Annotated in this window: 93 protein-coding genes, 1 tRNA gene, 1 other RNA gene and 3 pseudogenes (2 of these 98 cut by a window edge); 44 read left to right on the forward strand and 54 right to left on the reverse strand. The window is 54.8% G+C overall.

The window, feature by feature from the left end; all coding sequences use genetic code 11:
• On the forward strand, positions 1–353 hold the 3' portion of the coding sequence (locus G512_RS0100585) for an outer membrane protein (RefSeq protein ID WP_028480017.1). 301 nt of this gene lie to the left of the window's left edge; only the last 353 of its 654 coding nucleotides appear in the window; the start codon falls outside the window, past its left edge; the stop codon is at positions 351–353.
• A gap of 81 nt (positions 354–434) precedes the next feature.
• Here the strand turns inward: G512_RS0100585 and G512_RS0100590 are convergent, their stop codons facing one another.
• Positions 435–1,046: a glutathione S-transferase family protein gene (locus tag G512_RS0100590; RefSeq protein ID WP_028480018.1), complete on the reverse strand. Its 612-nt coding sequence runs from the start codon at positions 1,044–1,046 to the stop codon at positions 435–437.
• A 224-nt stretch (positions 1,047–1,270) separates the two neighbouring features.
• Between G512_RS0100590 and G512_RS0100595 the strand changes: the two genes are divergently transcribed.
• Positions 1,271–2,386 carry an Acg family FMN-binding oxidoreductase gene (locus G512_RS0100595; protein WP_028480019.1) on the forward strand — a complete coding sequence of 372 codons (1,116 nt, stop codon included), beginning with the start codon at positions 1,271–1,273 and terminating at the stop codon, positions 2,384–2,386.
• On the opposite strand, the gene hemG is transcribed toward G512_RS0100595, so the two are convergent.
• The 4 genes from hemG to G512_RS0100615 all read right to left on the reverse strand — a co-directional run bounded on the left by hemG (position 2,370) and on the right by G512_RS0100615 (position 5,318).
• Positions 2,370–2,945 (reverse strand): menaquinone-dependent protoporphyrinogen IX dehydrogenase, encoded by a 576-nt coding sequence (gene hemG / locus G512_RS19520; protein WP_051268675.1) that lies wholly within the window; start codon positions 2,943–2,945, stop codon positions 2,370–2,372. The genes G512_RS0100595 and hemG overlap by 17 nt on opposite strands.
• 169 nt (positions 2,946–3,114) lie before the next feature.
• A complete protein-coding gene (locus G512_RS22740; RefSeq protein ID WP_208974899.1) occupies positions 3,115–3,600 on the reverse strand; it encodes a hypothetical protein in 486 nt (161 codons plus the stop codon).
• 86 nt (positions 3,601–3,686) lie between these two features.
• A complete protein-coding gene (locus G512_RS0100610) occupies positions 3,687–4,535 on the reverse strand; it encodes a 23S rRNA (adenine(2030)-N(6))-methyltransferase RlmJ (RefSeq protein WP_028480021.1) in 849 nt (282 codons plus the stop codon).
• Between the two features lie 135 nt (positions 4,536–4,670).
• A complete protein-coding gene (locus tag G512_RS0100615; RefSeq protein WP_028480022.1) occupies positions 4,671–5,318 on the reverse strand; it encodes a cold-shock protein in 648 nt (215 codons plus the stop codon).
• A gap of 520 nt (positions 5,319–5,838) precedes the next feature.
• On the opposite strand from G512_RS0100615, the gene G512_RS0100620 reads away from it, so the two are divergent.
• Positions 5,839–6,504 (forward strand): MBL fold metallo-hydrolase, encoded by a 666-nt coding sequence (locus G512_RS0100620; RefSeq protein ID WP_051268677.1) that lies wholly within the window; start codon positions 5,839–5,841, stop codon positions 6,502–6,504.
• 77 nt (positions 6,505–6,581) lie between these two features.
• On the opposite strand, the gene G512_RS0100625 is transcribed toward G512_RS0100620, so the two are convergent.
• Together G512_RS0100625 and G512_RS19530 are read right to left on the reverse strand one after the other, a co-directional pair.
• Positions 6,582–7,607, reverse strand: a complete 1,026-nt coding sequence (locus G512_RS0100625) for a DUF1402 family protein (RefSeq protein WP_028480024.1) — start codon at positions 7,605–7,607, stop codon at positions 6,582–6,584.
• A gap of 174 nt (positions 7,608–7,781) precedes the next feature.
• Positions 7,782–8,252 carry a septal ring lytic transglycosylase RlpA family protein gene (locus tag G512_RS19530; RefSeq protein WP_081657319.1) on the reverse strand — a complete coding sequence of 157 codons (471 nt, stop codon included), beginning with the start codon at positions 8,250–8,252 and terminating at the stop codon, positions 7,782–7,784.
• Between the two features lie 137 nt (positions 8,253–8,389).
• Between G512_RS19530 and G512_RS19535 the strand changes: the two genes are divergently transcribed.
• The 3 genes from G512_RS19535 to uvrB all read left to right on the forward strand — a co-directional run bounded on the left by G512_RS19535 (position 8,390) and on the right by uvrB (position 14,072).
• Positions 8,390–9,418 carry a heparan-alpha-glucosaminide N-acetyltransferase gene (locus G512_RS19535; protein WP_073832996.1) on the forward strand — a complete coding sequence of 343 codons (1,029 nt, stop codon included), beginning with the start codon at positions 8,390–8,392 and terminating at the stop codon, positions 9,416–9,418.
• Between the two features lie 466 nt (positions 9,419–9,884).
• The gene (locus G512_RS0100640; RefSeq protein WP_028480025.1) at positions 9,885–11,123 is read left to right on the forward strand and encodes an OmpP1/FadL family transporter; all 1,239 of its coding nucleotides are present in this window, start codon (positions 9,885–9,887) and stop codon (positions 11,121–11,123) included.
• Between the two features lie 165 nt (positions 11,124–11,288).
• Positions 11,289–14,072 carry an excinuclease ABC subunit UvrB gene (gene uvrB / locus G512_RS0100645; RefSeq protein WP_028480026.1) on the forward strand — a complete coding sequence of 928 codons (2,784 nt, stop codon included), beginning with the start codon at positions 11,289–11,291 and terminating at the stop codon, positions 14,070–14,072.
• A 66-nt stretch (positions 14,073–14,138) separates the two neighbouring features.
• Here uvrB and G512_RS0100650 read toward each other — a convergent pair whose 3' ends face one another.
• The 4 genes from G512_RS0100650 to G512_RS0100670 all read right to left on the reverse strand — a co-directional run bounded on the left by G512_RS0100650 (position 14,139) and on the right by G512_RS0100670 (position 16,725).
• Positions 14,139–15,044: a DMT family transporter gene (locus tag G512_RS0100650; RefSeq protein ID WP_028480027.1), complete on the reverse strand. Its 906-nt coding sequence runs from the start codon at positions 15,042–15,044 to the stop codon at positions 14,139–14,141.
• 102 nt (positions 15,045–15,146) lie between these two features.
• Positions 15,147–15,557, reverse strand: a complete 411-nt coding sequence (locus G512_RS0100655) for a DUF3775 domain-containing protein (RefSeq protein ID WP_028480028.1) — start codon at positions 15,555–15,557, stop codon at positions 15,147–15,149.
• A gap of 418 nt (positions 15,558–15,975) precedes the next feature.
• Positions 15,976–16,203: a hypothetical protein gene (locus G512_RS0100665; RefSeq protein ID WP_028480029.1), complete on the reverse strand. Its 228-nt coding sequence runs from the start codon at positions 16,201–16,203 to the stop codon at positions 15,976–15,978.
• Between the two features lie 111 nt (positions 16,204–16,314).
• Positions 16,315–16,725, reverse strand: coding sequence for a GtrA family protein (locus G512_RS0100670; RefSeq protein ID WP_051268681.1), 411 nt, complete (start codon positions 16,723–16,725; stop codon positions 16,315–16,317).
• Positions 16,726–16,974: 249 nt separating this feature from the next.
• On the opposite strand from G512_RS0100670, the gene G512_RS0100675 reads away from it, so the two are divergent.
• Positions 16,975–18,174, forward strand: coding sequence for a pyridoxal phosphate-dependent aminotransferase (locus G512_RS0100675; protein WP_028480031.1), 1,200 nt, complete (start codon positions 16,975–16,977; stop codon positions 18,172–18,174).
• Positions 18,175–18,275: 101 nt separating this feature from the next.
• Here the strand turns inward: G512_RS0100675 and G512_RS19540 are convergent, their stop codons facing one another.
• Positions 18,276–18,989: a hypothetical protein gene (locus G512_RS19540; protein WP_051268684.1), complete on the reverse strand. Its 714-nt coding sequence runs from the start codon at positions 18,987–18,989 to the stop codon at positions 18,276–18,278.
• Positions 18,990–19,349: 360 nt separating this feature from the next.
• On the opposite strand from G512_RS19540, the gene G512_RS0100685 reads away from it, so the two are divergent.
• The 3 genes from G512_RS0100685 (at position 19,350) to msrP (ending at position 23,237) form a co-directional block, all read left to right on the forward strand.
• Positions 19,350–19,841: a DUF992 domain-containing protein gene (locus tag G512_RS0100685; protein WP_036487918.1), complete on the forward strand. Its 492-nt coding sequence runs from the start codon at positions 19,350–19,352 to the stop codon at positions 19,839–19,841.
• A gap of 204 nt (positions 19,842–20,045) precedes the next feature.
• A complete protein-coding gene (locus tag G512_RS0100690; protein WP_028480033.1) occupies positions 20,046–22,115 on the forward strand; it encodes an elongation factor G in 2,070 nt (689 codons plus the stop codon).
• Positions 22,116–22,268: 153 nt separating this feature from the next.
• The gene (msrP, locus tag G512_RS0100695; protein ID WP_028480034.1) at positions 22,269–23,237 is read left to right on the forward strand and encodes a protein-methionine-sulfoxide reductase catalytic subunit MsrP; all 969 of its coding nucleotides are present in this window, start codon (positions 22,269–22,271) and stop codon (positions 23,235–23,237) included.
• 27 nt (positions 23,238–23,264) lie between these two features.
• Here msrP and G512_RS22535 read toward each other — a convergent pair whose 3' ends face one another.
• From G512_RS22535 to G512_RS0100715, 4 genes are all read right to left on the reverse strand, one after another.
• Positions 23,265–23,402: a hypothetical protein gene (locus G512_RS22535; protein WP_155943652.1), complete on the reverse strand. Its 138-nt coding sequence runs from the start codon at positions 23,400–23,402 to the stop codon at positions 23,265–23,267.
• Positions 23,403–24,208: 806 nt separating this feature from the next.
• Entirely contained in the window at positions 24,209–25,120 is a 912-nt protein-coding gene (locus tag G512_RS0100705) for a LysR family transcriptional regulator (RefSeq protein WP_036487924.1), read from the reverse strand.
• A 28-nt stretch (positions 25,121–25,148) separates the two neighbouring features.
• Positions 25,149–26,114: a thioredoxin-disulfide reductase gene (gene trxB / locus G512_RS0100710; RefSeq protein WP_028480036.1), complete on the reverse strand. Its 966-nt coding sequence runs from the start codon at positions 26,112–26,114 to the stop codon at positions 25,149–25,151.
• 65 nt (positions 26,115–26,179) lie between these two features.
• Complete coding sequence (locus G512_RS0100715; RefSeq protein ID WP_051268686.1) at positions 26,180–27,172, reverse strand: mitochondrial fission ELM1 family protein; 993 nt, start codon at positions 27,170–27,172, stop codon at positions 26,180–26,182.
• A gap of 117 nt (positions 27,173–27,289) precedes the next feature.
• Between G512_RS0100715 and G512_RS0100720 the strand changes: the two genes are divergently transcribed.
• Positions 27,290–27,757 (forward strand): Lrp/AsnC family transcriptional regulator, encoded by a 468-nt coding sequence (locus tag G512_RS0100720; protein WP_028480038.1) that lies wholly within the window; start codon positions 27,290–27,292, stop codon positions 27,755–27,757.
• A 56-nt stretch (positions 27,758–27,813) separates the two neighbouring features.
• Here the strand turns inward: G512_RS0100720 and G512_RS0100725 are convergent, their stop codons facing one another.
• The 4 genes from G512_RS0100725 to G512_RS0100740 form a co-directional block, all read right to left on the reverse strand.
• Entirely contained in the window at positions 27,814–29,148 is a 1,335-nt protein-coding gene (locus tag G512_RS0100725) for a globin-coupled sensor protein (RefSeq protein ID WP_028480039.1), read from the reverse strand.
• 280 nt (positions 29,149–29,428) lie between these two features.
• Positions 29,429–29,902, reverse strand: coding sequence for a transcription elongation factor GreA (greA, locus tag G512_RS0100730; protein ID WP_028480040.1), 474 nt, complete (start codon positions 29,900–29,902; stop codon positions 29,429–29,431).
• Between the two features lie 102 nt (positions 29,903–30,004).
• Complete coding sequence (gene carB, locus G512_RS0100735) at positions 30,005–33,304, reverse strand: carbamoyl-phosphate synthase large subunit (protein WP_028480041.1); 3,300 nt, start codon at positions 33,302–33,304, stop codon at positions 30,005–30,007.
• Positions 33,305–33,464: 160 nt separating this feature from the next.
• Complete coding sequence (locus tag G512_RS0100740) at positions 33,465–33,743, reverse strand: helix-turn-helix domain-containing protein (RefSeq protein ID WP_028480042.1); 279 nt, start codon at positions 33,741–33,743, stop codon at positions 33,465–33,467.
• 917 nt (positions 33,744–34,660) lie between these two features.
• Between G512_RS0100740 and G512_RS0100750 the strand changes: the two genes are divergently transcribed.
• Positions 34,661–35,110, forward strand: a complete 450-nt coding sequence (locus tag G512_RS0100750) for a MerR family transcriptional regulator (RefSeq protein WP_208974900.1) — start codon at positions 34,661–34,663, stop codon at positions 35,108–35,110.
• A 114-nt stretch (positions 35,111–35,224) separates the two neighbouring features.
• Here G512_RS0100750 and carA read toward each other — a convergent pair whose 3' ends face one another.
• On the reverse strand, positions 35,225–36,409 hold the full coding sequence (gene carA / locus G512_RS0100755; RefSeq protein WP_028480044.1) for a glutamine-hydrolyzing carbamoyl-phosphate synthase small subunit: 1,185 nt from the start codon (positions 36,407–36,409) through the stop codon (positions 35,225–35,227).
• A 240-nt stretch (positions 36,410–36,649) separates the two neighbouring features.
• Here carA and G512_RS0100760 point away from each other — a divergent pair, with 240 nt between their 5' ends.
• The 3 genes from G512_RS0100760 (at position 36,650) to rpoD (ending at position 41,763) form a co-directional block, all read left to right on the forward strand.
• Positions 36,650–37,114, forward strand: a complete 465-nt coding sequence (locus G512_RS0100760; RefSeq protein ID WP_081657320.1) for a GatB/YqeY domain-containing protein — start codon at positions 36,650–36,652, stop codon at positions 37,112–37,114.
• Positions 37,115–37,244: 130 nt separating this feature from the next.
• Entirely contained in the window at positions 37,245–39,230 is a 1,986-nt protein-coding gene (gene dnaG / locus G512_RS0100765; RefSeq protein WP_028480046.1) for a DNA primase, read from the forward strand.
• Positions 39,231–39,666: 436 nt separating this feature from the next.
• On the forward strand, positions 39,667–41,763 hold the full coding sequence (gene rpoD, locus G512_RS0100770) for an RNA polymerase sigma factor RpoD (RefSeq protein WP_028480047.1): 2,097 nt from the start codon (positions 39,667–39,669) through the stop codon (positions 41,761–41,763).
• A gap of 56 nt (positions 41,764–41,819) precedes the next feature.
• Here the strand turns inward: rpoD and G512_RS0100775 are convergent, their stop codons facing one another.
• Positions 41,820–43,286: an MFS transporter gene (locus G512_RS0100775; RefSeq protein WP_081657321.1), complete on the reverse strand. Its 1,467-nt coding sequence runs from the start codon at positions 43,284–43,286 to the stop codon at positions 41,820–41,822.
• A gap of 359 nt (positions 43,287–43,645) precedes the next feature.
• Between G512_RS0100775 and G512_RS0100780 the strand changes: the two genes are divergently transcribed.
• Positions 43,646–43,936 carry a hypothetical protein gene (locus G512_RS0100780; protein ID WP_028480049.1) on the forward strand — a complete coding sequence of 97 codons (291 nt, stop codon included), beginning with the start codon at positions 43,646–43,648 and terminating at the stop codon, positions 43,934–43,936.
• 7 nt (positions 43,937–43,943) lie between these two features.
• Here the strand turns inward: G512_RS0100780 and speE are convergent, their stop codons facing one another.
• The 4 genes from speE to G512_RS0100800 all read right to left on the reverse strand — a co-directional run bounded on the left by speE (position 43,944) and on the right by G512_RS0100800 (position 47,423).
• Complete coding sequence (gene speE / locus G512_RS0100785; RefSeq protein ID WP_028480050.1) at positions 43,944–44,813, reverse strand: polyamine aminopropyltransferase; 870 nt, start codon at positions 44,811–44,813, stop codon at positions 43,944–43,946.
• The gene (gene speD, locus G512_RS0100790) at positions 44,813–45,337 is read right to left on the reverse strand and encodes an adenosylmethionine decarboxylase (protein ID WP_028480051.1); all 525 of its coding nucleotides are present in this window, start codon (positions 45,335–45,337) and stop codon (positions 44,813–44,815) included. Before speD ends, speE begins: the two co-directional genes overlap by 1 nt.
• A gap of 184 nt (positions 45,338–45,521) precedes the next feature.
• Positions 45,522–46,256, reverse strand: a complete 735-nt coding sequence (locus G512_RS19550) for an SIMPL domain-containing protein (protein WP_051268687.1) — start codon at positions 46,254–46,256, stop codon at positions 45,522–45,524.
• A 90-nt stretch (positions 46,257–46,346) separates the two neighbouring features.
• Positions 46,347–47,423, reverse strand: coding sequence for an AI-2E family transporter (locus G512_RS0100800; RefSeq protein ID WP_028480052.1), 1,077 nt, complete (start codon positions 47,421–47,423; stop codon positions 46,347–46,349).
• 235 nt (positions 47,424–47,658) lie between these two features.
• On the opposite strand from G512_RS0100800, the gene G512_RS0100805 reads away from it, so the two are divergent.
• A tRNA-Ile gene (locus G512_RS0100805) sits at positions 47,659–47,735 on the forward strand.
• Here G512_RS0100805 and G512_RS22905 read toward each other — a convergent pair.
• A complete protein-coding gene (locus G512_RS22905) occupies positions 47,714–48,946 on the reverse strand; it encodes a tyrosine-type recombinase/integrase (RefSeq protein WP_228130456.1) in 1,233 nt (410 codons plus the stop codon). The two genes, G512_RS0100805 and G512_RS22905, sit on opposite strands and share 22 nt — an antisense overlap.
• Positions 48,909–49,163, reverse strand: a complete 255-nt coding sequence (locus G512_RS22700) for a hypothetical protein (RefSeq protein ID WP_051268689.1) — start codon at positions 49,161–49,163, stop codon at positions 48,909–48,911. The genes G512_RS22905 and G512_RS22700 overlap by 38 nt, the downstream gene beginning before the upstream one ends.
• A gap of 350 nt (positions 49,164–49,513) precedes the next feature.
• Between G512_RS22700 and G512_RS0100820 the strand changes: the two genes are divergently transcribed.
• Together G512_RS0100820 and G512_RS0100825 are read left to right on the forward strand one after the other, a co-directional pair.
• Positions 49,514–50,374 (forward strand): Arc family DNA-binding protein, encoded by an 861-nt coding sequence (locus G512_RS0100820; protein ID WP_028480053.1) that lies wholly within the window; start codon positions 49,514–49,516, stop codon positions 50,372–50,374.
• A gap of 154 nt (positions 50,375–50,528) precedes the next feature.
• Positions 50,529–51,395 carry a hypothetical protein gene (locus tag G512_RS0100825; protein WP_028480054.1) on the forward strand — a complete coding sequence of 289 codons (867 nt, stop codon included), beginning with the start codon at positions 50,529–50,531 and terminating at the stop codon, positions 51,393–51,395.
• Here G512_RS0100825 and G512_RS0100830 read toward each other — a convergent pair.
• The 6 genes and pseudogenes from G512_RS0100830 to G512_RS22915 form a co-directional block, all read right to left on the reverse strand.
• Positions 51,392–53,905, reverse strand: a complete 2,514-nt coding sequence (locus G512_RS0100830; protein WP_028480055.1) for a DEAD/DEAH box helicase — start codon at positions 53,903–53,905, stop codon at positions 51,392–51,394. The genes G512_RS0100825 and G512_RS0100830 overlap by 4 nt on opposite strands.
• Complete coding sequence (locus G512_RS0100835; protein WP_028480056.1) at positions 53,902–54,801, reverse strand: HamA C-terminal domain-containing protein; 900 nt, start codon at positions 54,799–54,801, stop codon at positions 53,902–53,904. The genes G512_RS0100830 and G512_RS0100835 overlap by 4 nt, the downstream gene beginning before the upstream one ends.
• 595 nt (positions 54,802–55,396) lie before the next feature.
• Positions 55,397–56,215: pseudogene (locus G512_RS22320) on the reverse strand (IS3 family transposase); the annotation flags it as partial.
• Positions 56,216–56,332: 117 nt separating this feature from the next.
• Positions 56,333–56,620 (reverse strand): hypothetical protein, encoded by a 288-nt coding sequence (locus tag G512_RS0100845; RefSeq protein ID WP_028480058.1) that lies wholly within the window; start codon positions 56,618–56,620, stop codon positions 56,333–56,335.
• 46 nt (positions 56,621–56,666) lie between these two features.
• On the reverse strand, positions 56,667–56,972 hold the full coding sequence (locus G512_RS22910; protein WP_028480059.1) for a hypothetical protein: 306 nt from the start codon (positions 56,970–56,972) through the stop codon (positions 56,667–56,669).
• A gap of 3 nt (positions 56,973–56,975) precedes the next feature.
• Positions 56,976–57,458, reverse strand: a complete 483-nt coding sequence (locus G512_RS22915) for a hypothetical protein (protein ID WP_028480060.1) — start codon at positions 57,456–57,458, stop codon at positions 56,976–56,978.
• On the opposite strand from G512_RS22915, the gene G512_RS22920 reads away from it, so the two are divergent.
• Entirely contained in the window at positions 57,457–57,762 is a 306-nt protein-coding gene (locus tag G512_RS22920; RefSeq protein ID WP_028480061.1) for a hypothetical protein, read from the forward strand. The two genes, G512_RS22915 and G512_RS22920, sit on opposite strands and share 2 nt — an antisense overlap.
• Before the next feature lie 9 nt (positions 57,763–57,771).
• On the opposite strand, the pseudogene G512_RS23115 reads toward G512_RS22920, so the two are convergent.
• The 5 genes and pseudogenes from G512_RS23115 to G512_RS0100885 form a co-directional block, all read right to left on the reverse strand.
• Positions 57,772–58,209: pseudogene (locus G512_RS23115) on the reverse strand (relaxase/mobilization nuclease domain-containing protein); the annotation flags it as partial.
• The gene (locus G512_RS0100870) at positions 58,199–58,624 is read right to left on the reverse strand and encodes a plasmid mobilization protein (RefSeq protein WP_208974902.1); all 426 of its coding nucleotides are present in this window, start codon (positions 58,622–58,624) and stop codon (positions 58,199–58,201) included. The pseudogene G512_RS23115 and the gene G512_RS0100870, both read right to left, overlap by 11 nt.
• Before the next feature lie 14 nt (positions 58,625–58,638).
• Positions 58,639–59,754, reverse strand: a complete 1,116-nt coding sequence (gene repC / locus G512_RS0100875) for a replication initiation protein RepC (RefSeq protein ID WP_028480063.1) — start codon at positions 59,752–59,754, stop codon at positions 58,639–58,641.
• Between the two features lie 395 nt (positions 59,755–60,149).
• A complete protein-coding gene (locus G512_RS19565) occupies positions 60,150–61,820 on the reverse strand; it encodes a GNAT family N-acetyltransferase (protein ID WP_051268691.1) in 1,671 nt (556 codons plus the stop codon).
• A 178-nt stretch (positions 61,821–61,998) separates the two neighbouring features.
• Positions 61,999–62,727, reverse strand: a complete 729-nt coding sequence (locus G512_RS0100885) for a pirin family protein (protein WP_051268693.1) — start codon at positions 62,725–62,727, stop codon at positions 61,999–62,001.
• 294 nt (positions 62,728–63,021) lie between these two features.
• Between G512_RS0100885 and G512_RS0100890 the strand changes: the two genes are divergently transcribed.
• Both G512_RS0100890 and G512_RS0100895 read left to right on the forward strand, forming a co-directional pair.
• Complete coding sequence (locus G512_RS0100890) at positions 63,022–64,263, forward strand: exonuclease SbcCD subunit D (protein ID WP_028480065.1); 1,242 nt, start codon at positions 63,022–63,024, stop codon at positions 64,261–64,263.
• Complete coding sequence (locus G512_RS0100895) at positions 64,264–68,031, forward strand: AAA family ATPase (RefSeq protein ID WP_036487932.1); 3,768 nt, start codon at positions 64,264–64,266, stop codon at positions 68,029–68,031. It abuts the gene before it with no gap.
• Here the strand turns inward: G512_RS0100895 and G512_RS21960 are convergent.
• Positions 68,028–70,004 carry a putative bifunctional diguanylate cyclase/phosphodiesterase gene (locus G512_RS21960; RefSeq protein ID WP_322782946.1) on the reverse strand — a complete coding sequence of 659 codons (1,977 nt, stop codon included), beginning with the start codon at positions 70,002–70,004 and terminating at the stop codon, positions 68,028–68,030. The genes G512_RS0100895 and G512_RS21960 overlap by 4 nt on opposite strands.
• A 39-nt stretch (positions 70,005–70,043) precedes the next feature.
• A pseudogene (locus G512_RS22925) lies at positions 70,044–71,321 on the reverse strand (hypothetical protein); the annotation flags it as partial.
• A gap of 354 nt (positions 71,322–71,675) precedes the next feature.
• Between G512_RS22925 and G512_RS0100910 the strand changes: the two are divergent.
• Positions 71,676–72,551, forward strand: a complete 876-nt coding sequence (locus G512_RS0100910) for a hypothetical protein (RefSeq protein WP_028480068.1) — start codon at positions 71,676–71,678, stop codon at positions 72,549–72,551.
• Positions 72,552–72,733: 182 nt separating this feature from the next.
• On the opposite strand, the gene G512_RS19575 is transcribed toward G512_RS0100910, so the two are convergent.
• Positions 72,734–73,678: a LysR substrate-binding domain-containing protein gene (locus tag G512_RS19575; protein ID WP_051268697.1), complete on the reverse strand. Its 945-nt coding sequence runs from the start codon at positions 73,676–73,678 to the stop codon at positions 72,734–72,736.
• A 178-nt stretch (positions 73,679–73,856) separates the two neighbouring features.
• On the opposite strand from G512_RS19575, the gene G512_RS19580 reads away from it, so the two are divergent.
• Both G512_RS19580 and ettA read left to right on the forward strand, forming a co-directional pair.
• Entirely contained in the window at positions 73,857–74,042 is a 186-nt protein-coding gene (locus tag G512_RS19580) for a DUF1127 domain-containing protein (protein ID WP_162143351.1), read from the forward strand.
• A 219-nt stretch (positions 74,043–74,261) separates the two neighbouring features.
• Positions 74,262–75,911 carry an energy-dependent translational throttle protein EttA gene (ettA, locus tag G512_RS0100925; protein WP_028480069.1) on the forward strand — a complete coding sequence of 550 codons (1,650 nt, stop codon included), beginning with the start codon at positions 74,262–74,264 and terminating at the stop codon, positions 75,909–75,911.
• 61 nt (positions 75,912–75,972) lie between these two features.
• Here ettA and G512_RS0100930 read toward each other — a convergent pair whose 3' ends face one another.
• Positions 75,973–77,439: a beta-1,3-glucanase family protein gene (locus tag G512_RS0100930; RefSeq protein WP_028480070.1), complete on the reverse strand. Its 1,467-nt coding sequence runs from the start codon at positions 77,437–77,439 to the stop codon at positions 75,973–75,975.
• 69 nt (positions 77,440–77,508) lie between these two features.
• Entirely contained in the window at positions 77,509–78,426 is a 918-nt protein-coding gene (locus G512_RS19585) for a glycosyl hydrolase family 18 protein (RefSeq protein ID WP_051268699.1), read from the reverse strand.
• A 256-nt stretch (positions 78,427–78,682) separates the two neighbouring features.
• On the opposite strand from G512_RS19585, the gene G512_RS0100940 reads away from it, so the two are divergent.
• Positions 78,683–78,934, forward strand: a complete 252-nt coding sequence (locus G512_RS0100940; protein WP_036487938.1) for a hypothetical protein — start codon at positions 78,683–78,685, stop codon at positions 78,932–78,934.
• 21 nt (positions 78,935–78,955) lie between these two features.
• Here the strand turns inward: G512_RS0100940 and G512_RS0100945 are convergent, their stop codons facing one another.
• Both G512_RS0100945 and G512_RS0100950 read right to left on the reverse strand, forming a co-directional pair.
• Positions 78,956–79,270: a DUF2293 domain-containing protein gene (locus G512_RS0100945; RefSeq protein WP_028480072.1), complete on the reverse strand. Its 315-nt coding sequence runs from the start codon at positions 79,268–79,270 to the stop codon at positions 78,956–78,958.
• Positions 79,271–79,301: 31 nt separating this feature from the next.
• The gene (locus G512_RS0100950; protein WP_028480073.1) at positions 79,302–81,512 is read right to left on the reverse strand and encodes a GGDEF domain-containing protein; all 2,211 of its coding nucleotides are present in this window, start codon (positions 81,510–81,512) and stop codon (positions 79,302–79,304) included.
• 325 nt (positions 81,513–81,837) lie between these two features.
• Here G512_RS0100950 and G512_RS0100955 point away from each other — a divergent pair, with 325 nt between their 5' ends.
• Positions 81,838–82,491, forward strand: a complete 654-nt coding sequence (locus G512_RS0100955) for a helix-turn-helix transcriptional regulator (RefSeq protein ID WP_028480074.1) — start codon at positions 81,838–81,840, stop codon at positions 82,489–82,491.
• Here the strand turns inward: G512_RS0100955 and G512_RS19590 are convergent.
• Together G512_RS19590 and G512_RS0100965 are read right to left on the reverse strand one after the other, a co-directional pair.
• Complete coding sequence (locus G512_RS19590; RefSeq protein WP_051268701.1) at positions 82,477–83,109, reverse strand: helix-turn-helix domain-containing protein; 633 nt, start codon at positions 83,107–83,109, stop codon at positions 82,477–82,479. The two genes, G512_RS0100955 and G512_RS19590, sit on opposite strands and share 15 nt — an antisense overlap.
• A gap of 143 nt (positions 83,110–83,252) precedes the next feature.
• A complete protein-coding gene (locus G512_RS0100965; RefSeq protein WP_028480075.1) occupies positions 83,253–84,152 on the reverse strand; it encodes a hydrogen peroxide-inducible genes activator in 900 nt (299 codons plus the stop codon).
• Positions 84,153–84,291: 139 nt separating this feature from the next.
• Between G512_RS0100965 and G512_RS0100970 the strand changes: the two genes are divergently transcribed.
• The 7 genes from G512_RS0100970 to G512_RS0101000 all read left to right on the forward strand — a co-directional run bounded on the left by G512_RS0100970 (position 84,292) and on the right by G512_RS0101000 (position 96,295).
• The gene (locus G512_RS0100970; RefSeq protein ID WP_028480076.1) at positions 84,292–85,767 is read left to right on the forward strand and encodes a catalase; all 1,476 of its coding nucleotides are present in this window, start codon (positions 84,292–84,294) and stop codon (positions 85,765–85,767) included.
• Between the two features lie 221 nt (positions 85,768–85,988).
• Entirely contained in the window at positions 85,989–87,074 is a 1,086-nt protein-coding gene (locus tag G512_RS0100975) for a DUF2336 domain-containing protein (protein ID WP_028480077.1), read from the forward strand.
• A 118-nt stretch (positions 87,075–87,192) separates the two neighbouring features.
• Positions 87,193–89,550: a mechanosensitive ion channel family protein gene (locus G512_RS19595; RefSeq protein WP_051268702.1), complete on the forward strand. Its 2,358-nt coding sequence runs from the start codon at positions 87,193–87,195 to the stop codon at positions 89,548–89,550.
• A gap of 193 nt (positions 89,551–89,743) precedes the next feature.
• On the forward strand, positions 89,744–90,769 hold the full coding sequence (locus tag G512_RS0100985) for an ArsR/SmtB family transcription factor (protein WP_228130463.1): 1,026 nt from the start codon (positions 89,744–89,746) through the stop codon (positions 90,767–90,769).
• Between the two features lie 2 nt (positions 90,770–90,771).
• A complete protein-coding gene (gene metF, locus G512_RS0100990) occupies positions 90,772–91,695 on the forward strand; it encodes a methylenetetrahydrofolate reductase [NAD(P)H] (RefSeq protein ID WP_051268704.1) in 924 nt (307 codons plus the stop codon).
• 32 nt (positions 91,696–91,727) lie between these two features.
• Positions 91,728–95,474, forward strand: a complete 3,747-nt coding sequence (gene metH / locus G512_RS0100995) for a methionine synthase (protein ID WP_036487941.1) — start codon at positions 91,728–91,730, stop codon at positions 95,472–95,474.
• A gap of 224 nt (positions 95,475–95,698) precedes the next feature.
• Entirely contained in the window at positions 95,699–96,295 is a 597-nt protein-coding gene (locus G512_RS0101000) for an FMN-dependent NADH-azoreductase (RefSeq protein ID WP_028480081.1), read from the forward strand.
• A 589-nt stretch (positions 96,296–96,884) separates the two neighbouring features.
• Here G512_RS0101000 and G512_RS0101005 read toward each other — a convergent pair.
• Entirely contained in the window at positions 96,885–97,361 is a 477-nt protein-coding gene (locus G512_RS0101005) for a BA14K family protein (protein WP_028480082.1), read from the reverse strand.
• A 259-nt stretch (positions 97,362–97,620) separates the two neighbouring features.
• Between G512_RS0101005 and G512_RS0101010 the strand changes: the two genes are divergently transcribed.
• Positions 97,621–98,376: a HugZ family pyridoxamine 5'-phosphate oxidase gene (locus G512_RS0101010; protein ID WP_028480083.1), complete on the forward strand. Its 756-nt coding sequence runs from the start codon at positions 97,621–97,623 to the stop codon at positions 98,374–98,376.
• Positions 98,377–98,385: 9 nt separating this feature from the next.
• Here G512_RS0101010 and G512_RS0101015 read toward each other — a convergent pair whose 3' ends face one another.
• Together G512_RS0101015 and G512_RS0101020 are read right to left on the reverse strand one after the other, a co-directional pair.
• Complete coding sequence (locus G512_RS0101015; protein WP_036488175.1) at positions 98,386–99,045, reverse strand: glutathione S-transferase; 660 nt, start codon at positions 99,043–99,045, stop codon at positions 98,386–98,388.
• Positions 99,046–99,071: 26 nt separating this feature from the next.
• Complete coding sequence (locus G512_RS0101020) at positions 99,072–99,653, reverse strand: thioesterase family protein (RefSeq protein WP_028480085.1); 582 nt, start codon at positions 99,651–99,653, stop codon at positions 99,072–99,074.
• Between the two features lie 473 nt (positions 99,654–100,126).
• On the opposite strand from G512_RS0101020, the gene G512_RS0101025 reads away from it, so the two are divergent.
• Positions 100,127–100,426 (forward strand): GNAT family N-acetyltransferase, encoded by a 300-nt coding sequence (locus tag G512_RS0101025; protein ID WP_028480086.1) that lies wholly within the window; start codon positions 100,127–100,129, stop codon positions 100,424–100,426.
• 117 nt (positions 100,427–100,543) lie between these two features.
• Positions 100,544–101,521 (forward strand): calcium/sodium antiporter, encoded by a 978-nt coding sequence (locus tag G512_RS0101030; protein WP_028480087.1) that lies wholly within the window; start codon positions 100,544–100,546, stop codon positions 101,519–101,521.
• Between the two features lie 1,309 nt (positions 101,522–102,830).
• On the opposite strand, the gene G512_RS0101035 is transcribed toward G512_RS0101030, so the two are convergent.
• Complete coding sequence (locus G512_RS0101035) at positions 102,831–106,433, reverse strand: hydantoinase B/oxoprolinase family protein (RefSeq protein WP_028480088.1); 3,603 nt, start codon at positions 106,431–106,433, stop codon at positions 102,831–102,833.
• Positions 106,434–106,741: 308 nt separating this feature from the next.
• Here G512_RS0101035 and G512_RS0101040 point away from each other — a divergent pair, with 308 nt between their 5' ends.
• Positions 106,742–107,200: a winged helix DNA-binding protein gene (locus tag G512_RS0101040; RefSeq protein ID WP_028480089.1), complete on the forward strand. Its 459-nt coding sequence runs from the start codon at positions 106,742–106,744 to the stop codon at positions 107,198–107,200.
• A gap of 9 nt (positions 107,201–107,209) precedes the next feature.
• Here the strand turns inward: G512_RS0101040 and G512_RS19600 are convergent, their stop codons facing one another.
• Complete coding sequence (locus tag G512_RS19600) at positions 107,210–109,297, reverse strand: putative bifunctional diguanylate cyclase/phosphodiesterase (protein WP_051268708.1); 2,088 nt, start codon at positions 109,295–109,297, stop codon at positions 107,210–107,212.
• Between the two features lie 233 nt (positions 109,298–109,530).
• Here G512_RS19600 and G512_RS0101050 point away from each other — a divergent pair, with 233 nt between their 5' ends.
• From G512_RS0101050 to G512_RS0101060, 3 genes are all read left to right on the forward strand, one after another.
• Entirely contained in the window at positions 109,531–110,223 is a 693-nt protein-coding gene (locus tag G512_RS0101050; RefSeq protein ID WP_028480090.1) for a J domain-containing protein, read from the forward strand.
• The gene (locus G512_RS0101055) at positions 110,220–110,975 is read left to right on the forward strand and encodes a peptidoglycan recognition protein family protein (protein WP_028480091.1); all 756 of its coding nucleotides are present in this window, start codon (positions 110,220–110,222) and stop codon (positions 110,973–110,975) included. Before G512_RS0101050 ends, G512_RS0101055 begins: the two co-directional genes overlap by 4 nt.
• 251 nt (positions 110,976–111,226) lie before the next feature.
• Positions 111,227–111,721, forward strand: coding sequence for a lytic transglycosylase domain-containing protein (locus tag G512_RS0101060; RefSeq protein WP_028480092.1), 495 nt, complete (start codon positions 111,227–111,229; stop codon positions 111,719–111,721).
• 140 nt (positions 111,722–111,861) lie between these two features.
• On the opposite strand, the gene G512_RS0101065 is transcribed toward G512_RS0101060, so the two are convergent.
• The gene (locus G512_RS0101065) at positions 111,862–112,662 is read right to left on the reverse strand and encodes a pyridoxamine 5'-phosphate oxidase family protein (RefSeq protein WP_228130457.1); all 801 of its coding nucleotides are present in this window, start codon (positions 112,660–112,662) and stop codon (positions 111,862–111,864) included.
• 159 nt (positions 112,663–112,821) lie between these two features.
• Here G512_RS0101065 and pdxR point away from each other — a divergent pair, with 159 nt between their 5' ends.
• The 3 genes from pdxR to G512_RS0101075 form a co-directional block, all read left to right on the forward strand.
• Positions 112,822–114,282, forward strand: a complete 1,461-nt coding sequence (gene pdxR, locus G512_RS19605; protein ID WP_081657324.1) for a MocR-like pyridoxine biosynthesis transcription factor PdxR — start codon at positions 112,822–112,824, stop codon at positions 114,280–114,282.
• Positions 114,283–114,336: 54 nt separating this feature from the next.
• An RNA gene (gene rnpB / locus G512_RS21995) (RNase P RNA component class A) lies at positions 114,337–114,727 on the forward strand.
• A gap of 148 nt (positions 114,728–114,875) precedes the next feature.
• Positions 114,876–115,343, forward strand: partial view of a sugar phosphate isomerase/epimerase family protein gene (locus G512_RS0101075; RefSeq protein WP_028480094.1) — the 5' portion only. 354 nt of this gene lie beyond the right edge of the window; 468 of the gene's 822 nt are visible here — the first part of the coding sequence; it begins with the start codon at positions 114,876–114,878; its stop codon lies beyond the right edge, outside the window.

Raw genomic sequence — 115,343 nt, forward strand, 5'->3', positions numbered from 1 at the left:
CTTACAACGATATCGACAATTCGGCTGGCGGCTTCAACGTTCAGTCCGATTGGAACGCCAACATTCGTGCCCGCGCTGGTTACGCGGTATTCGACGGCACCTTGCTCTACGGTACAGGTGGTGTTGCATTCGCTGACTTGAGCGCGAAGGGCAACGGCGGCAAGGATGATACAACCGCTGTGGGTTACACCGTTGGGGCCGGTGTTGAGCAGGCGTTTACCGACCGCATTTCCGGCCGCGTTGAATATCTTTATCAGGATTTCGGCAGCCAGGACTTCGATCTGGGCGGCACCAAGTACAAGACCGATGTGAACAACAACATTGTTCGCGCGGGTGTAGCCGTAAGCTTCTAAGCTTGGGTCATACGTGATGAAAAATGCGCGGCGGATTTCCGTCGCGCATTTTTTTTGACAGATTGTCCGTAACTGGTGGGCTTAATCTGTCGGATGCGTTGTTTCGAAAGAAGGGACGGACGAGGCGAAGTCTTCCAGCCATTCAACGAGTTTGGGGCACGTTGTCCGCCATGTAGCGCCGAGACGAAACTCCAGGTACCCCAATGCGCAGGCCAGTGCAATTTGGGCAGCATCCGGAGAGCCGTGGCTGACCCGAGCCGGTGGGTTGGCTTCAAAAGCAGACAACGCTCTGTCGATTTTTTCTTGCTGGTAGCTGAGCCAGTTGTCGTCGACCTTTTCCGCCGGGCGAAAACGGCGTTCATAAACGATGAGAATGGCCGCGTCGACAATGCCATCAGCGAGAGCTTGCTTGGTCAATACATCGAACCGTTCGGCGCCTGCGGGTAGCAGCTTCTCACCGCCTGCGAGATAGTCCAGATACTCAAGAATGACCGGGCTATCGAAGAGTACACTGCCATCTTCCAGAACGAGAGCGGGAATCTTGCCCAATGGATTCTGACTGCGAAGGGAATCAGATGGATCTGAGGTTTTCGCCATTTGCACGTCGAGGCGATTGGAAAAGCCCAGAACACTGGCCGCAATCTTTATCTTGCGCCCGAAGGGCGATGCACCGGACGATCTCAGTATCAGCATTGATTTGTTCCCGTAGAGCGATTTCAGATTGGAAGTTCAGAATGCCGATTTCAACTGCGATTGCAAGCGCGTCACGTTCCGGCGAGTTGCGCCGGCTTGAGAGTTTTTACAGTTGTCGATGTCACTTGGGTGTGACGTCAAACCATTATAGATTGTAGTTGTTGGCGTATGCGCGTGTCCATCCTTGGAGACGCCTTAGGGAGTCGCGCTAGTGGGAGTAAGACATGGGTAAGATAACACGCCGGGCGCTGCTGTTGGGCGGCGCCGGATTGGGCGTATCGGGAGGCGTTATGGGCTTGAGCTGGGTCCGGGGAAGCAATCGCTACGAAGATTTGGTCAAACGGACTTGGCAATCGGTCGAGCCGGTGGGTCAGGCGTTTCCAAATTCCCATGAAAGACTTGTTGCTTATGCGTGTATGGCGGCCAACGCCCACAATACCCAGCCATGGAAATTCAGCGTTTTTGAGGACCGGATTCATATCGCACCGGATTTCAATCGGGCAACACCAGTGGTGGATCCAGAGCACCGACACTTGTTTGCCAGCTTGGGCTGTGCAGTCGAAAATCTGAGTGTGGCAGCTCAGGCCTCCGGGTTTTCGGCTCCTGTTACCTTCCAGGATGACGGGTGTACAGTGCATCTTATAGGTGATGAAAAGGCGGCAAGCAGGTCGAATCCTCGCTTCGAAGCGATATCAAACCGCCAGTGTGTGCGGGCTAACTATGATGGCCGCTCACTCTCTGACGCCGATCTTCAAGGGCTTCGCGAGGCGCTTGATGATGAGGAGGTGAGTGCGTTTCTAGTGACGAACCGGGCTGAGATTGATCAACTGCGTGATCTCATTCTTTCCGCAAATTCGGTCCAGTTGAAGAGCCAGGCATTTCGTGATGAACTCAAGGCTTGGATCCGTTTCAGCGGGCGAGAAGCGGCTGAAACTCGAGATGGGTTATACGCGCCGGCTTCCGGTAATCCTGCGGTGCCGGGTTGGTTGGGGCGCAGGATCTTCGATCTTGTTGTTAGTGCTGATGGAGAGAATGCCAAGTATGCTGAGCAGATAGCCAGTTCCGCCGGGCTTGTTGTACTTGCTGCCCACCGGGACGATCCAATTGGCTGGATGCAGGCTGGCCAGTCTTGCCAGCGGTTTGCGCTGGAAGCGACGGCGCGCGGCGTGCGCTACGCCTTCTTGAACCAGCCCATTGAGGTGGCGGAGATGCTTCCCGAACTGCAGGCCATGCTGGGAACGGACCTGAGGCCCAATTTGTTGATGCGGTTTGGTTACGGGCCGACATTGCCCCGTTCACTGCGGCGGTCGGCGGAAGACGTGATTACCCGGAGTGGGTAGCCTTGGTGGTCGCCAGTGTCTCGCTCTCGGAATGCTCAGCCGCGAGTTGGGCCGCAAAAGCCTTGACCTGCGTCCAGTCGGTGTATTCGATCGAGGCGCGCGGATCGGTTGGGCCGCCCGTGAGGTGCATGATGAACTGGATCATGATGCGATCGAACAGGGAGTATTCCGGGTAGCGCAAAGCACCGGCGAAGACGGCATTTTCGGTTGGCTTGAGGCCGCTTTTTGCAATGAACTTGCGATAGTAGAGGTTCGTTTCAGGTGTTGACTTTTCCGGCTTGCGGGCTGTCAGGCAGACGGTAAAGGCAGCAACGCCAAGCTGGTTCAATCTGTCAAGGTTCGTGGCGATCCACTTTCGAGCAACCGGCAAGACGCGTCCGTAGCGAATGGCCGCGCCAACCACGATCTTTTGGCCAGCCACGACGGGCAAGGGTTCGGCTCCCGTGGCAAGCTCCTGCAGTTCCGCGGTGTGGCCATGCCCTTCCAGCTCTCTCGCTATCTTCTCCATGATTTTGCGAGTGTGTCCATCATGACTGGCGTATACGAGAAGAAACGACATGCCGCGCCCGTACCTGTTTGAGTGCCTGCTGATGCCGCCAATAAGCCGGCGGCGGATGTTTCAGGCACCATAACAGGTTTACGGGAGCACACTATTGGGGGAAACCCGCGCATGGTTGGTTGGGAGTAGGCAACCGTTTGAAAATGTTTATGTCTTTCGGGTCTTGAGCCTAGTACTGTGGCCGTACGCGGCGGCAGTTTCCGTCAAAGACGCGCCAACGATCGAGCCCTTGCAGGCAAGCGTCCACGCCCCAGCTCAGCCCCAGAAAGCCACTGTGCTCCGTTACCTGATAATAGAGCGTTTGATGGGAGCCATCGGAGAGGATTGCCTGGGCATGGCAATAGCGGCGGGCAAGGGGGCTCGGCCGGCCCACCCAGTATCCGCTCTGGCGTATCTTCAGCATGTCGTCTATCTGCCGGTCGTCGTAGTAAAGCGGGATCGCCGCTGCGATCTGACGTTTCACTGCGGTTTTTACTGAAGCATCTTCGCAGGTGGGGATGCGGGGCTCGCTGTTGTGTGAAAAATACACCCGCTTTTCTGAGGCTGGATCCTGAGGCGGCGAGGAGGGGCCATAATAATCAGCCGCTCCGGCGACCATGCCTGTGAAGCTCAAGGTTGCCAGCGCAATGAAGAGGCCTGCTATTCTCTTGAACATGATGTCCTGTCCGAGCTCCCGTTAACGTTGCCGCTTCACGATGCGTTATTCGTGGAATGGGGGCAACTCGTTGTTTCAGGGGGAGTCTATTCGTCAATCACGACTTCGGCGTGCCAATGAGCTCCGGGGCCGCGGGACAGGCGTTCGCACAGCCAAGGCAGGGCGATGTCCATGTCCGCTTTCAGTGTCCACGGTGGATTGACAACGAGCATTCCGCTGGAACTCATGGGTTTGTCTTCGCGGATTTGTCCGGCTCCCAACTCCAGTGACAGGACATTGCGAATTCCGAAGGACTCCATTTCCTTTATCAAGCGGTTGACGACCCTTCGATTTTTGATTGGGTACCACATTGCGTAGATGCCAGTCTGCCAGCGCTTCCACCCGCGGTGAATGCCCTCCAGCAATCGATCGAATTCGGATTCTACTTCATAAGCAGGGTCAATCAGAACCAATCCCCTGCGCTCTTTTGGGGGCAAGAAGCTGCCTAGTGCAAGCCAAGCGTCTATCTCGATGAGTTTGACGTGTTTGTCGCCGCCGAAATTTGTGATGAGGCTGTCGAACTCCTCGGGATGTAGTTCTGTCAGGGTCAGGCGATCCTGATTGCGCATGAGGTCACGGGCCAACACCGGGGATCCCGGATAAAGGTTGATTCCTCCCTGAGGATTGAGATCACGTACCACACTGAGCCAAGGATCCAGAACCTGTGCAACGTTCTTCGGAATTTCGGCATCGATGATGCGCCCGATTCCGTGGTGCCATTCTCCGGTTTTCTGGGCCTGTTCGGACGTCAAATCGTACAGACCAACGCCAGCATGGGTATCGAACACCCGGAAAGCACCTTCTTTTTTCTTCAGGTAGGTGATGATGGCGGCAAGAACCGCGTGTTTTAGAACATCGCCCAGATTGCCGGCATGGTAGATATGGCGATAGTTCATCTCGGGATCCTCACAGTGCTTTGCTTGTTGTCTGGGCTGGTATCACAGTCCGTAGGGTTTGCCTACACAGCCTGGCGATGCGGCAACAAAAAAGGCGGCCACTTGGGCCGCCTTGTTGTTTGTTTAAGATCCGCTTCAGTCCTGGCCGTAGCCGACAGGATCGGCGTCCATTGCGTCTGGAGAGGGGGATGCCTCGCCAGCGTCATCCTCCAAAAGCTGAAGGTTCACGGCCTTTGGGCCCTTGCCACGGCGATCCGGCTCGGTTTCAAAAGAGATCCGCATGCCGCTGTCCAGGCCTTGGAAGCCGGAACGCTCCACCGCAGAGATATGAACGAAGACGTCGCTGTCGCCTGCGTCCGGGGTAATGAACCCAAACCCCTTGTCCTGCTTGAAGAACTTCACCGTACCGATTTGGCGAGGGCCCCGCTCTACCGGCTGGCTGTCACGTCTGGGTCCCCTGTTTTCACCGGGGCCTGAACGGCCGGGGCCACGGTTTGATCCGCCTCCAAAGGGGCGGCCGGATCCTTCGCCTGCATTCCGATCGCGGAAGCCGCCGCGACCTTCAGAAGCATAAGAGCCTCTGTCTCCTGTGCCATGATCACCGTGGTTCACGTAGCGATCACGGGGATAGTTGTCTTTGGGAGTCTCGTAAGGACTATATCCGGGCTCCGCTCCGAGAAAGTCAGGAGCTCCGAATTCCGGGCCAAAACTGTTCGCACCACCAAACTCACGCTTGCCGCCACGCTTGCTGCGTGGGCGGCGGCCCGAATTCCCGTCATGCATTACTCTATCGCCTTTCCTGTCGGCATCAAGCCAAAGGATGCCAACACTTCCAAATAGCCACGCTAACGTGGCCGGTCGTCTACCGGTTTGACACCAAATTTGCGTTGTACGAAGCGGAAACCATATACATCAGACGCTTCTGCAGGAGATCTGACGAGTTCATGCTCTCAGCCACGTGACAAGGTACCGCACGCGGTACGGGTTATATCATAGGGTCCAGTTGCGTTTTTGAGCAAGAGAATACTTCGCCAAAGATAGTCAAACCCCGACATTGTGAGGGGTATTCTCATTTCTTGATTATCAATAATGGGAGGTTATGGAGATTTTTGAAGAAAATGTGTAAGTATTGTGACTGGTTTTAGGTCAATACCACTCCTTAGCCTTTAGACGGCTTGCCCAATACGTATCTGACGAACCAGCAGTAGTGCAGATTTGGTGTTGAGGAGCCGGGACGCAGAGGGCGCATTTTGCTTTCGAACCTGTTAGGGTCGGGCCAAATGACGAAAAAACGGGAATTTTCATGAGTGATACTGAAGGTCAGGCAGAATTGCCGCAGTTGCAGGTAACCGTTGTACCAGTAACGCCGTTTCAGCAGAACTGCAGCATCATCTGGAACACGCAAACCAAGCATGCGGCGGTGATTGATCCGGGTGGAGATGTGGAGGCCATTACCAATGCCATCACACAGTTGGGTGTCACGGTAGACCGTATCCTGTTGACCCATGGTCATCTGGATCACATTGGCGGCGCCGCCGAGTTGGCGCGGAAAACCAATGCGCCGGTAGAGGGGCCGCATTTGGCAGACAAGGACCTGATCGACGGCGTGGCGGATCAGGCTAAGCAATTCGGGTTGCCTGACGTGGAGGGGGTGACCCCAAGTCGGTGGCTTGAAGAAGGTGAAACAGTACAGATCGCCGGTGGCGATTTCGAGGTACTGCATTGTCCGGGGCACTCGCCGGGCCACGTCGTGTTTGTCAACAAGGAACTGCGGTTCGCCATTTCCGGTGACGTGCTGTTTGCTGGCTCCATCGGTCGGACGGATCTGCCCGGCGGTGACCATGCCACCTTGATTGCATCAATCAAGACCAAACTTTTGCCGCTGGGTGATGACATCACATTCCTGCCGGGCCACGGCGGGGCGTCCACGTTTGGACAGGAACGTCAGTCGAATCCATTCCTTGCTTGAAAATTCGACAAGTGATTAGTGAAGGATGGGCCGGTCCATGTTGCCGGCCTGCCCATTTTCTCGGGAAGGCTCCGGTATTACAACAGGGCACGCAGAGCGTCGATGCGCGCGTTCACCAGCCAGCCATAGTAGTTTTCTTGCGGTAGGCTTTCCGGGTCTTTTTCTCTCCGGGCTGCATAAGCTGCAGCGCGCTCCCATGGATTTCCAAGGTTATAGAGCGTCGCCGTAATGCCGGGGTTGGGAGAGATATCGATCCGTGCAACCTCGCGGTAGGCTTCGATGGCATCGCGTATCGCCGCGGCCGTATAGTGAAGCGACATTTCCGGATTCATGACCGTTTGGTAGATATCCATTGCGCGGTCAGGATCCAGCGCGGGGAACTTGCTGATTTCCTGAACCATGTCGTTCATCTTCAGTGCCGTCAGCGGTGTCAGTTGACCGATGCCAAAACTCTGGCCAGCAAACATGGGGCGGAAAAAGGTTTGGTGGAAGCGCTTGAGCGGATACTGGATGCCATCCACCTTCTGGCCTAGAAACGTCTCGTTCCATACCTTCTCATAGCAGCGCCAGCGTGCGCTGCTGTCCTTGAAGGTGTTACAGGTACGAAATTGCCGGCGCTGGATAAACTTCGTGACCTTCTCGCCTTCGTACTCGAACTCGATGCGCAACCCGGCGTAATTCAGCGCCTTCAGGTAGTAACCCTGCGCGCTGTCCAGACTGTCGTAGTTGTAGGTGTGTTCGCCCACGATCGCGCCAATGATGTGGATCGGATCAATCTCGTAGAGCTTGGCAACCTCCTTGATTTGTCCCATCAGGTCTTCGTCATTGCGCAACAGATCGAGAACGCGCTCGAACTTGTAGTCATAGGTGCGCTTGAAGGCTTTCGTGCGTGTTCGGGACGCGGAGGGTACCGGGGGCTGTTCCATGTTCATGTTGCCAATCGGCATCATGAGGATGTCCGGATCCGGAGTGCCTTTCGTTTCATCACGTGGAGATGCACTCGAATTCGCAGGCGCCTTCGGCGCAGCATAGGCTGCCGGGGCCGTGCTGGTCATGGCCAGAACGAGCGCAAGAATGGAGCCAACAAGATTGCCGAAATACAAGACGAGATTCCTTCCGAAGCACTGAGGCCTTGTCTGGGGTGAGAGTGAGCGGGCCGCTTAACCGGCAGTCTTAGACAACTCGCTGTCTCTCGTAAAACCGTGTTTCCTCAGTGGACAGAGCTTCGAGTGGGTTGCTGACATAAATTTTCGTGATCACAGCGTGTGCTGGTGTGGTCAGCTGCATTCATAGCCGCGCAGCTTGCCCGAGCCTTTCCCCACGATCTCAACCTTGACGCTGGTGATGCCTGAATTGACAAAGCCGATCTTCGCGGCCGCAGCCTTGGTTACATCAATGACCCGGCCTTTGACAAAAGGACCCCGATCATTGATGCGCACTTGAACCGACTTGCCGTTGCGCAGGTTGGTTACTTTCACCATGGTGCCGAAAGGCAGCGTGCGATGGGCCGCGGTCATACCGTTAGGGTTCGCCATTTCGCCGCTGGCGGTGCGTGACGTAAGGGCATACCACGAGGCTTTGCCACATTGAGCCGATGCGGCAGCAGATTTTGCTGTACCAGCTGCGCCGCTAGCGAGTGTTGGAGAGACAGGCTGGACCAGTGCCAATGCGCCAACGGCGACTGTGATCTTGAGTGTAGAAGAAAGCCAAGTTCGACCTTGACGCAGAAGCGCACATACGTTTGCCATTAAAGACCTCATCTTTTGGGATGAGGCGTACTAACTGGTCAAAGGCGGCAGAAAAAAGACAGTTTTGCGATAAATCGTGAGTGTTTTCACATTAAACAGAGATAGATTTTCTTTGGATTTTAGCTAAGTACTTAAGCATGCAAACAAACCTCGATGTCTCCCTTAAAAACACCAGTGCCCGACCTCAAGGACGATATGAATGGCTTGACATGGCGCGCGGGTTCGCACTGTGGGCCATGGCCGTCTATCACTTCAGTTGGGATCTGACCTGGTTCCAACTGGTCGACTGGCCTGTGACACAGGGCATCGGGTGGCGCATGTTTGCGGCCAGTATTGCGGGCAGCTTCCTGTTTCTGGTGGGGTTCAGCAGCGTACTGGCTCACAACAGCGGTGTGCGCTGGAGGCGCTTCTGGGTCCGGTTGGTGAAGGTTGCAGGGGCGGCCCTGCTGATTTCTGTTGGAACCCATTATGCGTTCGGCAGCGGCATGGTCCGCTTCGGCATTCTTCACAATATTGCGGTGAGCAGTGTTCTGGTCTTGCCGTTTCTTCGGCTGACTGCAGTCATCAACCTTGCGGCGGCGCTATTGGTGCTGAGTGTTGGCATTTATGGATACAGTCAACCGGTCAACGCGGTCTGGTTCTGGACGGGGTTGGTCGGCAGTCCGTATAACGCAGTGGACTTTGTGCCGGTTTTTCCTTGGTTTGCGGCGGTACTGCTGGGAGCGGCGACGGGACAGGTTTTTCAGCGACGGCAGATGACCAAACCGGCAATCCAGTCGGAACAGTGGGCGCGTCCGGCTGCGTCGCGCCAAGTGGTCCGCAGGGGGCTGGCATGGTGCGGACGGCATTCCCTCCTGTTCTATCTGGTTCATCAGCCGGTTCTTTTCGGCGCATTGTGGACGCTGGTGGCGCTGGGCATGTTGCCGGACCGAGAGGAGTTGGCCTTTCAACGCAGTTGCGTGGCGGCTTGTGAAGCCTCTGCAACCCAAACGCACTGTGAGGCCGTTTGCGCCTGCACAAAAAGCGCTTTGCAGGCTGAGGGGATGTGGCAGCAGGCCGTGACAACGCAGCCTGATCCTGAGATGCGAACGCGGATCCAGCAAACCTACCGTACCTGTTTTCTCCAAAATCAGAGGAATACAGAAGAATCGATCCCCGGCCAATGATCGATAATTGTTGCAAATTTGCACTGGTTGGACAGCTGTTTGGCTTTTCCCGAAGTTTTCCGGCTTAGGTAGCGTTTCTGTTTTTCTCAACACGCAGTCGTGTTTAGTCCGATGTACTGCCCTTTTTGATCGATTTTCAGCTCATAATCGGGCTTCCTAAGCCAGCTTCGGTATATCAGCTACGCAAAACTAGAGATTTCAGTATGTTCCCAAACAACTACTAGGCCTTACGGGGGAGTTGACCTCTGCGGCAGCCTTGTAAATATTTCCCCTTATAAATTCGCAGATAACCGTTTTTCTTGCCGTGTTTCTGTCCAGCCTGCTTGCAGGGAGGCGGCAGGCAACAGCCGGAGACGAAGACCTCCGGCGGGGGCGACCATGTCGAATTGTGCCGACATCCAGCCTAAGGGCGTGACAGGAACAACGGTTCGGGCAGATCAAGTCGCTCTGCATTTGGAGGGGGAATATGACAGTTTTGAATCGCGCTCTCGGCGCCGCTCTGGCGGCCGGAACCATTTTGGGCGCATCGGGGTCCGCATTTGCAACCGGGTGGGACGTGCAGGGGCTGAACAGCTACGACCTGCTGTTCTCCAACGACAAGTTCGTCATTCAGGGTCAGACAAGCTACGTAGACCGCAATGTTGATTTCAAGAACGTCAATGGGACCAATCGTGGCGGGCAACCGACGTCAGGTACTAACTCTGATGATGCGATCCCGAACGTTTGGCTCTATTCAGTCGCAGTGAAAGCCAATTTGTTCGAAAACATTGACTTCTTTGCTCGAGTTGATAACCCCTACATCATTCGCGAAGAGCCCGGATTTGATTGGGGCGGACGATATGCGATTGGTGAAACCGTTGCTGATGCCAATGGCATAGATGCAATGCTGTCGTACAAGCATGCCATCAACGACAGTAGCAATCTTCGTATCTTCGGCGGTATTAGGGCCGTTGATGTGACTTATGAGCAGAATTCGGCATTCAATCCCGTAACTACTGCGGTGCCTGCACTTGATCGTGTTGCTAGCATTGATGTTGAAACCGATGGTTACGAGTTCGGGTGGCGCGTCGGAGCTGCCTACGAGATCCCTGAAATGGCCCTAAGAGCCAAGATTTCCTATGATTCAGCCATTGATATAGATCTGGATGGCAGCTTTTCTACAAGCGGGGCAGTTTTGAATCCGCTAAACGGTAACCCTGTGATACCGGCTCTGGATACAACTGCTAAGGCCTCGGCTACACTTCCTCAAGCGGTTGAAGCAAGTATTGAATCAGGCATTGCGCCAGGGTGGCTTGTTTCGCTCGGCGTCAAGTGGGTTGATTGGAGTGTTCTGAACGAACTCGCGGTGGACTTCGGACCGAACGCTATTGGGTCAGCCGGTTCTACTCGAGTGTTGAACTATTCCGATGGCTGGGCTGTTGAAGCGGGCGTTTCGCATAAGCTGACAGACAAGCTCGGCGTTGGCGGGACCTTGACATGGGACCAAGGCATTGGTGGCCCCTACTCTGACTTCTGGGCGTTCGGTTTGGGTGGCGCCTATGATGTTTCCGACAATGTACGTTTGGCGTTGGGTGGTCGTGCTGTTTACAAAACAGCAGGTGATGGTGTCTATCAGATCGACGGATCGACACCTGTCACCGCTACTTACGACTACGGCTCCTCCTGGAACTTCCAGTTGTCTTCTCGACTGCGGGTTTCGTTCTAAGCAGCAGATGCCAGACTTTCATGATCTGATGATCGAACCCGCCGAATGTGCATTCGGCGGGTTCAATTTTATGGAACGAAGCAAGAACAACTCTTTTCTTTTATGCTAAGACGCGCCATATTGCGCGTCATGGCTAGCAAGAATCCCTCCAAGTCCTCCGAGAAGTTGCCCGAAGCGCCGGATAATGATGACGCCGGGTTTGGTGAAGCGCCGCAGCCGTCGCTTGATGGCGCTCCTCTCACAGGTGGTATCTCCGACTGGATCGACCAGATTGGTGCGGATGAAAATCCCGCCACTCTGAAACCCAAAGAGGCGCCTGCTGGGGCAAAACCCAAGGCCAAAGGGAAAAAAGCTCCCACCAAGGCCGCCGGTTCTTCGTCCAAGACCAAGACCAAGACCAAGACTAAGGCAAAGGCTGAGGGGGGTGCGCGCAGCGCACGCGGCACGTCCATGGGCGGAACGGCCGATCCTCGAGAACGGGCTAAAGGCGGCCTGAACCCGGTTGCCGGCATGGACATGAGCCTTGAAGACGCCGAACAGATGCTTCAAGCCCATGTGAAGCAGAACAAGAAAAAGAAGAAGTCCGATCTGCCAGAAGGGCCTACTGGAGCCACAGCAACGGTTCAGGCGCTGGCCGATCTGATTTCTTCTGGTAACCCGCTTCACAAGAATGGTGAGGCGTGGGTGCCCCACCGTCCGGAACGTCCTCAAAAGTCTGAGGGCGGTGTACCGATCACACTGGAATCGGCTTATGAGCCAAAAGGGGACCAGCCGACGGCCATTGCGGATCTTGTCGAGGGGTTGAACAACAACGACCAAACACAGGTTCTGCTTGGGGTTACCGGTTCAGGCAAAACCTATACCATGGCCCAGATTATTGCCCGGACACAGCGCCCGGCCTTGATTCTTGCGCCCAACAAGACACTCGCAGCCCAGCTCTACGGGGAGTTCAAGGCGTTCTTCCCGAACAATGCGGTCGAGTATTTTGTTTCATACTACGACTACTATCAGCCTGAAGCCTATGTGCCGCGAACCGACACGTTCATCGAGAAGGAAAGCTCGATCAATGAACAGATCGACCGGATGCGCCATTCGGCCACTCGGGCCCTGTTGGAACGGGATGATGTAATCATCGTCGCGTCGGTTTCCTGTATCTATGGTATCGGCTCCGTGGAAACCTACACGGCGATGACCTTCGCCCTGGAGGTTGGGGAGCGGATCGATCAGCGTCAACTGCTGGCGGATCTGGTGGCCCTGCAATACAAGCGCAACGACGCTGCGTTCCAACGCGGAACGTTTCGCGTGCGCGGCGACACCGTGGAAGTCTTTCCCGCCCACTATGAAGACAGGGCGTGGCGCATTTCCATGTTCGGTGACGAGATCGAGGCGATTACGGAGTTTGATCCGCTCACTGGCCGGAAAAGCGGGGACATGCAGCAGGTCAAGATCTACGCAAACTCGCACTACGTTACCCCACGGCCAACGTTGAATCAGGCGATCAAGTCCATCAAGAAGGAACTCAAGGAACGATTGGCGGAGTTGAATGATCACGGGCGTCTTCTGGAAGCCCAGCGGCTCGACCAGCGTTGTACCTTCGATCTCGAGATGATGGAGGCAACCGGCTCGTGTGCGGGCATCGAGAACTATTCCCGGTATCTGACGGGTCGGGCACCGGGTGAGCCGCCCCCCACCTTGTTCGAGTATTTGCCTGACAATGCCATCGTCTTTGCAGACGAAAGCCACGTCACCATTCCGCAGATCGGCGCCATGTATCGCGGCGACTTCCGCCGCAAGGCGACGCTGGCCGAATACGGGTTCCGGCTGCCGTCCTGTATGGACAACCGACCTTTGCGTTTCGAGGAATGGGATGCAATGCGCCCGCAAACCATCGCCGTGTCTGCGACACCCGGTTCCTGGGAGATGGAGGAGGCGGGCGGCGTGTTCGCGGAGCAGGTCATTCGCCCCACCGGCCTGATCGACCCGGTTATCGAAATTCGGCCGGCAAAGACGCAGGTGGACGATCTGCTTGGCGAAGTCCGCGAGGTTGCTGCCAAGGGCTTCCGCACACTGGTGACCACGCTGACCAAGCGCATGGCGGAAGACCTGACGGAGTATCTGCACGAAAACGGGGTTCGCGTACGCTACATGCACTCTGATATCGATACCCTGGAGCGCATTGAAATCATTCGCGACTTGCGGCTGGGAGCGTTTGATGTGCTGGTCGGCATCAACCTGTTGCGTGAGGGGCTCGACATTCCCGAATGTGCCTTGGTGGCCATTCTTGATGCGGACAAGGAAGGGTTCCTGCGCTCTGAAACATCGCTGATCCAGACCATCGGTCGTGCGGCGCGCAACGTGGACGGCAAGGTCATTCTCTACGCGGATACCATGACCGGTTCAATGGATCGGGCGATCAAGGAGACAAACCGGCGCCGTGAAAAGCAGGAAGCGTACAACGCGGAGCATGGCATAACACCTGAAAGCGTGAAGCGGGCCATCGGCGATGTGATGGAAAGCGTCTACGAGCAGGACCATGTGACGGTGGATGCCGGCTTTGCCGAGGATAGTGCCACCATCGGCCACAATCTCAAGGCTCACATTGAAGATCTTGAGAAAAAGATGCGCGAAGCAGCGGCAGATCTGGACTTTGAAACGGCAGCGCGATTGCGGGATGAGATCAAGCGTTTGCAAGAAACGGATCTTATGCTTTCCGATGATCCAATGGCGCGACAAAGCGCTGTGGTTCAACAATCCGGTGGATATCAGGGTGACAAGAAGTACGGCGCAGCCGCAAACGAACCGCCTTCCACATCGAAAGCGCACAAGCCACGTCTGGGCGAAATGGGGCCGGGAACAGACCTGTCGAAACCCAAAGGGGCTTCAACCGACAAGAAGCGGGGTCGCAGTTCAGGCGGGCGTCCCGGCACGCGAACCTATCGAAAGAAGTAGATCGTCACAAAGACCGAGCTGGCAAATGGGCGGCGTGATCCTGATCGCCGCCTGTTGGCGGTTGGCTCAGGTGCCGAGTTCGCGGCCCTTGCGCCAGCGGCGCGCCACCAATGGGGCCAGCTCCACCAACAAAACACTGAGGAATATCAGGGTGCAGCCGATAAGACCGGGTACCGGTAATCTTTCGCCCAAAAACAACGCGCCGGCGATCGCCGCGAACAACGCTTCGGATGAGAGCAGAATGGCGGCATCTGCTGGCGTGGACCATTGCTGCGCAATCGCTTGAAGGGTAAAGGCGACGCCGCCGGAAATCACACCGGCGAAGAGGAGCTCAACCATGGCTTCCTGAAGCGCTGCAATCGAATATGTCTCGAAGATGCCGCCCGCTAGGGTCCCGATGATGCCGACAAAGAAGAATTGAGTGGCAGCCGTGGCCATGGGGCGTCCGGTGCGCATCACCAGCCGGCCAAGAAGGATCACCTGCAAAGCCCAGAAAACGGCGCAGATGATCATGAGGAAATCGCCAAGATTAAGGGCTGACAGTTCACCGCCACCGAGCAAGTAAATCCCGGTCAGCGTCATCACACTTGCGGGCCAGACAATGACATGTGGCAATTGCCGGAAAAAGACCATGGCAATCAGAGGCGTAAGAACAACGTATATGGCTGTCAGAAAACCGGCATTGGTGACAGTCGTGACCGTCAAACCGTATTGTTGCAGCAAGATGCCTGCAGTGAAGCACAGACCCACCACAACGAACTCGGGCCACAGCTTGGGATCTATGACGTTTTGCGGCGCACGCTTTTTCTCCAGCCAAACCATGGGCAGGAGTGCAACACCGGCGAGCAGAAACCGCAGGCCGCTGAATTGCAGTGGACCAATCTTGTCCATGGCTGTCGATTGGGCGATGAAGGTGACGCCCCAAATCAAGCCGGTTAGCAGAAGGAGAGTGTTTGCCGTGATCCGAGTCATCAGACGTCAGTAGCTGACCGCTGACCCGGCGACAAGCTCAATCTAGCCGGTGCCCACCAGAAAGCACAGCGTCAGGTTGTGACTGGTCGTGTGCTGTCGTTGTCACAGGTTCATCTCGTCCAGCCCGGTTTCCAGATAATCTGCCAGATGAGGGATGCCAAGAAGATACGTGACGGTTGGGCCGGTAGAGCGTTCCTTGGCCTCGTTCAGGGCTTGATCCCAATCACCCTTGTCGTAATCGCCGCGCCCGATCCAGGTCAGCGCCACAAGCTCCGCAGCTTCATCAACATTCAGGTCAGACAACAGTTCTCTGATTTCTTCATCCAGAAGGTCGTCGTTTTCTTCCTCGGCAAGACCTTCGTGCGAATGGACGGCAACCAGATTCTCAGCGTCATAAGCAACCTCACCCTCGTGCCCGTCCTCATAGGCATCAGACAAAGTATTGGATGCCGCGCGAATCTTCTGAATGAACATGCGGATGGTTTCAGCAGATAGGTTCAGTTCTGTCGGCATGAGCGTCACCGTCTTCAGTTGATATTTCAATAGTAACGTCGGATCATCCTGAAGGGCAAGGGGATTAGCAGGCCATCCTCCTCCATCTTGTCGCAGAGTTACCTTTGACGCGTTTGGCGTCGGTTGCAGGAGAGGAGGTGCGTGGCCAAAGCCGTGTACAACCGGGATCGGGCCTCTTCGGGAGCCGGCTAACATGGATTCGCGGCGGGTGGAGCAACTATTTCAGAATAATCAAGAAATTAATACTATAGAAAACCGCAGGGAATGGCCATTTTTGGGGTTGTTAACCCTCATAGATTTTGAGTACCCTAAATTTACGGATGAAGAATCCTTAGATGACTTTAGGGTCATGTGGCGGGCCTGAGCTTGAGGTCGATGGACAACAGTTGTTCATCGACCTTTTTATTTGAACGGTTGCTTATTTCGTAAAGCGGTTTGTCAGCGAGTACAGGAACCAGCTTCCGGTTGAAAAAATGGCGATAAGCACCGTTACCAGCAGCATTTCCGGCACTGTAAGCCAGTCGATATCAACGGTTGCCAACGCAAACAGCGGCAAGGCAGAGAACGCAGCTATGCCGGTCAGAACCGGGCGCGCTTTTGCGAAGGTGGTCTTGTTGGTTTTGCTGTTCTTTTGCGTGTCCTGCATGGGATGATTCCTTCGTCCATCGGATGACCTGAAGGTGACGGTGCAATGCGGCAAAATCTCGCCCAAAACGCGAAAAATCATCGGTGAAACGGGGCAATTTAATGCAGGCGGTCAGTCTCTGCTGAATGCGTAGCGTTTTGAGCCTGCAAAGTTGAAGGCGACGGCACAAGCAGTGGCAATCACGAGAGCGCCAAAGGGCGTAAGGATGGGTAGGAAAAGAAGGATAAGCGAGTAAATGCCGTAGTTTATGCCGGCGCCTAAAAGGTTGACGGCAACGAAGCGACAATACTCTGGCCAGGGCTTTCCTTGGGAGCGAAAGGTAAAGCTTCGGTTGAGCGCCCAGTTGCTTGTCATGGCCGCCCAGATGGAAGCGACACGCCCGATGAAGGGACCTGCCCCCAACCACAGCATGAAGGCCAACACCAGTGAATCCACGACAAGGCCGCTTGCTCCCACTGTGCAAAAGCGGAGAAACAGGTTTTCTCGGCAGATTCGCAACGCGGTTTGAGGCAAGAAGGTCATGTCAGCGTCTGGCTTTGCTTTGGTTTGCAGGGCTCGGCACGTTCCGTGCTTAGTTAAGAATATGGTTGCGCGCAAGTTAATTGGTACTAATGCACCTTTTATTGGGCGAGATCGGTGAGTTTTGTTTGTTTTGGCGCGCAAGCTTCGATTACAGTTTTGTCTGCGATCACACCTGCATTTGTTCGTCACGCGGGTAGTTGGTCCCGCTAGCAAGAAAAACACCAAACTGCCGCTTTCATGGAGGTCATTATGGGCTTTATCGCCGATGCGCTCTCACGCGTAAAACCGTCTGCCACCATCGCCGTCACCAACAAGGCGCGCGAACTCAAGGCAGCTGGTCGTGATGTTATTGGGTTAGGAGCCGGCGAGCCAGACTTTGACACACCGGACAACATCAAGGCCGCCGCTATTGCGGCCATCAACGAAGGCAAGACGAAGTACACTGCAGTGGACGGGATTCCCGAGCTCAAGCAGGCCATTTGCACGAAGTTCGAGCGGGATAACGAACTGAAGTACGAGCCCAATCAGATTACCGTGGGCACGGGTGGCAAGCAGGTTCTCTACAATGCCCTGATGGCGACCATCAATCCTGGGGACGAGGTATTGATACCGACACCGTACTGGGTTTCCTATCCGGACATGGTTTTGCTGGCAGGTGGAGAACCGATTGTCGTCCACGCCGACAAGGAGACCTTCAAGGTAACACCGGAGGCTCTTGAGGCGGCCATCACACCCAAGACCAAGTGGTTCATCTTCAACTCGCCATCCAATCCGTCCGGCGCGGGCTATACGCGGGCCGAACTGAAGGCGCTGACGGATGTGTTGATGCGGCATCCGCACGTTTGGGTGATGTCAGATGACATGTACGAGCATCTTGTCTATGACGATTTCGAGTTCACCACGCCCGCACAGGTCGAGCCGGGTCTTTATGAGCGCACTCTGACAGTCAATGGTGTCTCCAAGGCCTATTCCATGACTGGGTGGCGTATCGGTTACGCAGGTGGCCCGGTTGAACTGATCAAGGCAATGGCGAAGATCCAGTCTCAGTCGACCTCCAATCCCTCGTCCATTTCGCAGTGGGCGGCTGTGGAAGCACTCAATGGCCCTCAGCACTTCATTCCGAAAAACAATGAGGTGTTCAAGGGTCGCCGTGATCTGGTCGTAACCCTGTTGAACCAGGCAGAGGGCCTGAGTTGTCCGGTGCCTGAAGGCGCGTTTTATGTCTTTCCTTCCTGCGCCGGTGTTATCGGCAAGACTTCGCCCTCCGGCAAGGTTCTAGAGACTGATCTGGATTTTGCGTCCGAGCTTCTGGAAACGGAAGGTGTGGCTGTTGTGCCGGGCTCCGCATTTGGTCTCGGCCCGAATTTCCGCGTGTCCTATGCCACTTCCACCGAAGCGCTGACGGAAGCCTGCAAACGCATTCAAAGGTTCTGTGCTGCGTTGAAATAAAGAAGCCTGATCGGCAAAACACGAAGGCCGGCCTCTACACGGGCCGGCCTTTTTATGTTTGCTCGCCTGATAAACGCAGGACAAACGGCTGTGATTGCCGCTTATTCTGAGATCAGCTCATCCAGAATGTAGTTGCGGTTGACATAGTCATTACGGTTTTCCTGCATCAGGGTTCGATTGCCGCTCAGGCTCAAGCGGCCGCCAACGAGGAATGTTGTGTCGTCCGTGTCGCGCAGACGAGCATCGCCGAACAGTGCAAAGCCTTGCTCGCCAAAGCTGCCTGGCCGCAGTTCAAAACCGGCGGCATAAATATCGTCACCGCGGATGTACCGATACCCACCATAAAAGCGCAGGTTCTGCGTCATGTAGTAGGACACATCAAGAGCGCCGACAATGTCGCCGTCGTCGTCAAAGACTTGGGCGCCGATCATGCCATCAAGACTGATGGGGCCGAAGTGCATTTGGCCTTCAGCGCCAACAAAGCCTATCTCTCCATCAGGGCGGTTAATGTGGGAGCCGGAGGCCACAAGGCCAAAGTACCCGGCGTCATATTGCCTGAAACCGAGGCGCGCGGTGCCGCCAACAAACCCATAGTCCGTTTCGCCGCCCACATTGGCGTCGAATTGCGCAGCGAAGCCGTTATGCAAATAGGCCACATAGTTTGCTGAAAGAAGGCCGAGCAGGTCACCATCCAAAGCACCGAAACCACCAGCTATACGGGCGTTGGGTGTTTGAGCAAATGCCAGGGAGGGGAGGCTGACAGCCGCAAGGAGGGCGAAAGCGCTCGCCGTTGTTCTGAGCTTTGTGCGGGGCATTTCTGATTCTCCAATAAGATGCCGTTGCCCCGAGATTTCGAGTTTTTGTTTAAAACAGTCTTGCAGTTTGTCCCAGATTGGTACGGGTCATTTAGAGTTAATTCTTATGGTAAACGGAAGGTGTAGAGCGGCAGTATACTTGGAAATTTCGACTTGTTGCCGGTTGGTTACGAGTCTTTGTTCAAGTGCGTCCGGAACCTGAAAAGCGCCCCAGTACGCTCCCTTATGACGCTGCGTTATTAATAACCTGCAGAAGCCTACCACTGCAAATTGACGGAGTAACCATCCCAAGTTTGCCACAAAGGCCCTTTCTTCTCCTCGGGTCGGCTGTTCAGTCGAAAGCAAAAAAGGAGATTGATCATGTCTCGCATTTCCCGATTTCTAGAGGTTGCCGTGGCCTCCGGCTTGTTGATGACTGGCGTGGCGTTTGCCAGCGACGGTGACGGGCCGACCGTTGAAGTAGGTACGCTGACCTGCAACGTGTCGGAAGGGGGGAGTTTCATCATTGGCTCGTCTCATACACTGACCTGCAACTTCAAGGCAGCGAGTGATGGTCGGATGCAAGCCTATACCGGCAAGATCAACAGTTTTGGCATTGATATTGGGCCCGTAGACAAGGGTCAGCTGGTTTGGGGTGTGTTGGCACCGGCAGCGGACATGAAGCCGGGCGCTCTTGCGGGAAGTTATGCAGGGGTCTCTGCTGGAGCCGCCGCAGGGGCCGGCCTGCAAGCTAATGTCCTCGTTGGCGGTCTCGACAAATCCATTGCCTTGCAGCCTGTCAGCCTTGAAGCGAACACCGGCATCAACTTGACGGCTGGAGTAACGGGTCTGTCCCTGTCAGCGGCGAACTGACTTAAACTATTCACTTTGCTGGTTAATTTCTGCGGCGGACTGTCACACACGGTACCGTCGCAGTTTTACGGCTTGATATCTCAGTGCAACTCCTGCGACGATAGTCTTCTGATCCGGGAGGGGTCAGGGAAAGGCGCGTTGAACTTGCAGCGCCCCGAGCGCTGACAAACGTGTCGATCCTTCATTCGGTACGGAGTAGCGATCATGGGAGAAAAGAGCGTTGGTGGTGCTGGCGGCAGGGTGAGCAGCCCTCGCTGTGTTGCGATAGTCGGGCCTTTCGCCAGTGGCAAAACCACATTGTTCGAGGCCCTGCTGGCACGCACGGGGGCAATCGCCAGACAAGGGAGCGTGACTGCGGGAACCACCTTGGGTGATGCGTCTGAAGAGGCGCGCAGTCATGGCATGAGTGTGGAGGCGAATATCGCCGACTGCACCTACAAGGGAGACAAATACACATTCATTGATTGTCCGGGATCGGTCGAATTTCTGTCAGAAAGCGACGCCGTTCTCAGTGGTGTGGACCTTGCCATTGTGGTGGCCGAACCGGATGAAAAGAAGATCCCCGCCCTGCAGGTCATTCTGAAAGCGCTTGAAGAAAAGCGTATTCCCCACTTCCTGTTTTTGAACAAGATCGACAAGGCGACGGGCCGGGTGCGCGATACGCTGGCGGCTCTTCAGCCTGCCTCGTCTGTGCCACTGTTGTTGCGCCAGATTCCCATATGGAAGGATGGCGTGGCCTCCGGGTACATTGACTTGGCGCTGGAGCGGGCGTTCGTCTATCACGAAGGTGAAGCAAGTACCGTCATTGACCTGCCCGATGAGGAGAAGGCCCGCGAGCTGGAAGCTCGCTACTCCATGATGGAAATGCTCGCCGACCACGATGATCACTTGATGGAACAGCTTCTGGAGGAAGTTGAACCGGAGGACGAGGTAGTCTTTGAGGATCTCGGAACGACCATGCGCCACTGCGATGTGGTGCCGGTGTTCATTGGCTGTGCCGAAAAATCGAATGGTATCCGGCGTCTTCTCAAGGGGCTGCGGCACGAAGCGCCGACCATCTCGGACACGCGGGCGCGAGTTGGGCTGGAGCCTTCAGACCCTGGCACCCTGCAGGTTTTGAAAACCTATCACACCCAGCACGGGGGCAAGTTGTCGGTCTGCCGTGTCTTTAGCGGCAAGCTCACAGACAGTTCCGTTCTGCGCAGTGTTGGTGGTGAGGAACTCAAACCGTCCGGCCTGTTTCGCATGAAAGGCGCGCAGCCCATCAAGAATGATGGTGCAGTTGAGGAAGGCGATCTCATAGCACTTGGCAAGTTGGAGGAGGTCAAAACCGGCGACACCCTTGGAATCGGACAGGCCCCCGCTGTGCCTCTGGATGCCCCGCAGCCTGCAGAACCGGTATTGTCTTTGGCTGTAAAGGCGGCAGAACGCAAGGATGAGGTTCGGTTGTCTGCGGCCTTGACCAAGCTTATCGAGGAGGACCCATCTCTGCGTCTGGTTCAGTCACAAGATAGTGGCCAGACCCTGCTGGAAGGACAGGGCGAGATGCACTTGCGTGTGGCCGTTGAGAAACTCAAGGGCAAATACGGCTTGAACGTGGAAACTGCCGAGCCGGTCGTGCCGTACCAGGAGACCATTCGGGCCGGAACCGAACTGCGGCGGCGCCACAAGAAGCAGAGTGGCGGTCATGGTCAGTTTGGTGATGTGGCGTTGAAAATCATGCCCCAACCGCGCGGTGAGGGACATGCTTTTTCTGATACCATTACCGGTGGTGTGGTGCCAAAACAGTACATCCCTTCGGTCAAGAGCGGAGTGGAAGAGGCGTTGCAAAAAGGGCCGCTGGGCTTTCCTGTTGTTGATGTGGGTGTTGTTCTCACAGATGGCTCCTATCACTCCGTGGATAGCTCGGATCAGGCGTTCCGCATGGCGGCCATATTGGCCATGCGAGATGGCTTGAAAGAGTGCAAGCCAGTGTTGTTGGAGCCGATCGACAAGGTCACCGTGGCGTGCCCTTCAGACGCGACTGCGCGTATTACAGCCATTGTGTCTGGTCGCCGTGGTCAGATCCTGGGGTTTGATGCCCGTCCCGGCTGGGAAGGTTGGGATGAGGTGCAGGCGTTGATGCCGGAATCCGAAGTGGGCGATCTGATCATCGAACTGCGGTCGGCGACTGCCGGTGTTGCCAGCTTCCGCCGCGCGTTCGACCATATGGAAGAGCTTTCGGGCAAGGCAGCAGATCAGGTGATTACCAAGTATGGCAGCCAAATGGCCTGACAGCTTGTGTCATTCGTTCGGCAAGGGGCGGCCTTTGGGTCGCCCCTTTGCTGTGAGCGACACGTTTTTGCAGTGATCACTCGGGCTTTACTTGAGTGTGAGGAGCACTGCTCCATACTAAACAGAGAATAAGTCAAAGTACGGGGCTAAACCATGCATGTGATCCATCGACCGAGCTGGGCGTTGCCAGAGGCTGCGGCCACGCCTGAAGAGGTGTTTTACAACCGGCGCCGCTTTCTGAAGGGGGCGCTGGCCGTGGGCGTCAGTACCTCTGCGGCTTCGGTTCTGGGGGCTTCTAGGGCTCTGGCTGCTGGTGATCCGACCGCGCAGTATTATCCCGCTGAACGCAACTCAGCCTTTACCCTCGACCGGGCGATCACGGATGAGGCGGTCAGTTCGACCTACAACAATTTCTATGAATTCGGCTCTCACAAACGCATCGCCTCTGCAGCGCAGGCTCTAAAAATACGCCCATGGACCCTCACGATTGATGGGATGGTCGAAAAGCCCCAGACACTTGATGCGGATACCCTGATCGGCAAAATGCCGCTTGAGGAGCGCTTGTATCGGCATCGCTGTGTTGAAGCCTGGGCCATGGCGGTTCCATGGACGGGGTTCCCGTTGTCTGAGTTGATCAAGATGGCAGCGCCTTTGTCTTCTGCGCGCTACATTCGTTTTGAAACTTTTGAGGATGCGACGGTTGCATCCGGCCAGCGGCAGTTCTGGTATCCATGGCCTTATGTCGAGGGCGTCACCATGGCAGAAGGGATGAACGAGCTGGCCCTCATGGTCACCGGGATCTACGGCAAGCCGTTGCCAAAGCAGTTCGGTGCACCGATACGTCTTGTCCTGCCGTGGAAGTATGGCTTCAAGTCCATCAAGTCGATCGTGCGCATCACGTTCACGGATGAGCGGCCTGTCAGCTTCTGGGAGCAGATCGCAGCCAGCGAGTACGGTTTCTGGGCCAATGTGAATCCCGAGGTGCCGCATCCGCGCTGGTCTCAGGCAACGGAACGCCTATTGGGTACGGAAGAAACCGTGCCAACACAACTTTACAATGGCTATGCGGAGCAGGTTGCTCACTTGTACTCCTCTCTCAAGGACGAGCCCCTGTACCGGTAGCGCATGGTATTTCCGGTCAACAATCGGTTATTGGTGCGTGGCAACGACAGCTGCTTGCCACGCATGGTCAGTTGGTCCGGGGGATAGTAGCTCGGTGATCTCGCCAAGCAAGACGGCGCTGGCACACAGAGCCAGCACAACCAACCCGCGCTTCATCTCTATCATACGCAAATACTTTCGAGCTGATGCACTGAAGAATCTCAAATCCTCGGTATTTATATCATTGTTTAAATAAACGATCATCCCACGAGCTTTCGGGGGAAGTGGTGCGCGCCCGAAAGGTGTCAAGCAGCAATTTTGAGAGGCATTCCGGCATTTCAGGTGTTGACCTTGCGTCAACGCATAGATGCTCAAAAATGGATCAATTGTGCTCATTTAGTGGGCGCGAAATGTGTCTTTCTCTTTTTATGAATGTTGCAGTGCAAACACGTAGATGGTCGAAGTGCATCACTCGCAGCCTGAAACTGCATTCGTGAGATTTGATTCATCACCAAAAATGATGAATTCATCAGGCCTATGAATTAAGGCATTGATTTATGGCAGTTTTTCGGGGCGAAAAAAAACCGGGCCTAAAAAGGCCCGGTAAGTTCGATTGATTAAACACCAAATTTTGGTGCAATCACCTTCCAGAGGGGAACAATTGACCAGACAGGCACGTCACTGGGAGGAGAGATGTGACGGCCCCATTGGTCAACAGCCACTGTATATATGCAGTGCATTCGCTGACACGCAATGGCCATTTTCTGCATTGCAGATATGCAAAAAACGTATATCTCGTGATCCAAACTGTCTATGAGGCAGGGCGTCGCACACGGATGAATTGAAATCGCAGGATCCTGCGATTTGTTTCCGTGGCGCTGTAAATTCTATTGGTATATCAGAATGGATATGGCTTTGGATAACTACCTCTAGGTGACGGGAAAAGAGACACCTAGAGGTTCATTTCATGTTGTTGCGAGAGAATCGCAATGTTAGTGCGACCAACGCTCGGCGTTGGATACCAGAAAATCACGGAAGGCGGTGACGCGCGCCGTGTTGCGCAACTCCGACGGATACACGAAGTAGCTGTCAAAGCTCGGCAGTTCGTCTCGGCCCTTGTCGAGTACGGTCACAAATCCCGTATCCCGTTCCACCATGTAGTCCGGCAGGATAGCCAGACCGACGCCGCGTTTAACGGCCCGCTTGATGCCGGTCAGGTTGTTGACCTGAAACGCTACATCCCGCTTTTGTCCGGCAGGCAGGCCCGCTGTTTCGAGCCAGTTCATGATGCGCAGATAGGTGGGTGTGTGATCGCCAATCGTGATCAGACGATGGTTCTCTAGGTCCTCTATGCTCTGCGGTGTGCCAAAGCGTTCCAGGTAGACCGGTGAGGCATATACATGGAAGTGCACGGTGAAGAGCTTGCGCTGAATGAGATCCGGCTGTGTCGGGGGGCGCAGACGAATGGCCACGTCGGCTTCGCGCATGGACAAATCCAGCTCGTCGTCCTGTGTGATGATCTCCAGTCGAACATCCGGATACAGATCCACGAACTCGTGAATGCGGGAGGGCAGCCACGTTGAGCCCAGTCCCACCGTCGTTGCAACGCGCAGAACCCCGGAGGGCTTTTCCTTGCTGTCCGTAAGGCGGCTTTGTGTCGCCTCCAGTTTCAGCATCACCTCGCGCGCCGTGCGATACAGCAACTCGCCCTGTTCTGTTGGCACCAGCCCGCGAGCGTGCCGATGGAACAGGGCAACCCCCAGGTCGTTTTCCAGCGCGCTAACCTGTCGGCTTACGGCTGACTGACTCATGTTCAATATCTCACCGGCGTGCGTGAAGCTGCCCGCTTGCGCTGCCGCGTGAAATATCCGCAGTTTGTCCCAATCCAATGACCGCCCCGGCATCCAGTTTGGCTCCCTTTACAATGCTCGACTATTCTGCTGCCTCTGCCGTTTCGGCTTCCGCAGCAGCCAGAAAGCGTTCTGCTTCCAATGCGGCCATGCACCCCATCCCGGCGGCGGTAACAGCTTGACGATACTTCTCGTCAGTCACGTCACCGGCAGCATAGACACCGGGGATAGATGTCTGGGTGGAATCAGCCTCGGTCCAGATATAACCGGTTGGCTTCATCTGAACCTGATCCTTGAACAGTTCCACCGCAGGGGCGTGGCCGATGGCGACAAAGACGCCGTCTGTTTTCAATTCCGTTTGTTCGCCCGTTTTCGTGTTGCGAAGTTTAACGCCCGTTACCACAGCGGGAGCGTCGGTTCCGACGATCTCCTCCACTGTATTGTCCCACAAAACGTCGATCTTTTCGTTCTTAAACAGGCGGTCTTGAAGGATTTTTTCCGCGCGCAAACTGTCGCGGCGGTGGATGAGGGTAACTTTTGAGGCCAGATTTGCCAGATAAAGCGCTTCTTCCACGGCAGTGTTTCCGCCGCCAACCACGACAACTTCCTTGCCGCGATAGAAAAAACCATCGCAGGTTGCGCAAGCGGATACGCCGCCAGCCTGATACTTTTCCTCGGATGGAAGGCCGAGCCATTTGGCCTGTGCGCCTGTGGCGATGACCAACGCGTCACAGGTGTACGTTGTGCCGCTGTCACTCTTCAATGTGAAGGGGCGCTTCGAAAGGTCGGCTTCCGTGATCATGTCGTAGATGATGGTGGTGCCGACGTTTTCGGCCTGCTTGCGCATTTCTTCCATCAACCACGGTCCCTGAATGGGGTCGGCAAAACCAGGATAGTTCTCTACGTCCGTGGTGATTGTCAGCTGGCCACCGGCCTGCACGCCTGTAATGAGCATGGTGTCCATCATGGCCCGTGCGCCGTAGATGGCGGCTGTATAGCCAGCGGGACCGGAGCCTATGATCAGCAGTGAGCTGTGTTTCGTGGTCATTTCGCTACCCTCGTGTCTGTGGCGCGTATTATCGCAGGCCAAACGGCTATGGTGAGCCGTGTCATTCAGTGATGGTGCTGCATCCGTTCACGGATGGCTTGTGCAATCACAGGAGTGGAGTCCAACGGCTCGTAGGTAGTACCTTCCAGCACTCCTGGGAAGGGGTGAAGGATGTTCATTTCCCTGAGTGTCCCCAGAAAGAGATCAAACTTCTTGTGTCCGCCGCTTGGAGAGAAACCATATATGGGCATTCCGGTCGCGGTCGCTTCTCCAACCATGTTCGTCGAATCGGTTGTCACCACGATACCATCTGCGTTGGCCAAATACTGGAGCAGCGGGTTGGGGCCGTCTCCCTCCCAATACAGATGGCGGCCTTGAGCGGCGAGCGATTTCAGGCGCACGGCAAGCGGTTCTGGTGTGCGGCGCGAGCTGGTTATCATCAGAGACCACGTCGTGCCGATCTGGTCCAGCGCATTGGCGAAGCGGTCAATGTCCGCATGGGTAAAGGTATGATGCTGGCTGTTTCCGCCCACCAGCACCGCCAAACGGGGCCGGGGCAGTGCTGCAATCTCGGGCCACACGTTCTGGCGTGCTTCATTGAGCCTTTCCTGCGAGAACCGGTGGGGCGCTGTCGGGCTAACGAGTACATTTTCGCCGCGCAGCTTGTCGTGGGACGGTACCCAGATGAGATCGGCTGCTCCGGTGCCCACACGTGGGTCCTTGAGGCAGACCGTCAATGTTTTGCCTCCGGACAGCTTTTTCACGGCGCGCAAATAAGGTATGGATCTGCGACCTGAAGCCACAGCCACATCGGGATAGGGTGGCGTTATAGGGCTATCGGGTTTGGTCGGTGCGTCCGCCGGATCGATCGGACCTCGTGGCATGAACCAGGAGAAGGGCTTGCGTGGGCTCACCTTTTTGACTTCAAAGGGCAAACCAACGGCTTCAGCCACGCCAATGCACTGTGCTTCATCCCCGGCCTTGCCGTCGGTTATTACCCACAGCTTGCCGCTGCTGGAGGCGGGCTCGGTTTCCTGAAGTTTCTGTTTTCTGTGCATTTTTAGTATAGTCTTTCAAAATGGCGCAAAGATGCTTCACTATTCGTGTATGCCTTGAGCTGATTCAATTTCATGGCGTTTTGCCATGTATAAGACAAGAGAAAAAAGGAGACGAGCTTGAAGGCGCGTCTTGATTCAATCGACTGGCAGATCCTCAAAGAATTACAACAGGATGGCCGGATTACCAATGTGGAGTTGGCGCGCCGGGTGGGCATTTCGGCTCCCCCGTGTCTGCGTCGTGTGCGGGCATTGGAAGAAACCGGGCTGATTTCCGGGTATCGTACGCTTCTGGATGAAAAGCAGCTTGGCTATGAAGTAACGGCTTTTGCCATGGTCGGTTTGCGCAATCAAACCGAGGCAGACCTGATCGCATTCGAAAAGCAGGTTGAGGACTGGCCTGTTGTGCGTGAAAGTTACATGTTGTCGGGCGAGGTGGACTTCATCCTTAAGTGTGTCACCAAGGACTTGGAAAGCTTTCAGAACTTCATCATTCGGGATCTGACGTCTGCGCCGAACGTGGACAGCATTCGCACAGCGCTGACAATCCGCAAGACCAAGGATGTGCCGTCTGTGCCCATTGCTTGAGAGGCTGCGCTGGCTATGAAAAAGCGGGCTGAGTGCCCGCTTTTTGCGTTTCTGGGTCAGGCAGCGCGGATGTCCTCGAAGAACCGCGTAATCGCGGCCTCAATTTCTTCGTTGTTGTGGTAGAGATCCGTTGCGGCTTGTGTGGCTGAAGCGGCGGCCGTATTGGCCTCGCAGGCGTTGGTCAGGATGCGTTCGATCTGTTCCGCGATGCCAACCGCATACTGGGATGCGGATTGGATGTTCATGGAAATCTCGTTGGTCGCAGCGCCTTGTTGTTCGACAGAGGAGGCAATGGTCGAAGAGACCTGACTCACTTCCTCGATCTTTTCCGTGATTGCCGAGATTTCTTCTACGCAGCGCTGTGTTTCCGATTGGATGGCGCTGATCTTGCTGGCAATCTCGTCCGTGGCCTTGCTGGTCTGGCTGGCGAGGTCCTTGACCTCACTGGCAACAACGGCAAAGCCCTTGCCGGCTTCACCGGCTCGCGCAGCTTCAATTGTTGCATTGAGAGCGAGCAGGTTTGTTTGAGCCGCAATGGCGCTGATCAACTCCGTCACGGCGCCAATTTCATTCGTTGCGCTCTGCAGGCCATGGACTGTTTGGTTGGCTTTTTCTGCGTCTTCCGAAACAAGGCGTGCGGTTTCGGCGGAGCGGGTTACTTGTGTGCTGATCTCGTTGACACTGGTGGACATTTCCTCCACGGCGGTCGCACCATTTTGAACGCTGTTGGCGGTTTCGCTGGCCGAGCTGCGTGCAGCTTCGGCAGAGCTTTCGCTTTGGGCGGCTGTCTGGATCAGTGCAGCCGTGCATTGTTCCATCTCTTTGCCTTTTTCAGCGGTAAGGCTCAAGACTTCCGCTATGCGGCCCTCGAAGGTGCGGATCGCGTTTTCAAGTTGGCTGTTGCGCCGCGCGCGTTCTTCCTCATGACAAATCTGATAGATGCTGATGGAAAACGCCATGTCGGCCATGACCGCCTTTTGTACTGCGGCAAGCTTGTGGGCCAGGGTGCGCGAGGTGAGATAATGACTGCGCATCAATACGGCGTTCAAATCGTTCAACAAACAGGTATAACCGCCGATATACCAATCTGGCGACAGACCGATCCGTTCATGCGCGCGGCCGATCCGCTCCACCTGTTCGAAGTAGCGTGGGCTGAAGCCATCAGTAAACAGCACTTCCCAATGCTTGGTTTGCGCCGCCTTGAGGCCGTCAACCTTTTCCTTCACAAAGGGGGCGAGGGCGCCCATGGCTTCCACGTGCTGGTAAAAACCGGTCAGAATGGTCGGGAGGTGCGGCTGGATCTCGGGCCAAAGTCCTTTCAGTGTCGCTCGGGTCTCGTTGTCGATCCCGAAAAATGTGAGGCGTTGCTCAACCTCTGGTTTCCCCCACATCGTAAACCTCCCTTACAGTGCGATCATATATCAGCTGCGTAGCGTGCTATTGTTAATTATTCGTATGCAAAACTACGAAATATTCTCGATTCCAGATAGGGTAAATCTCTGTAAAGCATGGGAAAATTTCAGGATATGAGTAGGTCGCATGCAATTTCAGAGAGTTAGGTGACGCTTACGATACGTCGTCTACCAACTTGAGAGCATTGCAACTAACGGGATACATGGCAAAAAAATGCCGCCTCGAGAGGCGGCATCTACCTTCAAATGAAAGGATGATTCAGATGAATTCCACTTTCATGACTTCATAGGAGCGTGATCCACCCGGGGCGGACACCTCCACGCTGTCACCAACGCTCTTGCCAATCAGTGCACGAGCAATCGGTGAGGAGATCGAAATACGGTTGCGCTTCACATCGGCTTCCACATCGCCGACGATCATGTATTTCTTTTCTTCTTCCGTGTCTTCGTCGATCATGGTGACAGTTGCGCCAAATTTGACAGTGTCGCCACTGAGCTTCGTCAGATCGATGACTTCCGCGCGGCCCAGCTTGTCTTCGAGCTCGCTAATGCGGCCTTCATTCAGGCTCTGCTGCTCTTTCGCAGCATGATATTCCGCATTCTCAGACAAATCGCCATGCGCACGTGCTTCGGAAATGGCGGCAATGATGCGCGGACGCTCTACCGATGTGCGATTTTTCAGCTCGTCATTGAGCATCGCATATCCATCAGCAGTCATTGGTACCTTATCCATGACTCGTACACCTTTCCAAAATTGCGGTAGGCCCGTGGCCTAGCACAACAAAAAATTGACCGGGCAGGGGGTAACCCACCCGGACCATGTGAAACTCTGAGCTTACTCGAAATAAGACTGTAGAGGTCTCACTTCAAGATTTCCAGCTAAATACGCCTCAATGCCCTTGGCTGCGGCAACAGATCCCGCCACCGTCGTGTAATAGGGCACTTTGTTGATCAGCGTCGCTCTACGGAGCGAACGGCTGTCTGCAACGGCTTCAGCTCCTTCGGTCGTGTTGAAGACCAGCTGAACCTCGCCATTCTTGATAGCATCTACAATATGAGGACGCCCTTCAAGGACCTTGTTGATCTTTGAACAGGTAATCCCCTGTTGCTCAAGGAACCGCTGCGTTCCTGAGGTGGCTATGATCTTGAACCCCACCCGTTGCAGGCGTCGTGCGGCCTGTGTGATGCGATCCTTGTCCGCGTCCTTCACGGAAATGAAGGCCGTTCCGCCGGTTGGAAGACTGTGGCCGCTGGCCAGCTGAGACTTGGCAAAGGCGATGGAGAAGTCGCGGTCGATACCCATGACTTCGCCGGTTGAGCGCATTTCCGGCCCCAGAATGGTGTCCACGCCAGGGAAACGGGCGAATGGGAACACAGCTTCCTTCACCGTGATGTGGTGCAGGTGTTTGGGCTTGAGATTGAACGAGGCAAGGCTTTCGCCGGCCATGACCCGAGCGGCGATCTTGGCGATCGGCTCCCCGATGGTCTTGGCCACGAATGGCACCGTTCTGGATGCCCGTGGGTTCACCTCCAACACGTAAATTTCGTCGTCCTTGATGGCGAACTGAACGTTCATCAGGCCGCCAACATTCAGGGCCAGCGCAAGTTTGCGTGTCTGGTCCTCAATGCGGCGGATCAAGTCCTGACCGATGTTGTAGGCCGGCAGCGAGCAGGCACTGTCGCCGGAATGGATCCCGGCTTCCTCAATGTGTTCCATCAGGCCGCAGACAAACACATCCTTGCCGTCACACAGGGCATCTACGTCCACCTCGATGGCGTTGGAAAGGTAGCCGTCAATCAGAACCGGTGCGTCCCCGGACACTACGACCGCTTCGTTTATGTATTGATGGAACTGGTCGTCATCGCGGATGATCTCCATGCCGCGGCCACCCAGCACGTAGGAAGGCCGGATCACAACGGGATAGCCGATCTGTTTGACGATTTGTTCGGCCTCTTCCACAGAGCGCGCGATGCCGTTCTCAGGCTGTTGCAATCCCAGATCCTGAAGCAAGCGCTGGAACCGGTCCCGGTCCTCGGCCAGGTCAATCATGTCTGGCGAGGTACCCAGGATCGGGATGCCGGCATCCATCAGGTCGCGGGCGAGCTTCAGCGGGGTCTGGCCGCCGAACTGAACAATCACGCCGCGCAGTGTGCCTTTGGACTGTTCCAGTTTCAGGATTTCCAGTGTGTCTTCGCTGGTCAGCGGTTCGAAATAGAGACGATCCGAGGTGTCGTAGTCCGTTGAAACCGTTTCGGGATTGCAGTTGACCATGATTGCTTCAAAGTCCACGTCCTTCAGCGCGAAGGCGGCATGGCAGCAGCAATAGTCGAACTCGATCCCCTGACCGATCCGGTTTGGTCCACCGCCCAGGATCACGACCTTCTGCCGATCGCTTGGTTCAGCTTCCGACATGATGGTGCCGGCGAATGGGGCTTCATAGGTGGAGTACATGTAGGCAGTGGGGGAGGCGAACTCGGCAGCGCAGGTATCAATGCGCTTGTAGACCGGGCGAACATCCATCTTTTGCCGTAGATCACGCACTTCACGTTCGTCTGTGTCGGTGAGTTGGGCCAGACGGGCGTCGGAGAAGCCCATCGCCTTCAAGCGCCGCAGGCCTTCTGCATGGAGGGGCAGTCCGCGATTTTCGATTTCTTTCTCGAGATCGATGATGGACTTGATCTGCTCAAGGAACCACGGATCAATCTTGCACAGGGCATGGATGTCCTTTTCACTGACGCCCATACGCATGGCTTGAGCAACATAAAGCAGGCGCTCCGGCGTTGGGGTGCCTAGCGCCTTGCGCACCGCGTTGATGTCATCGCCTTGGCCGGTCCCCTGAATTTCAATGGGATCAAGACCCACCAGACCGGTTTCAAGGCCGCGCAACGCTTTTTGTAGACTTTCCGGGAAGGTGCGGCCAATGGCCATGACTTCCCCGACGGATTTCATCGCCGTGGTGAGTTCCGGTTTGGCACCCTTGAACTTTTCAAAGGCGAACCGAGGGATCTTGGTGACAATGTAGTCGATGGTCGGTTCAAAGGAGGCCGGGGTCGCGCCGCCGGTAATGTCATTGTCCAGTTCGTCCAGTGTATAGCCCACGGCCAACTTGGCAGCGACCTTGGCAATCGGGAAGCCGGTTGCCTTGGAGGCCAAAGCGGACGACCGCGATACGCGCGGGTTCATCTCAATCACAACCAGACGGCCGGTATCCGGGTCAACGGCAAACTGTACGTTGGAGCCACCGGTCTCCACACCGATTTCACGCAGCACCGCCAGTGAGGCGTTCCGCATGATCTGGTATTCCTTGTCCGTCAGGGTCAGGGCTGGAGCAACAGTAATGGAGTCCCCGGTGTGCACGCCCATGGGGTCGATGTTTTCGATTGAACAGATGATGATGCAGTTGTCCGCCTTGTCGCGCACAACTTCCATTTCGAATTCTTTCCAGCCGAGCAAGCTCTCGTCGATCAACACCTGTCCGGTCGGGGAGGCCTCGATGCCCGAGCGCACGATTTGCTCGTACTCTTCCCGGTTGTAAGCGACGCCGCCGCCGGTGCCACCAAGGGTGAAAGCGGGGCGGATAATTGCTGGCAGACCCACTTCATCCAGGTGCTGCATGGCGATCTGGATTCCGGCCGCGCGGTCATAATCGACGATGTCGCCATTTTCGTTGCGGATTGCCGGTGAGGAGGCAATCGCGGCACGCGGATTTTCAAGCCCGATGCGATCCATTGCAGCACGGAACTTTTCACGATCTTCAGCCTTGTCGATCACATCTGCCCGCGCGCCGATCATTTCGACGCCATGCTTTTTCAGCACGCCCCGTTCTTCCAGTTTGAGCGCGCAGTTCAAAGCTGTCTGACCGCCCATGGTTGGCAACAGGGCATCCGGCTTTTCCTTGGCGATGATTTGTTCGACAATTTCCGGCGTGATGGGTTCAATGTAGGTCGCGTCTGCCAGATCCGGATCCGTCATGATGGTCGCGGGATTGGAGTTGACCAAGATAATTCGGTAGCCTTCTTCTCGCAGCGCCTTGCAAGCCTGAGTGCCGGAGTAATCGAACTCACAGGCCTGACCAATCACAATGGGACCAGCCCCAATGATCAGAATGGATTGGATATCGTTGCGTTTTGGCATTTTCACTCACAATCGTTCGCGTACCGCCGCGCCTCCTCAACATCTGGTTGAGCAGGTGGCAGGGTGGATGGCAGTTATGTCGGCTGAAAGTGCCTTATAAGAAATAATCCGAAGATGTAAAACCCTTACAAGCCAAATTCGCCTAAATTCTTGCAGTAGACTACTTTTTTTCTGAAAGAGCGGGCTCGGCTTCGAAGGCCAGAATGCGTTCACCGTTGTAGTCGGCGACACCTTGCTTCAAGGCAAAGCAGGCAAGACGCACCGATTTGGGAATCTCGACTGGTCGGCCATCTCGCTTGCCCTTCTCATAGTACTGGATCATACGCTTCTTCAGGCCCAGATACTCCGCGGCTTCCTTTTGCTTGAGGCCGAGAGATCGTCGCCATGCTTTGAACTGTTCAGGGCGCATGCCTGCGTCCGGTTTATTATGCGTGTCCATCTAAGGTTTTCGCTTGGTTGTATGAAAAAGGCGGCGCAAGTTTGCCACAGGAGCGGCGAAATACAAATGCTTAAAACGGTGTGCGCCAGCGAAATTTCCTCAGCCTGAGTATTGGTCAGTTCAAGTGCCAGTTTGCGCAGCTTATTCGGGCCGGGTCTGGTGGCAGAGTATTCAAGTCGTGACCCCTCATTAGAATATAAAAATTCAATAGTTGCTCAGTGCATGAAAGTGCATGAGTGGTGGTCAAATTCGTCGCACCCAGTCCCCATCCTGTGAATTGTTGGGATATGAAAAGTTCTCAATGCTCACAGTGGGGTAAGGTGACGCTGCGATAAATGACTGTATTGTATGGAAATATTTCATTATAGGCTGTGATGATGCCATAAGTATCATGACTATTTCATGGTTTACGCTAGAAAATGACTTGTTGCAGACCTCTGCTTATTCTACGTTATGAAGCTGTTACAAGGGATGGACTTTGGCGGGTGACCTTAAGGTCATGATCTTGCTTTTCTATCCATTGAATTGAATGAAATTTTATTGAAGGGCATTTTCTAAGAATATCAGGCGTTGTGTATACATTGGCGTGATCAAGTAAAAAAACTTGACCGCTGGGTGTATTTTTAAGGTCGATTTGTGTAAATTATCAATAATTTCGCGTTGAGAACACAATGACGGAGCGCGAAAGCGGATTACATTGTCGTTCCTTTTCGAAGCCTCTGAGGCACCTTAAACAGGCCTCGAGGCTTTACTGAATGGGGCGGCGGCTCTGGGAGCACTTACAAAGTAACGAGCTGAAGAGTGGTACTAAGGGGGGTAATGATTGGATAGTGCTGGCTGAGGTGGGCAGGTGGTCCGATCCAATCTTTAAAGCTCTTCATTAATGGTGAATGAATAAACCACCGGGCAAAATGGAAATGAATACAATTCCGACCAAGCTTGATGTCGTTCCTGATATTGCAGGTCCAATTCGCGATGATGATGGTGATGGCCAGCTGCTGGCGATCTCCGAAATGTCCGAGTTGTTCGGCGTTACATTGCGTACCTTGCGTTTTTACGAAGAAAAGGGATTGCTTAACCCGGTTCGTCGTGGGGCGCGACGGTTCTACCGTGCTCGTGATGTGGGCCGCATGCGCGTTATTCTGCAGGCCAAGAAGATTGGCCTGACCTTGGCTGAAGTCCGCCGCATCATCAAGTTGGTGGAAAGTGGCACAGCGCGGGACAAGCAAATCACCGAACTCAAGGAAATCTGCGTGTCTCAGGAGCAATTGCTGCTGGAACAGGAGCAGGCACTTAAAGAGCAGATCGCGGAAGTTCGCGGTGTTGTTGCAGCTCTGGGTCAGATCCTGGAGAACGAGCCAGCCTGAACTGGTTGAAATCGCTGTAAATAATAAAGCCGGCCTGCTTCAGGGTGCCGGCTTTATTGTTTTGGGTGGTTGCTGAAGCCCGCCGACCGTTTGTTGGCTGCGGGCTCAGGTCAATCAGGTTGCCGGAGCATTTCCAGCCATGAACTGCGTGAACTGCTGGAACAGATATTGGCTGTCCTGCGGTCCGGGCGAAGCCTCCGGGTGGTACTGCACGGAAAAGACTGGGCGGTCTTTGAGCTGGATGCCGCAGTTGGAACCGTCGAACAGTGATACGTGGGTTTGCTCCACTGTCTCTGGAAGGCTGTCAGGATCCACAGCAAACCCATGATTCATCGAGGTGATTTCCACCTTGCCGCTACGCATGTCCTTGACGGGGTGGTTGGCGCCATGGTGGCCCTGATGCATCTTGCGGGTTTTGCCGCCGAGGGCGAGCGCCAGCATCTGGTGACCCAAACAAATGCCGAAGACCGGTTTGCCGCTATCCACCAGCGCTTTGATGGTCGGCACCGCGTACTCTCCGGTCGCTGCAGGGTCACCTGGACCATTGGACAGGAAAACGCCGTCCGGGTTCATGGAGAGAATGTCTTCGGCGCTGGTTTGAGCCGGGACAACTGTCACCTTGCACCCTGCGTCTGCCAGCAGACGCAGGATATTGCGTTTCACGCCATAGTCGATGGCCACTACGTGATGGACCGGGTCTTCCTGACGGCCATACCCTTCATCCCATTTCCAGGCGGTTTCGTCCCAATCATAGCGCTGGGCTGCGGTGACGCTTGCTGCCAGGTCCATGCCTTCAAGACCGGGGAATGCCTTGGCTTCCTGCAGCAGTGCGTCGCGATCAAACTGGGCGCTGGGCTCGAAGGCGATTACGGCGTTCGGCATACCGGTTTCGCGAATGCGCGCGGTCAGGGCGCGGGTGTCAATGCCGGCAATGGCAATGATGCCCCGCGCTTTGAGCCAGGCATCCAGGTCCTTGGCGGCGCGATAGTTGGAAGGTTGCGTGATATCTGCCTTCAAAACAGCCCCGCGCACACCGGCATTGGATGCCATGTTGACGGTCTCGATATCCTCGTCGTTCACCCCTACATTACCTATATGTGGAAAGGTGAAGGTAATAATCTGGCCGGCATAAGAGGGGTCGGTGAGTATTTCTTCATAGCCGGTGATGGCGGTGTTGAAGCATACTTCTCCGGTTGCCGATCCCGTCGCGCCAAGCCCAAAACCCTCGATAACGGTGCCGTCGGCGAGGATCAGAAGGGCAGTCGGCGGAGTTGCGGACCAAGCGTCTACAGGTTTCATGACTTGCTTTCTTGATACAGTTGGTGACATCATGCGGCCATCAACAGCGAGCACCGGGGGTTGACTTTAGCTCATTGCAGTCGCATCAAGGCTGCGAATTTATGAGAAGGTAATGAACTGGTCAATATCACTTATTGTGAATAAAAGTCGCTAAACTGCTGAGATTTAGATCAGAAACCAATTTCCAATTCTTTCGAGATTATTCGCCAGTGGACGATTGATAAACAAGGGTTCCATGTAATGCTGCGTGAAAAACTGGCTGAGGCCCTGAAGCAAGCTACGCAAAACAATGAAAAACGGCGTGCTGCAACGCTTCGGTTGATCTGTGCCGCAATTCAGGACCGCGAAGCGGCTGCCCGTGAGCAGGGCCGTGATGGTGTCTCGGATGATGAAGTTCTCAACCTGCTGCGCCACATGGTTGATCAGCGGGTGCATGAGTGTGTTCATTGCGAAGAGAACGGAAATGAAGAGCTGGCTGAACAAGAGCAGCAGGAAGCGGATCTGATCCGTGAGTTTCTGCCGCCGCAATTGTCCGATTATGAAATGCAGCTCATCTGCAAGACGGTGGTCAATAATCTGGAGGCCAAGGGGCTTCGGGACATGGGGCGGTGCATGTCTCATCTGAAGGAAAAGTATCCGGGACAGATGGATTTCGCCAAGGCCAGCTGTGTTGTCAAACAGCTACTGCGTCCGGCTGCGCCCTGATCCTCGGGTCGGCGCGGCTATCCCGGCTGTTTCCCCATCCAATTGATGCTCTGCTTGACGTTGCTCTGTGTCTTTGGCTTAACTCGGTTCATCGGCCGGCCTTCGGCTATTCAGAGGTAATCTAAATCGCATGCGCTTCAGTCCGCAGCTGCTTGATGATATTCGCAATCGCCTTCCGTTGTCCGAGGTTGTCGGGCGTCGGGTCACCTGGGATCGGCGCAAGTCGCAGCCCGGGAAGGGTGATTTTTGGGCGTGTTGTCCGTTCCATCAGGAGAACACGCCGAGCTTCCACGTGGATGACCGCCGCAATCGTTACAAGTGCTTCGGTTGTGGTGAATCTGGTGATCATTTCAAGTTCCTGACGGAAACCGAGGGACTGAGTTTTCCCGAGGCTGTCGAACAACTGGCCGAAATGGCGGGTGTGCCGTTGCCAGCGCCGGACCCGCAGGCTGCCAAGCGACAGGAAAAGCGTACCAGCCTGACCGACGTGTGCGAGTTGGCTGCGCAGTATTTCCGCAGTGTCTATCTCAGCCCGCAGGGTGAGCACGTGCGAGCCTATGCTGCCAAACGCGGATTGTCTCAAGACATCCAGCAGGAGTTTGTCTTCGGATTTGCACCGCCGGGCCGAGATAACCTGAAGCGCGCGTTGATGGGCCGTGGGGTTGATGAAGCGTTGCTTGTGGAAGCAGGCCTCTTGATCAAGCCGGATGACGGGCGACCATCTTATGATCGGTTCCGCAATCGCCTGATGATCCCCATTCATGACGATCGGGGCCGGGCTGTTGCGTTCGGTGGCCGAACCATGGATCCGGAAGGCCAGCCAAAGTATCTGAACTCGCCGGAAACGCCGATCTTCCACAAGGGCACCATGCTTTTCAACGCGCACCGGGCCCGCCAGCACGCGTTTGAGCGCAAGCAAGCAATCGTGGTTGAAGGGTACATGGATGCCATTGCCGTGTGGCAGGCCGGCTTCCAGGGTGTCGTGGCCAGCTTGGGAACCGCGTTTACAGAAGAGCAATGCGTTCGGTTATGGCGGTTCGCGGACGAGCCCATCATCTGTTTTGACGGAGATGTTGCGGGCGTTTCAGCAGCCCATCGGGCGATTGACCGTATTCTGCCGGTTCTCACCAGTGGCAAATCATTTCAGTTTGCGCTGTTGCCGGACGGCAAGGACCCGGACGATCTGATTGCAGCGGCAGGACCTGCCGGGTTTCAGGCGGAGCTGGACAAGGCGCAGCCGCTCTCGCAGGTAGTGTGGGAGCGTGAAACCGGTCAGGCCCGCATTGATACGCCCGAACGCAAGGCGGCGTTGGAAAAGACGTTCGACGATCTCATCGGCCTGATCAAGGACGAGAGGGTTCGCAAACGCTATCAGCGCGATTTCCGTCTTCGGCTGTCCAACCTGTTCTTCGAAGAAAGCCGGCGTGCGCGCGGCGATAGTTACGGCGGGGGGCAATGGCGCTCCGGGTCTTCGTCCGGGGGCTATCAGGCGCGCGGACGCGGCGGCAGCTTCATGCGTGTCGAAGCGCCGGAGTCCGACAAGTTCGGCACCGAGCGTACCTTGTGTGCCATGTGCCTGACTTTCCCGGATCTGTTCGACCGGTATTACGAGCGCATTGTGCAATTGCGGTTTTCCAATGAACTGCATGCCCGTTTCATGGCGGAGTATTGTCGCTTTGCTACCGATCTGCAGGGCGAATCCGTTGCCCAATACTTCAATCATCTGGATGAACGGTTCTACCGCATCCTGTCAGAGGTGCGCGGGTCCGAGCTAGAGCAGGTGGAAACGCCAGCTGCAGCCGGCGTTCATCGCTGGGGGGAACTGCGTCACCGGTTGCCCATTTTGAAGCTGGATCCGCCGGAAGACTTCATCGAGCAGATGTTCGTGCACTTCATTGATGTGCTAGAGCTGGGGCGTCTGGAGACCGAACTTCAGGAAGAGCTGGATGCGGTGTCCGATAATATTGATGAGGCGGCGTGGACTCGCATTCAGGCCATGACGCAGGATCTGAGCCGGCGCCGGGAGGAATGCGCGCGGGATGATCAGCATCTGGCGGAGCGCGCCAAACGCATGCGCACGACAAAGGGCTCTGGTGCCGTAGAGGCGCATTATTAGGGGCTGGAACGCTTTCAAGACGTGGATGAAGGCAATATTTAGCGAAAATTAGATTGCTTAGTGTCGAATCACTCTTGCGAATCATGCAGTGCAAGCTAAATACACAGAACAGACAGCTAAGAGGAGCGCCCGAGGACCATAGCAGAGTCACAGCGGCGAATAGAGAATCTGGTTAGATGCTGTTGCAATCCAACGTATGCCGGTGAACAGGCCACGGACACGTGCGTCTACTTTTCAAAGAAAAGTGGTGCGGACGATGTTTTTTTGTGTCCGTCGCTTCCCGCGCTGGAACTGAGGTGGTCCTCAGGGTAATGCCGAGGATAGAACGCGCCTCCAGTGGCAACAGTAATTCGTAGGGCCCCTGAAGTCCCGACAGGGTGCCGAGTTTGAAAACGCGATAATCGCGAGGCTTATGCCCGCGGCTTTGGAGCAGAGTATGGCGACGAAGGCGACGCAAGCTGAAGAAACACAGGAACCGGCAGCAGGTGGTGAAGGACAGGATGGTCCTTTGCTGGATCTGTCGGTCGCCGCCGTCAAGAAGATGATCAAGACCGCCAAGAAGCGCGGTTACGTCACCTATGACGAATTGAATGAAGTGCTTCCGCCTGAACAAGTCAGCTCCGAGCAGATTGAAGACACAATGTCCCTTCTCTCCGAGATGGGGATCAATGTGATCGAGGCTGAGGAAGCGGAAGAAAGCAAGGAAGAAGAAGTCGAGGGGGGCGATCTTGTCGCTGCCTCCGGCACAGCCGTCGCCAAGACCACGACCACGCGTGAACCTGCTGACCGGACGGATGATCCGGTGCGCATGTACTTGCGCGAAATGGGGTCGGTTGAGCTTCTGTCCCGCGAGGGCGAAATTGCCATCGCCAAGCGTATCGAGGCTGGCCGCGAGGCCATGATCGCCGGCTTGTGCGAAAGTCCGCTTACCTTCCAGGCCATCATCATCTGGCGCGATGAGCTGAATGAAGGCAACGTTCTGTTGCGTGACATCATTGACCTTGATGCCACCTATGCAGGACCGGATGTCAAGGCGGGTCCTTCTGATGAGGATCTGGAAGAACAGGAAGAAGCTGGTGCCGGCGAGGTGCCGGATGCCGTTCGCGATCGCGAAGAAAAAGAGCGCAAGAAGCGGGCAGCCGAAGGAGAGCAGACGCAGAAGGCCGAAGAGCCTAAGCGCGCGGCTCCAGCGGATGAGACCGGCGAAGCCACTGAAGGCGGCGAAGACGGTACGGACGACGAAGATGATGACGACTACGAAGCCAATGTATCGTTGTCGGTCATGGAAGCCGAACTGAAGCCGAAGGTTGTCGAAACGTTCGACCGCATCGCGGAAGACTACGCCAAGCTGCGCAAACTTCAGGATCAGCTGGTTGAAAACAAGCTGGCCAACAAGACCCTGTCGCCGTCTCAGGAGCGTCGTTACAAGAAGCTCAAGGACGACATCATTCAGGAAGTGAAGAGCCTGTCTCTCAATGCAAACCGCATTGAGGCACTGGTTCACCAGCTTTATGACATCAACAAGCGCTTGATGGGCTATGAAGGTCGTTTGCTGCGTCTGGCAGACAGTCACGGTGTCAACCGAGCTGAGTTCGTCAAATACTATCAGGGCAACGAGTTGGATCCGAACTGGATCCGCAAGGTTGCAAACCTGTCCACCCGTGGGTGGAAGAAGTTTGTTGCCAATGAAGGCGACATGATCCGCGAACTGCGCCAGGAAATTCAGACGCTGGCAACGGAAACGGGCCTCGAAATCACCGAGTTCCGCAAGATCGTCTCCATGGTGCAGAAGGGCGAACGTGAAGCCCGCATCGCGAAAAAGGAAATGGTGGAAGCCAACCTGCGTCTGGTTATCTCCATTGCCAAGAAATACACCAACCGTGGTCTGCAGTTTCTCGATCTGATTCAGGAAGGGAACATCGGCCTGATGAAGGCGGTAGACAAGTTCGAATACCGCCGCGGTTACAAGTTCTCGACCTATGCCACATGGTGGATTCGTCAGGCGATCACCCGCTCTATTGCGGACCAGGCGCGGACAATCCGTATTCCGGTGCACATGATCGAGACGATCAACAAGATCGTGCGTACGTCTCGCCAGATGCTTCATGAAATCGGCCGCGAGCCGACCCCGGAAGAGCTGGCAGAAAAGCTGCAGATGCCGCTTGAGAAAGTGCGCAAGGTTCTGAAGATCGCCAAGGAGCCGATCTCCCTTGAAACCCCGATCGGGGATGAGGAAGACAGCCATCTGGGTGACTTCATCGAGGACAAGAACGCGGTTCTTCCGATCGATGCGGCAATTCAGGCCAACCTGCGCGAAACCACAACGCGCGTTCTGGCCTCACTGACACCGCGTGAAGAACGTGTGCTGCGCATGCGCTTTGGTATCGGCATGAACACCGACCACACTCTGGAAGAGGTGGGGCAGCAGTTCTCCGTTACCCGTGAGCGTATTCGTCAGATTGAGGCGAAGGCACTGCGCAAGCTCAAGCATCCGTCCCGTTCGCGCAAACTGCGGTCGTTCCTCGACAGCTGATCGCGTGGGTCAAAAGACAAGAAAAAGGCCGGTTCTTCAGGAGCCGGCCTTTTTTGTCAACGGATGAGACTGGTCCGCAGCTTGAACGTGAACAGGGCGGCGATCCCTGCCAGCAGTGCCATTGTGCCAAACACCACTGGTCCAGCCTGTACGGCGGCTTCAGCAGTCACCAACTCGCTGGTGCCGGGGGCGGACAGGCCCGAGATGGCGGCCAGCAGTGCTGAGAGGGCCGCGCCAATGGCAATACCGGCATTGGACAGTGTAGGCAGGATGCCAGAGGCGCGATCTCTGTCCTGATGGGAGGCGGAGAACATGACCGAGCGGGTAAGGAACTGGTTGCTGAGCCCGGAACCAAGGCCGGACAGGATGCACGATGCCACAAACAGGGGCAGTGAACCGGCCGCCAATGCAAGCGCCATGCTCGCCAGTGCCAGTGCAATGAAACTGATGCCAACGCAGATCAACAACGCGCGCTGGCGTACGTCCTGAACACTTGCGACGAACCATGCGGCCACGGTCCATGCGAAGGCCAGTGTGGCCATGGCATAGGCGGCTTCAGTAACGCCCAGTCCCCACAAGCTTTGCAAGATGGCATTGCCGTAGACCATGCGCACGGATGAGGCCATGGCGATCAGCAACAGGATCCACATCACCAGCCCGATGATGCCGGAGAGCTGGAAGGCGGTTTTTGGAATGAACGGGCTATGGGCTTTCCGGTCCCAGATTCGGACAAGCGCAAGAATGGTCAGCCCGATGACCAGATAGAGCGCCCCGGCGCCGATACTGCGCACTTCTCCAACAAAACTGATGGTCAAGACAGCAACTGCGATTAGCGCGAGGCGAGGTAACATGTCCATGTCCTTGCGCGAAGTTGCGGTCCGCTCACCATCTTCCCTGGGCATAACAACAGCTGCCAGCACCAGGAGCACGAAAACCAGTGGTAGATTGATGTAGTAGGCGGCCCGCCAGGACCAGGCCTCCGTCAACAAACCCGCTGCTACCGGCCCGATCCCTGCAGCAACAGCCCAAACAAGTGCGGTCAGGGAAAAAACGGTGGCCACAAGGCGCTCCGGATAGAGCTGGGGAATGACTGCATAAATCACGGCAACAATCATGCCTTCTCCGAAACCTTGAAGGAAACGGCCGACGAGAAGCAGTTCCAGCGTTGCCGCCGCTCCAGCCAGTACGGATCCCGCGGCCAGAACGAGGCTCGCCATCACAAATAATTGGCGTGCGCCAAGACGGCCCTTGAACGTACCGGTCACTGTACCGGACAAGATGGAGGCGACTTGAAACAGACTGAAGATCCAGAAGGCGCGTTCCTGACCGCCCACCTCACGAATAATGCTGGGCAGGATGGCATTTGAGACAATGCCATTGACTGCATGAGACCCAATGCCAAGACAGAGCAAAACACTGGGTAACAGATAGGGGGAAGAAGCCAGTTCCACGAAGGGGTGAACTGGTGGGGTGGGAGGCTGCAACGGTTGAGACTGTTCGCTGCTGGAAACTGGGGTTGTCATGCGAAGCCTATTTGAAAAGGTTTTTATTTTTATATTCCGGCCAGATAAAAAAAGTAAAGTGTTTTTATATTTAACGCGGTCGACGTGCCTTTGCAGCGCCCCCACATGGCGTGCTTGTCCTTCGTCATGTTCTTGAGATCACACTGTGTTTCGTGCGCAGTCGCGGATAGCCAAGAAAAGTTATCCTCCCCCTAGAGAGCGTGTATAGGGTTGAGAGGTGCCCGCGAACGAGGGCCGCGTCGGACCGTCCGACGCGAGTCGTGGGCCAGACGGGCCAATGGAAGGGGGTAACGCATCTTTCCAGAGGAGCCAGTGGAGCGTAACCCGAGCGAGGCCGCATGGTTCGGGGGGGTAGAGCCGTGTCAGGCGGGCGTACAGCGGTGGCAGGCAACTGCCTATCGCGTCTGTCAGGACCGGAATCGACGCTTCATGAAAATGTCTGGGCAAGGCGTGTTGCCGATGCCGAAGACTCATCTTTTACCAATGCGCAGGCATTGCCTGCACGCCTTGCCACTCCCGCCACGGCGGGCCTGTTTGAACGCCGCCGGCAGTGCCGAGTGGTGGTTTTCGTGCTGACTTTGGGGTTGGTGGGGCTGGATCCGCCGTTGGGTTTGCGTGTGCAGGCGGCCACTAGGTGCCTGCACACATGAAGGTGCCTCAAGCGGCGGCGCGGCCTTCTTCAACAGCCTCTTCGATGAACCGGGGCAGAGCAAAACTCGCCTTGTGTACCGCGGGGGTATAGTAGCGCGTTTTGATATCGGCTGCTGCAAAGCGCTTGGTCAAAACGTCAAGCGGTACGCTTTTGAGCCCTGGATTGTCCGTGGCCCAGCCGAACGCCATATGGCCGCCAACATAGGTGGGAATGGCGGCGATGTAAGCGGAGGCCTCGGCAAAAATGCGAGAGAATCTGGCGATGCTTGTAACCAGTTCTTGCCGCTGCAGAAATGGCACGCCGTTCTGGGTGACCAACAAGCCGCCGGGCTTCAGACAGTTGTAAACACTGGCATAGAAGTCGTGCGAAAACAGAACCTCGCCGGGGCCAACAGGGTCGGTGGAGTCCACCAGAACCACGTCGAACCGTTGATCGGTCTGCGTAAAGAATTTGGCCCCATCGGCGATCTTCAGGTGGAACCGGTCATCCTCAAAGACTGCAGAATTGAAGGTGGAGAAATGTTCCTTGGAAAAATCAACGACGGATTCATCGATCTCAATTTGTGTCAGGGTCTCCACACAGCCGTGTTTGAGCACTTCCTCTGCCATGCCGCAATCGCCGCCACCCACAATGGCAACATGGCGCGCCGCGCCGTGGGCAAACAGGGGCACATGGGCCATCATCTCGTGATAGATGAATTCATCAGCGGTGGTCACCTGAGTGATGCCGTCCAGCATCAACACCTTGCCGAACGTGGCGTTGTCGAACAACACGAGATGTTGGTGGTCGCTGCGGTCTTCGTAGAGCACCTGATCGGTTTCGTAGGTCAGTTCGAAACCGTCATGCAGGACTTCGCTGAATGTGCGCGGGGCCATCAAGTCACCTCTTTGCCGCGCAGGAGTTCACTGACGCGGGTTTGTTCGGGTTTGAAGGCATCCTTGAGAATGTCAACGCAGCGCTCCGGGCGTGCGTCGCCACACATGAAGACGTCAAAGGCTGCGTAGCCGCATTCCGGCCATGTGTGCACCGAGATATGGCTTTCCGCCAGAACGGCAACACCGCTCACGCCGGTGGGCTCGAAAGGATGAAGATGAATATGCAGCAGGGTGGCTCCGGCCGCTTCAACGCATTGTTTCAGCGTTTCCTCGATATACGCCTGGTCGTCCAGACGCGAGGCTTCGTAAAGATCAATGATCAAATGTGCGCCGGCGCACTGAACGCCATCCCGCTCAATGAAATGATCAAGTCTGTCTTGTGCAGGCACAGTGGCCGCAATTGCGTGTTTCGTCAGTTCTTCCTTTTGGGTGGTGCTTCTTGGCTCGTCGAAGATGGTGGACTGCCGCACAGTCTCAGGAGCCGCCAAGTCCATCCCCAATTGAAAGAGGGCGTCGTCAGACATCGCGCTCTCCCCAACCAGTAGATGTACCCCGGACCATTCCGGAAGGCCCTTCATTAACGGGAATCGATCTGAGGCTCAATGGGGAACTACGGGAAAATGGGTAGGTTTGTGCACAAAGTGCGCCATCCGACCTGCAAATTTCGGGGGCCGGATGGCGATTTTTTAGGGGGCAATGGCCAGCAGATCAGTCTGCCAGTTCGAAGGTCAGAACAACATTTGCGGAAAGCTGCTCTTCACCGGCGGAGATCGGGGTGGCGCTGTCCATGCTCGCCCGGGCTGCGTACATGACTTCCGGACGCGGATAGTTGCCGGAGCCGCTTTCGTTGATGGACAGAACGTCGCCCAGCTCTTGGCCAGCGGCCTTGGCGTAAAGTTCGGCCTTTCTCAGGGCATCTGCAACGGCTTTGGTGCGGGCCTCGTCCATCTTGGCCTGCGGGTCGGATACGACGAAGCTGATCTGGCCCACGCTGTTGGCGCCGGCTTCAACCATGGAGGTCAAGAGGCTGCCGAGTTTGGAAATGTCGTCTGCCTTGACCTCCACGCCGTTGGTGACCCGGTAGGCGAGAATTTCAGGCGCCTTGCCGGATTGGCGCGCTTCCGGGCTGTTGTCGTAAATCGGGTTGATTCCGAAACCGGAGGTTTGAATGGCTGTCTTTTCAATGCCGGCAGCTTCGATTTCGTCAATCAGAGCTTGCACCTTGGTGGAGTTCTCCGACAGAGCGGCCTGCGCGGTTTCGTTCTGTGTTACGACACGAGACACGACGATGGCCTGATCGGGCACCACGTTGACGGTGCCAACACCGGACACGGTGAGCGTGCGCGTGTCGTCGGTCTGGGCCATGGCAGGAAGCGTTGTGGTGACAACACTCAGGGCCAGAAGAGAGGAGAAGCCGACGCCGGCAAGCTTGGTGAATGACATAGTTCATGACCTCCATAGTCATTGAAAGGTGGGGGTGTAACTGTTCAAGAAAGAACGCGAGGATTGCGGCTTTACTCTGGCAGTCCCTTGTCAATTCAAGGATTTTGTTTTGTCTTCCAAGAGGATGGGGTCTCCAACCTCGCCATTACCCGAAAACAGGATGGCAATGGGGCGGGTGGCGGGGAACTGAGCACAGACCATGATGATGAACACCATGAGCGGCACACACAGCACCATGCCGATGACGCCCCAGATCGCCCCCCAGAAGCTGAGGGACAGGATGATGACCAACGGTGAAATGTTGAGGCTTGTTCCCATCAGGCGTGGGTCGATTATGCTTCCCAGCACGAACTGAATGGCGCCAAGTCCGATGGCCACAATCAAGAAACTGGTTAAATTGTCGAAGAACACCAAGGCAAACAGGCTGGCAAAGAAAACTGCAATCATGGAGCCGATGGTGGGAATGTAGTTCAGCATGAAGGTAATGAAGCCGAACAGTTCGGCATAAGGCAGTCCCACGGCCTTGAGCAAAGCGTATGTGAGGAATCCGGTGGCGAGGCTGATCGCGGTCTTGATGCCTACATAGTGGCGCATGCGTTGGCCAATTTCCCGACGGATGCCCAGAGCCAGGCGGGCCCGTTCCGGACGGTCGAAGAAGGCCTCGATTTTCCGATCGAACGTGCTTTCTTCAAAAATCATGAACAGCACATAGACGATGATCAGTGTGCTGGACCCTGCGATCGTCGTCACGACGGTTGCGGCCTGCGAGATTGCTTGCCCTATGGAGAAGTTGGGGAAAATATCAGCCAAGCCAATGGGATGGTCCAGCTTCAACTGGGTAGAGATTGTAAGGAATACCTCATTGAGACGTTGCTGGTATTCCGGCGCGTCCATCGCCATTTGTTGCAGGCTTGAGGAAACGATGTCGAACACGAACTTGCCGGCGATGGTCATTCCGACAAGGGACAGCACAATGCCAAGGGGGCGGGGGACAAATCTGCCGATATAGGGAATGGCGCGCACTGCTTCTGCAAGGGAGGAAATCAAGTACCACAGGACGGAAGCAATGATCAGGGGGACCAGAATTGACCTGCCAATCACGAGCAGCCACCCGGTTAGTGTAACAAGAACGAGGGTGAGCGTGAGTTTTAGCAGCGTGCTGTTCATTTAAGTACCCGTAATGGCGGCCATCTCTGGGGGTGCAGATTGGTAGACCGACCGATACATACAAGAGTTGGCCCTCGAAAGCATGAACTTCCTTCAAGAACATTGCAAATATGAGGAGGTGCGTACGCTTTGATCTGTTTGAAGATTTCAACAGAAACTCACCTCTGTCAAAAACTCCTGTGAAACAAGGGTGTTTACTCACATAGGTGGGTTGGTATAGGAAGTTTGCAGGTAAGGGCCTGTAGCTCAACTGGTTAGAGCCGTCCGCTCATAACGGACTGGTTGGGGGTTCAAGTCCCTCCGGGCCTACCACCTTCCCATTGCGGCGTTGAAAATGCTGCATAATTTCCTCCAATAGTCCCACCGATGAAGTTGAACGGAAAAAGTGGGACATTTTTCGATCCTTGTTGAGCTATTTCTCGTTGTTCAAACGCTGCTTTTGCCAGGTGCTTTTGTTCGGCTGCTCTTGTATAGAAGCTCGCCATTTTGGGGTCAGTCCAACCAAATACGGCCATTAGCTGTCGTTCGGAAGCTCCTGCTTCCGCGAGGTTGGTGGCCGCGGTTTTCCTGATGCCATGACTGGTACAGTTCCGCAGGCCAGCCGCATCGCACCAATCGCGCATTTTGTTTCCAAAGCCGTTCGCGGTAAACGGTTTGCCTTGTTCTGTAAGGATGAATGTATTTTGGGTTCTGGGAACGCGCGCCAGAATCTCCTTGAGCGCCGGAGGGATGGGCAGTGTTAACTTGCCAGCGGCCCCCTTCTTGCTATCTCCTTTGGTTGGCACGAAGGTTATGCAATCTTCAGTAATGTTCGACCAACCAAGCTTTACAATGTCTGATTTTCGGATTCCCAAATTTATAAAGATTTCAAATGCTAAGCGAGCCTTAGTGCCAATCGGATGCTGGCTTCGAAACTGAGCTACCTCTTTTTTTGTCCAAGCGTGATAGCCAGCCGACTCATTCATGTATTTGATCCCCTTTGCAGGGTTACTTTCAATGGGGAAGCGCTTCTTGATGCTGTCTGCCTCCATCGCCCAGTAATAAAGCTTCTTCACGTATTTCACGAGCTTGTCAGCAGCTGCGGGTGTCTTCCTTTTTTGAAGCTGATGACCTTCCAAGTGTTCTTTTTCAAGCCTTTGAAAAGGAAGGCCACCAACAAAATCACAATAGTTGTCGAGGACACTTCTTCGATCTGCTTGGGTGCTTGGGGCGTATTCGTGGAATGTTTTTGATTTGTAAAATTGCTCGACCAACCAACCCAAGGTGCCTGGCTCCCAAGCCGTGCGATTGTTTGGTTGTTGCTTGAGTTTCCCAGAAACCACTGCATGGTATTCCTCAGAAAACTCGCGGGTTAGGTTGCCATTTTGATCATAAATCTCAGCCCTGACCCTGTGCTTCTTCGCACCGGGCAGGCGAATGTAAACACGAATGTTCCCATGTCGGTCAACATCAACAGAAGTGTATTTGAAGGGGAGGGCCCTGCCTCTACCCGATTGTTTTGTCGAAAGGGTTTTCTTTTTCATTCGATTGTCCCTCGGCATTGCCCTCTTTCAATGCCTGCCAGCAAGCCGTGATTTCCGCAACATCCCATCTTCGAAGCCCCCTGACTTTAGACCCGTATGGCATCAGCCCGAGTTTTATCCAGTTGTCGAATGTTGAAGGGGAAATCTCTAGAAGCAGGGCTGCGCTTTCTCGCGTAACGGCGATACGCGACAGTGATTGGTTTTCAATTCTATGCATTTGTAGACATCTTGTGTGTTTAAATGCTCAGAGCCACACAAGCTCAAGCTAATGGAAGAGCTAGTGTTTCGCGGTCGAAGCATTCGAACTGTTCGCCAGCTCATCCATGCGCTGACGAATGCAGCGGATAACCTCACTATTCAACGACGAGCCGTTTTTGTGAGTTTCCAGTTCCAGAAAGTGTTTTGCGTCGTCCGGAAGGCGGACCAATAGCTTCGGCCAATTTTGCTTGTTCAACCCAATAACTCCTAAATTGCGGTGTATAGAATCATAGTGCTATTATGAAGCGATAGCATGATCGCATTATGGGATTATTGTCTAGATAGCACTCTACTAGTATCAACAGAAGCATGATTGGATCGACTAAAGCTAAACAAAAAGAACAGTTTGTAGTGCGTTTGCCGGATGGCATGCGTGATAAGATCGCTTTGGCTGCAAAAGAAAATAACCGCTCGATGAATGCGGAAATAGTTGCGCGGCTCGAAATGACATTTGTTGCTCCTACTATTAGTAGGCTGAAATGGCTGTTAGAGACCATGGAGAGAGTGCTCGGTAATAGCAAGTTTTCCTTGTCTCGATTGGCCGAAGCCATTGGTGAAGAAACACCCTATCGACTAGAGAGAGTTTTTTCGGGAGCAGAAGAGCCCACATTTCGACTTTTGGATTCAATTGCTGAGTACTGCGCAGTCAACTCAGACTGGCTGAAACACGGTGACAGTGTGCCGTTTAAGGTTTGTGTTGAAGGAACGTATGATGAAGATTTCCTTGAGTTTCTGGTCTCCGATAAACCGAAAACAATTCATGTGATTAGGGCTGATTCAGAAAAAGGTGAAGTTTGTGTTGTTAAACAATACGACGACCATGTCTGCACGACCATTCGTACCTATATCCACTTGAGCGATCATGTTGGAGCCACAGGTCAACGGCACCAAGTAGAACTCGCGAATACCAGTAAAAAACTGTACCGATATAGCGGGATATATAGCCGGGGTTGCATGATGCCAGATGAACAGTTTAGTAAATTGATAGCGGGCACAATTCACCCACTTCTGGCACTGAATGATGCAAGGTACTCAACTTGGTTTGATGATTGGTGGGACCCTCAAATGATAGCTAAAGTAACTAGAGAAAATGAGCCATGGAAAGGTTATCGAAAATTGGTCGAACGTGTTTTTGAAGAGTCTAAAGCCGCAGGACATATCAAAGCATAGCTTGTGGCCTTATAGTAAGAATAGCGCCACGGGTATCTCTCGAAATCACCCCTATGTTTTCGTGCATTAACATCTGCAAACTTAGACGGCTGATATCGGTTAAATACATTCACCTTCAAAGCAATTGAAAAAGAAAATAATTTAGGCTCTTAACATGAATAAGCTAGTTAAAAGAGTGACCGTGCAGTTCTACTCTATCGATGCCGGTGAAGGTTTCTTGGAGAGGTTCGCCACGGACTACACAACAAATAAGGTGAACTCAAATACTGCTAGAATTCTTACTTTGCGAGCGAAAAAGCATCTAGTAAAAATCTCAGGTGAAATCGTATTGGGCGGCGTCAAAGCGTACTTTGCAACAGTCGTCAAAGAGAGAAATACCTGGCAAACAAAAGCCACAAGTGATGGTAAAATATCCGGGATCCAGCTTAACCAAGGAATAATTGGCGACCCATATTACTTTTGTGTGGTGCCGGAGAAGAAGATTGTGTTGGGCTTTACATCAGGTCCTAGCGGCAGCTTAAAAACTGTTGCCGCTACAATGCTAGACCAGTTTAACAGCGATCGAGTGAACCGCATTAAACTTGATCTAATACCTAAGAAGAAAGAATTCTCAGCGTTAAAGGAACTTCCAGATGACAGTATTCTTCACTTTAATATTAAACCATTGTACCTAACCGACATAACTGATGATGCCCCTAAAATTTTGAAAGACTTGAGTTCTGCACCTTACATTGAAAATAGTATGCAGCTTTCACTTCAGCTCGAAATAGGCAGTTCGGCAGAGCAAAACCTTTCTAAGGAAACAGCTCTCGAGATCATAAGCTACTTGTCAGAACATGAAAGCTGCTCTTTGTTGAAGGTCAAGGGAATGGACGATCGAGGCAATAAAATCAGCCTCGACTTCGGTAGTGCGTTTGTGAACCATAAAACGGATATCTGGACCCGCGACAAGTTCATCAAAGAAGAGCAGGCTTGGGAAGTGCTGTCAGAAGCGCTAGGTAGCTACCTTGAGCATCATTAGAAATCTTCATTCAGTAAGCGGCGCACTTCTTTTTCAGTTATTGGATGAAGATCCTCCAATGCCCCGTCCTTTAGGAACCTCGCCAAGTCCGAGGAGCTAACTAGTTCCCAGGTGCTTGGTAGCAGGACGTCGATTTCTTTGGCAGCGTCCCTAGACAAGCCCAAGTTTATCAGATTAATCATTCGCTCATCGCAAGCACCAATCTCAATTAATGTGTGGAGGCGGAAATTCAGTTCATCTATGCCTCTTGCCGCCAATACGTTATCTGACAAAATCTGATAACACTTGAGTGCATTCGCTAGGCGGAATGTTATGTCGTTATTGATCGTTTTTATTACGTTCCTTACGCATCCGTTGACTACATCCTCTGCTTTTTTGTTTTTGTCCTCAATTTCCCATTCAATCCTTTTAGCAATTATCTCTTTAAGGCTGTTTCCTTGAAGCCATTTTTGCGCAAGCCAGCATATACGTTCCAACGAGCGCCCATCGGTTGGTACATAAACACCGCATTCCCGCAGCTTCTCAGATATTCTCAATAGGGTGCGGTATAGATCCGCAGATTTTGGATGTGGTAGCTTCCATTCCTCCGGGGCTTCTAAGTTTTCAAGGAAGCTGAAAAGTCTATTTTGCTGGATGTATCCAATTGTTGGATTGGCTTCTAGAGTGAAGCTAGTAACCTTAAGGGCTTTGAATGCCGCCTTAGCACTTTTTGAGAGATTGCGCTTTTCAGTATCACTTAAGTTTAGCTCCTTAGCGCTGAGGGTTGTGCTCAAACCGTCGCGCTCGTATTCCTTTATCAGCTTGTTAGCTATCGTATATATTCTGTATTGATCATTCTCATCGCTAGGTCGGCGACCGTTTAACGCTTCTAAAACTAGCTCAAGTTCTTCATTAAGGGTCTTGAAATAGGTTGGTATCTGTTGCTTTTCTTCTTCATTTTTATCGAAGTAATCAGTAAAATTCCATTCATCTGGCTTGACAAGGAATATGTTTCCGGAAAAGTGCCGCATCATTCTTCCTGCGCGACCTGTAATGTTTCTAACTTTTACATCCTCGATACGCTCGGGTGGGGCGTACTGTACTAGTTGTGCAGGATTGTTAAGAAAAAGGTTTTTTGCCGGTAAGTTTACGCCCTCTGCAAGCGTGCCAGTACAAACTATAAAGTCGATCTTCCCTTCCTTAGCAAAACCCTCAATCATGGTGCGAAGATTGGGAGGCAGCGGTCCATAGTGAAATGCGACCCCATGCCTTAGGTTTTCTGCCAATGAGAACTTATCATGAACAAAGTGTTCGATATATCCTGCGGCTTCCTCAAGTTCATCAGATGTTGCGAAATCTGCGCCTTTCGCTGTCTTTACTAACTCTGCGATTTCATTTGCCATCTTCTCGCAGTCTGATGTCCGATTTCGATACACAATGTTGCTATCACCTTGTCCTAATCTGAAAACAATGTCTGCAAATCTGGTCCCGGAGAAGCCTTTAGGAATCCTTTTTGCGGATCGTCTATATTGGCGAGAAATCAGCAAATCCCGCCCTTTCGGGACGACGTTCATCAAGATTTTTGCAACTGGCGAGTGAGTGGTTATCTTCTGTTTAAATTCAGTCTCGGAGAATATGGAGGAAAAGGAAGTGAGATAGGCCTGCGACGGCATGCTTATTATTATTTGAGGGAAACTGTCCTCCAGAAGCCTTTGAATTGTAAGGTGAAGAAGGACACCTCTGCTCTTGTCGGAAATGTTATGCGCTTCATCAATGAATAGATAATTGAAAGTTATGTCACCCTGTAGAAGCAACTCATGTAATCGCTCCTGAGTCATCACGAAAAAGGTTTTGTCCGAAAACTCCACTCCTCTTGGGACAGTGCAGACTTCTATTGTATCGGTTCCTACTAACTCGTAGATTTGCGCAGCAACTTCAGAAATCAAGGCGCGTGTTGGAACAATGATCGCGACAAAAGCTCCTTCGCTTTTCTTAACTTCCTCAACTAGATAGTTCAGAATAATAAAGGTCTTACCTGCAGAGGTCGGGGCAGATGTGATTAAATCGCAACCGGATGATAGATCTGTCCATAATGAACGCTGATAGTCCGTTAGCGGAAATGAAAGTTGCTCTACTGTGTTTAATTTTTGCCGAAACTCCATTTGCGCTTCTGTATAAAAGCTCAATCTAAATTGGAGGTCCGGATATCGTTGCCTGATAAGGTCGATATTCGGGAAGTCACCAGAGTTTACAAAAATGTTATTGGCAATCAAAGCGGTTTGAGGAAATTTTTGCCCGAACAAATCTAGTAGCATCGATAGTAGGATCGCGCCTTCTTCGACATGAGAGGGCAGTTCGGATTTGTAAAAAACTTGAATGGCGCTCAGTAGCTGCTTTAGTTCTCGTTGGCTTACCTCGCACTCTTGTCCTGAGAGGTTATCGACATAGGCATCAAACAGCTTCTGGCTTGCTTGCTCGTAGCCTTCACTAATTTCAATTTGGTGGGCCAGTCGCTGGTAGAAATCACTCATCCTTCAATTCCCATATAACCAATAAACTCATTCGTAAGCTCTTTAACGCAGGTAAACGGAAGCATTATTAGGGTTGTATTGGTTATGCTTATGTTATTACTTTCGATCTGTTTGAAGTAATGATTTATATAAGTTTTTGAGATCCTAATGTACTCTCTAATGAATTCTTTTTTGGAATATTTTGAAGAAAATAAATTGCTCTCTGTAAAGCCAATAAAGCAAGGTGAGTGTATAAGTTCTTGCACATTATTGTCTAGGAATGGGTTTAGTATTCGCAAAATATCATCTTTCGATGCATCATCTATATTTTCAAAATCGATATGGCTATCTAGCAAGTCAAACTCTTCTTCGTAGGCTGATTGAGCCGTGCCTATAGAGGTTGCAGCCTTTGTAGCCGCTGTTTTGAAACTCTTGTGTAGCTTGGATTCTCCCAAATACAGACGCAATTTTCCGTCGAGAAACTGACCATGCACTGCGTCAGCTCCAAAAACTGGCATTCTGCGGTCCATTTTCATTGAGACTTTGCTTAGCAATTTGGGTGCTTTAAGGTATACATCTAAGATCGTAAAGAGGATAAGCTCTCCCAATTCTCCCTGAGCGGTATGCTTGCTCAGCTTTCGAACAGCTTTGTTGAAGAGCGCCTTCGCAGCTCCAGGTCTATCCACGCCCAACTTTCTTTCAATTTCTGAGCACGAAAAGACGAAATTCGATAGTAACCCGTTCTTGACCGCCTCAAAAAAGGCAAGACGGTTTTGTGTTCCGCTCTCGAATGGCAAATAGATCAGGAGCGTGCTGACTTCACGGCCATCGGCCAAATTTAATTTTACATCAACTTGTTTCAGTACGTTTTTGATATCTTCCGCATTCTTAAGTTGCGGATGAAGCTGGTGATTCATCTTCTAATTATTTCCGAACCGTTGGCTTATTCTCAATTCGCTACAAACTAATAACGCGAATTTTAGAATGCAATATCAATTTAAGCGTGTTTTTTGGGAGTAGTTGGGTAATATGGGAGATTGGTAACGTAGAGTGAACTTCAGCAAATTTAATTTCAAGCGCTATGCGGGTGCAAGAGCTATGCTTCTCTAGAGGAGTATACTCCTCTGCCATTTCCAGTCCCGTGGGTATAGCTCTAAAATATTGAACTAATGGGCTTCAATAGCACGACAACTAGGACAGTTTTGATTTATAAATAGTTTATTGTGGGGAGTAGTCTGGGGGTAATGTCGCGAGCTTTGATGATTTCTTTAGGAAGGGTAACTTTTCATCTACTACTATGTTGAAACGTGTTTTGGCATGATCGTCTAATGCACTGCCTCCGCTTAGCCGATCGATCCTTTCGAACAAGGCCATTAGCCCACTAGCAGTTGTGGTGGGTACAACATGATATGCTCCTACACAATCACCTCTTCTAATCGCGGTTAAGTGGCCTGCCAGGATCGTCTGACAGCGTTGCGCTGATTTGAATGTGAGTGACCTTGCCCTAAGGTTTTATCCCGTTTTGGGTTCGCTCCAGCGGTCTTGGATTGCGGTATTTGGTGCGGTAGGGGTGGGGTGCGGTGCGGAGCCATTCCGGCTGCGTGGTACCGCAACACGTCGCGTGTTGATAGTCTGAGCGAACTCGGCGGGTGTCAGCCAGCCGAGGCCGGAATGTGGTCGATGATCGTTGTAGGCACTGCGCCAGTTTGAAAGCGCTGATCGGGCATGTGGCAGCGACACGAAGAGCGTTTCATTCAGAAACTCGTCTCGCAGCCGCCCATTGAAGTTTTCGATGAAGGCGCTCTGGATCGGTTTACCTGGCGCGATGTAGTGACACTCGATTTTAACCCGGTCCGTCCATTGCAAGATCGCGTTGCTGGTGAATTCGCTCCCGTTTTCACTGACGATCATCTTAGGCTTGCCACGCTTCTCGATGATCCGATCCAGCTCACGAGCAACCCGAAGGCCCGAGAGCGATGTATCGGCGACAAGGCCCAAGCATTCCCTGGTGCAATCATCGACGATCGTTAGCACCCGGAACCTACGGCCATCGGTTAGTTGAACCGACACGAAGTCCAGCGACCAGCGATCATTGGCCGTCATCGGGACCCGCATTGGCGCACATGTGCCGATCGCTCGTTTCCGACTGCCGTGCCTACGTGACGTCAGCGTCTCCTCCCGATACAGCCGAAAGAGCTTCTTGTGGTTCACACGGTGCCCTTCGCGTTTGAGCAGCACGTGGAGGCGTCGATAACAAAAGCGACGGCGCTCATGCGCCACCGCCTTTACTTTCCGGGGGCTCGGCCTGCGGTTTCTGATCTTGTACTTCCTGTAGGGCGATGATTGTTTTTCCAGAATACTGAGCCACTGAAAGAAACTGGGTCGATACAGAAGGCTCTAAAATGAATTGAGACGCATTCTGGTTCAGATGCGTCTCCGACATAGAACTCAGAGTTCTAGGACGAGTTTGTTGCCCGTCGCTTGGTTCCTCATCGGTACCTCTATCCCATCCAGCTTGTACTCTCGCCGTTGGTATGTGTTCACCGAGAATCTTACGCCATCCGATGTCTCGAAAAGACAACGCAGGGCTGTGTTCCTGCCCCAGACGGCGGCAATGAAGGTGGCCTCAACGGCTCCTTTTGGAGCGTTGTCATAAGGGTAGTCGGTGACCTTGATGCCTGCTTCTCGGGCTTGAGCCGGGCTATAGCTGGTTTTAGGTAGTGTTGTAGTGGTCATCTGTGGGTTCCTTATCTTTCCATTCCGGTGGTTGGTGTGCGCGGCTTCATTGCAAGCCGCCGTTTATCTTGCTCTGGATCTGGGCGATTGAGTTCATGACGTTGTTGAGGGTGTCCGAGTGCTCGTTGTAGCTGGCTGGATCTGTCAGCAAGCCGAGCAATCCCGCGTTGAACTGAGCTTGCAAGTTGATTGAGGCGCTTAGACAGGTTTCCAGCCGTTCCAGTCGTTCGTTCAGCAAACCTGTCGAGCGTTTCTCCAAGTCGCTGAGCGCCTCGTTGGAACGCACTGAGGCGTCGGTCAATTGTTGCACGCAGTCCAACAATTCTCGCTCCAGGGGGCTTAAGTGTTCCATGGATTACTCCTTCATGTCTTTGCACGTGATGGTGGTTTGATTGGGGGTGCAGCGGGCCAGGGTGCCGTTTGTCAGGTTGAGCAGCAGGTATCCGTTCTGGCTGTCGTCCAGCGCGCTTTGAAGGCTCTTGGCTGTTCGCCATTCCTGATAGCTGGTTGCCCAGAACCAGGTTGCGCCCAGCACCAACAGCAGTGAAAATAATACGGCCAGAGCCAACAGGAGCGGGGACCATTTGCGCGCCTGATGATAAAGGCCGAGCTGCTTTCTCAAGTGGTTCAGCTCTGCTTCGATCTCGGTCTTGATTGCGCGATGCTGAGCGGCCAAATCGCGCGCGATTGTAGTCTGCGCGTTTTTGAGTATGGCTTTGATATCGGTCTCGAAGCTCGTCGAGGCTGATGCCATCAAGTCGGCGTGGTGCTGTTCGGCGGCTTGCATGTTGGCTTTCAAGCGTTCGCTGAGCAGTGGCTTCTCGGGTCCATCCTTCATGGAAGAGGCTTCCTTTCAAACGCCATCGGGTGTCGGTCTCTGGATCTTTCACCGTGAGGTAGGTCTTGCCTGCACGGGGGATTTCAAAACCTGCGGATTGCAAGGTTTCAATCATCTCTGGGCGGGTCGTGATGCGGCCCGCGACCACAAGCTCGCTGATCCAGTCCTGGATCTCTTCGCGGCTTTGCGCTCGTTGCTTGCGTTCGGTTGCGACCTTGGTTTCACGGGCGCGCGACGGATCTTCGGGGTCAGCCCAGCCATGCTCTTTGTTGAGCATGTCACGAAGGGCATCCATGGCTTTTAGGTAGCCAGGAGGAGCAATGTTCAGGCTGTTCCCGGTGGTAAGCTCCAGGCGCGGTGTGCAGAAGTGAAGCTCGACGCGGTTCTCATGGGTATGGCGCACCCACAAGACATCGTATTGATCCCGCTCCAATCCGGCAAAGGCCAGGGTTTCAAACCGGTCCATTACTGTGCGCTGCTGTGCTTCGCTGGGCGCGTCGCTCTTGTCGAAGCTTAAAACCCCTGCGCGATAGCTCCATTTGTTGCGGCTGCTGTCGATGAGCAGTTTTGTCCGCTCGGGATCTCCTGCAAGAACCTCCGGCAAAGGATCTCGCTCCTTCAATACCGGCTTGCCAGCCTCATCACGAACCAGGTTTCTGTTCTCGTCATAGGCCAGCACCTTGTTGGCCACCAGGTAGTCAACCGGGGCGGAGCCGCCGCCTTGGCCGTTCTTGAAGAACTTAATCAGCATCGCCAGGCTCCTCGCTCTGGTGCAGTGCCAGCAAGGCGCCAAGCTGCCGGTCGATGGCGGTCAGTTCCGTGATGATCTGCAGGCCGTTGAGCTGACGCGCTTCGCCCGCCGAGGTGGCCGTGTTTACAGCGCGGGCAATCTGGTTGAGGTTGGTGCCGATGCGGCTCAGCTCAGCAACCAGGCGCGGGTCCACCTTGGGTGCAGCACGACGCCGGGTCGGCTTGACGAGGCCCAGCGTTGCTCTGAGCAAGGCGGAGATGGTAACGCCCGCCGCCTCAGCTTGCGCTTTCAGCTTGTCTTTTTCCTGTGCCGTACAGCGCAAAACGACCGTCTCTGCGAGCTGGCGTTTGGGCGCTTTGGCGGGGTTCGAAGGGGAGGCTTGCCACCCCTCGCAAGGCTCCGTGTCGTATGACATGGGTCGCCTTGCTCTCAACTGATCGCCCATGATCCAACTCCATCGCCTTTGAGGTTTTTGAAGACAACGCGGGAGAGAAACTGCGGCTCGAAGGTCGCCCTTTGGATAAGTTTCCTGAAGCATGCCGCCGCATGGCGAACGTGCGCTTTGTGACCTTTAGGGCACTGGGTGTTCTTGTAGATGATCGAAACCAAGATGGCGGCTGTAACGCGGTTCAGGCGATGACAGGCCTGCGACCAAAGCTCGTCGCTGATGCGCAAGTCTCGCCTGAGCAAGTTCGCGGCCTCAATGAAGTTCGCCTGACTGTCCCCGCCAAGGAAACGCATGTTCTCCCGCATATCCTTGTGAGCGTTCTCAATGCATTGCTGAAAAGAAAACTGCACAGCGTTTTGCCTACAGTTCTGAATAAGTGTTTTTTGATGAGTGTTATATCGTGCGGACGTTTTGTCCGTCCGGGACGGCGCTTTTGTCTGTCCCGCTTCAAAGGCGTCAACAGACTTGCCCACACCCTGCTTTTTGAAAGACGACAGGAGGGAAGAGAAAGCTTCTATGATCTTTTTGAGCTGCTCAACGGCGCGAACACGCGAGAGGCGGCCAAACGGCAAGACCTCCAGGGCGCGCTCAATTGCCTCGGAAACGCGCAGGGCTCGGATCTCGCTAAAGAGGTGCTTTGCTTCCGCGCGCGCCCTGTCAAGCTCTGCAGATGCAGCCTCTCGCTGCCGGGCGATACGCAGAAGGTTGGGAACTCTGTGATCAATCAGTGGCTGCAGATTGACCCCGGCAGCCCAGATGATGCGCTGCTCACCTGCTTGTTCTCTTTGGCCAGCACGCCGACTTTTGGGTGCGTTTGTCTTTAACAGCCAACCTGCCTTCGCGAGGCGGTTTTCTGCACGTGTGACAGCCCGCTCATCAAGAAAGAGCTCCTGGGCAATGACTGGCAGCCGTTGCCAAACCGCGCAGATGCGACCTGCACGGAAGTCCTCGTCGCGAACCTTTAGAATGTAATGCTTGATGACCTTGATATCGGTTCCGCTCAAACCTGCAGCGCTTCCTTGGGCGTCGATCAGCCCCAAAAGGTCAGAGCGCGTGAACTCTTGGGGAAGGCCCCCATGGGTGAGCGTTACGCACATACCGCACCTCCATCAAGAAGGAGCGGCGCGCTGGTTGAAGTTAACCGCGCGATAGGATAGTTTCGAGATGCAATTGCATTCTTAAATGGTCCGTCGAGCGGGGTGGCAGCCCCCTCGGCGGATTTTTGCTTTTCAAGAACCCGATTATGTATGTCCCCAATGGGCTGGAGAGATTGATAAAGTGGGGCAGTTGCATTTGTAAGCCATTGTAATCTATTGGGAAGTGTTTTTGTCCCACTTTTCGCTAAGTGGTTGATTTTCCTCGCTTTCGCTAGTCCCTCCGGGCCTACCACCTTCCCACAAAGATCATGCTGACATGCGCCAGCTGCGGCGACGCCAGTCCTGATGCCCTGTCGATTTGACAGGCCGTGTTGCCGCGTGTCTCTGATGCTTCCCTAGTTCAGCCGAGTTGGTGGTCGGCCGGTCTTGATGATGGGCTTGTGAAGACCCGTTTGCGCTTGTTGCAAGCGATTGGGTGACAAGGGGGAGGCCGCCGCAAGAATCGGAGCCGTTGCCACAGGGCGTAAACGCGACAATGCTGTGGTAGCGCGTTGCACGAGCTTGTGTTCCGCCGGTGTTTTGGGCGGCAGCGCCAGCACGGATTGGTAAGCCGCGGTTGCTTCCTGTTTGTGCCGCATTGCCAGCAATGTATCCGCCAGTTGAGAGCGTGCTGCCATGTTCGCTGGTTCGAGCAAGAGTGCGTGACGCACGGCGACTTCGGCCTCGATGAGGTCTTTCTGACCATACTGGCATTGCCCCAACCGTAGCCATGCCAGCGCATTTTGCGGCTGGTTCTGGGTCAACCGACTAAAGGTTTGCACCGCGCCCTTGTAGTCTCGCTCGGCCATCTGGTGCTGGCCGTAATAGTAGAGCGCCTGCGGATGGTCGGGATCGGTTGCCAATACCTGGTTCAAGCCAGCCAGAGCCTGCTGGCGCCTGTTGGAGCGATAATCTCTCACCGTGGTTTTCAAGACACCGGGAAGTGAGCGTTTGTCCAGTTTGCCGGAGCGATTGCGCCCGGATTTGGTTTCGATCAATTGGCAGTGGATCCGGCGATCCTGTGCGCCCAAAGAGTATTTGTAGGGCTCGTTACCCCTCAGGAAGTCATAGGTCTTGAAGCCGTTGTTGATCGCCCAGTTGATTGAAAAGCCATGGAGCAACAACCCCGGAGGTGGAGTTGTCCAGCTCTCGTCCCGGCCAGCCAGTGCAAACAGCAGTGCCTCGCGTACCGGATCCATTAAACTCGCCAATGCTCCCAAAGGGCAGTCTTCATGCCATAGGACGGGCAAGAACAAGGTTCGAGCGGCACTGGCAGCCTTCAGCATGTGGCGGGACGTTGTGGCCAGTGTGTCAATCTTGTCGCCTTTTCGGGCCGCCCATTTGGTGTGCCAGAAGCCCATCAGAATATCGATATCCCGATCGACGGTTTCGGGCGTGGCGATGGTGAACTTGTAGCTGGGGTCCGCTTTCACCTTACGCGCAAACCGGCGCAGTTTTTGACGGGTATTGCTGCTCAAACAGGTGTCCAGATAAGCATCAAATGTTTCTGGTAGCTCAAGAACCGGACACACGAGGTTGTTGACGTTATCGCGTTTGTTGGTGCGTGAAGGATTGGAGGTACGTACTGCACCCTGTTGCAGTGGTCCCGTGAGAAGGGCCAGGCGCTCTTCGGAGCAATAAAGGTTTTCAAGCAGGATTTGCGCCCAGTCCATTTTTGCAAGATGGCGTCCCAGCGCGGGCAGGGCAGCGGAATCATACTCTGGATCACACAGGAACCCGGTGTAATCAGCCGCGAAATTCCCCGCCATGATGATGTCGTTATAATAAAAATTTCCAGTTTGGCTGTAGCGAGTTCGAATGCGTAATGGAAAGAGGGCGACATAGGGGGCCGAGCTGGAAGGGCGGGCGGCCAGTATCACCAGATTGGCCGTGTTCCTGTTGTACAGGCGGGAGAGCCATTGCCACGACAGAAAGTACTGTGCGCTGGGGTCTTTCTTGTAGAGCTCGTTCCAGTTGGACCGGAGTGCTTTGAACGCCTCCCGTCCCTCGATCAGATGAGTCTGCATGCCGTTGCCGCCATTGTTATTGTTGTTATCCGTGCAAGCCGGTCATTCAATATTTACTCAATATATTCTCGATAAATTACTCAACGTCAACAGTTCAGTGTTTGTGGGAGATGAAAGCAGGCGGGGCAAACGATGAGACCCCGCAGGTTTCTGCGGGGTCATGTCATGTCGTTTCGCTTTAGTTTGGCAGAAACTCGAAAAGGATGATTTCCGCGGTCTTACCCTTTGCAAGTTCGAGAAGACCATGACCACGGACCTGGGCGGCATCGCCCTCGCTGAAGGTTTCGCCGTTAATGGTCAATGTGCCCGACACGACGTGAATATAGGCGGGCTGGTCTCTGGTCAGTTCGTACTCAAGTGTTTGGTCGCCATCTATTTGTGCAGCATAGACATTTGTGTGCGAGTTGATCTGCAATGAGTTCGCCCGTCCATCCGGCGACAGGAAAAGCTTGAGGCGACCATTTCGGTCGTCAGGGTCAAATTGCAGGGTGTCGTAGCGCGGCCTGGTGTTTTGCTCCGCGGGAACAAGCCAGATCTGGAGGAATTTCACAGGATCCTTGTCCGACGCATTGAACTCGGAATGCTGCACCCCGGCACCCGCGCTCATGTACTGAACACCACCGGCGGAAACCACACTGCCATTTCCCATGGAATCTCGATGCTCCAGTGCACCTGATTGTACATAGGAGAAGATCTCAAAGTTCTGGTGAGGATGGGTCGGGAAACCACCGCCCGGTGCAACAAGATCATCATTGATGACCCGCAGTGTTTCAAACTGGATGTTCTCCGGGTCGAAATAGCTGCCGAAACTGAAACTGTGGGCGGATTTGAGCCAGCCCATGTCTACCTGACCCCGGCTTGAAGCCGGCTTTTTGGTGATGGAGATACCGTGATGGGTATTGGTCATTGCAGATGCCTCCTCTGATGGCGTCCAATTGTGCTGTTGTGTTCAGATTTATGGGTGTGAGGCCTGCAAACAAGCGCACGGGGCATGACCATACTGTTCATTTAGAGTGAACACTGCTCTCCGGCGACGAAAGGAATGCGCAGGCAATGGCGGAGCGGTGAAAATTTCTGGAGGTGCACGTGATTGTTGGTAACCCTGTGAAACCTTTGGATAGGCGGCTTTGCATTAAGACAGTGGCGTCGACCGGTCTTTAGGCTGCGTCCATCGAGTAGCGAGTCGGACAAAGCACCCTGTATGGCCCTAAGAGTATTACACACGGCAGACTGGCATATTGGCCAAACGCTGAACGGTTGGTCGCGCGCCTTTGAGCATGAGCAGTTCTTCAAACAACTGGCTGAACTGGCTCGCGAGCACGAGGTAGATGCTCTGGTCATGGCAGGGGACGTGTTTGACAACCAGAACCCCTCTGCCGATTCAACTCGCCAATTCTACGAGGCGATAGCGGCTCTTCAGGATCAGACCCCTCACTTCACTTCAGTCATTACCGCAGGCAATCATGACCCGGCAGGCCGACTGGAAGCCCCAGGTGTCTTGATGGATCGTGTGGGCGCGCACGTGGTGGGTACAGTGCATAGAACTGGTGAAGGGCTGGACCTTGATCAGCATCTGGTCCCGTTGCGCACGGCGGATGGAACCATTCATGCCCACGTGCTTGCCATTCCGTTTCCAAGGGCCGCCGACCTGCCCCGCGTCAGTGAAGAAGGTGAGCCGGAAGGCTCGGTTATTGTACGGGCGGTGCGTGCGCTTTATCAGGATGCAGTGTCTCAGGCGCGTGCCCGCATTGGTGATGACCCACTGATCGTCACAGGTCACCTGCATGTGTGGGGCGCGGAGGAATCAGAAGGGGCGGAGCGTCGGATTCTGGTGGGCGGAGAACACGCCATACCGCATAGCGTGTTCGACGAGAATGTTGCTTATGTGGCTTTGGGGCACTTGCATAAACCGCAAAGGGTCGGCCGCGACACCATTCGTTATTCCGGGTCACCATTTCCCATGTCGGTGACTGAGCAACCCTATCACCACTCGGTGACCTTACTTGAGGTTGAAAACGGCGGATTGACGTATCGCCAGATTCCATTGGAGCGACCGGTTGCCTTCCATCGCCTTGGACGGGGTGAGGAGGGGCTGTCACTCGACGCCTTGCCCGCCGTTTTGGATGAATTGGCTCTGGATGACACTGTGCCGCTTGATCAGCGGCCTTTCGTCCATGTGGATCTGAAGCCTCAGGTGTCGGGCTCGGGTCTGCGCGTGGAAGTTGACAGACTGCTTGAGAATTATCCGGTGCGCGGCGCCGGAATTTCCATAGTTTCCCCGGTGACGGAGGGACCTGAGATCACGGAGGCCGCGGCCCTGGTTCGCCTCAGTGATCTGGAACCGGAAGACCTTTTCAAAACAGCCTTCGCCAGTGTTCATGGCGAAGAGCCGGAAGCTGCCCATCTGGAATTGTTTCACCGCGCGGCAGCGGAGATTGAGTAAATGCGTATCCTATCCATTCGCGGTGAAGGGCTGGCCAGTCTGGCCCCGCCGTTTGAGATCAATCTGGAAGATGAGCCGTTGCACAGCGCTGGGCTCTTCGCCATTACAGGGGAGACCGGCGCGGGCAAATCCACCATTCTGGATGCGCTATGCCTTGCCTTGTTTGGCAAGTGCCCTCGTTTGACCTCAGAGGGCAGTGATGAGAGCGTTCCTGATGTTTCTGGAGATTCTTTTCGCGAAAAGGACCCCAAATCTGTCCTGACCCGAGGAGCCACCAGTGGTTTCGCAGAGGTGGACTTTGTGGGCACGGATGGAGAGACCTACAGGTCACGCTGGATGGTTCGGCGGGCGCGGGGCAAGGCGTCGGGTCGCCTGCAGAATGTGGACCGTAGCTTCATTCGTCTTCGGGATGAAAAGACGATGGAAAGCGGCATCCGTCAGGTGGATGCGGCGGTCGAGGCGCATCTCGGCCTAACTTATGATCAGTTCCGTCGTACGGTGTTGTTGGCTCAGGGCGACTTTGATGCGTTCTTGCGGGCCAGCGACCGCGAACGGGCTGCTCTGCTTGAAAAAATCACCGGCACAACGGTCTATCGTCAGATTTCGCAGAATGTCCATCGTGCTCACTCGGAAGCATTGGAAGCCGTGAAGACGCTGGAGATTGAAACAGGAAGCATCGGCCTTCTGGACGAGGCCAAGCGTACTGAGATCGAGCAGGACAAGGAAAAGCAGGAGGCCGCCTACGCGGCTCTGCAGGCGGATCTTGCTAAAACCGAAGCGTTGCTGACCCACATGAAGCAAGTGGACACGGCGCGGGACCAACTGAGGCAGGCTCAAGACCTGTTCACCTCACGCAAACAAGCCCATGAGGCGGCGGCGCCACGTCGGGCCTTGCGAGATCAACTCAAACGTATCGGACAGGTGGAACCTGCAGCAGAGGCTGTGGAAACGGCGCGCGCCACGCAGGAAAAAGTGGCGAAGGATCTGGAAGGGGCGCTTGCGGCGCTTTCCGACAAGACGCAGGCCCTTGAAGCTTCCAAGACACAAGAAGCGAGCGCTCAGGATGTGTTCTCCAAGCTTGAACAGGAGCTGGAAGCGCTGACCCCGCAATGGTCGCAGGCCTATCAACTGGATGAGGCGGTGCGTCAGGCCGAGAGTGCGGAACAGCAGGCCGGTGCTCAGCTTTCGGAAGGGCGCGCCCAACTGGACAAAGCTGAGAGCGAGCTTGCGGGCAAACGGGCCGAGCACGCAGAAAAAGACGCCCTGAAGAGCAAGTTGCGAGCGCAGCTTGAGCGCCTTCAACCAGTCCGGTCGGCTTTGGGGAATCCGGATGTATTGCAGGAGGACATCGATAGTTTCATGTCCCTGCAGCAAGCAGCCGTGGCTGGGAACGCGGACATCCAACAAGCGGAGCGCAAGAGGCAGGACCTTGAGGTCATCGAAAAGGAACTGTCTGAAAAACTGTCTCGCCTCGGAGCGGAGTTGGAACAAGCAGAGCAATCGGTCCAAACCCTCAAGGCACAAGATGTGGGTTTCGATCTTGAGACCAATCAGCGTCAACGTGAGGCCTTCGGCACTGTTCAGCAGGCAACCCATCGTCTGCGTGAGGTCCAACGGGAAGAGGCTGTTCTTGGTGATCAGGCGGCGGCCGATCAGAAGACGCTGGATGAAATGGAGCAACAACTCGTCACACTTTTGGTGTCGCAGGAAAGCGAAAAAGCTCGCTTGAGCGAGCGTCAGCAGCGTGCTGACGAGGCCCGGAAGGCGTCGGTGCTCGCCGTCTCCGCGCAGGACCAGCATGCTCAGCGCTTGCGTGCCGAACTCGTCGCAGAAGAGCCTTGCCCCGTTTGTGGCAGCGAAGACCATCCGTTTGCGAAGGAGGATGACAGCGATCTGACCAACCTGTTCAAAGAGCTGTTGGTTCAGCGAGACGCGGCGGAGCGCAGTGTTGCCGAAAGTCAAAGCACACTCGATGAGCTGCGAAAAACACAGGATCGAACCAACGCCTCGCTCGAAGCGCGCAAGGCGGCTTTGAAAGACCTCTTGCTCAGGCGGCAAAAAGCCCAAACCAATCTGGATGCGGAGTGGGAAACGCTGGAAAGGTCTGCCCATGCCGCGTTCAAAGCGCGCGGGGTTCAACCTCCGTTGGCGGATCGCGTAGAGGCGACGGATCTGGACAGGCTGGCCCGTGAAGTGGAACAGTGCCTGGGGGAGCTTAAAGCGTCTTCTGATGCATATCATGCGCGCCGGCGCACATTGGAAGACGCAGAAAAGCACCTGAACACTCTCCGTCAGCAGCGTGAAACGCTCCGGGATGAAATGAGCCGGCGAGGTCAGGAACTCGCCTCCATTCGCATGCATCTGACGGAAAAACTAACGGAACGCAGTGCACGCGAGACGCAAAAGGCGCGTCTTGTGGAGCGATTGAAAGATGCGCTTGAGGCAATCAATGTGACGATTGAGGCGCTTGAGCAGGATCCGGCTCAAGTTCGCCGCTTGGTCGCTGATACGTGCGCCCGTCATGACCGGTTGATGGCGGATGTTGAGCGTGCTGAGAAAGAGCTTGCAACGCTCGCAGATGCGTTGGGCAGACTTGAAGAACGCCGGGATGGCGTGATGAAAACCGTAGAGCATTTGGAGCGGACATGGCGGCAGTGTGCAGATGCTGTGCAGCAGCGTCGAAATGACCGGAAGGGCCTTCTTGGAGGCCAACCAACCGCCAGCCATCAGGAGGCCTTCCAACAACGTTACCGAAAGGCGCGCACGGACCTTCAGGAAATACAAAATCGCCGACAGACTGGCGAGCGTGAAGTGGCAGCCCTGAATGCTTCCGTCTCAGGCTTTCGAGAGGCCGGCACTCAGGCGAAAGAGGCGCTCTTAAAAGCGGACCAGCACTTCGAGGAGCAGCTTGCACGGGCAGAGTTGGAGAGGGCGGCCTTTGAAAGGTTGCGCGATCAAGCAAAGGCAGATCTGGCTCCGTTGGAGACTGAGCTTGCAACGCTGGAAGAAGAGCTTCGGGCCGCGGGCGAGGCTGTAGAGCTGCGGGAAAAAGACCTTGCCACTCTGGAACCCGACACGATTGCGGGCCATGAACGCGCAGTCGTGGAGCACAAAGCCGGTGAAACGCGTGAAGCTTTGCAGAAGATGGCCGAGACCATTGGTATGCTGCGCCAGCAGCTGGCCAGCGACGATACTGCACGGGAAAAAGCGGCGCAAATGGTCAAGCAAATTGAGGCAAAGCGGCACTTTGCTGATCAGTGGGGAGCTGTATCCAAGGCTATCGGTTCTGCGGATGGTGACAAGTTCCAACGGATCGCACAGGGAGTGACGCTTGAGTTATTGGTTGAACTGGCCAACAAGCAACTGAACGCGCTGAAACCAAGGTATCGGTTGAAACGAGCAGACAAGGGGCTCGGGCTCTTGGTGTTGGATCTCGACATGGCGCAGGTGCCGCGCTCGACTCGTTCCCTGAGTGGTGGGGAGCGTTTTCTTGTCTCCTTGAGCCTGGCGCTGGCTTTGTCCTCGCTGGAAGGTCGCCAATCGTTCGTCGACACGCTGTTCATTGATGAAGGCTTTGGATCACTGGATGGTGAAACGTTGGATGTCGCCATTGATGCGTTGGAGTTGCTGCAGGGACAGGGCCGTAAAGTCGGTGTGATCAGCCACGTCGAAGCCATGAAAGACCGCATTCCGGTGCAGGTTCAGGTTCAGCGGCAAGGTGGTGGGCGAAGCCGTGTGCGCGTTGTTGCGCCGGATGGATGGGTTTAGGCTGACGAAGTGACCTTCAGTTTGCGTGGCTCTGCTCGAGCTTGATGGGGAGCATCGAATGCTTCCAGACGGCGAGCCACCGCATGCAGGGCCTCTATGTTGGCGTTCACTTTTCGTTGCGCTTCGGTATGGAGCGTGTCCAGCATATCGTCCGGGGTTAGCTCTTGTGGGCGTCCGATAAGGTAGCCCTGTACTTCATCGCACCCTTCGTTGCGTAGCAGGTCAAACTCAGCCTCAGTTTCAACGCCCTCTGCAATAACTTCCATGCCGAGGGCCTGACCCATTTCGATGACCGAGCGGATGATCAGGGCGAGGCCAGAATCTGATGTGGCGCCGCTGACAAAACTACGATCGATCTTGAGGCGATCGAACGGGAAGCGTCGCAGGTAGCTGAGGGATGAATAGCCGGTGCCGAAGTCATCCAGAGCGATGCCGACACCACGGCGTTTCAACTCCTTGAGCGTGCTCAATGCGCGGTGATCGTCATAGACCAGGACACTTTCCGTGACTTCAAGTTCCAAGCGGTGGGGTTCAAGGCCGCTATTGGCCAGCGACATCTCGACATGCTGAAGCAGATACTCGTCGCAGAACTGTATTGGGCTCAGGTTGACGCTGACACGGCACTTTTCCGGCCACTTGGCTGCTTGACGGCAGGCTTCGTCCAGCACCCAGCGACCAATGGGGATGATAAGCCCGCTTTCTTCTGCAACAGGTACGAAGTCGCTCGGGCTGATCGACCCCTTATCTGCATGGGTCCAGCGAAGCAGGGCCTCATAACCGACGATACTGCGGTCATCGACGCGGGCTTGCGGCTGGAAATGCAAGACGAGGTCATTTTGTTGAATCGCCTTGCGCAGATCCACTTCAATGGAGCGGCGCATGCGGACCCCGGCTTCCATTTCCGGCTCGAAAAAGCGGAAGGTGTTGCGGCCAGCTTCCTTGGCCTTGTAAAGCGCCATGTCCGCATTGGCGAGCAACAGATCCGGGTCTTCGCCATCATCCGGGCACAGGGCAACGCCGATGCTGGCGCTGGTGCGAATGGTAATGTCGCTTGTTACGGCTATCGGCTTTGAAAGAATTTCCAGAATGCGGTTGGCCAGCAGCCCGACTTCGGCCTTCGTTTTCAGATTGACTTGCACGATGGCGAATTCATCCCCGCCCAAACGGGCGCAGGTATCGTTGTGGCCCACACAACTGCGCAGTCTTTTGGAGACGCCCTGAATGAACTTGTCACCAATCGGATGTCCATAAAGGTCGTTGATTTCCTTGAACCGGTCTAGGTCGATCATCATGACTGCGATGAGATCTGCCCGGGTTGCCCGGGTTTCAACTGCTTGATGGAAGCGGTCCCGGAAGAGGGTTCGGTTCGGCAAGTCAGTCAGCATGTCATGCTGGGCCAAATGCAGGATTTCTGCCTCTGCCTTGCGTTGCTGGCGAATATCGCGGATGGCGGAGAGCCGGAAGACGATTCCGTTGAGCTCCAGCGGGCGCGCACGAATCTCGACGGGGATGCGCTCTCCTGTGGAGCTGAGTACCACGGATTGATAGGGAGCCTGATGCGTGTTCTTGAGCGCGCGTTGGGTGAGCTTGATGTAGTCTGGTGGAACGAAATCAAGAATAGGCCTGCCGGTAATGGCATGTTCATCGCGGCCAATCAACTCGACAAAAGCCTTGTTGGCTTCGAGGATGCGCCCGTTTTTCGAGATTACCAGCCCTTCGAAAGTGCCATCGGCAAAAACCTTGAGCTTCTGAAAGTCCGCACTGTGGGTGTCATGGGGGCCCGTAATTGCCTTGCGGTCCTCCTCGCTCTGCAACCTGTTGAGGAGCTCGTTGAATTGAAGGGTCAGACGAGCGTAGTCATCACCGTGTGGGATCTCCAGCGGACGGGCTTCGCGCACCTTACCGGCAAGCACATCTTCCATTGCCTGCTCAAGTACAACGCGTTCGTAGTAGGATTCTTCCAGTGATGCCATATCGCTGGAACTGATGACTTTCTTGACCAGGCCTTTTCGATCAAGAATGGAGAACAATGTGAAACCGCAGCCTACAACCCAACCGGCATTTACAAGAACACCAAGGGTTTGCGCCAGCAACTGGCTCTCGCGCGAAGTGGTCTCAAGTGCATCGACCGGAACGAGGATTGCCGTACTGATGCAGCCAAGGGCGGCAACCGAGGCGTATGCAAGAAGGCTGGCGCCCAACGGATTGGTGTTCCATGAGTTTCGGAAGTGGCCCCGGGCGCTGAAATAGATAAACGTGCCCAGAACACCGGAGATTGTCGCTGTGCCGACATCTAGGAGTTCTGGTGCGGCGGAACTGAATAATAGTCCCGCTATCATGCCGGCGATCGTTCCCGCAAGCAGTGGCAGGTCTTTCTGAAAACGAGCCAGAAATCCCCCGGTTAGCGCGCCAAATACGCCGGCGGTTATGGTGTTGTGAAACACCATTGGAACCAGACCGGAAAACAGCGGGAGCGACCCGACATTCAAGCCGGCCTAACCAATGATCATCAACAGTGTACCAGCGATGATATAAATCGCATTGGCATCCCAGTCGCGCCGCGTATCAAAGACGAGTTTAGCCTGAGAGCGAAAGTGCGGGGTGGAAACCAGAGCTGAGGCCGAAAACAGAAAAGAGGTGAGGTGAATCACCGTAATTCCCGAGTGATCGATGAACCCTAGTCCTTCGATCGGGTTCATGAAGGAGTCGTTTTGTGGAGCACCCCACACCCAATGTGTATACACCGGGTAGACCAGCGAACCCACTACGGCTGCCGTGATCATATGGCCCTTGAACGTGAGAATACGTGCCAAGGGAATGAAGACGAGCAGGATCACGATGGCGCACATCGCCACGTGATATCCCGCGATCGACAGGGAATAATGGTTCAGCTCCAAAAGGAACAGGAGTGAGGGGTCATAGCCAAACCACCCACCGACGCTCTCGCCGAAAGCAATCATCAATCCAACGGCACTGAAACAGGCAACGCCAACTGCAAGTGATGTGAAGGCTCGAGTTATGATGGCATTCGTATCTCGTGATCCGTAGATCGCTGTGAAGATCAAGAGAAGGCCGAGGGGAAGAAGAAAGGAAATGGAGGCAGTGACCATAGGCCACAAGTGCTCCAGCGTGGTGATGGAGGCATTCACTTCGGTCGTTGAGGAGATGCCGATCATCGATGATGCCGGTTGCGTGTCGGCAAGCAATCTCACAGGGTGAGCGATGCTTTCCCCTGATCTTGTCAAACTGCCTGCGATAAACGGCAGACCAGCTTGCAATACTGCTCGCATTCACGCCCCCTGATGTATAGGCCCCTCTGCCCGCGTCTCTCAACGTTCCTTGAAGAGTACGGTGTTTAAAGCAAAGTTCCTTTAAAAATCTTTACTTACGGGTCTATGACATATTTTTGTCAAAGGCGATGCTTGAATGATACACAAATGCAAAAGACAAACAAAATCCTGCCCTTGATTAACGAAATAATAATTGGGGTTTATTTGTTACCTTAGGGTCGCGTTTACGTTATAGGGAACTTGGTGTTGGTTTTTCATCCGTGGTTAAACGCTCGGAAAGCACTCTAAATCATCATCCTTGTGCGTCATAAGCCGGGATACGACCGGCGAAATGTCAGGCCAAGGATAACAATAATGAAATGGGCCGCATTCCTCGCTGCGGGTGCAATTGCCGTCATGCAGCCGACAGGTGTTGAGCATTCGCTGATCCTGCCTTCATGGCAGGCTCCAGAAACCCGTCATCGTGTCATCGAGTTTGTAGAGCGGACTGCTCGCCCCGAAACAGCGGACTATCAATCCGTGGACAGGCGTCTTGTGGTTATCGAGGCGGACGGCTTGTTGTGGCCAGAGCCTAAAGAACGTAACGCGGCCTTGGCTCGCACAGCGGAACTGGCTAGCTATCGCGACCGGGTGATCGAGAGATATCTGAGTGAAATACATTTCTCTGCAGTGGATGGCACTGACGGTACTACGGCAACTGCTATGGGTGAGTTGATCGACTTGATGCAGCGCCGTGACTATCGCGTTCTTGTTCTGACACGGGAGCACCCAGAGGTTGCCCGTTTTTTGCTTGAGGAAAAGTACAATCTGCCTCGCTCTTCATTGATTGGTCCCAGATTGGACTTGAGCTTTGATCAGAGTGCGCCGCGTGTGCGTCTTACGTCATTGAGACCCATGAAGGGTATGCTCGGCGCAAACGGCAGCACTGATTACTATCTGAACGAGATCTACACGCGTGAAGGACAGCGGCCGCTGGTTGCCATTGGCCGTACAGAAACCATTCGGGGATTTCAGCGCTGGATGGCGGATGCGCTGCGTCCGGCGTTGACTGTTGAACTGGTGCCAAGCAAAACGGCAAACGACGGCCCTGAGGATGAGCTTCTGGATGAATGTGAGGGCTTGCGACAAGAATGGGCTCGTGATGGCTTCGGTCTTGGTGGGTCCTGCCGTGTGTCTGCTTTGTTGTTTGACGCTGGGGGAGTTGGCGCGGCAAACCGCAAACGGCGCTGATTGGATGCCAAGCCATTCAAAATTTTATCAAATTCGGGCCAATCATTGATTTGTCTTGAGATATGTCAATGTGTCCGTAATGTGATCGCGCTATATATCACACCAGCTTCGGCTGACACTCGGATGGGGGAGTGTCAACTCCTTGGGCGCGACCGCACTGGCGGGACGCGCCCCTTTTTTGTTCATGTCACCGGCGCAGTACCCAGAGCGGCCAGACCGGCCTGTGTTTTTTGGCCTTCCGTCAAAAGCCAGCCGATGAAACTATCGCAGGCCTTGGGGTTCTGTGGATGGGTGGCCCTCACGATTTCATAGCCATTGGATACCTTTGTGAAGCCAAGTGGGGCAACCAGGTTGCCTTGTTCAAGGTCCTGCGCCACCAGTGCCTGCGATGCCATGGCCAGACCGAGACCGGAAACGGCGGCCTGAAGGCACAGGAAAAAGTGCTCGAACCAGAGTGCTTGATGAGATGGCAGCGATGCGTTGGGGGCGTGATGCCACCCCTGCCAATCCTGCCAAGAGCCTGGTGCGGTTTCTGAATGGATAAGCGTTTTGGACAAGAGTTCTGCAGGAGCTGTGCGGGCCGTGATGTTGTTATCGCTCGCAAAGGCCTTGTTGCAGACCGGCCCCATAAAATCATCCATGAGCGGGATGTGTCCGGGACGGGCTTTCTTGCCCCGTGTCCCGACCCAATGAATGGCCACATCCGCCCGCCCGGAAGAAGCATCCTCCAACTGGCTGGACAGGGATAGTTGGAGTTTGATGGAGGGGTGTTGGTGGTAAAAGGTCATGAGTCGCGGGACCAGCCAGCGGACGGCGACGGTTGACCCACAGGCAACCACAATAGGCTTGCTTTTGCGGCTTTCGCGGAGTTCTGCAAGGACTTGCGTAATGTCATCCAGCGCGATGCTGAGACATTTTGCGAGAACCCGGCCTTCTTCCGTAAGTTCCAAAAGACGGCCGCCGCGCACAAACAGGGGAAAGCCGAGTTCGTCCTCAAGCTGTTTGATTTGGCGGCTGACGGCACCGTGTGTGCGCAGCAATTCTTCAGCTGCGCGAGACATGTTCAGGTGGCGCGCTGCGCTTTCAAATGCGCGCAAAGCCGTGAGCGAAGGGAGTGGGGCAGCCATACGGGAACGTTCTTGGTGTGAGATAAACTCACAGTAGTGCGCTATCATTTCGATTTTATGACAACTCATTGCCCGGTATAACGGTGGGGAATGGAGCACTGAGTACACTCCCTGCAGTGCTCTCCGGCGGGCGGGGCAGCCCGATCACGATGCACTACAAATAAGAATGAGGGCAGTAATGTCTATGGTAACTTACAGCGGAACCCGCTTTTTTGAACTTGTGGCCTTGTGGGTTCACCGGTTTCAGGAGCGTGCCGAAATGCGCGCCGAACTTGCAACAATGGATGATGGCGTCATTCGCGATCTCGGCTTTACGCGTTCACAATTGAAAGCAATGGCAAACAGACCTTTCTGGCTGGCCTGAACAATGAAAAGTGAACGTCGAAACTGAGGGCTTGCTTCTGTGCGAAGCAAGCCTTTTTTGTAGGTGTCCATCACAGTCTGAAGCCGGGGTGATGTGGGCAAGCGAGGCTTTTGCTTGCAAAACCGTGTTATCCATTGCCCCGCGCCTTGCCTTCCTTTATGAGTGGCCCCCAGAGATTAGAGTTTCAGCGAACAACAATTCAGGAGATGTAGGCACCCAATGGCGCGCCAGTTCATCTATCATATGCACGGGGTCTCCAAGGCCTACGGTGCAAAGAAAGTCCTCGACAATATCCACCTGTCTTTCTATCCCGACGCAAAGATCGGTATCCTCGGCCCGAATGGTGCAGGTAAATCGACCCTGCTCAAGATCATGGCCGGTCTGGACAAGGAATACACCGGTGAAGCGTGGGCCGCAGAAGGCGCCAAGGTTGGGTATCTGCCACAGGAACCGCATCTGGACCCAGAAAAGACTGTGATGGAAAACGTCATGGAAGGCGTTGCTCACAAGCAGGAAATTCTGGACCGCTACAACGAGCTGATGATGAATTATTCTGATGAGACCGCCGAGGAAGGCGCTCAGCTTCAGGATTACATCGACCAGCACGACTTGTGGAACCTGGAAAGCCAGGTGGAAATGGCCATGGAAGCGTTGCGTTGCCCTCCCGGTGAAAGCGACGTGACCAACCTGTCCGGTGGTGAGCGCCGCCGTGTGGCCTTGTGTAAGTTGCTGTTGTCTGAGCCAGACCTTTTGCTGCTCGACGAGCCGACCAACCATCTGGACGCCGAGACCGTGCATTGGCTTGAACGCCACCTGCGTGAGTTCAAGGGCTCCGTGCTGATCATCACCCACGACCGTTACTTCCTCGACAACGTAACAGGCTGGATTCTTGAGCTCGACCGTGGTCAGGGCATTCCATACGAAGGAAACTACTCCGTTTATCTGGAGAAGAAAGAAAAGCGTATGGAACAGGAAGGCCGCGAGAACATGGCTCGCTCGCGTGCGATCAAGCGCGAGAAGGAGTGGATGGGCATGTCTCCGAAGGGCCGCCAGACCAAGTCGAAGGCACGTATCAGGGCCTATGACGATCTGCTGGCCGCTCAGGAAGAGCGTATGCCGTCCATTGAGCAGATCATGATCCCGGTTGGAGAACGCCTCGGCGCTAACGTCATTGACGTTCAGAATGTCTCCAAGGGCTTTGGCGACCGTCTGCTCATTGATGATCTGTCGTTCAAGCTGCCACGCGGTGGTATCGTTGGCGTGATCGGTCCGAATGGTGCCGGTAAGTCAACGCTCTTCAAGCTTCTGACTGGGCAGGAAAAGCCGGACAGCGGAAATATTGAGATCGGTGATAGCGTTCACCTGGGCTACGTTGACCAGTCTCGCGACAAGCTGGATGACAGCAAGACCGTATGGGAAGAGATCTCCGAGGGCGCTGAGGTGATCTACCTCGACGGCAAGGAAATCAACTCCCGTGCCTACTGCTCTTCCTTCAACTTCAAGGGGCCTCAACAGCAGGCGAAGGTTGGCGATCTTTCAGGTGGTCAGCGTAACCGCGTCCATCTGGCGAAGGTTCTTAAGTCTGGCGCCAACGTTCTGCTGCTCGACGAACCGACCAACGACCTTGACACCGAAACGCTGGCAGCTCTGGAAGATGCGCTTGAAAACTACGCCGGTTGCGCTGTGGTTATCTCGCACGATCGTATGTTCCTTGACCGTCTTGCAACACACATGCTGGCCTTTGAAGGTGACTCCCACGTTGAGTGGTTTGAAGGTAACTTTGAAGACTACGAAAAGGACAAGGTGCGCCGTTTGGGTGCTCATGCAGCAGATCCACGTCGTATCAAGTACAAGCCGCTTACCCGCTAAGCGACTGGCATTCCTGATTGAGAAGGCCCGCTCTTGCAGCGGGCCTTTTTGCATGGTGATGTCATGGGGGCGGTGGGGGTGTTGCGCCGCTCTGCCATTTCAGGTTCGCGCCCCAGACCAGATTGGTGTAGCCCTCGGGTGCCTTGTCCGTATCTTTGGGCGGCTTGGAGCCGTTAACCCAGATGTGATGACCCGTCAGGCAGTTGCCTTCAACGACGTCGCCGTTCTTGATCCAGATGTAACTGTTCTGAGCGCCCCCGGAACCCGTGAACTCCATTTTCGTCCATTCAGGTAGATAGGGAAGAAAGCCGCCGTAGGCGCCTTTATCGTCCGGTTCATATGTGAAGCCGTTGATCTTGATTGGCCCCAGGGTCATGCTGCCACCGCCAATGCCAAATTGATAGAGGCCCGTACTGGGTTGAACCGGGTACTCTTCATAGTAGCCCGTCTGTGTATCCTTCAAAACATGCAGCGTGACTGTCTTTGTTGCGTCCGCCTGTATCAATGTCTTCAGGTTGCCATCTGAGTAGGGGAAGCCGTAGGAGTTGGTGTATTGATGAATTACTTGAGCGTACTGATTGCCGCCATGCTCGAAAGGCTTCATTCCTGAGAAGTATTCACTGTCGTTGGGGCCGTTTTCACTGAAGTAACCCTCATTGAAACCTACGAGGATGTTTCGGATGACGGAGTTCAAGATCTTCTTCAGACCTGCATGTGGGCCGTTCTTTTGGATGGCGATGTTGAAGTCCTTGGGCTTGCCATTGTAAAGGTAAGTACCGCCCGCACATTGGTATAGGGTCTTTGTAGTAAGGTTCTTGTCGTCAATGGTGATCGTGTTGCCATTGTCGTCCTTCAACTCCATCACGTTGTTGTTTTTGTTCTTGGCAGGATCGGTGAAGTGCCCTTTGAAGGTCACGGCACTCGTCCTTGCCGGTGCGTCGGATGTGATGGACACTGGCGCGTTGGCCTGACACAGGCGCGTGAGGTATGGGGTGAACGAGGCGTAACTTTCTGGCGCATGCACCGGCGACAGGACCTTCATGTATCCTTTCTGGCATGGCACTAGGGCTTTGACGGGCTGCTCCTTCGTGAAGATTTTCTCTAGCGCGCCTATCAGCGAGAACTCATGGGGATCGTCCATTGGAACTTTCATCGGCAATCTGGTTCCAAGGTTGAATGGCTTGCCGTTTTCGGTGCCTGACAAAGCCAGAGGCAATCCGACTATATCCACGCTGGTAAGATTGATCCAAAGGGTGCCGTCCTTGTCGGTTTTGCTGAACTCGATCCATCCGTAGTACTGATCGTCATCCAGCTTGGGGGAGGGACCTATGGACCCCAAGCAGACATATAGCCGAGCGCTTTTTATTGTCTCGAAGCTGACCACGGTATCTTTGGTCAGCTTTGTGGCTTGGTCGAGCGGTATGGCGTGTTGTGGCTGTTGCCCCTTCGCCATGTTCTCTGCCGTCAGCAGGACATAGATCTCTTCATCGGTTCGGTTGTTCTGAATGCTGATGGTGGTTTGGGTCATGGCTGCTCATCGCCTTTTGGGGGCACAAAGACAAAGGCGGAGCCTTGCCCCGCCTTGAGAAGTTTTGGTCTATTCCGCGGCTTGGGTTGAGGTGCTGGAAGAGCCCGCCTCGATGGCAGAGTTCATGGCTTCGATCCAGTTCAGAACATTGTCTGAAGACGATGAGCTGGTGGCAAATTGCCAGCCCATGACGCCGCCGAAGTCGGATCCCAGCTCCTTTGCAAGTGGCGTGATGACGTCGCTCGCCAAGTCACTGGTATCCAGATAGCCACTGCTTGCATTATCCGATGTGGTGGGTTTGCCGACGAGCATTTTGCCGACATCAAGGCCTTGAGCCTTGATGCCCATGATGCTGGAGGGGAACACCGGACTGCCGGTCAGTCCGGCGACCTTTTGTTTTTCTTCAGCACCGTTGCTCCCAACGTACCAGTCATTGTTATAGTACTGGATGTTGAAGAGATCGATGTTGTCGCCCGCGTTCTTGGCAATTGTGCTGTAAATGCCCAGTTCACCCGGATAAAAATAGGGGCATTGCGGAGCATGGGTGATGAAGTTCTGGGAACTCGGCAGGGCGGATTTCAGGGCGCTTGAAAGGTCTACGAGGAAGGTCGTCGGGTCGTAGCTGCCATCTGAAATTGCTCCTGTGTCTTCCCAATCGATGTCGACACCATCAAGGCCATGCGTCTTCACGAAATCGGCAATCTGAGAGGCAAAGCTGTTTACATCGGATGCCGCTGCTTTCCAGGCGCTGGACGCAAACACTTCTCCACCGACAGACACCAGAACCTTGCGCTTACCTCCCTCTTTCGCCGTGGACAGGATTGAAGGGTCCTGAACTACAGCCTGTAATGGATAGTCCATCTGCAAGGTCGAGCCATCCGTGGAATACAGAAATGCCTGTATGGCTATGGTGCATGGGCTTCCCGACAACTGGGAAATCGGGACATTTGTGTTATCGGCGTAAATCACGATTTGGGATGCGGACATCGTTTTTCTCCTTTTGGGCCGTGATGACCTGCCGGGGAGACGATTCCTAACGTGCATCGTGAGGTGGCTGCGAGCCGTTTTGGCGTCCAGTGTCAGCCGCCAGTTAACGATCCCGGGACAATTCAACTACAAAAAACTGCGTATAAGATTTAACAGTTCGGCAATGCCCTTACGTATATGTGCGAAAATGCCGCATTGAAGCGCCGTGCCATTTGATCCAAATCAATTGCAAATAATTCTAAATAGCAGGTCCCTCATGAGTGTTATTGAAGAAACTGGCGACGAGCGTGATCCCCTTTTCATGCGGCTTCTTTTCCTTGTGCCGATTATCGGATGGCTGTTCCGAGACGCGGTCTACGGAAAAAGTGACGCGAAATACTATTTTTGTGCCAACTTCTTCGTCGGTTGGGCACTGGCAATCTACTTCTTCGGTTATCCGGCACTGATTATCCCAACACTTGCCCTTGTGGTGTTGGCCTTCACCTGGATCGTGGCCGTTTGCCGCTAACAAGACGTGTGCGGGGCGAGCTTACTCGTCCTGCGCTTCCAAGAGTTCGGTCTCAGTTATGACCATGCCCCAATCGCCCAGTTGAGCGATCATGTCAGAGACCACGCAATAGCGTGCCGCGGCTTGGTCCAATCCATCTTCCAAGAGCCTGTCATAATCCGTATAGCGGTGGCGGACGTAGCTGAGTGCGCATAACCTAACGGCAATGTGAAGAGGCAAATGACGCAAATGCGGGGCATTGGCCATGCGTTTGATTTCAGCTGTCTCCGAAAATGGTGCGCTCGGCAACATGGTGCTGACAATTGTCGAAAGGGCTCGTTGCCGTTTTGTTGCCATGGTCTCTTGTGACGGATAGCCTCGAATTTGATCAGGCGTGTTGGTTTCTCAGATCCTCGGCGGAATGAAAGTTGAGCAGTTGCTGCAAGGTGAGGGCTGCCCCCACACCGCCGCGCTGACCAAATGTGCCGCCCAATTGATCAAATGTCCATTCCTGCACATCACTTCGCAAGTTCGTTGCAATGATTGGCAGTGAGAGCTGTTCCGCGAAGCTGAATCCAGCGCGCAACAGGCCCCGCCCACTGCGATTGGCATTCAGCCGTTCAATCATGGGGGCTTCCATCTTGATGTACGTGAGCTGCAACTGGCTGAGGTAGGAAAGTGATGCAATGCCGTTGCCGAAGTTTGCAAGGCCCACACGGAACCCCTCAGACAACAGGGATTGAAGGCGCTTCATCACTTCCTCGAAATTGCGAGGACTGATGCTTTTTTCCTCGATATCCAAAATCAATCGGTCGGGTTGGACCTTTGCAGCTGCTACCGTGCGTGCCAAGTCGCTGCAAAATGTGTTTCGGCACAGTGTAGAGACGGGGGTTGGGACAGAAATGGATACGGCTGTACCAGATTCTGTTGTCAGATAGCGGCTATCAGCAAGAACAGTTGTGAGGGTCTCCCTGAAGAGGCTGGCCGCCAAACTGTGGTCTGCCATATAGTCAAATAGGGTTGCATTGGTCCCTATTCGTGTAGGGCGGTTGGCGAACACGGGCTGAGCAGACAAGTGTTCAACGCAATTGGTGCGCAGGTTCAGCACTGGCAAATAGGCCGCGTTGATCTCGTGAGTATCTATGGCTTTTCGAAGTTGGTGGTTCAGCGATGCGCAGCGCTGGCGTTTGTAACGCAGGGTGCTGGAATAAAGACGCACCTTGTTGCGCCCTCGGTTTTTAGCTGCGTAAAGGGCCACATCTGCGCACTTCCGCAGCTCTGCTGCATTTGGCGCATGCTTTGGATAGCAGGCAGCCCCGATGCTGGCTGTCGGGCGAATGATATCGTTGTTCAGATCAACCGGCTGGTTGATGAGTTCCGGTACCAGTTTGAGCACGCGCCGCACTTCCGCGCATGTGGTGTTTGAGAGGAGGAGTGCAAATTCATCGCCGCCCAGCCGAGTGACCATGTGGCCCCGATTCTCCAGGGTCTTGAGACGCTGCCCGATGGTTTGCAAAAGGCTGTCGCCGCATTCGTGCCCAAGCGTGTCATTGACCAGCTTGAGATGGTCAATATCGATCAGAAGGATTCCGATCTGGCTGTCTGAATGGGACGCGGTGTGAAACGCTCCTTCCAGTCCCTGCTCGAAGGCGAGGCGGTTTTTAAGGCCGGTCAGTGTGTCGGTCGCCGCGATCCGTTTAGCGTCTTCGGCTTCGAGCGTACGGTCTACGTGATCCGTAATCGAGATAAGGAGACATTCTCGCTGTCCGTCAAAAACCTCCGTTATGGTGAGTTCGTGCTCAGTGGGGTGTTGGCCACGCGTGGTTCCAACAACGGCCTGCTCATATCCGTGCAGCGTTTCCAGATCGGTAGATTCAGTCTCATCATTCCGAGATGTCGAGAACCTGTAGATCTCGTTGAGGTGTGTGATATGGCCGCCGGGCATAGTTAGAGAAAGTAGCTGCCTTGCTGCGTGGTTCACCTCCATAAGGCGTAGAGTGTATTTTTCTACCAGAACAGTTGGTGCCGGGTGCGCCTCAAACAGAAACGGTGTGTTTTGTGCGGTTGGGCATCCCGCAACCGGCTGATGACAATCACGCGTTTGGTGGCGGGATAAGAAACCGGAAGTCTGCCGATTTATGTCAAAATCGACGTCGGTCTGCCATTCGGTTGTCAGGTCCGGCGCAAGGCATTCGCCCAGAATGCGAGCATAGCGTGTCAGATACTCCGTCGATTGCCGCCCCGGTGGGTGAGGCTCTTCGGATGGCAGCAGAACGAGCGCGCCTATGACCTGGTCTCCATGATGAACAGGGGCCATGGCCTCCGGGTGTGTTTCCAGTTCCGTGGTAAAGCTAGAGGCGCCGGCTGGGCATTCGGTCCCGCAGGTGCCCTCAAGCCATGGGGTCGGCATGGTGAGGGGTGTTTGCGACAGGTCCGGCGCCAGTATATAGCCACTGCCGAAGCACAGATAGCGGACAGGTTGCTGGTAGAACAATTCGAGCGTTTGCAGCGTCGCAGTGATGAACTCCAGATCCGCGGAGGACTGACCCTGAGGGTGAACCTTTGAATACTCTTGAAACTGCCTGAACGATAATGTCATTTTTGTCTCGATAATTTAAGTAATACTTGTTGTTTACTGGACTATAGAGGTAAGCATTTGCGGGATTCATGGTTTCTATGTCCATCCTGAAAAAATAGGGGTGTTTTATGCGAGGTTATCCTTCGATAACTGTTGGCAAAATTCTGAATTATGGTGGATAACAACGTAATTTGCCTAATAATAAATCAAGGTTTGGTCGTTTTAAGAGCGTTTCAGCGAGTGATTATATATCACTGCATGTGTTGAAAAACATTGGGTTGTTGCGAACCGGTAATTAAACAAGCGTTCGGTTTTCAAATAACTCCGTCCATGTTACATATTGCGCATGAACGAGCGTACGAAAAATCGGCTTCTTTATGCACTCAAAGCGCGGGGCCCTCAGACATCGGCGGATCTGGCGGCGCATCTTGATGTGACGACCGTGGCTGTTCGTCAACATCTGGATGGGTTGTTGGACGAAGGTTTGGTGCGCTTTGAAGATGTGCGCGGCACCGTGGGCCGCCCCAAGCGGGTATGGTCCTTGTCAGAGCATGGAAATAGCCGGTTTCCGGACAACCACAGTGGTTTGTTGCTGGATATGCTGGATGGTGTGCGGGCGCTCTATGGCGAAGATGGCATGAACCAGCTCATCAATCGCCGGGAAGCTGCCATCCGCGCTCAATATGATAGCTTGATGAGCGGTGTTCATCAGCTTGAAGAGCGATTGAAACTACTGGCAGACCAGCGCAGCAAAGAAGGTTACATGGCCGAGGTGGAGCAACAACCGGACGGCAGTTTCCTTCTGATTGAAAATCACTGCTCCATTTGTGCAGCGGCCCGTGCTTGTCAGGGTTTCTGTCGATCGGAGCTTCAGTTGTTTCGTGATGCGTTGGGCCCGGAATGCTCTGTGGTGCGGGAGGAGCACATCGTATCGGGTGCGCGCCGGTGTACGTATCGTGTCAGAGCCTTGAAGAGAGCTTCTGCGTCAGGTGAGGCGTGACAGGAGTATGGCCAGCTCCAGCCGGCTATTTACATTCAACTTGGCATAAATGTTCTTGCGATGGGTGCGCAGCGTGTTCTGGGTAATGGAGAGAGCATTGGCGATTTCCAGCTCGGTTTCAGTACCAGCAAGGTGCTCTAGGACAGACGCCTCACGTTCTGTCAGATAAAAGATGCGTGCTGCGCGAAGGATCTTGATTGACCAATCGGCCTCCAGATCCGTGATGAACATCAAGGTGTTGTCCGCCGCTTCGCTTGCCTGACCTGCGCTGACCATTTCAATATGAAGTGGCCGCAAGAACTCGCTTTCGCGCCGGATAACAAACTCGCTCGGCTCTGACGGCTCATCCTGATCTATGACTTTTTCCATGGCTCTGGCGAAGTTTTTCTGTGCGACAACGTCCACCGGTTCAATTCGACCAGCAATGATCCGGAAATAGTTTACATTCGTGATCAAGTCAGCGGCTGCGGAGTTGACGGCCTCGATAACCCCATCCTTGTTCAGAAGCACCACACCGCGGTTGAGGCGGTCCATCGTGTCGAACAGCACGGCCATTTCGCGGGGTGGCGGTACAAATCTGTCAGCGTTCAGCGTTTCCGACTTGCTGGAAGAAAACATTTGGACTGCACTTTCCAGAAGGGCGAGAATTGTGGCCCATTAATTAGTTGGTTTCATATTGCTTGGCAGTTTATCGCAGGTATTGATCAATCAAATCTGTTCGGTAAGCCCCGATTATTATTGTTCCCATAGATGAGCAATGGTCAAGTGTTTTCGACACGATAACGGTTCCTTATTATTGTCTCCAACTCTTCAAACAAGCTGGTGCGCGGCGATGACTTGCGCCAGATGAGGCCGATCTGCCGCATGGGTTGAGGGTCTTCAAACCGCAACAAAGCTACCCGGTCGTCGTTGACTTCGGCCGACACGCAAATTTCCGGCAAAATGGTGACACCATATCCGTTGGCTACCATTTGCATGATGGTTGCCAGACTGGTCGCGCCAAGGCCGTCGCCATACTTCAGCGCATAGTTGCCGCAGTAATCGAGTGTCTGGTCGCGCAAGCAGTGACCTTCTTCCAGCAACAGCATTCGGTTGAAGTCAATGTCATGTGACTGAACACGCTGGCGTTCATCCAGATCCGGCGAGTTCTGGGTGGCCAGAAGAAAACGATCGATGAAGAGTGGACGCTCCTCAAGGTCCGGCTCGTTCAGGGGCAGGGCGGCGATTATGGCGTCCAGATCCGACCGTTTGAGTTCTTCTATGAGTGTGTCCGTCATGGTCTCTCTGAGCCGGACTTGCAGATCGGGCAGTGCGAGTGCGATGTCCGGGAGGATTTGAGGAAGCATGTACGGTGCCAGAGACGGAATGACGCCAAGGCGGATGGAGCCGGATTTGTCGGCGCGGGCGTGCGCTGCATAGGCTTCAAGGTCATTCAATCGCCCCAGAATGTCGTTGGCGCGAGCCAGGACCGCTTCGCCGTGTGCCGTGAGGCGACAGGCTTTCGAGGTTCTTTCCAAAAGAGGCAGCCCCATCGCGTCTTCCAACTCGCGAATCTGCATGGATAGCGCGGGTTGCGAAATGGAGGCCGCCTCTGCGGCCTGTCCAAAGTGAAGGGTTTTCGCGAGGTGCTGGAAATACAGGAGTTGTTTGAATGTAATCATACGATCAGTTTATCTTATCATAGCCTATTTACAATCTGATTAGACCTGATTGATGGGGATGGCTACGTTCCTGCCCGTAGAACGAATTCGGGGTTCGAGCAGTGCCCCAAAACTGCGATTTCGGGTAGGAGAAAAAAAGATGACACAAGACAAGCGGTTGACGACAACGGCGGGCGCTCCGATCAGCGATAACCAAAACGCTCTGAGTGCGGGGCCTCGCGGACCGTTGTTGATGCAGGACTATCAGTTGCTTGAAAAGCTCGCGCACCAGAATCGGGAGCGTATTCCGGAGCGCACAGTTCATGCAAAAGGGTGGGGCGCGTATGGCACCTTCACAGTGACCAATGATATCACTCAGTACTCACGGGCCAAGATATTCGAGGCGGTTGGCAAGACGACTGATCTTGTCGCCAGATTTTCGACAGTGGCCGGCGAACAAGGCGCTGCGGATGCAGAGCGGGACGTTCGCGGCTTTGCTGTCAAGTTTTATACTGAAGAAGGCAATTGGGACATGGTGGGGAACAACACCCCGGTATTCTTCATCCGTGATCCCTACAAATTCCCGGATTTCATTCATACGCAAAAGCGTCATCCGCGAACCAACCTGCGTTCGGCGACTGCCATGTGGGATTTCTGGTCCTTGTCGCCTGAGAGCCTGCATCAGGTCACTATCTTGATGTCTGATCGCGGTTTGCCGACGGACGTTCGGCATATCAACGGATATGGGTCACACACATATTCTTTCATAAATGCGAGAGGCGAACGGTTTTGGGTGAAGTTCCATTTCAAAACCATGCAGGGCCACCGGCACTGGACCAATGAACAGGCGCAGGAGGTTGTGGGTCGCACGCGCGAGAGCACGCAGGAAGATTTGTATTCTGCCATCGACACGGGCAATTTTCCCAAGTGGCGCCTGTGTATTCAGGTGATGCCAGAGTTGGATGCTGAAAAGACGCCCTACAATCCTTTTGATCTGACCAAGGTTTGGCCGCATGCAGACTATCCGCTGATTGAAGTGGGCATCATGGAGCTGAACCGCAATCCGGAGAATTATTTCGCGGAGATCGAACAGGTTGCGTTTTCGCCTTCCAATGTGGTTCCCGGTATCGGTTTCTCACCTGACAAGATGCTTCAGGCTCGGTTGTTTTCCTACGCGGATGCTCATCGGTATCGGTTGGGGACGCACTATGAAGCGCTTCCGGTAAATGCGCCCAAGTGTCCGGTTCATCACTACCACAAGGATGGACCGATGCGGTTCTTTGCCAACAATCCTCAGCCGGACGCCTACTATGAGCCAAATTCCTTTGGGGGACCTAAAGAGGACCCAGAGGTGGCAGAGCCGCCGCTTCGCATTTCAGGCAATGCAGATCGCTTTGACCACCGCGCCGGCAATGACGATTACAAGCAACCTGGCGACCTTTTCCGCCTCATGACTTCAGAACAGCAGGGACGATTGATGGACAATATTGCAGCGGCAATGGAGGGCGTTCCTGTAGATATCATCAAACGGCAGATTGTGCATTTTTATCGTGCAGATGCAGCCTACGGCGAGGGCCTCGCGCACAGGATGGGTGTCGATATGACGGATATCGTGCAGTACTCCAGCGCAGAATAATCGAAAATCTGTTGCTAACCCACGGGCCGCAAAGCGTTATCTTTGCGGCCCGTTACATTTTCGCCTCGACCTTTAATGAGCCTGTTAAGGCAAGGTTAAGCTTAACAGCGAGCTTCCGTTAAAAACCACGTTTTATTCAATTCGTCATAGCTCAAGCTATTTTTTCTTCAGACCCACCTGATACTTTTAGTAAAAATTATCTAGAGATTGGTGCAAAGCAGATGTCCGGTTTGACGCAATCGAACTTGGTAGATTTTGACGCTCTCGCTCTCGAGCAAGATGAGAAGCGTCGCAGCGAGCTGGCCCGCCATGTCGCGATGCTGTTCTCGCGTACATCCGAGCGCTGTACGGATGAGCAGATCGCGATCTATGATGATGTGATGGTGCGCTTGTCTGCCATGATTGAACAGGAGGCGCGCGCCTATCTTGCGCAGAGCCTGTCAACGCTGCGCCGGGCGCCGGAGCGAACCGTGCTCAAATTGGCCAAGGATGATATCCAGGTGGCAGAGCCGCTCCTCAAATCCTCAACTGTTTTGCGTGATCTCGACCTCCAGGATATTGCCAGCAATCAAAGTAACGAGCACCGCCTTGCCATAGCACAGCGCACGATCCTGCCGGAAAGCGTGACAAACGTGTTGGTCGCGGAAGGGGATTTGCCGGTAAAGCGCTCGGTTGCTGCCAATGCAGGTGCGCAGTTAAGCGATGCCAGCGTTGAAAAGCTGATTGAGACCGCTGCAGATGATGAGGTTCTTCAACTGGCGATTGGTGAGCGAGAGGATCTTGTTGAAGGTCAGATCAAGCAACTCATCGAGATAGCCAGTGAAAAGGTCAAGATACACCTTCTTGAAAGCGGTCGTATGGAAGAGGCCGGACGATTGTCGCAGGCAGCTGGTGTGGCGGCAAGCAAGTTGGGTAACGAGTTTTGGCTTGGGCGATACGACTTTGAAACTGCGGAAGGCAAAGTCTATGGCATTGCGCGGGAGGGCCAACTTGGTGAACACCACTTGCGCCAGTTCGCTGAGGAGGACCGTTTTCCGGAAGCCGTTGCTGCTTTTTCCGTTATGGCGCGACTTGGGGCCGAGGAAGCCCGCCACTGGATGGTGCGTGAGGATACAGACCCCTTTATCGTCGCAGCCAAGTCGATTGGCTTGTCATTCATGACCGTAAGAGCTTTGCTCAAGATTGGCCCGTGGCGCTATCGTCTATCGCAGGTGAGACGCGAACATGCCCTCGAGTTGTTCCAGCGGTTGTCTTTGAAGGAAGCAACTCGTTTGTTCAGCATCTGGGAAAAACAACAAGTGAGCTAATAATCGCTTCTTCTGCATCCGACACTAAGTCATAATGAAATATTAGAGTATTCTGTGCTTCAAAACATGAAGCACAGTGCTTGTGCCGGTGTTTCACGTGTGGCTCGGAGTAGAAGTAATGCCTCGGCTTGTTCCCGATAGAGTGCAATTTGATGCCAATTTCCGCGTGAGGCCTCACAGCGGCGGCTGGCAGATCCTGCTCTACGCTTTCGTGATTGTTTGGTGTTTTATCGCCGCTCCGCAAGTGGGCTGGGCCAATCCTGTCCTGTTGGGGCAAGTGGCAACGAGCGAGCAACAATCCGCTACCAAGCCCGAACCAGCCTCGGTGAATACGACTGCAACTTCCTCTTCAACTCCCATGATGGATGTTCAGCATGCCTATCGCTTTGAGGAGAAAGTGCGGGAGATGCTGGCAGAAACGGGGACCACAGCAGATCAAATCCGACAAGCGATGTCGCAGGCGAATCCGGGAGGCGGTGGCGATTGGCTTGCCAATGGGTTGGTGCTGGGATTGGTGGCGATTCTGGTGGGCTATGCCGCCGGTGCGTTGGTCCAGCGTTGGGGGCGGCTGAACTTTCTCAGTTTGTACAGTCAAAGCCCTTCCGTGCGGGCGGAAAAGGTTGGGTTTCTGCTCACCCGTGCCTTGATGATGTTGTTTGGTACGGTGTCGAACGCCATCGTGTCCGGAGTTCTCATTCTGATTTTCGCTCAGGGCCATCCACCAACGCGCATGACCGCGATGGTGATGCTGGGTACCTTTTTGCTATACCGGTTTGTCTCGCTTGTTGCCTACAATGTTCTGGCGCCCCGGTATCCAGACTATCGAATGGTCCCGTTGCCGAATGAGACTGCGCGGGGTTTGTATCGTTCGCTCATGATCGTGTTCGCGGTCGCTGCCACCATGCTGGCCGTGTGCATATGGCTCAACAATCTCAATGTTGCCGAAGAGGCTCACAAGTTGAGCCTTATGCTGACCTCTCTTGTTACAACTGTCCTTTTGAGCGGTGTTGCTATTGTTTATCGTCGACCAATCGGTCTGGCGCTGACAGGGTACCCCGCCAATCCGGAGGAGGTGACCGGGTGGCGCATGGTGGTATTGCGCTATTGGTTCTTGCCGGTGGTGGCGTATTTCGTGTTCGCGTTTGCAGCCACAGTATTTCGCCTTGTTCTGGATTTGCCGTCCGCGATGGGGCTGGTAGCTGCACCCTTGGAGGCCGCGCTTGTTGGTGCCGTATTCTATGCGGTGCTGATCCTGCTCATTGATCGGTTCCTGCTGCCATACGTCAACACTGACAAGGGAGTGGCCAAGATCAAGAAGCAGTTGCTTGAAGCCCACGAAAAATCCGAGAATGCCGCTGAGGAAATTCCCGAGGCAGAGCTGGAGGCTCAGGCGCAAGCGGAAGCAATCGAGCGCGAGCGCAAACGAGAACCTTACCGCCATCTTGTGGACCACGGAGCTCAGATCCTGACGGTGCTGGCCATGTTTGGTTGGTTGCTTGTGGATTGGGGCATCTCTATCAGCCGGGATGAGTCATTCCTCGGCAGCCTTTTCGAGATTTTTCTCGTGTCCTTTCTTGGGTACATGGCTTACAGGGCGGTGCAACTGGCAATTGACCAGAAGATTGAGGAGGAGAGTCCCTCTTCTGAACACGGGGCTGGCGAGTTCGAGGTTGGTGGTACCGGTGAGAGCCGTATTGCAACCTTGCTGCCGATCTTTCGCAACTTTCTTCTGATCACCATCGCGGTGATTTCGTCCATGGTTGTGCTATCGGAACTTGGCGTGAACATCGCGCCGTTGTTTGCGGGCGCCGGTGTGGTCGGCCTCGCAGTCGGATTCGGGGCACAAACCTTGATCCGCGACATCTTTTCCGGTGCGTTTTTCCTTATTGATGATGCGTTTCGCAAAGGCGAGTACATCGATATTGGTGAAGTAAAGGGCATGGTGGAGAAGATATCCATTCGCTCCATGCAGTTGCGTCACCACAACGGGCCATTGAACACGGTGCCGTTTGGAGAGATCCAGTTTGTAAAGAACTTCTCCCGCGATTGGGCAATGATGAAGCTGGCCTTCCGGGTCACTTACGACACGGACGTGGAGAAGGTACGCAAACTCATCAAGAAGTTTGGTCAGGAATTGTTGGAACATCCGGACTATGGGCCAAAGTTTTTGCAGCCGGTCAAATCCCAAGGCGTAATCTCCTTCGAGGACTCGGCCATGATTGTGCGCGTCAAGTTCATGACCCGACCCGGTGATCAGTTCGAGCTGCGCAAGGTCGTTTATGCGGGGATTCGCGATATCTTTGAGCGCGAAGGCATTCATTTCGCCCATCGGGAGGTCAAGGTGCGCTTGTCCGACGAAGATGCTCCGCGCAAGCTGACGGACGACGAGAAGCGGGCTGTCGCTGGGGCTGTTTTGCCCGCCATTGAAGACCAAGAAGCGGAAGATCAAGCCGCGGCAGCAGCAGGATCCCGCTGAATTCGACGCTTGTATAATCTCTTTCTTGTGTCATCCATCTCCTGCTTTATCCGTGTGGCCGCGTGTGTGTTCGAGCGGGCAAGGGGTATATTATTTTACCTGACTGATCCATTGCGATGCACTTTTCTCTTGAACGTATAAAGATATCTTTATATCAATCTCTCTGTTGATTTCAGAGATCGGGTGCGTCGTGATAGACAGCGTCATAAATACACAGAATGAAAAAGCCGGCGTTGATGATCTGGTCGCTTGCCTGCGAGCGACCGGCGAAAGTACGCGTGTTCGTTTGCTGGCTCTTCTTAAAGAAGGAGAGCTGACGGTCAAGGACTTGACCAGTATTCTGGGCCAAAGCCAGCCGCGTATTTCCCGCCATCTCAAGCTTCTGACAGAGGCAGGTATTATCCAGCGCTACCCGGAGGGCGCCTGGGCCTACTACCGGCTTGGCGATACGGGCAGCGCAGCGGTTGCGCGCACGATCCTGCAGCACGCCGACAGTACAGACCCCACACTGGCGGCTGATCGCGAGAGACTGGATTCTCTTCGGCGATCAAAGGCAGAAGAAGCTGCGGCCTATTTTGCATCGCGTGCAGAGTTCTGGGATCAGGAGCGTACCTTGCATGTACCGGAAGCCGCCGTCGAGGCGGCTATGCGCCAGGCACTGGGGTCGCAACCCTTTGACAGTTTTCTGGACTTGGGTACCGGCACCGGACGGCTGTTGGAGTTGTTTCAAGACCAATATCGACGCGGCATTGGCATCGACACCAGCCAGAGCATGCTTTCCGTTGCCCGAGCCAACCTTGCGAAAGTCGGCGTTTCTCATGCTCAGGTTCGGCAGGGAGACATTTATGCGCTGCCCATTCCGCCAAAATCGACTGATGTCGCAGTAATTCATCAAGTTCTCCACTATCTGGAGGAGCCCGCTCGTGCTCTGCGCGAAGCGGCGCGCACTCTACGACCCGGCGGGCGTTTGCTTGTCGTTGATTTCGCCCCTCACGACCTTGAATTCTTACGCGAAAAACATGCTCACCGGCGCCTTGGTTTTTCTCATGACCAAGTGGCGCGCTGGTTGGCCGACGCCAACCTTGATCTCGTCACTCAGCAAGACTTGTGTCCTGAGGCGCACGCGGACGAGCAACTGACTGTAACCTTATGGCTGGCACGGGACCGACGGATTGTTACGGACCTGCCCATAGCCGATACAACCCAGGAGTTTGCATAGATATGGCATATATTGATCCAGGCCGCCGGTTCCGGCTGACCGGACATTCAGATATCGCCGTTTCCTTCGAGTTTTTCCCGCCAAAAACGGAAAAAATGGAGCAGACCCTATGGAACTCCATCGAGCGGCTGGCCCCTCTGGAACCCAATTTCGTATCGGTTACCTATGGCGCAGGTGGGTCGACGCGTGAACGGACCCACGCCACCGTCTCGCGAATTGTCAAGGAAACCAATCTGAAACCGGCAGCTCATCTGACCTGTGTGGATGCCACTTGCGCCGAGGTTGATGAAGTGGTGCAGGGGTATTGGGATGCCGGCGTTCGCCACATCGTTGCGTTGCGTGGTGATCCCGCAGCTGGTGTGGGCGAGAAGTACATTCCTCATCCGGGGGGATATCAGAGCACTGCGGATCTGATCGCGAGCATCAAGCGCATCGGTGACTTCGAGGTATCTGTCTCTGCTTATCCTGAAAAGCATCCGGAAAGCCCGAGTTGGGATGTCGAGATGGACGTTCTGAAGGCCAAGGTGGATGCCGGAGCCACTCGTGCCATAACCCAGTTCTTCTTCCGCAACGAAGACTACCTGCGGTATGTGGAACGTGTACGCGCGGCCGGGATTGAAATTCCTATCGTGCCGGGTATCGTGCCGGTGACGAGTTTTAAGGGCATTTCAAGTTTTGCGGCCAAGACGGGCGCCAGTGTGCCGGACTGGCTGGCGCGTCGCTTTGAGGGGCTTGATGACGATCCGAAGATGCGCGAGCTCGTGGCCGCTGCCGTCGCGGCGGAGCAGGTGATGGACCTTGTCGACCACGGCGTTAGCGATTTCCATTTCTACACGATGAACAAGGCGGATCTGGTTTACGCCATTTGCCATATGCTTGGGCTGCGCGAAAGTGAAGCTGCGCCGGAGCCGGTCGCTACCGCCTGAATTCTTACCAGTTTAGATAGAAAAGTTTTGTAATGAGCATTACCCCCAGCCTGAAGAAAGCAACAGCGTTCGATCAGCTGACAGCTGCCGCCAAAGACCGGATTCTTGTGCTTGATGGTGCCATGGGTACCATGATCCAGGCATTGAAGCTGGATGAAGACGGCTATCGGAGTGAGCGTTTCAAGGATTGGCATATGCCGGTCCAAGGCAACAACGACCTTTTGATCCTGACCCAACCTGATGCAATCCGGGATATTCATTTCCAGTATCTGGAAGCGGGTGCAGATATTGTCGAGACCAACACCTTCTCGTCCACCAGCATTGCGCAGGCCGATTATGGCATGGAGGAACTGGTTTACGAGCTGAACAAGGAAGGGGCCCGTCTCGCGAAGGAAGCCTGCGAAAAGATGATGGCTCAGGATCCAAGCCGGCCGCGATTTGTTGCCGGTGGATTGGGACCAACAAACCGGACCGCGTCTATCTCGCCGGACGTCAACAACCCGGGCTTTCGCGCGGTTTCTTTCGATCAACTGAAAGAAGCCTATGCTGAGGCGGTTCGTGGCCTTATGGAAGGTGGCGTTGATCTGATCCTTGTAGAGACGATCTTCGACACATTGAATGCAAAGGCCGCGCTTTTCGCTATTGACGAGGTATTCGTTGAACGAGGCGTCAAGCTGCCTGTCATGGTGTCCGGAACGATTACGGATTTGTCAGGACGCACACTCTCCGGTCAGACGCCGGAAGCGTTCTGGAATTCCGTGCGCCATGCCAATCCCTTCACCATTGGTTTGAACTGTGCTCTCGGCGCCAAGGAAATGCGCGCCCATATCAGCGAGTTGTCGCGCGTGGCGGACACGTTGGTGTGCGCGTATCCGAATGCAGGCCTGCCGAACGAATTTGGCGAGTATGACGAGAGTCCGGAATACATGGCCAGCCTGATACAGGAGTTCGCCGAATCCGGACTGGTGAATTTGGTAGGTGGGTGCTGTGGCTCTACACCGGAACATATTCGCGCGATTGCGAACGCTGTAGAAGGTGTCAAACCACGTGAGGTGCCGGAAGTCGAGCGCTTGATGCGCCTTTCCGGTCTTGAGCCTTTCACGCTGACGAAAGAAGTTAATTTCGTCAATGTAGGCGAGCGGACCAACGTGACCGGGTCTGCGCGCTTCCGCAAGCTCATCAAGAACGGCGATTATGCCACCGCGTTGGATGTTGCTCGTGATCAGGTTGAGAACGGTGCTCAGGTCATCGACATCAACATGGATGAAGGCCTTCTCGACAGTGAGGAGGCGATGGTGACATTCCTGAACCTTCTGGCAGCCGAGCCGGACATTTCTCGTGTGCCCATCATGGTAGACAGCTCGAAATGGTCCGTTATCGAGGCGGGGTTGAAGTGTGTTCAGGGCAAGGCGATTGTGAACTCAATCTCTCTCAAGGAGGGTGAGGAAGCATTCCTTGAACAGGCCCGTCTGGTTCGTCGGTATGGGGCTGCTGTCGTGATCATGGCCTTTGATGAAAACGGCCAGGCGGACACCTTTGAACGCAAGATCGAGATCTGTAAGCGCAGTTACGATCTGTTGCTCAAGGAACTGGATTTCCCGCCTGAAGATATCATTTTTGACCCGAACATCTTTGCTGTGGCGACCGGGATTGAGGAACACGACAACTACGGTGTGGACTTCATCAACGCGACACGGTGGATCTCCGAAAATCTGCCTCATGCGCACATTTCGGGCGGGGTGTCCAACCTGTCGTTCTCGTTCCGAGGGAATGAGCCTGTTCGTGAGGCCATGCACTCGGTGTTTCTGTATCATACCATTCAGGTCGGTATGGATATGGGGATCGTTAACGCTGGGCAGCTTGCAGTTTATGACAACTTGCCGGAAGAGCTGCGCGAGCTTTGCGAAGATGTCGTTCTCAACCGACGTTCTGATTCAACGGACCGGTTGCTGGAGGCCGCGGAAACGTACCGTGGGGCCGGTGGCAAAAAGCGGGAAGTTGATCTGACATGGCGCGAGCAGCCTGTCGAGAAACGTCTGGAGCATTCTCTTGTTCACGGCATTACCGATTACATTGTAGAGGATACGGAAGAGGCCCGGCTGAAGGCAGAGCGTCCGTTGCACGTTATCGAAGGGCCGTTGATGGACGGCATGAACGTGGTCGGCGATCTGTTCGGCGCTGGTAAAATGTTCCTGCCTCAGGTGGTGAAGTCCGCCCGCGTCATGAAGGCGGCTGTTGGCTATCTGATGCCGTATCTTGAGGCTGAAAAGCGTGAGCGCGGCGTCGACGAGAACTCATCCAACGGCAAGATCTTGATGGCAACTGTGAAAGGCGATGTGCACGATATCGGCAAGAACATCGTTGGCGTTGTGCTTCAGTGTAACAACTTCGAGGTGATCGATCTTGGCGTTATGGTGCCAACCAGTGAGATCATCGACAAGGCCAAGGAACACAAGGTGGATATCGTCGGCCTGTCTGGTCTGATTACACCATCTCTCGATGAGATGTGCCATGTGGCCAGTGAAATGGAACGCGAAGGCTTGGATATCCCGCTGCTGATTGGCGGCGCTACAACCTCGCGCGTGCATACGGCGGTGAAAATTCACCCAAATTACGCCCGTGGTCAGGCCATTTACGTAACCGATGCGGGCCGTGCGGTTGGCGTTGCGTCCCGATTGATGTCCGAAGGCCAGCGGACGCCGTATTACGAGGAAATCCGCGGCGAGTATGAAAAGATCGCTGAAGGGCACCTTCGCTCCAGAAACCAGAAGGCGCGAACATCACTGGCAGATGCACGGGCGAATGGGTATGTCCCTAGCTTTGAGAACCACAGGCCAGTCAAGCCGTCGTTCTTGGGGACTAAAACCATCACTGATTTCCCATTGGAAGAGCTGGTGCCGTACATCGATTGGACACCCTTCTTCGCAACTTGGGAAATCAAGGGGAGTTACCCCGCCGTCCTGACGGATGATCGCTATGGTCCGGCTGCTCAGGCCCTGTTCAAGGACGCCCAGGAAATGCTGGAGGAGATCGTCGAGAAGAAGCTGTTGTCCGCTTGCGGAGTGATCGGCTTTTGGCCATGTGGGCGAGATGGGGATGACCTCATTATATATGCCAATGAAGAGCGTAGCCGCGAACTGACCCGTTTCTACACCATTCGCCAGCAGATGGGCCGCAAGGACTCCACTCGCAAAAACCTGGCACTGGCGGATTTTATAGCGCCGCGTGACAGTGGCATTGCTGACTACATTGGTGGTTTTGCGGTGACTGCGGGCATAGGGGAAGAAAAGCTGGCTGCCCACTACGCTCAGCAAGGGGATGATTACAACAAGATCCTGAGTCAGGCATTGGCCGATCGGTTGGCAGAGGCTTTCGCTGAGAAGTTGCATCAACTGGTTCGGCAAGAGTACTGGGGGTATGCGCCGGATGAGGCGTTGTCCAATCAGGAGTTGATTGCCGAGAAATACGATGGCATTCGCCCTGCGCCTGGTTATCCGGCACAGCCGGATCATACGGAAAAGCAGACACTGTTTGACCTTCTGGATGCGACCAACGCGACCGGGATTGAACTGACCGAAAGCTTTGCCATGTGGCCCGGTTCCGCTGTATCCGGCTTGTATTTCAGCCATCCTGAGAGTCACTACTTCGGTGTTGGTAAGATCGAAGAGGATCAGGTGGTCGACTACGCAAAACGCAAGGGGTGGGATCTTGAGACAGCTGAACGCTGGCTCGCACCGATCCTGAACTACATTCCCGGGCGCCGCGAGGCGGCTGAGTAAGGACGACAGAACGAGAGACTCTCGGCATTCAAACAGCCTTGGGGCAAAAAGGGCGCGGCTGCGCCCTTTTTTGTTGGCTCCGTCATTGCGGGCCCACGGGTGAAACCGGCGTGGGTGTTATATGATGTTGAATGCACTGTTCATGATTATTGCTCTAATCAAATGCGTTTAGACGAGTATGTTTACGGCACAAACTAAGCAACGCCTGCGGGCCGGAGAAAAACATGTCTGATACGTTGAACATCCTTTCCGTTGTCTCTTCTGCCAACACAGAGAGCTCCGTAACCAGAAAACTGTCTCAAAAGCTCATCGACACGCTGACTACCAAAAATGGCGGGGCCAGCGTTGTGGTTCGCGATCTCAACAACGCTATTGAATTCATTGACGAAAGCTGGGTTGGGGCCAACTACACCGCGCCGGAACAGCGCAGTGAGGCGCAAAAGGCACGGCTGGCTCTTTCCGATGAGTTGGTGGCCGAGTTGCAAGCAGCAGATGTGATCGTGATTGGTGCGCCGATCTACAACTTCTCTGTACCGGCCACGTTGAAGGCCTGGATCGATCTTGTCGCTCGCGCGGGAGTTACCTTCCGCTACACAGAGAATGGCCCTGAGGGGCTTTTGAAGGGCAAGAAGGCCTACGTGGTGCTGACGTCCGGTGGTGTGCCGCTTGGTTCCGCAGTGGATTACAACAGCCCGTATCTGAAACAGTTTCTGGCCTTTGTCGGCATTACGGATGTGGAATTCATTGCTGCCGACGGGCTGATGACCAAAGGCGAAGAAGCTGTTGCGGCTGCAGAACAAGCGATTGAAGCGGTTGCCTGATTTTCTTGCTTGGGGATTGATCGAAAACAAAAAAGGCGGCTCCCGTAGGGCCGCCTTTTTTGATGGTCAGTGACCGCGCTCCGCAGAGCTTCGGGTATAGCAAACGGGCTGAACCCGATCACACAATTCCAAGTACAATTGCTCCAAGGAAGATAAAGGTGAGAGAGATAGCAGCGATATTGATGCTCTGTGTTACGCTCACGATAGTGCCTCCCATCGGCTTTGGTTTGTCCGTGAACTGTATGTGACATGATCCCCAGCGCAAAGCAAAAATATTGCTTTTGGGAGGCTGTTTTCAAAATTTATGTCGTTTTATTGCAGCCAGACGCTTGGTCAACAGAGCGTCCCCCTCAATGTTTGAGACGGATTCTGAGCTATTTTTCAATCCGTTAAATAGTCTGACGGTGCTCATGGGGATGGGGTATGAACTACGTATGCGGCGGGCTGTCGCAGTTTCGCAAAATGGGAAGCTGCCCCCAACTTTTTGCATAGCAAATTTTAGGGTCTGGCCAGAATCGAGGGGGTTGGGACACGAAAAAGGATCCGCAGTGGGGGCTACGGATCCTTCGTTCAGGACACTTGAACCAGCTTACTGGCAGAAACGGGTCGCACCGGAATAGGCCGTGTAGGTGCCTGTAGAGGGGTTGAAGCTCCGGTACTTGCCCGCGCAGTAGGCATACCATTCCGATGTCCACGGCTGTGGCCGATACGTATGTACCGGAGGCCGATAGCTTGGCTGTGGCGGATGGTAAGCCGGTGGTGGGGCCACGTAGCTTGGTTTTGCAGCACCGGCAATGAGGGCACCGGCAGCAAGACCCAGAACGCCGATGGCCACGGCTTCGCCGCCACTGATGCCCTTCTTCTTGTAGTGGTGATGATGGTGAACGTGCTTGCGCCCATGACGCCGATGTTTGCGGTGACCGCCGCCCCGCACCTGGATGATTTCTTCCTGATGCGTGGTTTTGTATATGGTGCGCTGGTATTGACCCGCCTGTGCATTGGCAAAGGTTGGGATCATCAAGCTGCCGGCCAGGGCGATGGACAGGATGCGACCTGAAATTCTCATGGGGCTCTCCGTTCAAACCGAACTCGTTTCTGTTGAGAGCCAATTAATCAAAATGCCGCTTAACCCTCCCTGAGGGGGCCGTTCATTTTCCATTCATGTTTTACTGAAGAAGATAAATCACGTTATGTCAATGAGTTGTTGAGATGTAGTCCAAACAAAAATTGCTAAAGGCAACCAGAATCACAGAGATGTCCTTGCTGTTTTATATATGAATATAGTATTCAAGTTTATCTGTAGTGCGTAGGGAAACGAGGCGTTGATGGCGAAAAGGAATGAGGTCATCCGCGAAACGGATGATGAAGCCCGGCGGTTGGCGCAAACGCTGGTGCGCACTGCCCGGTTTGGCGCGCTTGCCTTGTTGGACAAGGCCTCTGGAGCGCCGGGGATAAGCCGCGTTGGCGTTTGCGCAGATGTGAGCGGTGCGCCCTACATCCTGACCTCCACCTTGTCTGCTCACACGCAGAACCTTGTTGCCAATCCAAAGGGCGCGCTGCTCCTTGGAGAACCGGGAAAAGGTGACCCTTTGGCTCATCCGCGGATCAGCGTTACGGGGCAGTTTGAAGAGGTGGAGAAGGGGACCCGTCTTCATGCTTTGCTGCGGGCGCGGTATCTGCTGCGCCATCCCAAGGCGGCGCTGTATGTGGACTTCGCTGATTTTGCGTTCTTTTGCATGAAAGTCGAAGATTCTGCGCTCAATGGCGGGTTTGGCAAAGCGTACCAACTCACTGCGCAGGATCTTTTGGAAGAGCCGTCGCGAGCGCAGGGATTTGCCACCCAAGAAGCACTGGCGGTGGCGCACATAAACGACGCCTACTCGAATGTGGTATCGCTTTGTGCAATGCAGTTGTGCGGCTTGCCCGAGGGTGCGTGGCGGCTGATTGGAGTTGATCCCGCCGGCATGGATCTGGCCCTGGGCGACAAGATCGCGCGTTATTGGTTTGATGAAAAAATCTCAGCTAACGAAATACAGACCACGCTTACTGATCTGGTTCGCAGAGCGCGCAGCGAGGTCTGAGGCCATCGGCTAACCCGGTGCCGGGAAATAGATGGGGGCGTCCTCCGGCTGCCATGGTTTCCACTTCGTGCCGAATACGACGGAAAACTCTGGCGACGAGATGCGATCTTCCAGCCACTGTTGCACGCGCTTGGGGGCAGAGATGGTGAACCGCTCCTTGTCAGCGTTGCAGAACTGGCGCACGAACGGAAACATAGCTTGATCTGCCAGCGCCGGCCGGTTGCCAAACAGATAGGGCCTCGCTTCCAGTCGTTGCTCAAGCTTGCCCAGCTCCTGAATGGCAGCGGCATAATGAGTGTCCGGATCTGCCCCTTCGTAGCGGGTTGCATATTTGTAGCGGTCGAGGTGGTGCTTGAACGGGCCGTCCATCTCTGCAATCAGGGCCAGCATTTCGTCCAGTGCTCCTTCCTCTGGTGTCAACCAGCCCTGCGGGTCGTTGCGGCGCAGCGCCCACAGCATGATGTCGAGGCTTTCCTCGATCACCGTGCCGTCCGCCAGTTGCATGACGGGTACAGTTCCTTTTGGTGATATCTCCAGCATGTGGGCCGGCTTGTCGCGCAACACGATCTCCCTCAACCGGCAGGTAGTCTGGCTGGCGACAAGTGCCAAACGGGCGCGCATGGCGTAGGGGCAGCGGCGGAAAGAATAAAGCAGGGGCTCATTAGGCATTGTGTGCATCATACGTGCGGCTTGAGTTACGCCGCCTTTTCAGGTTGTGTTGCTTCCTGCCTGTCATAAGTACGTAATTCCCCCTCTGCGTTCAAGAAGGCCTCGACATGGGGCTGAAGGCTTGGGGATTGTTCGTCCACGCCGATCTCTTTCATTAGCTGTGCCATGGGCACAAACTTGCGCGCCTTTCGGTCATAAAGCCCCACGCGTACCAGAGCGGTGGCCGCCAGAATGCCCTTCTTTGGACCTTTGCGAAAGCGGAACCGCTGCTCGATCACGCTGGTTTCCTCATTCCAGTACACGATACGGCTTTCCAGCGTGAACGGTTCGAACAGCCGGATTTCCTTGCGAAAGCGGATGTTGGCGCCGGAAACCACCGGCATCCATTTGTGGCGAACAACGGCGCGCCACAGGCCCGTACGCGCCATGATATCAAGGCGGCCCAGATCCATGAAAGTGAGATACTGGCCGTTGTTCAAGTGCACGTTACTGTCAATATCCGTCAGATGAACCCGGTAGTTGATAACAGACAGGTCGGTGCCAGACTTGAGTTTGTCTCGAAATGGCGTGAGCAACAAAAAGAGGATGAGGCGAAACCAGAGGCGCATGGAGGTCCCTTGTCTTTCAATGGTCTGGGCGAACGGAAGGCTCGTTGTGCCATGGGGCGCTGGGGTACTACAAGCGGCCACTTGGTCGGAGTTTGTCATGACCTTGCGGCAGGAGTTTTCTTGTCAACGGCGTCAGCGCACCGTGAGGGGGGGGGCTGGTTGACGAATGCGGCAGGGACGTGCTCCCATGATGCTGGCGAACTTGGAGAAACTATGCCTCAGGATCAGGTGGACATACGGCAAGCGCGATTGAGCGACATGGAAGCGATTGCGCAAGTCCATATGCAGAGCTGGGGGGAAACGTATAGGGGCCTTATTCCAGAATCTGTTCTTGCGACGCGATCTGTCGCGAAATCTCGAGCCATATGGCATGAGATTCTCTCGGTTGCAGCCCCGGAAAGGGAAACTGATGTGTTTGTCGCTTGCGTTCCCAAGGGAGTTGTCGGGTTTGTCTGCGTAGGCCCTCAGCGTGAGTGCACACACGCAGCGCAGCGCAGGGATTTGGCGGAGAGATCAGCGCGTTGTACCTTCTTCAGGAGGTTCACGGACAGGGGCTGGGCGCAGCTTTGTTTCGCAAGGCTTTGTGCCATCTTCAACACTTGGGTCACTCGGCCTTCAGTTTATGGGTGTTGGAGGGAAATGTGAGCGCGCTAAAGTTTTATGAGCGGTTTGGTGGAGAACCTTTTGACCGGGAGTGCAAAGTCCGCAGCGGTGGCAAACTGGTGGAAGTTGCGATCGGTTGGCGGAATATCCCGGCGGCGCTGCCTTCGTAATAGTCCCAGAAACGTGATTTTGATGAGGGGATGCATTGAAACCCCATAAAGGCTTCCCCATGTTCGCTGCGGTCTTAACATCAAGCGCAAGGTGCGCTTTTAAAAAGTCTTCGCAAAATGGTTATTCTTCAACTGGTCGGGGGGCTGGTGCTGCTGCTTGTGGGCGGTGAAGCACTGGTGCGCGGCAGTGTGGCTGTGGCCACCCGCCTTGGCGTTTCAAAACTCTTCATTGGCCTGACGCTTGTGGGCTTTGGCACCTCCATGCCGGAACTGGTCGCCAGCCTTCAGGGCGCGTTTGCCGGCTACCCCGGTGTTGCTGTTGGCAACATCGTGGGCAGCAACATCACCAATGTGCTGCTTATTTTGGGTACGTCTGCGCTCATCATGCCCATTGTGGTCAACCGCGAAGCGTTCCGCCGCGACGGGGCTGTTCTGGCTTTTGCCAGTCTTGTCTTGCTGGCTGTTGTGTTGAGTGGCGCCTTGTCTCGGTTGGCAGGTTTGGTTCTTGTTGGCCTGTTGCTGGCCTATACGGTCTGCAGTTTCTGGGTGGAGCGGCGGGCGAAAACAGCCGCCAGCGCGGTGCATGAAGCTGAGGCGGACGAGCTGTCCGAGCCGCAGCTTTCTGTTGGCTGGGGCGTGGTTCTTTTCTTTGTTGGCGTAGGCGGCATTGTCTTTGGGGCGGATATGCTGGTCTCCTCCAGTGTGGATGTGGCAAAGCGCATTGGTGTTTCGGATGCGGTGATCGGCCTGACGTTGGTCGCCATTGGCACCTCCTTGCCGGAACTGGTGACATCGATTGTTGCGGCTGTGCGCGGGCACGGCGATGTGGCCTTTGGCAACGTGATTGGCAGCAACATTTTCAATATCTTCGGCATTGGCGGGGTTACGGCTCTGGTTGTTCCAATTCCTGTGCCCGCAGAGATTGCCGGGCTTGATATTTGGGTGATGGTGGGCGCCGTTGGGCTCATGGCGGTGGCCTGCATAACCGGGTGGCGGGTGAGTCGCCGGGAAGGCCTGTTCTTCCTTGCCTGTTACGGGGGCTACTTGGCGCTGCAATTGACGCCGGGCCTGCGTGCGGCTTTGGGCCTCGCCTGATGGTGTAGGGGGGCGGGCCGGAGGGTCATGATTGGAGTATGCCTCCGCTCTCGTCTGCCACACCCACGGAGGTCATCCCGCACTTGATGCGGGATCCAGATGGGGTTCGTTTGGTCGCTAAGGTTGAAGGTTACGTGCTCGCGATTGCTCGCGCATTTTGTGCTGGATCCCGGATCTGCGTTTCGCTGTTCGCTCAACTTGTCCGGGATGACGGCGGAGGGGAGGTGGGGCTGGTGAGCCTTGCCGGGATTTCTAGGCGGCTCGTGGGCCTTTCTGGGCTTCTATGGCGGTGAGTGATCTTGGCGCATCGAGGTCAGAGAGGCAGAGTCCATTGTCAGTATCGTTTGCGACTGGCGCGTCATGAGGCCGCTTTGCCCGCCACACCCACGGAGGTCATCCCGCACTTGATGCGGGATCCAGATGGGGTTCGTTTGGTCGCTAAGGTTGAAGGTTACGTGCTCGCAATTGCTCGCGCTTGTTGCGCTGGATCCCGGATCTGCGTTTCGCTGTTCGCTCTCCTTGTCCGGGATGACGGTGGAGGGGAGGTGGGGCCGGTGTGTCTCACTTGGTTGATTGGTGGCTATTGAGCCTTACTGGGCTCTCATGGCGGCTCGTGGGCCTTATTGGGTATTCTTGGAGGCTGGTGCTGCCAGAGTGCGTCGAGGTCAGAGAGGCAGAGGCCATTGTCAGTGTCGTTTGCGACTGGTGCCTCATGAGACCACTTTCGTCTGCCACCCTCACGGAGGTCATCCCGCACTTGATGCGGGATCCAGACGGGCAGTTCGTTCGGTCGCAAGGGATAAGGGTTCTGTGCTCGCAATTGCTCGCGCTTTTCACGCTGGATCCCGGATCTGCGTTTCGCTGTGCGCTCCCCTTGTCCGGGATGACGGTGAAGGGGAGGTGGGGCTGTGGTGTGTCTCACTTGGTTGATTGGTGGCTCTTCAGCCTTACTGGGCTCTCATGGCGGCTTGTGGGCCTCACTGGGTATTCTTGGAGGCTGGTGCTGCCAGAGCACCTTGAGTTCAAAGAGACAGAGTCCATTGTCAGTATCGTTTGCGACTGGCGCGTCATGAGGCCGCTTTGCCCGCCACACCCACGGAGGTCATCCCGCACTTGATGCGGGATCCAGATGGGCAGTTCGTTCGGTCGCTAGTGTTGAAGGTTACGTGCTCGCGATTGCTCGCGCTTTTTTGTGCTGGATCCCGGATCTTCGTTTCGCTGTTCGCTCAACTTGTCCGGGATGACGGTAGAGGGGAGGGGAATGCCCGGAGTGGTTCCGGGCATTCATGACCTGTCGAGCCGATGGTTGCTAGGCCTTGCCCCAGCCGCCGCTGGTTGGGGTGATGACGGTGACGGCTTCGCCTGCTTCCAGAACTGTTTGGTCACAGCCCTTCAGCGTTTCGACGGTGCCGTTCAGGCGGCGGACTTGTGTGCAGCCAACCTGACCATTCTCGCCGCCTTCCATGCCTTTCGGCTCGATCGTGCGGTGCGAGGAGAGGATGGCGCAGTCCATCTTTTCCAGGAAGCGGATGGTGCGTTTGGTGCCATCGCCTGCATGCCACTTGCCCCTGCCGCCGGACCCTTTGCGGATGTGGAAGTCTTCCAGCAGCACCGGATAGCGGAACTCCAGAACTTCCGGGTCCGTCAGGCGGGAGTTGGTCATGTGGACATGAACACCATCCGTACCGTTGAAGCCGGGACCTGCCGGGGAGCCTGAACACAGGGTCTCATAATACTGATAGGTCTCGTTGCCGAAGGTTAGGTTGTTCATGGAGCCTTGGGAGTTGGCCATGGCGCCAAGAGCGGCAAACAGCGCGTTGGTTACGTGCTGGGAGGTCTCCACGTTGCCTGCGACAACGGCGGCGGGATAAACCGGCCGCAGCATGCAGTCTTCCGGCAGGATGATGTTGATGGGGCGCAGGCACCCTGCGTTCATGGGGATGTGACCTTCCACCATGACGCGGAAACAATAAAGCACGGCAGCGCGGGTTACCGGTTCGGGCGCGTTGAAGTTGTTCTCCTTCATGGCGCTGGTGCCGGTAAAGTCGACGGTGGCTTCACGCTTTTCCTTGTCGACGGTGATCTTGACCTTGATGACTGCGCCCTGATCGGTCGGATACTCATAGGCGCTGTCTGACAGGGCCTCGATGACGCGGCGCACGCTTTCTTCGGCGTTGTCCTGAACGTGGCCCATATATGCCTGAACGGTTTCAAGACCGAAGTGGGTGGTCATCTTGCGCAGCTCTTGAACGCCCTTCTCGTTGGCGGCGATCTGTGCCTTCAGGTCCGCCACGTTCTGGTGCACGTTGCGCACCGGATACGGGTGTTCGGTCAAGAGCTTAACGAGCGCGTCTTCCTGGAACGTGCCTTGATCGACCAGCTTGAAGTTGTCGATGAGGACACCTTCTTCATCCACCTTGGTGGCAAGCGGGGTCATGGAGCCGGGGGCCGAGCCGCCCACATCAGCATGGTGACCACGGGAGGCGGCCCAGAACAGAATCTCCTGGCCCTTCTCATCAAAGACCGGGGAGACCACGGTGATGTCCGGCAAGTGGGTGCCGCCATTATAGGGCGCGTTGAGGGCGAACACGTCGCCCGGTTTGATCTTGCCCTTGTTTAGCTTGATGACCGTTTCCACAGAGCGGTCCATGGAACCAAGGTGTACGGGCATGTGCGGGGCGTTGGCCACAAGCGCGCCGTTTTGGTCGAAGACAGCGCAGGAGAAATCCAGCCGCTCCTTGATGTTGACGGAGTAAGCGGTGTTTTGCAGGGTCACGCCCATCTGCTCGGCGATGGACATGAAGAGGTTGTTGAACACCTCCAGCATGACCGGATCGGCGGTGGTGCCGATGGCTTCCGCCTGGCGCAGTGGGACAACGCGGGTGAGGATGATGTGATCCTTGGCGTTGATGGCAGCTTGCCAGCCCGGCTCCACCACCACAGTGGCGTGGGGTTCCATGATCAGCGCCGGTCCGGAAATGGTCATGCCGGGAAGGAGAGCGTCGCGTTTGTAAACATTGGCCGCCTGCCAATCGCCATCGGAGAAGAAGCGGGTTGCCTCTGAAGGTTCGGGAGAGTTGGAGGCAAGGGTGAGGTCCGGTTCGGTGAGGCCCGCGCCGCCGCCGACGGCCTCCACTTCCAGTGCCTCAACGACGATGCCCTTGTTCTCATAGGCAAAGCCGAACTGCTTTTTGTGCGCTTCGGTGAATTCGGCAATCATGCCATCGCGGTCGCCATCAAGCATGGCAACGGGCAAGGGGGTGTCGGTGCCATCGTAGCGCAGGTGGACACGTGGCAGCAGGGTGATTGCATCGGGTGCAACGCCTTGCCCTTCCACCTCGGCGCGCGCGTCTGCGGCAAGGTCGTCTTTGAGCGCGGTGAGAGCGGCAAGCTGGTCGGTTTCAAGGGGTTTGACGACAGCCTTCTGACGGGTGGCGCGAATGTCGGCAAGGCCCATGCCGTAAGCGGACAGAATGCCGGAAAGGGGGTGAACGATCACCGTCTTCATGCCAAGGCTGTCGGCGACCAGACAGGCGGCCTGACCGCCCGCGCCCCCAAAGCATGTGAGGGCGTAATCGGTGACGTCATGACCGCGTTGAACCGATATTTTCTTGATGGCATTGGCCATGTTCTCGACGGCGATTTTGAGGAAGCCTTCCGCCACCTGTTCGGCTGAAAGGCCATTGTCGATCTCCTCGGCAAGGGCAGCAAAGGCGGCGCGAACCGCGTCTTCATCCAGCGCTTCATCCTGATTGGGGCCGAAGATCTTCGGGAAATAGGAGGCCTTGAGCTTGCCGGTCATGACGTTGGCGTCGGTGACAGTCAGCGGGCCGCCGCGTCGGTAGCACTTGGGACCGGGGTTGGCACCAGCCGAATCCGGGCCGACCTGAAAGCGTCCATCCTTGTAGTGAAGGATGGAACCGCCGCCTGCGGCCACCGTGTGGATCATCATCATGGGCGCGCGCATGCGCACCCCGGCCACTTCGGTTTCAAAGGCGCGTTCATATTCGCCGTCAAAGTGGGAAACGTCAGTGGAGGTGCCGCCCATGTCAAAGCCGATGACCTTTTCAAAGCCCGCCATCCGGGAAGTTTCCACCGCGCCTACAACACCGCCGGCCGGGCCGGAGAGAATGGCGTCCTTGCCCTGAAACAAGGAAGCGTCGGTGAGGCCGCCGGAGGACTGCATGAACATGAGGCGGCAGTCTGTGTTTTGGATGTCCAACTCGCCTGCGACCTGCTCCACATAGCGGCGGAGAATTGGCGAGAGATAAGCGTCCACAACGGTGGTGTCGCCGCGGCCCACCAGCTTCATCAGTGGGGAGACTTCGTGCGAAACGGAGATTTGCGGGAAGCCGACCTTCCTGGCTACTTTGGCCAGTTGTTTTTCATGCTCCGGATAAGCATAGGCGTGCATGAGCACAATGGCGATGGAACGGATGCCGTCGTCGAACGCGGCGCGCAGGTCTTTTTCGACCGCGGCAAGGTCTGGCGCAACTTCAACGGTGCCATCGGCGCGCACGCGCTCTGTTGCCTCGATTACCTGATCGTAGAGGAGTTCCGGCTTGATGATTTCCTTGGCGAAAATGTCCGGGCGGGCCTGATAGCCGATTTCCAGCGCATCGCGGAAGCCTTTGGTTATGAGCAGCAGCGTGCGGTCGCCTTTGCGCTCAAGCAGCGCGTTGGTGGCAACTGTGGTGCCCATTTTCACGGTCGCAATGTTTTGTGAAGGAATGCGCTCGTTCTTGCCGATGCCCATGAGGTCGCGAATGCCCTGAATGGCGGCGTCCTTGTAGGCCTCCGGATTTTCGGAGAGGACCTTGTGGGCCTCAATGCTGCCCTCCGGTGTGCGGGCCACGATATCTGTAAAGGTGCCACCTCGGTCGATCCAGAAATCCCATTTCCCCGCTGTCATCACTTATCCCCTCGGTGGTGTGTTACGTATGTTTGATTAGGTGGCAATATCGAAAATTTGTCGATAAATTGTCAATGAAAAAGTGCAGTAGTGGCGAGCCGAAAGCGGCTTCCAGATCTATATATTGTTTCAATCCGGCACAGACTATCATAGATTTATAACAGGATCCGTTGGGTCGTTAGTGCATAAGAAGGGCAGGAAAGGGGCGTTCGTTGACACAGACAGCACCTAAAAACAGAAAGAAAACGAGTAGGCGCACGGCTGGTGTGGGCCCTGTTGTGTCGGCAGCGCATTTGGCAGCTGGTGAGATGCCTGCTCTTTCCGAAATGGAATTTGCCGTAACCATGATGGTGAATGCTTATCAGCGCTGGATGGTGCGGTGCATGGCAGCCGCCGGGGTTGAGGGATTGTCTTCGTTGGAGGTCCAGTTGTTGCACAGCGTCAATCATCGCTCGCGTGCAAAGACCATGGCCGACCTTTGTTTGGTATTGAACATCGAGGATACGCACACGGTTTCTTACGCGCTCAAGAAACTAGAGAAGGCGGGGCTGATTGAAACAGGCAGACGGGGCAAGGAAAAGACAGCCCGCATCACCCAGACAGGTGAAGAAATGTGTCTGCAATACAGAGAGCTTCGCGAAGCTTTGCTGGTGAAGCCGATGAAGGAGTTGGGGCTGGACGAAGCGGAGTTGTCGCGACTGGCGGCAACGTTGCGGTCGGTTTCAGGCTATTATGATCAAGGAGCGCGAGCGGCCACTGCGATGTAGGTTGGATGCTCAACTGGTGACGCGTTCCGACCGGTCCTCTGCGGGCTTTTCAGGTCGGTTTTGTAGGCAGTCAACGCCCTCAAACGGATGCCGCGGATCGACGACACGAGGGCGGCCGAACAAAAAGCCCTGGACCAGATCACAGCCTGCTGCCCGTAGTATTTGGCGTTGGCTTTCGTTCTCCACGCCCTCTGCGGTAATAAGCACATCCAGCGAACGCCCCAGCCCGATAATGGAGGCGACAATGGCATCTGTGTGCGCATCCGTGCCCAAATTTCGGATGAAAGTCCGGTCAATCTTGATCTTGTCAAATGGGAACTTGGAGAGATAGCTCAAACTGGAGTAGCCGGTGCCAAAATCGTCCATGGCCACCGACACGCCCATCTGCCGGATTCGGGTCAAGGAACTGACCACGCTTTGAGTGTTCTTGATCAAGAGGTTTTCGGTGATTTCGATTTCCAGTCTGTCGGGTGACAACTGAGCCGCACGCAGGGCACTGTCGATTTTCTGTTCGATCTCGCCCGTCTTGAACTGGGAGGGAGAGAAGTTGACGGCAACCTTCAGGGTTGGATCTGCCCAACTGGCCGCGTCTGCACAGGCCTTGCGCAGGACGTACTCGCCCAATTGCTCGATGAGGCCTGTGTCTTCTGCCAAGGGAATGAAAACATCCGGCGAGATCCAGCCGCGGTCTGGATGGTTCCAGCGCAGCAGTGCCTCAAACCCCTTCAATTTCTTGTCGGAAAGGCTGACCTGTGCCTGATACTGGACCGAGAAACCATCTTCTTTCAACGCTTTGCGCATCTCTGCCTCAAGGATTTTGCGGCGCTGAAGGTCTTCATCCATGCTGGGTTCATACCATGTGAAGCCAGACCGACCTGTCGTCTTGGTGCGATAAAGGGCCATGTCGGCACAATGCAGCAAACGGGACGTGCGCCACGCGGCATCGGTTGCTTTGGCGATGCCAAGCGAGAGGGAGATATCGAGGTTTTTGCCTTCGATATGGCAAGGCGGCTTGATTGCAGACATGAGGCGTTCGACCAGAAGGGTCACCTCATGATCCGACGTCACGTCCTCCACCATTACGGCAAACTCGTCTCCGGACAGGCGGGCGACAAGATGCGTATCAAATACAAGCCGCAGCCTATCGGCGATAACCTGCAGGAACACATCTCCCGCAGCATGTCCGTGGGTATCATTGATTTCCTTGAACTTGTCCACGTCCACCGCAATGACGTAAATGTCCGCCGCTGTAATGCTTGCCTTGCGCAGTGTGTTGGTGAGTTGTTCATGGAACAGGGCGCGGTTTGGCAAGTGTGTCAGCGGGTCGTTGTGGGCCAAAAACCGAATGGTCTTTGTTGTTTGCCATCGTTCCTTGAGATTGCGCCAGAGCAATGCGGCGACGGATGCCCCCGCGATCAAGACGACCAGAAACCCGCCCGCAGTTGCAACAGCAACGGCGTTGAGCACGGTTTGCCGGGTCACCTTTGGTTCGGCCGAGAGGATGAAGGTGTATAAAACCTCACCGTCAATCTTGTGGGGAACAATAGCCGTGAAGTCCGGCGTTCCCCAACCAAAATAGCTGAACTGGCTGGCAAACGTGATCTCTCCGGTTTGAACCGAACGGTTCCAGGTATCGGGGTGGGTATTTTGTTGCAGCAACTGTTCTGCTTGATATTTGGGCATCTCTTCAGGGAATACGGAGAGAATGCGTCCGTGTTTATCGACGCAAATCAGCCAGTTGACGGGGAAGCGGTTGGCCAGATCGTCAGCTATCATTGAGGCTGCATTTGCATCTATCAACTGCGCGTTTTCGTGCAAACGCTCTGGCCAGGGAATGGTTTGATCCTTCGTTCCGCGCAAGCCAAGGGGCGTCTCGGGTTGTGAGTGCAGGCCCTTGCGCTGAGTTCGAGTGACCAACTGGTGCTGTATGGTCAGCTCGCGAGTCAGTCGGTCAGCGTTCTGCTGAGCTTCTGCGCGAAAGGTGATATAGAGTACGGATCTGTTAACTATAAAAAAAGCCAGAGCGAGCAGGAGGAAGCCGGCGAGGATGCACAGTGAGTATCTTAATCTTTTGAACTTTGTTGATGCCTCCAACATCGGCTCCTCAACGACCACGATTCTTCAAGACAGATTGATCGAGCTTCCATGTTGAACCCTTATAAGTTCTTAAAGATGAAATTTCTGTAGTTATTTATTACAAATTGTCAGCGAGGGCTGATCGGCGTTTGTGGTGAGACCGCACTAGAAAGACCATGCAATTTTCGGGGAAAGGTGGCGGAGCCGTTCACGGTGGGCTCGTGTGAGCCGATCAGATCGCATAGGCTGAGTTCATGGATATTTGGAGCCGCCTTTCGGCGATTGTCGCCGCCCTTCAAAACAGCAGCGCTCAACTTGCTGACAAGATGCAGCAACTCATCCGCAGCATGGGGGAAGCGCGTCGATCTGTGGCATTTACGGCTGCGATGATTGCGCTGTCTGCCAAGATGGCAAAAGCGGATGGTGTTGTAACAACTGATGAAATCATCGCCTTCTATGATCTCTTCGAGATTCCTGAGGGCGAAGAGCGCAATGTGGCGCGGTTGTTCTCATTGGCACAGCAGGATGTGGCCGGCTACGAGTTGTATGCTGAAAAGCTGTATCAGCTTTTACAGGATGATCCGCAAACCTGTGTGGATGTGCTTGATGGGCTGTTTTACATCGCCAAGGCGGATGGGATCGTTCACGAAGCTGAGCTGGCCTATCTGGAGCATGTTGCAAGCATCTTCCAAGTGGATGGGTACAGCTTCAATCGTATCAAGGCGCGTCACATCCGCGGCCAGTACGATCCTTACGTGGTGCTGGGTGTGGATCCGGAAATCAGCGACCTTGAACTGCAAAAGGTTTATCGGCAGGAAGTACGAGAAACCCATCCTGACCGTTTGATCGGGCGGGGCGTTCCTGAAGAGTTTGTCCGGATTGCAAATGAACGGCTGGCGGTTCTGAATGCTGCTTATGCGCAATTGCGGGCGGAAAGAGGCTTATGAGCATAAGACCGGAATGCGGCGTACCCGCACAGCTGAAACCATCTCCCAATCATAATGAGCGCGTGCTGGATATCGACATGCTGGTGTTGCATTACACCGGGATGCCGGACCACGAGGCGGCCTTGGCGCGTTTATGTGACCCAAGATCCGAGGTTTCGGCTCACTATGTCGTGATGGAGGACGGAAAGATTTATCAGTGCGTTCCGGAGGGACGCAGGGCATGGCACGCTGGCCGGGCGTGGTGGCGCGGTGAAACCGACATCAACTCCTGCAGTATCGGCGTGGAAATCGCCAATGCCGGCCACGATGGCGGGTTGCCAGATTTTCCTGAAGTGCAGATCGAAGCTGTTGTTGCGCTGTGCAAGGACATTGTCGCGCGGCACGGCATTCCTGCCCACAGGGTTCTTGCGCATTCGGATGTGGCTCCCGACAGGAAGATGGATCCGGGCGAAAAGTTCCCGTGGCAAAGGTTGCATGAAGCTGGGGTCGGCCACTATATGGGGAATGTGGAACCGCAAGGGGCGGGCTTTTTTCAGCGGGGTGATGAAGGCACTCCGGTGGAGGCGATACAGGCGCTGCTCGGCCTTTATGGATATCACGTGCAACAGACCGGGGTATTTGATCAGAAAACTCACCAGGCGGTTGTGGCGTTTCAGCGGCATTATCGCCAAACGAGCGTTGATGGGGTGGCTGATCCTGAAACAGTGACGCTGCTACATGGGCTGTTGAAGACCTTGCCGAGCCTGTTGTGACGGAAACGTAAGGTATTTTGTTGATAAAATATCAGCATTACTTTACCTAAGGTAAACTATGATGGGCGTCACAGTGTGTTCCGAACTTGGGCAGAGCTGCCGCTGTGATGCCTCATATATTTCCAAAACCTGCTGAATTGTCACCTAAGTGACATAAAACTTGAAACAGTTTGTGAATTCCTGCGCCCGATTTTCGACTCATCCGGCAACCATAAACCGCGCTGCTCAAAACAAATTGCCAGGAATGACAGATGAAACTTATGAAATGCGCTCGGGCCGCAGTTGTGCCTGCATTGGCGTTCGCGCTTATTGCAAGCAATCCGATTGGCTACCTTGGTGGGGACTATCAGGCAGCAGCCAAGCCGCAAGAAAAGAAGATCGAAAAGCTGATCAAGGAAACCGCAAAGAAGCATGGCGTGCCGCATGAACTGGCGCGTGCCGTGGTTCAGGTGGAGAGCAGCTTCAACCCAAAAGCACGCGGTGCAGCCGGTGAAGTGGGGCTGATGCAAATCAAGCCCGCGACGGCGCGCGGCATGGGCTATCGAGGGTCCACGAAAGCTTTGTACAATCCAGAGACCAATCTGGAGTGGGGCATGAAGTACCTCGCCGGAGCCCACAAGAAAGCCGGGGGCGACCTGTGCGGTACCATCTTGCGCTACAACGCCGGCCATTATGCCAAGCGCATGAACAAGATCAGTGCACGCTACTGCCAGAAGGTACAGAACATTCTGGGTGCCAAGAGCTAACCAGCAATTGCTGTGTTCGGGTGGGGACCCTTTTTCGCAAAATCATACGCGCTTGCCAGCCCGCTTGAGGGTGGCGTGTCTGCAAGGACAACCAGGCGGCCAGACCGTGAGGGTCTGGCCGCCTCGTGCCTGATGTGGTTTCAAGCGAATTTTTTGCGTGCTTTGACAACGGCTTGAGAGGCAGGTGTCTCTGGAGCCAACCGGCCGTCATCAATTGGGAGGCCAAGGCCGGTTACAACCGGTACCACCCCGCCCCAAACGGGGACGCCATAGTCCTCTTCATCATCGTTCGGCAGACCTTGCCTGACCTTGGCTGCGGCATGCTCTATGTCCAAGGCCCATACGCCGGTAGCCGTGATCTCCTTGGAGGTTGCCTGTCGGAGTTCAGACCACCGATCGGGGAGGATATGGTTGGTAATTGCCTCAAGCGCGGTCAGCTTTTCTGCCTTTTCGGTCACGGCTTGCGCCGTCCCGTGCAAGACGGCACTGCGGTAGTTGAAACTGGTGTGAAACGCGGAGCGGGCGCAAACAATGCCATCCACGTGGGTGACCGTGATGCTGACCGGATTTGCATTGCGGCCTTTTTTTACGATGCGTGTGGCCTTTGCTCCGTGGATGTAGATACGTCGCCCGATCCGGGCGAAGGCCATCGGGATCACCATAGGCCGCCCTTCATCAATAAAACCGACATGGGCGACCAAAGCCGTATCGAGAATAGCGTTGATGGTTTCCCAATCATACTCGGCGCGCAGGGATTGTCGTATCCGAGCGTATGCCGGAACTTTTTCGTGGAGTGTTTTACTGGACGCGTTTTCCGACTCGGAAGGCGCGTCTATTTGTGTATTCCTCATCTGGTCCTCGGTTTTGAGCAAACTGTCGGCAACGTACAGGACCAGTATTGTCCGGGTAACTGGATCTGTTGAAGGTCCAATAAACGTCATTTTATGGGTCCAGTTGCTCGGGCTTTTTTCAGGTCGGCCGATCCCAGCTCCGGGGATGGCAGTTGTTCTTTTTCTTTTGATAATTCAACCGGCCTGCCGGGTTTCTTCACCTGCGCCGCGCGTTGTGCCACCAGATCTGTTAGGACTTGAACTGGTTTTATGTTTTCCCAAAAGGTGGGGGCCAGTTTGTTTCCGTTTGCCATTGATCTGGATCGTGAAGGGTCGGTATCGCTGACGAGCCAGATTTACCGCGTGATCCGCGAGAACATTGCACGCGGATTGATTTGCGAGGGAGAAAAACTCCCGTCCTCCCGCGGGTTGGCCCAAACCCTGAATGTATCTCGCAACACGGTCAATACAGCCTATGAGTTGTTGCGCGCTGAAGGATTGGTATCCGTGCGTGCCGGTGCTGCGCCTGTGGTTTGCAAGGTGCAGGCTCTATCCGGAGAGGAGGCCGTTGCGGATCATCCGCAACGTCGTTCGCTTTCGGATCGGGGCGAGCGTTTATCGACCAACCACCGGTTCCAGCCACTGTATGGGGAACGGGGCCCATTGATGCAGCCGGGTGAACCATCGCGTACGCTGTTTCCCTCCGAGCTGTGGGCGCGCTCGCTGCGGCGTGCGGCGCGGCGTGTTTCTGGTGGAGCGCTGGGCTATGAACACTTGAGTGGGTTGCCCGTGTTGCAGCGGGTTCTTGCGCGCTATCTCGGTCATGAACGGGGCGTACGGGCCAAGCCAGAACAGGTGTTCATTCTACCCACATCGCAGGCGGCCTTGATGCTGATGACGCAAGCCTTTGCAGATCCAGGCGATTTGGCGCTGATCGAAGAACCGGGGTATCTGGGCGCGCGCTCGGCCTTTCTGGGCGCAGGCTTGCAGGTCGCGACCTTTGCACCGAATGACACGCTACCTGCAGAGACACCCCGTGCGCGGTTGATCTATGTAACCCCGTCCCATCAGTATCCGCTCGGCACACGTATGGATATGGCCCGGCGCCTCGAGTTGATCGGGTTTGCACGTCAATGCGGGGCGATCATCCTGGAAGATGACTACGACAGCGAGTTTCTGTTTCAGGGGCGCCCTCTGGCTGCGCTGCAGGGGCTGGGGGCAGAGGGCGATGTGGCTTACATCGGCTCGGTCGCAAAGTCCATGTTGCCCGGTATCCGCCTTGCCTATGTTGTGGTGCCGGAAGACCATGTTGCCAGTTTGGCGACAGCGCAGCGTACACTGGGCGCAGTGGCCAATGTTCATGTACAAGCCGCCCTCGCTGATTTTATTGATGAGGGACATTATCGCGCTCACCTTAAGAAAATAAGGGAGCATTACCAAAGGGCTGGGGAGTTGCTCGCCAAGCGACTGCGGGCGCGTTTTGGCAACCAGTTGGGTGTTACTTCTCCTGTGGGGGGGCTGCAAATGACCGTGTTGTTGAACGCACAGGCCGACGATGTGGCTGTTGCTTCTCGACTGAATGCCAAGGGGTTTGGGGTCGCGCCGCTCTCCGTCTCCTGCATGGAGGAGCCGCGAGCAGGGTTGGTGATCGGCTTTTCAGAGGCCACAGTGTCGTTAGTGGATCGCTTTTGTGATGCCTTGGAGGCGAGTTTAAATGGTGAGGGCTTCTGATTTCAGAAGGATCTGCACTTGACGTTTTCAGGTGCGCGGTCTAGTTCCGGCGCACCAGTCGGCTGGATGGCCGCTCCCACTAGCGCCGAAAGGCCGTGGGGGAGGAAAGTCCGGACTCCATGGAGAAACGGTGCCGGATAACATCCGGCGAGGGCGACCTTAGGGAAAGTGCCACAGAAAGCAAACCGCCTTCACATGTGGGGGTAAGGGTGAAAGGGTGGGGTAAGAGCCCACCGCGCGGCTGGCAACAGTCGTGGCATGGTAAACCCCACCGGGAGCAAAACCGAATAGGGGCGGCGCGGAGGCTTCGGCTTCCAGTCTTTCTCCAGACCAGACCGCCCGGGTTGGTTGCTTGAGGCGTTCAGCAATGGGCGTCCCAGATGAATGGCCGTCACGTGCGGGAAACCGCGCCATACAAAATCCGGCTTACAGGCCGACTGGTATCTTTTTGCTCGCGCTGCCCGAAACCAACCGGGCACGGTCTGGCACAACCGCTTATCCAACTAATTTGGAATGGTTGTAACCTCTATGACATCTGTATCAAGTAGCACCTATCGGCAATTGCGCGTTCAAGCTGAGTCACAGGAGGTCTCATGACCGGTTATCTGCCCGTCGTTGGTGCGGCGATGAGTATTACCGAATACGATCAGCATCGGGATTGGATCCTTGAGAAACAAAGGGATCTGGAACTTCAGGATTTCATCACGGCGGATGTTCTGAACGGGAACTGGGAGCATTTGGCTGAAGAGGTGCTGGCAAAGCTGGACGGTTATACGGGACGGCTGGGTATTCATGGGCCTTTCTGGAACCTGGATATTTCGGCTGCGGATCCCGAAATCCGCCAGATTGTCCAAAAACGGTTGGATCAGGGGCTGGACGTCTGCCGGAAGCTGAAAGCCACCCATATGGTGGTGCACAGTCCCTATACCACGTGGGATCAGCATAATCTGGATCAGTATGACCAAGGGCATTCCTTCAAGCTGCAATGCATTCAGGAGAACTTGGGCGCCGTGGTTGCCAAGGCCGAGGACATTGGCTGCACGTTGATGATTGAAAACATC

This window comes from Pseudovibrio exalbescens DSM 16456 (assembly GCF_000422785.1).
Lineage (GTDB): Bacteria > Pseudomonadota > Alphaproteobacteria > Rhizobiales > Stappiaceae > Pseudovibrio > Pseudovibrio exalbescens.

Coding starts and splice junctions, on each gene's coding strand:
- G512_RS19565 (WP_051268691.1), bottom strand. CDS start 61,820: ATGCAGACTCATCTGATCGAGGGACGGGAGGCGTTCAAAGCACTCCGG.
- metH (WP_036487941.1), top strand. CDS start 91,728: ATGAGCATTACCCCCAGCCTGAAGAAAGCAACAGCGTTCGATCAGCTG.
- G512_RS19550 (WP_051268687.1), bottom strand. CDS start 46,256: ATGTCATTCACCAAGCTTGCCGGCGTCGGCTTCTCCTCTCTTCTGGCC.
- G512_RS0100775 (WP_081657321.1), bottom strand. CDS start 43,286: ATGACAACCCCAGTTTCCAGCAGCGAACAGTCTCAACCGTTGCAGCCT.
- G512_RS19530 (WP_081657319.1), bottom strand. CDS start 8,252: ATGGCAAACGTATGTGCGCTTCTGCGTCAAGGTCGAACTTGGCTTTCT.
- G512_RS22700 (WP_051268689.1), bottom strand. CDS start 49,163: ATGCATAGAATTGAAAACCAATCACTGTCGCGTATCGCCGTTACGCGA.
- speD (WP_028480051.1), bottom strand. CDS start 45,337: ATGTCTGACGACGCCCTCTTTCAATTGGGGATGGACTTGGCGGCTCCT.
- G512_RS0100685 (WP_036487918.1), top strand. CDS start 19,350: ATGTCTCGCATTTCCCGATTTCTAGAGGTTGCCGTGGCCTCCGGCTTG.
- G512_RS19535 (WP_073832996.1), top strand. CDS start 8,390: ATGCAAACAAACCTCGATGTCTCCCTTAAAAACACCAGTGCCCGACCT.
- G512_RS19540 (WP_051268684.1), bottom strand. CDS start 18,989: ATGCCCCGCACAAAGCTCAGAACAACGGCGAGCGCTTTCGCCCTCCTT.
- G512_RS22905 (WP_228130456.1), bottom strand. CDS start 48,946: ATGAAAAAGAAAACCCTTTCGACAAAACAATCGGGTAGAGGCAGGGCC.
- G512_RS0101050 (WP_028480090.1), top strand. CDS start 109,531: ATGGATATTTGGAGCCGCCTTTCGGCGATTGTCGCCGCCCTTCAAAAC.
- speE (WP_028480050.1), bottom strand. CDS start 44,813: ATGGCCCCGCGCACATTCAGCGAAGTCCTGCATGACGGTTTCGAACTG.
- rpoD (WP_028480047.1), top strand. CDS start 39,667: ATGGCGACGAAGGCGACGCAAGCTGAAGAAACACAGGAACCGGCAGCA.
- msrP (WP_028480034.1), top strand. CDS start 22,269: ATGCATGTGATCCATCGACCGAGCTGGGCGTTGCCAGAGGCTGCGGCC.
- G512_RS0100650 (WP_028480027.1), bottom strand. CDS start 15,044: ATGACTCGGATCACGGCAAACACTCTCCTTCTGCTAACCGGCTTGATT.
- G512_RS0101040 (WP_028480089.1), top strand. CDS start 106,742: ATGCCTGCTCTTTCCGAAATGGAATTTGCCGTAACCATGATGGTGAAT.
- G512_RS0100595 (WP_028480019.1), top strand. CDS start 1,271: ATGGGTAAGATAACACGCCGGGCGCTGCTGTTGGGCGGCGCCGGATTG.
- G512_RS0101055 (WP_028480091.1), top strand. CDS start 110,220: ATGAGCATAAGACCGGAATGCGGCGTACCCGCACAGCTGAAACCATCT.
- G512_RS0100940 (WP_036487938.1), top strand. CDS start 78,683: ATGAGTGTTATTGAAGAAACTGGCGACGAGCGTGATCCCCTTTTCATG.
- G512_RS0100725 (WP_028480039.1), bottom strand. CDS start 29,148: ATGTGGGGGAAACCAGAGGTTGAGCAACGCCTCACATTTTTCGGGATC.
- G512_RS0100950 (WP_028480073.1), bottom strand. CDS start 81,512: ATGACATTATCGTTCAGGCAGTTTCAAGAGTATTCAAAGGTTCACCCT.
- G512_RS0101020 (WP_028480085.1), bottom strand. CDS start 99,653: ATGCGCCTCTGGTTTCGCCTCATCCTCTTTTTGTTGCTCACGCCATTT.
- greA (WP_028480040.1), bottom strand. CDS start 29,902: ATGGATAAGGTACCAATGACTGCTGATGGATATGCGATGCTCAATGAC.
- metF (WP_051268704.1), top strand. CDS start 90,772: ATGGCATATATTGATCCAGGCCGCCGGTTCCGGCTGACCGGACATTCA.
- G512_RS0100970 (WP_028480076.1), top strand. CDS start 84,292: ATGACACAAGACAAGCGGTTGACGACAACGGCGGGCGCTCCGATCAGC.
- G512_RS0100665 (WP_028480029.1), bottom strand. CDS start 16,203: ATGCAGGACACGCAAAAGAACAGCAAAACCAACAAGACCACCTTCGCA.
- G512_RS22915 (WP_028480060.1), bottom strand. CDS start 57,458: ATGAAGGATGGACCCGAGAAGCCACTGCTCAGCGAACGCTTGAAAGCC.
- G512_RS0100705 (WP_036487924.1), bottom strand. CDS start 25,120: ATGCCGGGGCGGTCATTGGATTGGGACAAACTGCGGATATTTCACGCG.
- G512_RS0101065 (WP_228130457.1), bottom strand. CDS start 112,662: ATGACGTTTATTGGACCTTCAACAGATCCAGTTACCCGGACAATACTG.
- G512_RS0101060 (WP_028480092.1), top strand. CDS start 111,227: ATGAAACTTATGAAATGCGCTCGGGCCGCAGTTGTGCCTGCATTGGCG.
- G512_RS19590 (WP_051268701.1), bottom strand. CDS start 83,109: ATGTTTTCTTCCAGCAAGTCGGAAACGCTGAACGCTGACAGATTTGTA.
- carA (WP_028480044.1), bottom strand. CDS start 36,409: ATGAAACCTGTAGACGCTTGGTCCGCAACTCCGCCGACTGCCCTTCTG.
- G512_RS0101035 (WP_028480088.1), bottom strand. CDS start 106,433: ATGACAGCGGGGAAATGGGATTTCTGGATCGACCGAGGTGGCACCTTT.
- G512_RS0100760 (WP_081657320.1), top strand. CDS start 36,650: ATGCTGCGTGAAAAACTGGCTGAGGCCCTGAAGCAAGCTACGCAAAAC.
- G512_RS0100640 (WP_028480025.1), top strand. CDS start 9,885: ATGACAGTTTTGAATCGCGCTCTCGGCGCCGCTCTGGCGGCCGGAACC.
- G512_RS0101005 (WP_028480082.1), bottom strand. CDS start 97,361: ATGAGAATTTCAGGTCGCATCCTGTCCATCGCCCTGGCCGGCAGCTTG.
- G512_RS0100825 (WP_028480054.1), top strand. CDS start 50,529: ATGAATAAGCTAGTTAAAAGAGTGACCGTGCAGTTCTACTCTATCGAT.
- G512_RS19585 (WP_051268699.1), bottom strand. CDS start 78,426: ATGTCCGCATCCCAAATCGTGATTTACGCCGATAACACAAATGTCCCG.
- G512_RS22535 (WP_155943652.1), bottom strand. CDS start 23,402: ATGATAGAGATGAAGCGCGGGTTGGTTGTGCTGGCTCTGTGTGCCAGC.
- G512_RS0100870 (WP_208974902.1), bottom strand. CDS start 58,624: ATGTCATACGACACGGAGCCTTGCGAGGGGTGGCAAGCCTCCCCTTCG.
- G512_RS0100820 (WP_028480053.1), top strand. CDS start 49,514: ATGATTGGATCGACTAAAGCTAAACAAAAAGAACAGTTTGTAGTGCGT.
- dnaG (WP_028480046.1), top strand. CDS start 37,245: ATGCGCTTCAGTCCGCAGCTGCTTGATGATATTCGCAATCGCCTTCCG.
- G512_RS0101010 (WP_028480083.1), top strand. CDS start 97,621: ATGGCGAAAAGGAATGAGGTCATCCGCGAAACGGATGATGAAGCCCGG.
- G512_RS0100715 (WP_051268686.1), bottom strand. CDS start 27,172: ATGCACAGAAAACAGAAACTTCAGGAAACCGAGCCCGCCTCCAGCAGC.
- G512_RS0100675 (WP_028480031.1), top strand. CDS start 16,975: ATGGGCTTTATCGCCGATGCGCTCTCACGCGTAAAACCGTCTGCCACC.
- G512_RS0101015 (WP_036488175.1), bottom strand. CDS start 99,045: ATGCCTAATGAGCCCCTGCTTTATTCTTTCCGCCGCTGCCCCTACGCC.
- G512_RS0100690 (WP_028480033.1), top strand. CDS start 20,046: ATGGGAGAAAAGAGCGTTGGTGGTGCTGGCGGCAGGGTGAGCAGCCCT.
- carB (WP_028480041.1), bottom strand. CDS start 33,304: ATGCCAAAACGCAACGATATCCAATCCATTCTGATCATTGGGGCTGGT.
- G512_RS0100830 (WP_028480055.1), bottom strand. CDS start 53,905: ATGAGTGATTTCTACCAGCGACTGGCCCACCAAATTGAAATTAGTGAA.
- G512_RS21960 (WP_322782946.1), bottom strand. CDS start 70,004: ATGGCATCACTGGAAGAATCCTACTACGAACGCGTTGTACTTGAGCAG.
- G512_RS0101000 (WP_028480081.1), top strand. CDS start 95,699: ATGTCTGATACGTTGAACATCCTTTCCGTTGTCTCTTCTGCCAACACA.
- G512_RS0100610 (WP_028480021.1), bottom strand. CDS start 4,535: ATGAACTATCGCCATATCTACCATGCCGGCAATCTGGGCGATGTTCTA.
- G512_RS0100955 (WP_028480074.1), top strand. CDS start 81,838: ATGAACGAGCGTACGAAAAATCGGCTTCTTTATGCACTCAAAGCGCGG.
- G512_RS0100800 (WP_028480052.1), bottom strand. CDS start 47,423: ATGAACAGCACGCTGCTAAAACTCACGCTCACCCTCGTTCTTGTTACA.
- G512_RS0100910 (WP_028480068.1), top strand. CDS start 71,676: ATGAAATGGGCCGCATTCCTCGCTGCGGGTGCAATTGCCGTCATGCAG.
- hemG (WP_051268675.1), bottom strand. CDS start 2,945: ATGTCGTTTCTTCTCGTATACGCCAGTCATGATGGACACACTCGCAAA.
- G512_RS0100655 (WP_028480028.1), bottom strand. CDS start 15,557: ATGCCGACAGAACTGAACCTATCTGCTGAAACCATCCGCATGTTCATT.
- G512_RS19580 (WP_162143351.1), top strand. CDS start 73,857: ATGTCTATGGTAACTTACAGCGGAACCCGCTTTTTTGAACTTGTGGCC.
- G512_RS0100975 (WP_028480077.1), top strand. CDS start 85,989: ATGTCCGGTTTGACGCAATCGAACTTGGTAGATTTTGACGCTCTCGCT.
- G512_RS0100885 (WP_051268693.1), bottom strand. CDS start 62,727: ATGACCAATACCCATCACGGTATCTCCATCACCAAAAAGCCGGCTTCA.
- G512_RS0100845 (WP_028480058.1), bottom strand. CDS start 56,620: ATGACCACTACAACACTACCTAAAACCAGCTATAGCCCGGCTCAAGCC.
- G512_RS19600 (WP_051268708.1), bottom strand. CDS start 109,297: ATGTTGGAGGCATCAACAAAGTTCAAAAGATTAAGATACTCACTGTGC.
- G512_RS22920 (WP_028480061.1), top strand. CDS start 57,457: ATGGAAGAGGCTTCCTTTCAAACGCCATCGGGTGTCGGTCTCTGGATC.
- G512_RS0100670 (WP_051268681.1), bottom strand. CDS start 16,725: ATGACCTTCTTGCCTCAAACCGCGTTGCGAATCTGCCGAGAAAACCTG.
- repC (WP_028480063.1), bottom strand. CDS start 59,754: ATGTGCGTAACGCTCACCCATGGGGGCCTTCCCCAAGAGTTCACGCGC.
- G512_RS22740 (WP_208974899.1), bottom strand. CDS start 3,600: ATGTTCAAGAGAATAGCAGGCCTCTTCATTGCGCTGGCAACCTTGAGC.
- G512_RS22910 (WP_028480059.1), bottom strand. CDS start 56,972: ATGGAACACTTAAGCCCCCTGGAGCGAGAATTGTTGGACTGCGTGCAA.
- G512_RS19595 (WP_051268702.1), top strand. CDS start 87,193: ATGCCTCGGCTTGTTCCCGATAGAGTGCAATTTGATGCCAATTTCCGC.
- G512_RS0100615 (WP_028480022.1), bottom strand. CDS start 5,318: ATGCATGACGGGAATTCGGGCCGCCGCCCACGCAGCAAGCGTGGCGGC.
- G512_RS0100945 (WP_028480072.1), bottom strand. CDS start 79,270: ATGGCAACAAAACGGCAACGAGCCCTTTCGACAATTGTCAGCACCATG.
- G512_RS0101030 (WP_028480087.1), top strand. CDS start 100,544: ATGGTTATTCTTCAACTGGTCGGGGGGCTGGTGCTGCTGCTTGTGGGC.
- ettA (WP_028480069.1), top strand. CDS start 74,262: ATGGCGCGCCAGTTCATCTATCATATGCACGGGGTCTCCAAGGCCTAC.
- G512_RS0100590 (WP_028480018.1), bottom strand. CDS start 1,046: ATGCTGATACTGAGATCGTCCGGTGCATCGCCCTTCGGGCGCAAGATA.
- G512_RS0100895 (WP_036487932.1), top strand. CDS start 64,264: ATGCGTATCCTATCCATTCGCGGTGAAGGGCTGGCCAGTCTGGCCCCG.
- G512_RS0100930 (WP_028480070.1), bottom strand. CDS start 77,439: ATGACCCAAACCACCATCAGCATTCAGAACAACCGAACCGATGAAGAG.
- G512_RS0100750 (WP_208974900.1), top strand. CDS start 34,661: ATGAATACAATTCCGACCAAGCTTGATGTCGTTCCTGATATTGCAGGT.
- G512_RS0100740 (WP_028480042.1), bottom strand. CDS start 33,743: ATGGACACGCATAATAAACCGGACGCAGGCATGCGCCCTGAACAGTTC.
- pdxR (WP_081657324.1), top strand. CDS start 112,822: ATGTTTTCCCAAAAGGTGGGGGCCAGTTTGTTTCCGTTTGCCATTGAT.
- G512_RS0100620 (WP_051268677.1), top strand. CDS start 5,839: ATGAGTGATACTGAAGGTCAGGCAGAATTGCCGCAGTTGCAGGTAACC.
- G512_RS19575 (WP_051268697.1), bottom strand. CDS start 73,678: ATGGCTGCCCCACTCCCTTCGCTCACGGCTTTGCGCGCATTTGAAAGC.
- G512_RS0100890 (WP_028480065.1), top strand. CDS start 63,022: ATGGCCCTAAGAGTATTACACACGGCAGACTGGCATATTGGCCAAACG.
- G512_RS0100835 (WP_028480056.1), bottom strand. CDS start 54,801: ATGAATCACCAGCTTCATCCGCAACTTAAGAATGCGGAAGATATCAAA.
- G512_RS0100965 (WP_028480075.1), bottom strand. CDS start 84,152: ATGATTACATTCAAACAACTCCTGTATTTCCAGCACCTCGCGAAAACC.
- trxB (WP_028480036.1), bottom strand. CDS start 26,114: ATGACCACGAAACACAGCTCACTGCTGATCATAGGCTCCGGTCCCGCT.